118 protein-coding genes, 2 tRNA genes and 1 other annotated feature (2 of these 121 only partly in view) are annotated in these 113,191 nt (G+C 54.1%); of the genes, 23 read left to right on the top strand and 97 right to left on the bottom strand.

The window, feature by feature from the left end; genetic code table 11:
* From pknB to AAA927_RS05325, 9 genes are all read right to left on the bottom strand, one after another.
* On the bottom strand, positions 1-1,294 hold the 5' portion of the coding sequence (gene pknB, locus AAA927_RS05365) for a Stk1 family PASTA domain-containing Ser/Thr kinase (RefSeq protein ID WP_338216398.1). Its footprint begins 704 nt before the window's first position; 1,294 of the gene's 1,998 nt are visible here — the first part of the coding sequence; it begins with the start codon at positions 1,292-1,294; its stop codon lies off the left edge, out of view.
* Positions 1,291-2,034, bottom strand: coding sequence for a Stp1/IreP family PP2C-type Ser/Thr phosphatase (locus tag AAA927_RS05360; RefSeq protein WP_338216396.1), 744 nt, complete (start codon positions 2,032-2,034; stop codon positions 1,291-1,293). Before AAA927_RS05360 ends, pknB begins: the two co-directional genes overlap by 4 nt.
* A 9-nt stretch (positions 2,035-2,043) precedes the next feature.
* Positions 2,044-3,381 (bottom strand): 16S rRNA (cytosine(967)-C(5))-methyltransferase RsmB, encoded by a 1,338-nt coding sequence (gene rsmB, locus AAA927_RS05355; RefSeq protein ID WP_338216394.1) that lies wholly within the window; start codon positions 3,379-3,381, stop codon positions 2,044-2,046.
* Positions 3,365-4,312, bottom strand: coding sequence for a methionyl-tRNA formyltransferase (fmt, locus tag AAA927_RS05350; RefSeq protein WP_338216392.1), 948 nt, complete (start codon positions 4,310-4,312; stop codon positions 3,365-3,367). Before fmt ends, rsmB begins: the two co-directional genes overlap by 17 nt.
* Positions 4,313-4,332: 20 nt before the next feature.
* Complete coding sequence (gene priA, locus AAA927_RS05345) at positions 4,333-6,753, bottom strand: primosomal protein N' (protein ID WP_338216391.1); 2,421 nt, start codon at positions 6,751-6,753, stop codon at positions 4,333-4,335.
* Positions 6,750-7,931: a bifunctional phosphopantothenoylcysteine decarboxylase/phosphopantothenate--cysteine ligase CoaBC gene (coaBC, locus tag AAA927_RS05340; RefSeq protein ID WP_338216389.1), complete on the bottom strand. Its 1,182-nt coding sequence runs from the start codon at positions 7,929-7,931 to the stop codon at positions 6,750-6,752. The genes priA and coaBC overlap by 4 nt, the downstream gene beginning before the upstream one ends.
* A 550-nt stretch (positions 7,932-8,481) precedes the next feature.
* Positions 8,482-8,724 carry a DNA-directed RNA polymerase subunit omega gene (rpoZ, locus tag AAA927_RS05335; protein ID WP_338216387.1) on the bottom strand — a complete coding sequence of 81 codons (243 nt, stop codon included), beginning with the start codon at positions 8,722-8,724 and terminating at the stop codon, positions 8,482-8,484.
* A 33-nt stretch (positions 8,725-8,757) separates the two neighbouring features.
* On the bottom strand, positions 8,758-9,366 hold the full coding sequence (gene gmk / locus AAA927_RS05330; RefSeq protein WP_125579586.1) for a guanylate kinase: 609 nt from the start codon (positions 9,364-9,366) through the stop codon (positions 8,758-8,760).
* Positions 9,367-9,424: 58 nt separating this feature from the next.
* Positions 9,425-10,114, bottom strand: coding sequence for a patatin-like phospholipase family protein (locus AAA927_RS05325; protein WP_338216384.1), 690 nt, complete (start codon positions 10,112-10,114; stop codon positions 9,425-9,427).
* A gap of 98 nt (positions 10,115-10,212) precedes the next feature.
* On the opposite strand from AAA927_RS05325, the gene AAA927_RS05320 reads away from it, so the two are divergent.
* Positions 10,213-10,512, top strand: coding sequence for a hypothetical protein (locus AAA927_RS05320; RefSeq protein ID WP_125579584.1), 300 nt, complete (start codon positions 10,213-10,215; stop codon positions 10,510-10,512).
* A gap of 78 nt (positions 10,513-10,590) precedes the next feature.
* On the opposite strand, the gene recN is transcribed toward AAA927_RS05320, so the two are convergent.
* From recN to rplU, 14 genes are all read right to left on the bottom strand, one after another.
* The gene (recN, locus tag AAA927_RS05315) at positions 10,591-12,279 is read right to left on the bottom strand and encodes a DNA repair protein RecN (RefSeq protein ID WP_338216380.1); all 1,689 of its coding nucleotides are present in this window, start codon (positions 12,277-12,279) and stop codon (positions 10,591-10,593) included.
* Between the two features lie 3 nt (positions 12,280-12,282).
* A complete protein-coding gene (gene argR, locus AAA927_RS05310) occupies positions 12,283-12,735 on the bottom strand; it encodes an arginine repressor (protein WP_338216378.1) in 453 nt (150 codons plus the stop codon).
* Positions 12,736-12,807: 72 nt separating this feature from the next.
* Positions 12,808-13,629 carry a TlyA family RNA methyltransferase gene (locus AAA927_RS05305; RefSeq protein ID WP_338216376.1) on the bottom strand — a complete coding sequence of 274 codons (822 nt, stop codon included), beginning with the start codon at positions 13,627-13,629 and terminating at the stop codon, positions 12,808-12,810.
* A 3-nt stretch (positions 13,630-13,632) separates the two neighbouring features.
* Positions 13,633-14,496 carry a polyprenyl synthetase family protein gene (locus tag AAA927_RS05300; RefSeq protein WP_338216374.1) on the bottom strand — a complete coding sequence of 288 codons (864 nt, stop codon included), beginning with the start codon at positions 14,494-14,496 and terminating at the stop codon, positions 13,633-13,635.
* Complete coding sequence (locus AAA927_RS05295) at positions 14,489-14,719, bottom strand: exodeoxyribonuclease VII small subunit (RefSeq protein WP_125579579.1); 231 nt, start codon at positions 14,717-14,719, stop codon at positions 14,489-14,491. Before AAA927_RS05295 ends, AAA927_RS05300 begins: the two co-directional genes overlap by 8 nt.
* Entirely contained in the window at positions 14,712-16,058 is a 1,347-nt protein-coding gene (gene xseA / locus AAA927_RS05290; protein WP_338216371.1) for an exodeoxyribonuclease VII large subunit, read from the bottom strand. Before xseA ends, AAA927_RS05295 begins: the two co-directional genes overlap by 8 nt.
* On the bottom strand, positions 16,051-16,902 hold the full coding sequence (gene folD / locus AAA927_RS05285; protein WP_338216369.1) for a bifunctional methylenetetrahydrofolate dehydrogenase/methenyltetrahydrofolate cyclohydrolase FolD: 852 nt from the start codon (positions 16,900-16,902) through the stop codon (positions 16,051-16,053). The genes xseA and folD overlap by 8 nt, the downstream gene beginning before the upstream one ends.
* A gap of 117 nt (positions 16,903-17,019) precedes the next feature.
* Positions 17,020-17,415 carry a transcription antitermination factor NusB gene (gene nusB / locus AAA927_RS05280; RefSeq protein WP_338216367.1) on the bottom strand — a complete coding sequence of 132 codons (396 nt, stop codon included), beginning with the start codon at positions 17,413-17,415 and terminating at the stop codon, positions 17,020-17,022.
* Positions 17,416-17,853 carry an Asp23/Gls24 family envelope stress response protein gene (locus AAA927_RS05275; RefSeq protein ID WP_125579575.1) on the bottom strand — a complete coding sequence of 146 codons (438 nt, stop codon included), beginning with the start codon at positions 17,851-17,853 and terminating at the stop codon, positions 17,416-17,418.
* 85 nt (positions 17,854-17,938) lie between these two features.
* Positions 17,939-18,496 (bottom strand): elongation factor P, encoded by a 558-nt coding sequence (gene efp / locus AAA927_RS05270; RefSeq protein WP_125579574.1) that lies wholly within the window; start codon positions 18,494-18,496, stop codon positions 17,939-17,941.
* Positions 18,497-18,938: 442 nt separating this feature from the next.
* A complete protein-coding gene (locus AAA927_RS05265) occupies positions 18,939-20,018 on the bottom strand; it encodes a M24 family metallopeptidase (RefSeq protein WP_338216364.1) in 1,080 nt (359 codons plus the stop codon).
* Between the two features lie 60 nt (positions 20,019-20,078).
* Complete coding sequence (gene rpmA, locus AAA927_RS05260; protein ID WP_125579572.1) at positions 20,079-20,369, bottom strand: 50S ribosomal protein L27; 291 nt, start codon at positions 20,367-20,369, stop codon at positions 20,079-20,081.
* A 32-nt stretch (positions 20,370-20,401) separates the two neighbouring features.
* A complete protein-coding gene (locus AAA927_RS05255; RefSeq protein ID WP_338216361.1) occupies positions 20,402-20,746 on the bottom strand; it encodes a ribosomal-processing cysteine protease Prp in 345 nt (114 codons plus the stop codon).
* Positions 20,747-20,758: 12 nt separating this feature from the next.
* Positions 20,759-21,070, bottom strand: a complete 312-nt coding sequence (gene rplU, locus AAA927_RS05250; protein ID WP_054663477.1) for a 50S ribosomal protein L21 — start codon at positions 21,068-21,070, stop codon at positions 20,759-20,761.
* 28 nt (positions 21,071-21,098) lie between these two features.
* Positions 21,099-21,168: a sequence feature (ribosomal protein L21 leader region), on the bottom strand.
* A 116-nt stretch (positions 21,169-21,284) separates the two neighbouring features.
* Here rplU and AAA927_RS05245 point away from each other — a divergent pair.
* Positions 21,285-21,524, top strand: a complete 240-nt coding sequence (locus AAA927_RS05245; RefSeq protein WP_338216358.1) for a hypothetical protein — start codon at positions 21,285-21,287, stop codon at positions 21,522-21,524.
* A 153-nt stretch (positions 21,525-21,677) separates the two neighbouring features.
* Here AAA927_RS05245 and AAA927_RS05240 read toward each other — a convergent pair whose 3' ends face one another.
* Complete coding sequence (locus AAA927_RS05240) at positions 21,678-24,074, bottom strand: Xaa-Pro dipeptidyl-peptidase (RefSeq protein ID WP_338216357.1); 2,397 nt, start codon at positions 24,072-24,074, stop codon at positions 21,678-21,680.
* Between the two features lie 114 nt (positions 24,075-24,188).
* Here AAA927_RS05240 and AAA927_RS05235 point away from each other — a divergent pair.
* Positions 24,189-24,262, top strand: a tRNA-Arg gene (locus AAA927_RS05235).
* A gap of 39 nt (positions 24,263-24,301) precedes the next feature.
* On the opposite strand, the gene AAA927_RS05230 is transcribed toward AAA927_RS05235, so the two are convergent.
* Together AAA927_RS05230 and AAA927_RS05225 are read right to left on the bottom strand one after the other, a co-directional pair.
* Positions 24,302-25,168: a patatin-like phospholipase family protein gene (locus AAA927_RS05230; RefSeq protein ID WP_338216355.1), complete on the bottom strand. Its 867-nt coding sequence runs from the start codon at positions 25,166-25,168 to the stop codon at positions 24,302-24,304.
* Positions 25,169-25,741, bottom strand: a complete 573-nt coding sequence (locus tag AAA927_RS05225) for a hypothetical protein (protein WP_338216353.1) — start codon at positions 25,739-25,741, stop codon at positions 25,169-25,171.
* Positions 25,742-26,126: 385 nt separating this feature from the next.
* Between AAA927_RS05225 and AAA927_RS05220 the strand changes: the two genes are divergently transcribed.
* Positions 26,127-26,249: a hypothetical protein gene (locus AAA927_RS05220; protein WP_263852864.1), complete on the top strand. Its 123-nt coding sequence runs from the start codon at positions 26,127-26,129 to the stop codon at positions 26,247-26,249.
* Between the two features lie 56 nt (positions 26,250-26,305).
* On the opposite strand, the gene glnA is transcribed toward AAA927_RS05220, so the two are convergent.
* The 4 genes from glnA to miaA all read right to left on the bottom strand — a co-directional run bounded on the left by glnA (position 26,306) and on the right by miaA (position 30,377).
* Positions 26,306-27,646, bottom strand: a complete 1,341-nt coding sequence (glnA, locus tag AAA927_RS05215; protein WP_338216349.1) for a type I glutamate--ammonia ligase — start codon at positions 27,644-27,646, stop codon at positions 26,306-26,308.
* A gap of 24 nt (positions 27,647-27,670) precedes the next feature.
* The gene (locus AAA927_RS05210) at positions 27,671-28,036 is read right to left on the bottom strand and encodes a MerR family transcriptional regulator (RefSeq protein ID WP_203632126.1); all 366 of its coding nucleotides are present in this window, start codon (positions 28,034-28,036) and stop codon (positions 27,671-27,673) included.
* A 123-nt stretch (positions 28,037-28,159) separates the two neighbouring features.
* On the bottom strand, positions 28,160-29,425 hold the full coding sequence (locus AAA927_RS05205; protein ID WP_338216346.1) for a methionine gamma-lyase family protein: 1,266 nt from the start codon (positions 29,423-29,425) through the stop codon (positions 28,160-28,162).
* Positions 29,409-30,377: a tRNA (adenosine(37)-N6)-dimethylallyltransferase MiaA gene (gene miaA / locus AAA927_RS05200; RefSeq protein ID WP_338216344.1), complete on the bottom strand. Its 969-nt coding sequence runs from the start codon at positions 30,375-30,377 to the stop codon at positions 29,409-29,411. The genes AAA927_RS05205 and miaA overlap by 17 nt, the downstream gene beginning before the upstream one ends.
* A gap of 53 nt (positions 30,378-30,430) precedes the next feature.
* On the opposite strand from miaA, the gene AAA927_RS05195 reads away from it, so the two are divergent.
* Positions 30,431-30,610 (top strand): DUF3042 family protein, encoded by a 180-nt coding sequence (locus AAA927_RS05195; RefSeq protein ID WP_125579562.1) that lies wholly within the window; start codon positions 30,431-30,433, stop codon positions 30,608-30,610.
* 89 nt (positions 30,611-30,699) lie between these two features.
* On the opposite strand, the gene AAA927_RS05190 is transcribed toward AAA927_RS05195, so the two are convergent.
* The 5 genes from AAA927_RS05190 to AAA927_RS05170 all read right to left on the bottom strand — a co-directional run bounded on the left by AAA927_RS05190 (position 30,700) and on the right by AAA927_RS05170 (position 35,293).
* Positions 30,700-31,032, bottom strand: coding sequence for a rhodanese-like domain-containing protein (locus AAA927_RS05190; protein WP_373301005.1), 333 nt, complete (start codon positions 31,030-31,032; stop codon positions 30,700-30,702).
* Positions 31,033-31,156: 124 nt separating this feature from the next.
* On the bottom strand, positions 31,157-32,116 hold the full coding sequence (locus AAA927_RS05185; RefSeq protein WP_125579560.1) for an ROK family glucokinase: 960 nt from the start codon (positions 32,114-32,116) through the stop codon (positions 31,157-31,159).
* Positions 32,088-32,342, bottom strand: coding sequence for a YqgQ family protein (locus AAA927_RS05180; protein WP_125579559.1), 255 nt, complete (start codon positions 32,340-32,342; stop codon positions 32,088-32,090). Before AAA927_RS05180 ends, AAA927_RS05185 begins: the two co-directional genes overlap by 29 nt.
* Positions 32,342-33,019 carry a rhomboid family intramembrane serine protease gene (locus AAA927_RS05175; protein ID WP_125579558.1) on the bottom strand — a complete coding sequence of 226 codons (678 nt, stop codon included), beginning with the start codon at positions 33,017-33,019 and terminating at the stop codon, positions 32,342-32,344. The genes AAA927_RS05180 and AAA927_RS05175 overlap by 1 nt, the downstream gene beginning before the upstream one ends.
* Positions 33,020-33,172: 153 nt before the next feature.
* Positions 33,173-35,293: a peptidoglycan D,D-transpeptidase FtsI family protein gene (locus AAA927_RS05170; protein ID WP_338216338.1), complete on the bottom strand. Its 2,121-nt coding sequence runs from the start codon at positions 35,291-35,293 to the stop codon at positions 33,173-33,175.
* A 174-nt stretch (positions 35,294-35,467) separates the two neighbouring features.
* Between AAA927_RS05170 and AAA927_RS05165 the strand changes: the two genes are divergently transcribed.
* Positions 35,468-38,074: a YfhO family protein gene (locus tag AAA927_RS05165; RefSeq protein ID WP_338216336.1), complete on the top strand. Its 2,607-nt coding sequence runs from the start codon at positions 35,468-35,470 to the stop codon at positions 38,072-38,074.
* Between the two features lie 43 nt (positions 38,075-38,117).
* Here the strand turns inward: AAA927_RS05165 and AAA927_RS05160 are convergent, their stop codons facing one another.
* The 15 genes from AAA927_RS05160 to AAA927_RS05090 all read right to left on the bottom strand — a co-directional run bounded on the left by AAA927_RS05160 (position 38,118) and on the right by AAA927_RS05090 (position 51,200).
* A complete protein-coding gene (locus AAA927_RS05160) occupies positions 38,118-38,921 on the bottom strand; it encodes a hypothetical protein (RefSeq protein ID WP_338216334.1) in 804 nt (267 codons plus the stop codon).
* Positions 38,914-39,624 (bottom strand): ATP-binding cassette domain-containing protein, encoded by a 711-nt coding sequence (locus AAA927_RS05155; protein WP_338216332.1) that lies wholly within the window; start codon positions 39,622-39,624, stop codon positions 38,914-38,916. Before AAA927_RS05155 ends, AAA927_RS05160 begins: the two co-directional genes overlap by 8 nt.
* Positions 39,617-39,997, bottom strand: a complete 381-nt coding sequence (locus AAA927_RS05150; RefSeq protein ID WP_338216330.1) for a GntR family transcriptional regulator — start codon at positions 39,995-39,997, stop codon at positions 39,617-39,619. Before AAA927_RS05150 ends, AAA927_RS05155 begins: the two co-directional genes overlap by 8 nt.
* Positions 39,998-40,123: 126 nt before the next feature.
* Positions 40,124-40,423: a HesB/YadR/YfhF family protein gene (locus tag AAA927_RS05145; protein WP_338216328.1), complete on the bottom strand. Its 300-nt coding sequence runs from the start codon at positions 40,421-40,423 to the stop codon at positions 40,124-40,126.
* A complete protein-coding gene (locus AAA927_RS05140; RefSeq protein ID WP_203632156.1) occupies positions 40,420-41,067 on the bottom strand; it encodes a response regulator in 648 nt (215 codons plus the stop codon). Before AAA927_RS05140 ends, AAA927_RS05145 begins: the two co-directional genes overlap by 4 nt.
* A complete protein-coding gene (locus AAA927_RS05135; protein WP_338216325.1) occupies positions 41,060-42,124 on the bottom strand; it encodes a sensor histidine kinase in 1,065 nt (354 codons plus the stop codon). The genes AAA927_RS05140 and AAA927_RS05135 overlap by 8 nt, the downstream gene beginning before the upstream one ends.
* Positions 42,121-42,831, bottom strand: a complete 711-nt coding sequence (gene liaF, locus AAA927_RS05130; RefSeq protein WP_338216322.1) for a cell wall-active antibiotics response protein LiaF — start codon at positions 42,829-42,831, stop codon at positions 42,121-42,123. Before liaF ends, AAA927_RS05135 begins: the two co-directional genes overlap by 4 nt.
* Positions 42,832-42,939: 108 nt before the next feature.
* Entirely contained in the window at positions 42,940-43,416 is a 477-nt protein-coding gene (greA, locus tag AAA927_RS05125) for a transcription elongation factor GreA (protein ID WP_125579548.1), read from the bottom strand.
* Positions 43,417-43,478: 62 nt separating this feature from the next.
* Positions 43,479-44,117 carry a uridine kinase gene (gene udk, locus AAA927_RS05120; RefSeq protein WP_338216321.1) on the bottom strand — a complete coding sequence of 213 codons (639 nt, stop codon included), beginning with the start codon at positions 44,115-44,117 and terminating at the stop codon, positions 43,479-43,481.
* Positions 44,118-44,131: 14 nt separating this feature from the next.
* Positions 44,132-45,223, bottom strand: coding sequence for an endolytic transglycosylase MltG (mltG, locus tag AAA927_RS05115; protein ID WP_338216416.1), 1,092 nt, complete (start codon positions 45,221-45,223; stop codon positions 44,132-44,134).
* Between the two features lie 173 nt (positions 45,224-45,396).
* Positions 45,397-47,805, bottom strand: coding sequence for a phenylalanine--tRNA ligase subunit beta (gene pheT, locus AAA927_RS05110; RefSeq protein WP_338216319.1), 2,409 nt, complete (start codon positions 47,803-47,805; stop codon positions 45,397-45,399).
* Between the two features lies 1 nt (position 47,806).
* On the bottom strand, positions 47,807-48,853 hold the full coding sequence (gene pheS, locus AAA927_RS05105) for a phenylalanine--tRNA ligase subunit alpha (RefSeq protein ID WP_204118170.1): 1,047 nt from the start codon (positions 48,851-48,853) through the stop codon (positions 47,807-47,809).
* Positions 48,854-49,170: 317 nt separating this feature from the next.
* Positions 49,171-49,530, bottom strand: a complete 360-nt coding sequence (locus AAA927_RS05100) for a winged helix-turn-helix transcriptional regulator (protein WP_125579545.1) — start codon at positions 49,528-49,530, stop codon at positions 49,171-49,173.
* 289 nt (positions 49,531-49,819) lie between these two features.
* Positions 49,820-50,326: an HD domain-containing protein gene (locus AAA927_RS05095; protein WP_338216317.1), complete on the bottom strand. Its 507-nt coding sequence runs from the start codon at positions 50,324-50,326 to the stop codon at positions 49,820-49,822.
* Positions 50,327-50,441: 115 nt separating this feature from the next.
* Entirely contained in the window at positions 50,442-51,200 is a 759-nt protein-coding gene (locus tag AAA927_RS05090; RefSeq protein WP_338216315.1) for a TrmH family RNA methyltransferase, read from the bottom strand.
* 114 nt (positions 51,201-51,314) lie between these two features.
* On the opposite strand from AAA927_RS05090, the gene AAA927_RS05085 reads away from it, so the two are divergent.
* Both AAA927_RS05085 and yidC read left to right on the top strand, forming a co-directional pair.
* On the top strand, positions 51,315-51,596 hold the full coding sequence (locus tag AAA927_RS05085; RefSeq protein ID WP_125579542.1) for an acylphosphatase: 282 nt from the start codon (positions 51,315-51,317) through the stop codon (positions 51,594-51,596).
* Positions 51,597-51,663: 67 nt separating this feature from the next.
* The gene (yidC, locus tag AAA927_RS05080) at positions 51,664-52,641 is read left to right on the top strand and encodes a membrane protein insertase YidC (RefSeq protein WP_338216314.1); all 978 of its coding nucleotides are present in this window, start codon (positions 51,664-51,666) and stop codon (positions 52,639-52,641) included.
* Positions 52,642-52,732: 91 nt separating this feature from the next.
* Here yidC and AAA927_RS05075 read toward each other — a convergent pair whose 3' ends face one another.
* From AAA927_RS05075 to AAA927_RS05010, 14 genes are all read right to left on the bottom strand, one after another.
* Entirely contained in the window at positions 52,733-53,191 is a 459-nt protein-coding gene (locus AAA927_RS05075) for a MarR family winged helix-turn-helix transcriptional regulator (protein ID WP_204118079.1), read from the bottom strand.
* A 34-nt stretch (positions 53,192-53,225) separates the two neighbouring features.
* Positions 53,226-55,565, bottom strand: a complete 2,340-nt coding sequence (locus AAA927_RS05070) for a YhgE/Pip family protein (protein ID WP_338216311.1) — start codon at positions 55,563-55,565, stop codon at positions 53,226-53,228.
* A gap of 179 nt (positions 55,566-55,744) precedes the next feature.
* Positions 55,745-57,319, bottom strand: coding sequence for a sensor histidine kinase (locus AAA927_RS05065; protein ID WP_338216309.1), 1,575 nt, complete (start codon positions 57,317-57,319; stop codon positions 55,745-55,747).
* A complete protein-coding gene (locus AAA927_RS05060; RefSeq protein WP_125579537.1) occupies positions 57,319-58,005 on the bottom strand; it encodes a response regulator transcription factor in 687 nt (228 codons plus the stop codon). Before AAA927_RS05060 ends, AAA927_RS05065 begins: the two co-directional genes overlap by 1 nt.
* Before the next feature lie 317 nt (positions 58,006-58,322).
* A complete protein-coding gene (gene gnd / locus AAA927_RS05055; protein ID WP_338216308.1) occupies positions 58,323-59,747 on the bottom strand; it encodes an NADP-dependent phosphogluconate dehydrogenase in 1,425 nt (474 codons plus the stop codon).
* A 112-nt stretch (positions 59,748-59,859) separates the two neighbouring features.
* A complete protein-coding gene (locus tag AAA927_RS05050) occupies positions 59,860-60,411 on the bottom strand; it encodes a YceD family protein (protein WP_125579535.1) in 552 nt (183 codons plus the stop codon).
* Between the two features lie 9 nt (positions 60,412-60,420).
* A complete protein-coding gene (locus AAA927_RS05045) occupies positions 60,421-61,557 on the bottom strand; it encodes a nucleotidyltransferase (RefSeq protein ID WP_338216305.1) in 1,137 nt (378 codons plus the stop codon).
* A gap of 1 nt (position 61,558) precedes the next feature.
* Positions 61,559-62,290, bottom strand: coding sequence for a class I SAM-dependent DNA methyltransferase (locus tag AAA927_RS05040; RefSeq protein ID WP_338216304.1), 732 nt, complete (start codon positions 62,288-62,290; stop codon positions 61,559-61,561).
* The gene (gene rsfS, locus AAA927_RS05035; RefSeq protein WP_404819937.1) at positions 62,287-62,643 is read right to left on the bottom strand and encodes a ribosome silencing factor; all 357 of its coding nucleotides are present in this window, start codon (positions 62,641-62,643) and stop codon (positions 62,287-62,289) included. The genes AAA927_RS05040 and rsfS overlap by 4 nt, the downstream gene beginning before the upstream one ends.
* Before the next feature lie 29 nt (positions 62,644-62,672).
* On the bottom strand, positions 62,673-63,287 hold the full coding sequence (yqeK, locus tag AAA927_RS05030; protein WP_338216302.1) for a bis(5'-nucleosyl)-tetraphosphatase (symmetrical) YqeK: 615 nt from the start codon (positions 63,285-63,287) through the stop codon (positions 62,673-62,675).
* Positions 63,274-63,927 (bottom strand): nicotinate-nucleotide adenylyltransferase, encoded by a 654-nt coding sequence (locus AAA927_RS05025; RefSeq protein WP_338216300.1) that lies wholly within the window; start codon positions 63,925-63,927, stop codon positions 63,274-63,276. Before AAA927_RS05025 ends, yqeK begins: the two co-directional genes overlap by 14 nt.
* Positions 63,928-63,931: 4 nt before the next feature.
* Entirely contained in the window at positions 63,932-64,246 is a 315-nt protein-coding gene (gene yhbY, locus AAA927_RS05020) for a ribosome assembly RNA-binding protein YhbY (protein WP_203632504.1), read from the bottom strand.
* A 9-nt stretch (positions 64,247-64,255) separates the two neighbouring features.
* The gene (gene yqeH, locus AAA927_RS05015) at positions 64,256-65,374 is read right to left on the bottom strand and encodes a ribosome biogenesis GTPase YqeH (RefSeq protein ID WP_338216297.1); all 1,119 of its coding nucleotides are present in this window, start codon (positions 65,372-65,374) and stop codon (positions 64,256-64,258) included.
* Positions 65,361-65,894, bottom strand: coding sequence for a YqeG family HAD IIIA-type phosphatase (locus tag AAA927_RS05010; protein ID WP_338216412.1), 534 nt, complete (start codon positions 65,892-65,894; stop codon positions 65,361-65,363). Before AAA927_RS05010 ends, yqeH begins: the two co-directional genes overlap by 14 nt.
* A 547-nt stretch (positions 65,895-66,441) precedes the next feature.
* Between AAA927_RS05010 and AAA927_RS05005 the strand changes: the two genes are divergently transcribed.
* From AAA927_RS05005 to AAA927_RS04995, 3 genes are read left to right on the top strand one after another with little or no spacing between them, the layout of a single operon-like run.
* Positions 66,442-67,305, top strand: coding sequence for a VOC family protein (locus AAA927_RS05005; protein ID WP_338216295.1), 864 nt, complete (start codon positions 66,442-66,444; stop codon positions 67,303-67,305).
* Complete coding sequence (locus AAA927_RS05000; protein WP_338216293.1) at positions 67,302-67,901, top strand: alpha/beta hydrolase; 600 nt, start codon at positions 67,302-67,304, stop codon at positions 67,899-67,901. Before AAA927_RS05005 ends, AAA927_RS05000 begins: the two co-directional genes overlap by 4 nt.
* A complete protein-coding gene (locus AAA927_RS04995) occupies positions 67,898-68,815 on the top strand; it encodes an NADP-dependent oxidoreductase (RefSeq protein ID WP_338216291.1) in 918 nt (305 codons plus the stop codon). Before AAA927_RS05000 ends, AAA927_RS04995 begins: the two co-directional genes overlap by 4 nt.
* Before the next feature lie 46 nt (positions 68,816-68,861).
* Here the strand turns inward: AAA927_RS04995 and AAA927_RS04990 are convergent, their stop codons facing one another.
* From AAA927_RS04990 to AAA927_RS04915, 16 genes are all read right to left on the bottom strand, one after another.
* Positions 68,862-69,965, bottom strand: coding sequence for an alpha-hydroxy-acid oxidizing protein (locus AAA927_RS04990; RefSeq protein ID WP_338216289.1), 1,104 nt, complete (start codon positions 69,963-69,965; stop codon positions 68,862-68,864).
* Between the two features lie 179 nt (positions 69,966-70,144).
* The gene (gene rplT, locus AAA927_RS04985; RefSeq protein ID WP_125582343.1) at positions 70,145-70,501 is read right to left on the bottom strand and encodes a 50S ribosomal protein L20; all 357 of its coding nucleotides are present in this window, start codon (positions 70,499-70,501) and stop codon (positions 70,145-70,147) included.
* Between the two features lie 57 nt (positions 70,502-70,558).
* Complete coding sequence (gene rpmI, locus AAA927_RS04980; RefSeq protein ID WP_125582341.1) at positions 70,559-70,759, bottom strand: 50S ribosomal protein L35; 201 nt, start codon at positions 70,757-70,759, stop codon at positions 70,559-70,561.
* Between the two features lie 58 nt (positions 70,760-70,817).
* Positions 70,818-71,327, bottom strand: coding sequence for a translation initiation factor IF-3 (gene infC, locus AAA927_RS04975; protein WP_125582339.1), 510 nt, complete (start codon positions 71,325-71,327; stop codon positions 70,818-70,820).
* 414 nt (positions 71,328-71,741) lie between these two features.
* Complete coding sequence (gene thrS, locus AAA927_RS04970) at positions 71,742-73,709, bottom strand: threonine--tRNA ligase (RefSeq protein WP_338216284.1); 1,968 nt, start codon at positions 73,707-73,709, stop codon at positions 71,742-71,744.
* Positions 73,710-74,015: 306 nt separating this feature from the next.
* Complete coding sequence (dnaI, locus tag AAA927_RS04965; protein WP_338216282.1) at positions 74,016-74,936, bottom strand: primosomal protein DnaI; 921 nt, start codon at positions 74,934-74,936, stop codon at positions 74,016-74,018.
* Positions 74,920-76,281, bottom strand: coding sequence for a DnaD domain protein (locus AAA927_RS04960; protein ID WP_338216279.1), 1,362 nt, complete (start codon positions 76,279-76,281; stop codon positions 74,920-74,922). The genes dnaI and AAA927_RS04960 overlap by 17 nt, the downstream gene beginning before the upstream one ends.
* Before the next feature lie 72 nt (positions 76,282-76,353).
* Positions 76,354-76,821 carry a transcriptional regulator NrdR gene (gene nrdR, locus AAA927_RS04955; protein ID WP_125582332.1) on the bottom strand — a complete coding sequence of 156 codons (468 nt, stop codon included), beginning with the start codon at positions 76,819-76,821 and terminating at the stop codon, positions 76,354-76,356.
* A gap of 54 nt (positions 76,822-76,875) precedes the next feature.
* A complete protein-coding gene (gene coaE / locus AAA927_RS04950; protein ID WP_338216276.1) occupies positions 76,876-77,472 on the bottom strand; it encodes a dephospho-CoA kinase in 597 nt (198 codons plus the stop codon).
* Between the two features lie 3 nt (positions 77,473-77,475).
* Entirely contained in the window at positions 77,476-78,309 is an 834-nt protein-coding gene (gene mutM, locus AAA927_RS04945) for a DNA-formamidopyrimidine glycosylase (RefSeq protein ID WP_338216275.1), read from the bottom strand.
* A gap of 44 nt (positions 78,310-78,353) precedes the next feature.
* On the bottom strand, positions 78,354-80,987 hold the full coding sequence (gene polA / locus AAA927_RS04940) for a DNA polymerase I (RefSeq protein ID WP_338216274.1): 2,634 nt from the start codon (positions 80,985-80,987) through the stop codon (positions 78,354-78,356).
* A gap of 709 nt (positions 80,988-81,696) precedes the next feature.
* Complete coding sequence (locus tag AAA927_RS04935; protein WP_338216272.1) at positions 81,697-82,407, bottom strand: Bax inhibitor-1/YccA family protein; 711 nt, start codon at positions 82,405-82,407, stop codon at positions 81,697-81,699.
* A 78-nt stretch (positions 82,408-82,485) separates the two neighbouring features.
* Positions 82,486-83,790: a UDP-N-acetylmuramate--L-alanine ligase gene (murC, locus tag AAA927_RS04930; protein WP_125582322.1), complete on the bottom strand. Its 1,305-nt coding sequence runs from the start codon at positions 83,788-83,790 to the stop codon at positions 82,486-82,488.
* 24 nt (positions 83,791-83,814) lie between these two features.
* Positions 83,815-86,091: a DNA translocase FtsK gene (locus AAA927_RS04925; RefSeq protein WP_338216269.1), complete on the bottom strand. Its 2,277-nt coding sequence runs from the start codon at positions 86,089-86,091 to the stop codon at positions 83,815-83,817.
* Positions 86,092-86,215: 124 nt separating this feature from the next.
* Positions 86,216-86,845: a YtpR family tRNA-binding protein gene (gene ytpR / locus AAA927_RS04920; protein ID WP_338216267.1), complete on the bottom strand. Its 630-nt coding sequence runs from the start codon at positions 86,843-86,845 to the stop codon at positions 86,216-86,218.
* 22 nt (positions 86,846-86,867) lie between these two features.
* Positions 86,868-87,188 (bottom strand): thioredoxin family protein, encoded by a 321-nt coding sequence (locus AAA927_RS04915; RefSeq protein ID WP_125582316.1) that lies wholly within the window; start codon positions 87,186-87,188, stop codon positions 86,868-86,870.
* A 114-nt stretch (positions 87,189-87,302) separates the two neighbouring features.
* Between AAA927_RS04915 and AAA927_RS04910 the strand changes: the two genes are divergently transcribed.
* On the top strand, positions 87,303-87,611 hold the full coding sequence (locus AAA927_RS04910; protein ID WP_338216263.1) for a hypothetical protein: 309 nt from the start codon (positions 87,303-87,305) through the stop codon (positions 87,609-87,611).
* On the opposite strand, the gene trmB is transcribed toward AAA927_RS04910, so the two are convergent.
* The 4 genes from trmB to AAA927_RS04890 all read right to left on the bottom strand — a co-directional run bounded on the left by trmB (position 87,608) and on the right by AAA927_RS04890 (position 91,165).
* The gene (trmB, locus tag AAA927_RS04905) at positions 87,608-88,255 is read right to left on the bottom strand and encodes a tRNA (guanosine(46)-N7)-methyltransferase TrmB (protein ID WP_338216261.1); all 648 of its coding nucleotides are present in this window, start codon (positions 88,253-88,255) and stop codon (positions 87,608-87,610) included. The two genes, AAA927_RS04910 and trmB, sit on opposite strands and share 4 nt — an antisense overlap.
* Positions 88,256-88,326: 71 nt before the next feature.
* Positions 88,327-89,094: a phosphotransferase family protein gene (locus AAA927_RS04900; RefSeq protein ID WP_338216260.1), complete on the bottom strand. Its 768-nt coding sequence runs from the start codon at positions 89,092-89,094 to the stop codon at positions 88,327-88,329.
* A 137-nt stretch (positions 89,095-89,231) separates the two neighbouring features.
* On the bottom strand, positions 89,232-90,434 hold the full coding sequence (locus AAA927_RS04895) for an ABC transporter permease (protein ID WP_338216258.1): 1,203 nt from the start codon (positions 90,432-90,434) through the stop codon (positions 89,232-89,234).
* Positions 90,435-90,436: 2 nt separating this feature from the next.
* Entirely contained in the window at positions 90,437-91,165 is a 729-nt protein-coding gene (locus AAA927_RS04890; RefSeq protein ID WP_338216256.1) for an ABC transporter ATP-binding protein, read from the bottom strand.
* Positions 91,166-91,250: 85 nt separating this feature from the next.
* Between AAA927_RS04890 and AAA927_RS04885 the strand changes: the two genes are divergently transcribed.
* The 3 genes from AAA927_RS04885 to AAA927_RS04875 all read left to right on the top strand — a co-directional run bounded on the left by AAA927_RS04885 (position 91,251) and on the right by AAA927_RS04875 (position 93,066).
* Positions 91,251-91,682, top strand: coding sequence for an HIT family protein (locus AAA927_RS04885; RefSeq protein ID WP_125582306.1), 432 nt, complete (start codon positions 91,251-91,253; stop codon positions 91,680-91,682).
* Complete coding sequence (locus tag AAA927_RS04880) at positions 91,682-92,053, top strand: YtxH domain-containing protein (protein WP_125582304.1); 372 nt, start codon at positions 91,682-91,684, stop codon at positions 92,051-92,053. Before AAA927_RS04885 ends, AAA927_RS04880 begins: the two co-directional genes overlap by 1 nt.
* Before the next feature lie 101 nt (positions 92,054-92,154).
* On the top strand, positions 92,155-93,066 hold the full coding sequence (locus tag AAA927_RS04875; RefSeq protein WP_338216252.1) for a peptidylprolyl isomerase: 912 nt from the start codon (positions 92,155-92,157) through the stop codon (positions 93,064-93,066).
* Positions 93,067-93,174: 108 nt separating this feature from the next.
* On the opposite strand, the gene AAA927_RS04870 is transcribed toward AAA927_RS04875, so the two are convergent.
* The 3 genes from AAA927_RS04870 to AAA927_RS04860 form a co-directional block, all read right to left on the bottom strand.
* Entirely contained in the window at positions 93,175-94,152 is a 978-nt protein-coding gene (locus AAA927_RS04870; protein WP_338216250.1) for a 3'-5' exoribonuclease YhaM family protein, read from the bottom strand.
* 96 nt (positions 94,153-94,248) lie between these two features.
* Complete coding sequence (locus AAA927_RS04865) at positions 94,249-94,617, bottom strand: YlbF family regulator (RefSeq protein WP_125582299.1); 369 nt, start codon at positions 94,615-94,617, stop codon at positions 94,249-94,251.
* Between the two features lie 387 nt (positions 94,618-95,004).
* Positions 95,005-97,080 (bottom strand): PBP1A family penicillin-binding protein, encoded by a 2,076-nt coding sequence (locus AAA927_RS04860; RefSeq protein WP_338216247.1) that lies wholly within the window; start codon positions 97,078-97,080, stop codon positions 95,005-95,007.
* A gap of 122 nt (positions 97,081-97,202) precedes the next feature.
* On the opposite strand from AAA927_RS04860, the gene AAA927_RS04855 reads away from it, so the two are divergent.
* Complete coding sequence (locus AAA927_RS04855) at positions 97,203-98,033, top strand: RluA family pseudouridine synthase (RefSeq protein WP_338216245.1); 831 nt, start codon at positions 97,203-97,205, stop codon at positions 98,031-98,033.
* A gap of 186 nt (positions 98,034-98,219) precedes the next feature.
* Here the strand turns inward: AAA927_RS04855 and AAA927_RS04850 are convergent, their stop codons facing one another.
* The 3 genes from AAA927_RS04850 to AAA927_RS04840 form a co-directional block, all read right to left on the bottom strand.
* Positions 98,220-98,675 (bottom strand): arginine repressor, encoded by a 456-nt coding sequence (locus AAA927_RS04850; RefSeq protein ID WP_203632457.1) that lies wholly within the window; start codon positions 98,673-98,675, stop codon positions 98,220-98,222.
* Between the two features lie 17 nt (positions 98,676-98,692).
* On the bottom strand, positions 98,693-100,375 hold the full coding sequence (argS, locus tag AAA927_RS04845; RefSeq protein WP_338216241.1) for an arginine--tRNA ligase: 1,683 nt from the start codon (positions 100,373-100,375) through the stop codon (positions 98,693-98,695).
* Between the two features lie 244 nt (positions 100,376-100,619).
* Positions 100,620-100,690: transfer RNA gene (locus AAA927_RS04840), tRNA-Gly, on the bottom strand.
* A gap of 162 nt (positions 100,691-100,852) precedes the next feature.
* Here AAA927_RS04840 and AAA927_RS04835 point away from each other — a divergent pair.
* From AAA927_RS04835 to AAA927_RS04820, 4 genes are all read left to right on the top strand, one after another.
* Entirely contained in the window at positions 100,853-101,233 is a 381-nt protein-coding gene (locus tag AAA927_RS04835; RefSeq protein ID WP_338216239.1) for a hypothetical protein, read from the top strand.
* Positions 101,230-101,406 (top strand): hypothetical protein, encoded by a 177-nt coding sequence (locus AAA927_RS04830; RefSeq protein ID WP_338216237.1) that lies wholly within the window; start codon positions 101,230-101,232, stop codon positions 101,404-101,406. Before AAA927_RS04835 ends, AAA927_RS04830 begins: the two co-directional genes overlap by 4 nt.
* Positions 101,407-101,554: 148 nt before the next feature.
* Positions 101,555-102,493, top strand: a complete 939-nt coding sequence (locus AAA927_RS04825) for a dihydroorotate oxidase (protein ID WP_338216235.1) — start codon at positions 101,555-101,557, stop codon at positions 102,491-102,493.
* 124 nt (positions 102,494-102,617) lie between these two features.
* The gene (locus AAA927_RS04820) at positions 102,618-103,805 is read left to right on the top strand and encodes an amidohydrolase (protein ID WP_338216233.1); all 1,188 of its coding nucleotides are present in this window, start codon (positions 102,618-102,620) and stop codon (positions 103,803-103,805) included.
* Between the two features lie 84 nt (positions 103,806-103,889).
* Here the strand turns inward: AAA927_RS04820 and sdaAA are convergent, their stop codons facing one another.
* The 5 genes from sdaAA to AAA927_RS04795 form a co-directional block, all read right to left on the bottom strand.
* A complete protein-coding gene (gene sdaAA, locus AAA927_RS04815) occupies positions 103,890-104,759 on the bottom strand; it encodes an L-serine ammonia-lyase, iron-sulfur-dependent, subunit alpha (protein ID WP_338216232.1) in 870 nt (289 codons plus the stop codon).
* A gap of 10 nt (positions 104,760-104,769) precedes the next feature.
* Entirely contained in the window at positions 104,770-105,438 is a 669-nt protein-coding gene (gene sdaAB / locus AAA927_RS04810; protein ID WP_204118116.1) for an L-serine ammonia-lyase, iron-sulfur-dependent subunit beta, read from the bottom strand.
* Between the two features lie 138 nt (positions 105,439-105,576).
* Complete coding sequence (locus AAA927_RS04805; protein ID WP_338216229.1) at positions 105,577-106,254, bottom strand: adaptor protein MecA; 678 nt, start codon at positions 106,252-106,254, stop codon at positions 105,577-105,579.
* A 772-nt stretch (positions 106,255-107,026) separates the two neighbouring features.
* Positions 107,027-107,425, bottom strand: coding sequence for a transcriptional regulator SpxA (gene spxA / locus AAA927_RS04800; protein WP_125582277.1), 399 nt, complete (start codon positions 107,423-107,425; stop codon positions 107,027-107,029).
* A gap of 232 nt (positions 107,426-107,657) precedes the next feature.
* A complete protein-coding gene (locus AAA927_RS04795) occupies positions 107,658-108,410 on the bottom strand; it encodes an MBL fold metallo-hydrolase (protein WP_338216225.1) in 753 nt (250 codons plus the stop codon).
* Positions 108,411-108,469: 59 nt separating this feature from the next.
* On the opposite strand from AAA927_RS04795, the gene AAA927_RS04790 reads away from it, so the two are divergent.
* The gene (locus AAA927_RS04790; protein ID WP_338216223.1) at positions 108,470-109,009 is read left to right on the top strand and encodes a hypothetical protein; all 540 of its coding nucleotides are present in this window, start codon (positions 108,470-108,472) and stop codon (positions 109,007-109,009) included.
* On the opposite strand, the gene AAA927_RS04785 is transcribed toward AAA927_RS04790, so the two are convergent.
* The gene (locus tag AAA927_RS04785; protein WP_338216221.1) at positions 109,006-111,030 is read right to left on the bottom strand and encodes an FtsX-like permease family protein; all 2,025 of its coding nucleotides are present in this window, start codon (positions 111,028-111,030) and stop codon (positions 109,006-109,008) included. The two genes, AAA927_RS04790 and AAA927_RS04785, sit on opposite strands and share 4 nt — an antisense overlap.
* Positions 110,990-111,766 carry an ABC transporter ATP-binding protein gene (locus AAA927_RS04780; RefSeq protein ID WP_338216219.1) on the bottom strand — a complete coding sequence of 259 codons (777 nt, stop codon included), beginning with the start codon at positions 111,764-111,766 and terminating at the stop codon, positions 110,990-110,992. Before AAA927_RS04780 ends, AAA927_RS04785 begins: the two co-directional genes overlap by 41 nt.
* A 162-nt stretch (positions 111,767-111,928) precedes the next feature.
* Between AAA927_RS04780 and AAA927_RS04775 the strand changes: the two genes are divergently transcribed.
* Together AAA927_RS04775 and AAA927_RS04770 are read left to right on the top strand one after the other, a co-directional pair.
* Complete coding sequence (locus AAA927_RS04775; protein WP_203632536.1) at positions 111,929-112,603, top strand: response regulator transcription factor; 675 nt, start codon at positions 111,929-111,931, stop codon at positions 112,601-112,603.
* Positions 112,604-112,614: 11 nt separating this feature from the next.
* Positions 112,615-113,191, top strand: partial view of a sensor histidine kinase gene (locus AAA927_RS04770; protein WP_338216216.1) — the 5' portion only. Its footprint extends 485 nt past the window's final position; 577 of the gene's 1,062 nt are visible here — the first part of the coding sequence; its start codon is at positions 112,615-112,617; the stop codon falls past the right edge of the window.

Raw genomic sequence — 113,191 nt, 5'->3', positions numbered from 1 at the left:
TATACTTTTTCTTACCCGTACTCAGAACAATCGCCACTTTGCGTCCAGACTTCAAGTTGGCCCCAGAGGCGGGGTTGGAGCGAATGACCTTGTTCTTCGCCACGGTATTCGAGCTGGCTTTGGTGACGTCACCTAATTCGAGATTGGCCGCTTCCAGCGCCGATTCGGCTTGAGTTTGCGACATGCCCGTTAGATCAGGCACCGTGGCATCACCCTTGCCGCCGCTGAAGGCCAAAATTAGCATGGTGATCAGCCCCACCAGCAGCACGCCGAGGACAATCGCCGGCCACCATTTCTTCCAGCCGCCTTTACGCTTTTGTTTGGCCTTGGTGGCCTTCGGGTCGGTTTGCGGCGCTTGGGCTTCGGACCGGGAGGCAACTGGCGTGGCAGCTTGTGAGGACACCACCGGAACCACTTTGGTTTCATCCAAATCGTTGCTGTCCGGCACAAACTTGGCCTCATGTGCCCGCGCCGAAGACAAGGATGTCTTCAAATCTGCCGCCATGGCAGAGGCGCTGGTGTAGCGGTTAGCTGGGTCCTTGGTGGTGGCTTTCAAGACCACGTTTTCCAAGGCTTGGGGAATGCGCGGATCAAAATCGCGCACTGAAGGCATTTCTTCTTGGAAGTGCTTGAGCGCAATCGACACCGCCGAATCGCCTTCAAATGGCACCGTGCCAGTGAGCATCTCAAATAAAATGATGCCCAAGGCGTAAATATCGCTTTGCTTGGTCGGCATACTGCCGCGCGCTTGCTCTGGCGACAAATAGTGCACCGACCCCAAGAGCGAGTTGGTTTGGGTCATGGAATTGTCTGACAGCGCCACGGCAATGCCAAAGTCAGTGATTTTGGCGTTGCCGTTTTCATCGATCATGATATTTTGCGGCTTCAAATCGCGGTGTATGATGTTGTGATCATGCGCCACCTGAATCCCCGCCAAAATCTGCTCCATGATGTCAACCACGCGCTGGTAAGGAATCGGAAAATGCTCAACGATGTACTTCTTCAGATCCGACCCACGCACGTATTCCATGACTAAGTATTGCTGGTCGTTACTTTCCCCAACATCGTAAATCGACACGATATTCGGGTGCACCAGCTCAGTGGTCGCCATTGCCTCACGCTGAAATCGGCGCTTGGTATCGGGATCATTTTGTAAGTCCAGCCGTAGCACTTTGACGGCTACGTCGCGGTCCAAAATCAGGTCATGGGCCAAATAAACATTGGCCATGCCGCCTTCACCCAAGGTCTTGAGCAGCTTGTAGCGCTCGCTAAGAATGTATCCTGGTTCGATCATGGCTGCTCCCTCCAATCTTGGTGAATGATCAAGGCCGAAATGTTATCCGGACCACCAGCGGCATTGGCCATGGCGATCAATTGCTCCGCTTTTTCGCCGATCGGCGTGGGACTGGCAATCACTTTGGCGATTTCCTCATCGCTGACCTGGTTGGTCAAGCCATCCGAACAAAGCAATAAGTAATCGTCGTATTCCATATCGTAAATCGTCACATCGGCATCGACGTCTTCCGAGACGCCTAAGCTGCGCGTGATGACATTGCGCTGCGGGAAGCGCTGGGCTTCTTCCGGTGTGAGCTCCCCGGTTTTCACCAGCTCGTTCACTAGACTGTGATCCTCAGTGATTTGGAGCAAATGGCCGCCGCGGTAGAGATAAGCCCGCGAGTCACCAATGTTCGCCACCACAAAGCGGCTACCAGAGATGATGACGGCGACCAAGGTGGTGCCCATCCCCATCAGATCCGCATAGCGTTTGGCTTTTTCCAAAATCACATCGTTTTCTTGCTGCAACTCAAAAATCAGCCACCGCACGATGGTTTCCACATCGGTGGTGCTGGTACTTTCGAAGGCATAACCCAGGTGCGATACCGCCATTTCACTGGCCACATCGCCGCCTTGGTGGCCGCCCATGCCGTCTGCCACGATGGCTAAAGTCGAGCCGGCTAAGTTGGCAAACAGCCCCACGTAATCTTGATTGTTCGGCCGTTTGCGGCCGATATCGGTTCGGTAGGTGTATTCCATGCATTACTCCTAATTCCGCACAAGGCTAGCAATAAAGAACCCGTCCGTGCCATAGTCATCGGGAAACAGTTGCAAGGCCGGTGCGCCATGCGCCTTCACTGGCGTTAGCGTCGGCACCGCCACTGCCGAAAATTCGGGGTGCGCACTTAAAAACCGTGCGACCACCGCCTGATTTTCCTCTTCCACCATGGTACACGTACTATAGGTCAAGCGTCCATTAGGTTTTACTAAAGATGCCACTGCGTCAAGGATTTCGAACTGAATTTCAGGCAATTTAGCAATGGATTCTGGATCTTTATCATAACGAATTTCGGGCTTACGGCGAATCAGCCCCAGCCCCGAGCAAGGGGCGTCGACCAGCACCTTGTCAAAACTACCAGGCGCAAAGGTATCGGCGGCTTCGCGGGCATCCATCGCCATCGCGGTCACCCGATCCGCCAGACCAAGTCGTTTGGCATTGGCCGTGATCAACTGCACCTTATGCGGATGCAAATCCAGCGCCGTCACCTGACCACCTTGGGCCGTATCCAGATATTGCGCGATGTGGGTGGTTTTCCCCCCGGGCGCGGCACACGCATCGAGCACCTGGTCGCCAGGTTGAACGTCGAGGCTTGGCGCCACCAGCATCGAACTTTCATCCTGAATGGTGAACTCGCCAGCGGCAAATTCCGGGAGCCCCGCCAGGTGGCCACCTGGCGCCACTAGCCCGACTGGCGTTAGCGCACTCACTGCCACGTCAGGCAAAGTCTGTTTCAACTCAGCCAGTAATTGGTCTGGGGTGGTTTTGGTGGTATTGACGCGCAGCGAGGCTGCAGCCGGTCGGTCGACCGTCGCGAAAATGGCTTCTGCCTTCGCGGGCCCAACCTGTTCAATCATCTTCTTGACCAACCATTCCGGAATGCTGTACATGATGGACATCCGGTAAGCAGCCGGCTGCAGCTTGCTTAAATCTGGGCGCTGACTGCGTTGCAAATTACGCAGCACCGCCGTGACAAACTTCCCAATCCCAACATTGCCCATGCGCTTAGCAATCGCGGTGGATTCATAGAAAATCGCGTGCAGTGGAATTTTATCCAAGTACACCATTTGGTAGACCGCGGTTTGCAGCAGCGCATGCACCCAAGGATCTAACTTGCGGTCTTTGACGAAGGGCTTGAGATAATAATCCAGGGTCAACGCATGCTGAATCACGCCGTACACCAGATTAGTCACCAACGCGGTATCGCGCGGGCTTAGGTCGTGCTGGCGCAGCGTGGCATCTAAGGTTAAGTTGGCATAACTGCCTTGCGCCGCCACTTTCGCCAAAATGGTGACCGCTAAGGTTCTCGGATCAGTCGGTTTCGCCAATGATCAAGTCTCCTTCTTTAATGGTGCGCCCTGCCCCGTTCAAAAACGCAGCAATCGGCTGCTGGGCTTTGCCGGCTGGTTGGATGGTTTGGATGCTAAACATTGTGCCCTGACCAGCGGCGACCACCAGTTGCTTTTTCGTGCGTTGAACCACCGTGCCTGGTGCCAGCGTGGTGGCCTCAGTCAGCGGTGTCACGGCCCATAATTTGACCCGTTCCCCGTTCAAGACAACATAGCCGCCCACCTCTGGCCGCAGGGCGCGAACCCAGTTATCGAGCTGCTCCGCAGTGAGGCTGATATCAAGGTGTTCTTCTTCTTTTTTGATGGTGGGTGAGAAGGTCACTTGGCTTTCCTCTTGCGGGGTTGGCTGGGCGCCAGCGATAATCGCCGGCAAGGTCTTCATCAAGAGATCGCGACCCATCAGGCTGAGCTTTTCAAACACCGTCCCACTGTCATCTTGGCGGGTCAGCGGCAGTTTGGCTTGTGCCCACATACCACCAGCATCCATCTTTTTGACCATCTGAATCAAGGTGACGCCAGTTTCGGTATCGCCATTGATTAAGCTGTACTGAATCGGCGCGCCACCACGATACTTCGGCAGCAAGGAGCCATGCACGTTGACAGCCGTGATTTTAGCCACGTTCAAGAATTTCGTCGGCAAAAATTGGCCGTATGCCGCCGTGATAATCAAATCTGGCGCTAGGGCAATGGCCTGGTCTAATTCAGGACTACCACTGAGCTTCTCGGGTTGTAGCACCGGTAAGTGCAACGCCAACGCCGCCTGTTTCACTGGGGATTGGGCGACTTGCTGCTTGCGGCCAACTTTGCGGTCGGGTTGCGTGATGACCGCCAAGACGTCATAACTGGCGGCGACAGCTTGCAAAATCGGCACTGCGAATTGGGGGGTGCCCATAAAAATCACACTGGTCAAAATACCACTCCTTTTGGGTGTTAGATAAACGTTAATGGTTCGCGATCGATGCCCACAAAGTATCCTTTGCGGCTGCTGGTTTGCGTTTCAGTCAAAATCCGGTCCAATTCCGGTCCCAGCTTTGGCTCGTGCTTATATTTAATCACCAGCTGATAGATATAGCGATTTTTCAACCGCGCAATGGCGCCTGGCGTCGGCCCGAGGACAATCGCTTGCGGGCTGAGCGCGTCGGCCAGCTGCTTGGCCAGTTGATAAATCAACTTCGCTGCCGCCTCCTCATTTTGGTGGCTGACCGTGAGCTTGGTGGTGAAGTAATATGGCGGGTAATCACTGCGATGGCGCGTGGCCATCTCCTGGCGGAAAAAGCCCTCATAATCATGATGCTGGGCGTACTGAATCGCATAATGGTCCGGATTGAAAGTCTGGATGAAGACCTCGCCGGCCTTTTCCGCCCGGCCGGCGCGCCCGGCTACTTGCGTCAGCAGATCAAAGGTGCGTTCACTGGCGCGAAAATCAGGCATCCCCAGTCCGGTATCGGCGTTGATCACGCCGACCAGCGTGACATCAGGGAAATCCAGGCCTTTGGCAATCATTTGGGTGCCCAGCAGGATATCGGCTTCATGCGCCCCAAAAGCGGCCAAAATCTTCTCATGGCCGCCTTTACGCCGCGTGGTATCGACATCCATCCGTAGCACGCGCGCCGCTGGCAGCAGTTGATGCAGACTGGCTTCGACTTTTTGCGTGCCAGTGCCGTAATAGCGGATTTTGCGCGAGCCACATTTCGGGCAAACAGTGGGAATCGGTTCCTCATGGCCGCAATAATGACATTTTAGAGTATGGCTATCCATGTGCAAGGTCAAGCTGATATCACAGTTGGGACATTGCACCCGATAGCCGCATTCCCGGCACATCACAAAGGAAGAAAAGCCGCGCCGGTTCAGCAGCAACACGCTTTGTTCGCCGCGCGCTAACCGCGCTTGCAAGGCTTGGAGCAGTGGCTGCGAAAAGTCGTCCTTCCCGCCTTGTTTATAAGCATCCCGCATATCGATGATATGCACCGCAGGGAGCGGCTGATCATTGATGCGCTCTGGCAGCCGCAGCAAGGTATACACCCCTTTTTCGGCGCGTGCGCGGGACTCCAGGCTTGGCGTCGCCGAACCCAGCAGCACCGGGGCACCAAAAGTTTGAGCCCGATGCATCACCACATCCCGAGCGTGATAGCGCGGCGCGTCGTCCTGCTTATAGGAGGTTTCGTGCTCTTCATCGATGATGAACACACCGATATTGGTCATCGGGGCAAACGCCGCCGAACGCGCGCCAACCACCACGCGGGCTTCCCCGCGTTCAAGCCGCCGCCACTCGTCGAACTTTTCCCCTTCTGACAACCCACTGTGTAGCACGGCAACGGCCTCGCCGAACCGGCCTTTGACCCGGTGGACCATTTGCGGCGTCAAGGCAATTTCTGGCACCAGCATCATGGCATTGCGCCCAGCGGCCAGCGCGGCAGCGATGACTTGCAAATAGACTTCGGTTTTCCCTGAACCCGTCACGCCTTCCAGCAAAAATGGCTGAGCGGTGTGGCTTTCAACGGCCGCGACCACCGGTTTCACTACTGCGGCTTGGTCAGCCGTCAAGGGAAGCGGCTGGGTTAACGGCTGCTGATCCAGCTGAGCATAAGGAGCGCGGTAAATTTCGCGGGCGGCTAACGTGAGCCAGCCCTTCTGCACCCCAGCGTTCACCGTGGCGCGCGACAGCGCATAATCTTTCAGCACAGTGGCCAGCGCAGGTTCTGCGCCGGTTTGGGCCCAATGCGCCAGTGCCTCAAGCAAGGCCCGCTGCTGCTTGGCGTTCGCCCGCAGTTCAGCGGCGGCAGCTTGGTAGGAAGCCGGCGTGAGACTAGGCACAATGTAGTTTTGCGTCTTCACCTTGGCTCGGTCGCGACTTTGATACTGGATAGCCAACGCTTGTTTGGCCACCAACCGCAGCACTTGCGCTGACAATTCTGGGTCAAGATGCTGATCCAACACCAGCTCAGGTTGCGCGGCTAGGAGACTTTCAGCCTCGGCGGTAGGCTTTGGCCCAAGCACCACCGTTTTCACCGTGTCCACTTTCAGCATGGTTGGCAGCATGGTTTGAATACAGGTAATCCAAAAGGCATAAGTCGTTTGCGCCAGCCAATGGGACAGCTTGAGCAGCTCACTGTTCATCACTGGCGCATAATCAAGCACCGCCAGCAGCGGCTTGAGGGTACCAGCGTAGTCTGGTTGCGCCTCGGTGGCTACCACCATGCCGCTAACTTCGCGTTTACCTTGGCCGAATTGTACCCACACGCGCATCCCTGGCACCACTTGTCCGCTCAAAGCAGCCGGTATGGCATAGTCATAGGGCTGATCTGTTTGCATCGTCGGCACATCGACAATTACTTTTGCCACAGTGGTCATGCGCGCACCTGGGCAATCTTTTGCCAAATCGTTTGCGCCAAGGCGGTTTTGCTGGCAGTCGGCAGGGGTTCTGGCGCCGCCTTTGGCCATAACAGCGTCACGGTATTGTTGTCAGCGTTAAAGCCTTTCCCAGCACCCACCGAATTAGCAATCAGCAAATCAGCGTGTTTCTTCGTTAATTTGGTTTGGGCATTGGCCAGCAGATCATTGGTTTCCGCCGCAAAACCCACCACGAACTGATGCGTCTTTGCGTTGCCAAGCTGCGCTAAAATATCCGGGTTTTGCACCAAATCAATGGTCAGCCCTGCCGCCCCTTGCTTCTTCAACTTATGATCTGCCATTTCAGCAGGGCGATAGTCAGCCACCGCAGCGGCCATGATCACGATATCAGCGGCCTCATAGCTACTTTGCACGGCGGTGGCCATCTCCTGGGCAGTTTTAACCCGGGTCACCTTGACTTGCGGTAGCACCAACTGCTCTGCAGTGGTGATTAGCTCAACCTGCGCACCAGCCGCCGCGGCAGCATTGGCCAGCGCTGTGCCCATTTTACCTGACGAGTCGTTGGTCAAGTAACGCACGGGATCGATGCGTTCACGGGTCCCGCCAGCGGTGATCACGACGTTTTGGCCGGCCAAATAAGCCTGCTGCGGCGCAAGCGCTGCGAACAAGGCAATCGCGTCCGGTTCCGGCATGCGGCCAACGCCGGCATAGCCTTCCGCTAAAAACCCAGTGGCTGGCGGCAACACTTGCCACCCTGCCGCCTGCAGATGACGAATATTCGCCTGGGTTTGCGCATTCTGCCACATCTGGTCGTTCATTGCCGGCACCAGCAGTTTCTGCCCGGCGAAAGCCAACAGCGTGGTGGTCACCACATTATCCGCCATCCCAAAAGCCAACTTAGCAATGGTATTCGCGGTGGCCGGCACCACAATGGCCTGATCCATCCAGTGCGCCAGCGCGACATGGGCCACATGCTCTGGCGTTGCGAACTCGCCGGCATCCGTTAGCACCGCCGCCTTGCTGACAGTGGCGAGGGTTTGCGGCGTCACAAAATTGGCCGCAGCTGGCGTCATCGCCACGCGCACCTCGTTGCCTTGTTTAATCAGCGCCCGCACCAAAAGCGGGACCTTATAGGCCGCAATCCCGCCGGTCACAAAAACTCCGATGTGTTTCGCCATGCAATCCCCTCCATTTTTGAGTCTATTATACCAAAGAATATCATGCTGCGAAGACTGGCGATTTTTGCCGACAAACTAGCCTAGAGCTGGAATTGACCGCTGGTTTTTGCGGTCGGTTACAGCGCGTAGCTAGTTTCGTCGGCATTGCCAGGCGAAGCGCACCTATCATGCTGCGAAGACCAGCGGTTTTAGCGTGACGAGTAGCCTAGCTTAAGCCATTGCCGGCTGGTCTTGCCGGCGGGGGCTTAAGCGTAGCTAGTCGCTCACGCGTTGCTGGTCTGAGCGCACCTATCATGCTGCGAAGGCTGGCGATTTTTGCCGACAAAACTAGCCTAACGATTCGCAAGGCAACATTTTTGCCCAAAGAAAAAGTGATTGAGACATAATTTGAGATGAAGCTAGGCACACGACTATTCCGGAACAGTACGAGCCAAAATGCAACGTCCTAGCCGTATAAGCCAAACGGCCTGCAAAACCTAAGTTCGGGTTTTACAGGCCGTTTGGCTTATACTCTGGGCTAAAACAGCATTTTGTCTCAGCCTCATTCACTTTAGTCTTTGTGGTCCAGCTTTTCCGCGTCACGTTCCAGCAACTTGGAGTCAGGGTCGATGATGACATCACCATCTGCGACTTCTTCAAGCGCCTGGCCGACTTTTTTCAGCGAGCGGTATTCCGGCAACATTTTGATGCTGCCGCTTTCCAGCTCATGTGCCCGCTTCGCAGCTAAGACTGCCAGTGAGTAGCGGGAAGGAATCTTCGCCAGTAACTTATCGATGGATGGGTAAATAATCATGATGTTTGCTCCTTTTTTCCGTTAACCGTCAGTCTAGTTTACCATATTTCGGTATTTATCGATCACGCGCGGCACCCGCAAGTGCTCACTTTCGATGATGCGTTCAATGCGCTTCACTGCCAGCGGCACTTCGTCGTTGACGACGGCATAGTCATAATTTTCCATCATCTTAATTTCCTGCGCCGCTTGCTGGATGCGCTTGTTGATGGTGGCAATATCATCGGTGCCACGGCCGACCAAGCGGTGCTTCAAGGCGACTAAATCTGGCGGCGTCAAAAAGATGAAGACGCCATCCGGACATTTGGCCCGCACTTGCATGGCGCCTTTGACTTCGATTTCCAGCAGAACATCGCGGCCGGCATCGAGTGTTTGATTCACATACTTAAGCGGAGTGCCGTAGTAGTTGTCGACGTATTTGGCATATTCGAGCATCTGCCCATCCGCAATTTCTTGCTCAAACTGCTCCTTGGTGCGGAAGTAGTAGTCGATACCGTCTTTTTCGCCAGGCCGGGGCTTGCGGGTGGTCATCGAAACTGAGTACTGAAAATCGCGAAAATCGTCTTGGAGCATGGCTTGCCGAACCGTACCCTTACCGACACCGCTAGGACCCGATAAGACGATCAGCATTCCCCGTTCATGCATGCTTTAACCTCTTTCATTTTTGTGTTACCTCACATTATGCCGTTTAGGCCGATGAATTTCAAGCTTGTTCAGCACGCCAAGCTTGAAATTCAGGGCTTTTCAGTAGTTTTTGCCCTGCTTGCCAGCCGCGGGTCAACATCATAGCCCGGCCTTGGCGGCGAAAATCCAAAATGCCGGGCATTTGCGGCGGTATTTTAATGGTGAAATCGGCGATTCGCGTTGACCGGGCGCCAATCCCACCGGCCTCAATTGCAATCACCGTGGTTGCCCCGAGGTCATACGCCAGATCCACCGGTAATTCATCGCACACCGCCCCGTCGACGTAGCGCTGGCCGGCAATGGTGACTGGCGGATAGACCCCAGGGATGGCCGTTGTCGCCAAGAGCCACTGCAACTGCTCTGCTGGTGGTTGGGTGAGCGTCACCACATGAGGCCGCCGGGTGCGCTTAGTGGCGGTCACGGCCAGCACCGGCCAGGTCCGCCGCCGCGGCAAACTGATCAGCTCCTGCAGGACTGGCACAAACGGCAACTCACCCCCTAAGGCAAACATGCGGGTGGGCAATTTAGTCAGCCACCATTGCCCCAGCTGCGGACCAGCCAGTTTCGTGGTTGCTAACGCATTGATGGCCCCAATCGAGGTTCCCAACATAAACCGCGGCGTTAAACCGGTCTGGGCCAAGGCTGCATAGGCTCCGGCTTGAAACGCGCCGCGCGCACCGCCACCACCAAACACCATGGCTAAAGGCATGGGCCCACCTCCTCAAAATAAATTTCAAAACCGCTTGACTTCTCGAACATTTGTTTGCATAATGAAGTCACAAACAAATGTTCGGGGGGCAAATCAAAATGGAAAATCGCGCTAATGCATTACAAACCGTCACGCATTCACTGATTGAATCAACCAAGCAGTTCTTTGCGCTAGAAGAACCTGCTCAGACGATGCCGGCTAATCAACTGCGCGCGTTCACGGCCCAAGCGTTCGACCGTCACTATCGAGTGGCTTTATTCTTTGAAGGGGAAGCCACCCCGCTGGCTGGTCACCTCACCCGCCAACTGGGCGAGAACCGGTTCTTGTTCCAAGCATATCGCAGTAACTTATATCGTGTCGTCTCATTTGACCAACTGCGCTACATTCAACGGGTCTAAGCACCATCCGCGCGGCTTTGCTTCGGCAAGGCCGCGCTTTTTGATTCGAAAAAAGACTGCCACAGACAGTCTTCATCCTCACTTTTTCGCTGCGGCTGCCAGCCGCAACATTTCTTCCGCGTGTTCAACCGCGAGTTTCGTGACTTCCTCACCCGCCAGCATCCGCGCAATTTCTTGCACCCGGCCGGCGTGGTCGAGCTTTTGCACCTTGGTTTGGGTCCGGCCCGCGGCTACCTGCTTTTGGATCAAGAACTCATGATCACTCATCGCCGCAACTTGCGGCAGATGGCTGATGCACAGCACCTGCGAGCGCTGCGCAATTTGGGAGATCTTCGAGGCGATGGCTTGAGCGACCCGGCCGGAAACGCCAGTGTCGACTTCATCAAAAATAATACTGGTGACGCCGTCGGTTTCGGCAAAAATCGTCTTCAGCGCCAGCATGATGCGGGAGAGTTCCCCGCCACTGGCAATTTTAGCTAGTGGCTTCGCCGCCTCGCCAGGGTTAGTTTGAATGTAAAATTCCACGTTGTCGATGCCATCCGGCCGCAGCGTGCCATCTGCCACCGGGGTGAAGCGCACGGAAAAGACGGTTTTGGCCATGTAAAGCGCAGCGAGCTGCGCATGAATGGCTTTGGTCAGCGCCTTGGCGGCTTGCTGCCGCGTGGCCCGGAGCTTGGCCCCCAGCTTAAGCAGAGCCTCATGTTCTGCCTGGACCCGCTGATCGAGGCCTTCTTCATTCTCATCAGTGGCCGTCATTTGCGCAAGCTCCTTGGCCGCCTTTTCGCCGTAAGCAATCACTGCGGGGAGATCCGCACCATATTTGCGTTCCAGTTGGTTGATCAACTCCAGGCGCTTTTCGACTTCATCGAGGCGGTTGGCATCGAATTCCTGCCCGTCCAGTTCCCGGGATAAGTCGCTTTGCACATCCTGCAAGCCGTAGTAAACCGACTGCACACTGTTGGCCAGCGCCTCGTAGTCCTTGCCATAGGTGGCAATGCCTTGCAGGGCATGCATGATTTCACCGATTTGATCCAGCGGGTTGGCGTCTTCATTGCCAAGCAGTTCATAACTTTCGGTCAGCGCGTCAGAGATCCGCTGATAATTGGCCAAGCGATCACGCTCAGTGCTAAGTTCGTCTTCTTCATTGGGCTTGAGCTGCGCCCCTTGAATTTCTCCTACCTGAAACTGCAGCATATCGAGGCGCTGAGCCCATTCCTGCTCGTTGGCGCGTTTCTTCGCTAAGGCCGCTTGATCTTTTTGATACGCGGTGTACTGCACATGAAAATCGCTCAGCAAATCACCGACGGCGGCTCCTGCGTATTGATCCAGCAACGTGATATGTGTCTCTGGGTGAATCAGCTGCTGATGCTCATTTTGGCCGTGAATATCGACTAGCGTTTCACCCACTGCCCGCAGCGTCGCGGTGTTCACCAACTCACCGTTAATGCGGCACAGGTTGCGGCCACTGGCAAATAACTCGCGCTGGAGCAGCACGGTGCCATCATCTGGCGCCAGGCCATACGTCGCCATCACAGCCGCGGTCCGGGAATTACGGCTCGCATCAAACAAGCCTTGCAACACCGCTTTGGGCGCGCCAGTGCGGATGAAATCCGTGGAGCCGCGGCCGCCAGCCAGCAGACCCACCGCGTCGATGATGATCGACTTGCCGGCGCCAGTTTCCCCGGTCAAGGTGGTCATGCCTTTTTCAAAGCTCAATTCCAGGGATTCAATGATTGCAAAATCATGAATGACTAATTCTTGCAGCATGGTTTATCCCACCATTTCGTCTAAATCCTGATTCACAGTGCTGGCGTCCTGATCGCTACGACAAACAATCAGAATCGCCGCATCCCCGGCAATCGAAGCAAAAATCCGCGGATCATCAAGCTGGTCAATCAGATTGCCGACCGCAGCGGCGGTGCCAGGGGACATCACCAGGTGCACAAAATTATTCATCCGGTCACTGCGGACAAACGATGCCGCCAAGGTGCGCTTGAGTTTATCCCGCGGCGAAAGTTGCTTTTCCGCCGGCAGACTATACCGATAATGACCATTAGCCATGGGCACTTTAATCAATTGCAGCTCCTTAATGTCGCGCGAAATCGTGGCCTGGGTGACATTGGCACCTTCAGCTTTCAGGGCCTTCACAAAATCACTTTGGCGTTCGATTGCCTGACTGGTGACCAAGCGCCGGATGAGCGCATGCCGTTGAGTTTTTTGCATCCTGCCACCTGCTTTCTACTAATAATTATACTACATACTGCATATTCGTGAAAGCTGATGCATAGATATACATTAGTGGCCTGGGCGTAATTCGGCGTAAGCGGCGGCCAGGGTTTGCTCGATGTCCACTGTGCTGGCAGCTTGACCAGCCCCCTCGGTTTGCTGCAAATGAATCAGGAATTCGATGTTGCCTTCCCCGCCTTTGATCGGGCTGAAATCGAGACCGAGCACATTGTAGCCAGCACCGAGCGCAAAGTTAACAATGGTGGTTAAAACGCTGCGATGCACCGCCGGATCACGGACAATGCCTTTTTTGCCGACATGACTCGGGCCCGCCTCAAACTGCGGTTTAATCAAAGCCACGGCATGGCCGCCGGGCTGAATAATGGCATGCAGCGGTGGCAAAATCAGCTTCAGCGAAATAAAGCTCACATCCGTCATGGCAAACTCAACTGGCCCGTCAGTGAAGTCTTCCGGTTTGCTGTAGCGGAAGTTGACCCGCTCCATCACCTTGACCCGCGGATCTTCGCGCAGCTTCCAGGCCAGCTGGTTGTAGCCAACATCCAGCGCATAACTCATCTTGACGCCATGCTGTAGGGCCACATCGGTGAAACCGCCAGTCGAAGCGCCAATATCCAGCACCGTCAGGCCGGTGAGATCCAAATCGAACACATCAAGCGCCTTGGCCAGCTTCAAGCCGCCCCGGCTGACGTAAGGCATGGTTTTACCTTTCACATGCAAGATGGTGTCCCCAGCGATTTTGACCCCGGGTTTATCTTGCCGCTCGTTGTTTTGGTCATACACTTCACCGGCCATCACCGCCCGTTTGGCCTGCTCGCGGGATAGGAACAACCCTTGCTCGACCAATAGCACATCGACTCGTTCTTTTTTCACAGTTTACCTCGTTTCAAAATAGGTCAAAAAAGCGCTTAGTTGCGGCGCCGGTTGGTTCAGCGTGGCTAAGCTCGCGGCCGCTTCGGCGACTTCTTGCTGCAAAGCCTCACGACTGCCGGCCAACCCCAGCAGCGCCGGGAAAGTGGCTTTGTGCTCGGCCACGTCTTTGTTCGGGGTTTTCCCGAGCTGCGCCGCGGTTTTGGTCAAATCATTGATATCATCTTGAATCTGGAAAGCCAAACCAAAATGCGCCGCAAACGCCCGCAACGCGCCAAGGGTGGCCGCGTCGACGTCAGCCAGCTGGCCGCCCATCACCACGGCCGCTTCCAACAAGGCCCCGGTTTTCAAACGTTGCAACTGTTTCAAGTTGGCTAAACTGATGGTTTGGCCTTGTGAATCCATATCCATCACCTGACCGCCCACCATACCATTGCCGCCAATCGCTGTCGCCAGGGTTTGCAGCAACGCCACTTGCACCTGCGGCTGAGCGGTGAGCTGGCCTAGCAAAACGAACGCTTCACTTTGCAAGGCATCTCCGGCCAAAACCGCCGTGGCGACATCAAATTTTTTATGTGCGGTGGGTTGCCCGCGGCGCAAATCGTCGTTGTCCATTTCAGGCAAGTCATCATGAATCAGCGAATAAGTATGCACCAGCTCCAAGGCGGCGGCGGCTGGCATGGCCGCTTCTACCTCGCCGCCAAACGTCGCCACTGTGGCGAGCAGTAGCAGTGGCCGCAACCTTTTGCCGCCGGCGTCGACAGAATAGCGCATCGCAGCTTGTAAATGGGCGTTCTCAACCGTGGCCAGATGCTGATCCAAAAACGCGTTTAAAGGCGCCCGTAATGCTTCAGTGTCAGGTTCAAGCATGCTGATCGGCTTTCGGGTCAAATGGCGCCACGGTGCCATCTTCTTTGACCATTTGCGTCACGGTTTGTTCCGCGTTCTTCAACGTCGCCTCCAGCTGCTGGGAGAGCTTGATGCCGGTTTTGTATTGTTCTAGCGCTTCTTCCAGCGGCACTTGGCCTTGCTCCAGCTGCGTGACGATGGTTTCAAGTTTCTGCAGATTTGCTTCAAAGGTTGGTTCAGCCATTTTTCTTCGTCCTTTCTTGAACGACGACTGGGACAAGCCCATCCGTCACATGAATCACAGCAGCACTTTGCGGTTGAAAATCAGCCACGTGCTTGAGCATCCGCCCTTGCTCGTCGGTCACATACGCATAGCCGCGCCCTAGAATCTGCGCTGGGCCTAAATGCTCCAGCCCTTCATTGGCTTGGGCAAAGGCTTGCCGCTTGGCTTGCAGGAGACTTTGCATCGCCGTTTGTAGGCGGTGGGTGGCCGTTTGCACGGTTTGCTGTCCTGTCGCCACCCGCACCCCGAGTTGACGCGGATTAAGCGCGGTTTGCGCCACCTGGACCCGGTGCGCCAAAAAGTCCAGCTGAGCTTTGGTGGCAGCATAAAGCCGGTTCTTTAGCTGATCGACTTGCTGCAAATACTGGTCATACAACCGCTCTGGTTGCGTGAGCACCACGCTGCGCCGCGAGCGATCGAGCCGCTCTTGGGCATTCGCGATGCGATTTTTCATTGCCGTGGTCAAACGCAAACGGTCTTGAGCAATACGATCCAGTGCATCCACCAGTGGCACCGGTGTCACCAGCTCCGCCGCGGCGGTGGGGGTGGCAGCCCGGTGATCGGCGATGAAGTCGGTGATGGTGGTGTCAGTCTCGTGACCCACCGAGCTCACAATCGGCATCGGCATGTCGACCAAAGCCCTGGCCACCTTTTCTTCATTGAACGGCCACAGGTCTTCAATCGAGCCGCCGCCGCGGCCGATAATCAAGGCGTCAAACCCACCCATGGCTTTGACCCGCTCAAGCTGAGTGACAATGGTGGCCGCTGCGGTATCGCCTTGCACTTGAGCCGGGAACAAGACAATCTGCAAAATTGGGTAGCGCCGCGCCACCGTGGTCATAATATCTTGAATCACGGCGCCGCTGGGGCTGGTAATCACCGCTACCCGCTTAGGAAACGGGCGCAGGGGCCGCTGGTTGCGCGTGAATAAGCCTTCTTTTTCCAGCTTTTCTTTCAGCTGGGCTAAGGCCTGATACAAGTCGCCAACGCCATCAGGTTCCATTTTGTCGATGACGATTTGATACTGGCCACTGGCCGGGTATAGCGTCACGCGGCCCACGACCCGGACCTTCATGCCTTCTTCAGGCCTGAATTTGAGCTTGGCAAAGGCCGACTTAAACATGACCACACTAATTTTGGCGTGATCATCCTTCAAGGAGAAATACTGATGCCCCGGGCGCTGGCGGAAGTTGGACACTTCGCCGGTTAAAAAGACCTGTTTCAAATACGGATCCAGGTCAAACTTACGCCGCAGGTATTCCGTCAGCAAACTGACAGTCAAAAAATCAGGCTCACTCATGCACTCGCCTCTTTGCTAGCGCCACGGTTTGCGTCATTAACCCCGCAATCGTCATTGGCCCCACCCCGCCAGGCACTGGCGTAATGGCACTGGCCACCGGCGCCACACTGGCATAGTCCACGTCGCCGACCAGCTTGCCGGCGGCGTTGTGGTCCATGCCGACATCGATGACCACCGCGCCAGGCTTCACCACTTCCGCCGTGATGAATTCGGCCTGGCCAGTCGCCACCACCAAAATATCAGCCTGCTTGGTGATGGCAAACAGATTCTGGGTTTTGCTGTGGGCAATCGTCACGGTTGCGTCATGATTGAGCAGTAGCGCTGCCATAGGCCGACCCACGATATTGGATCGTCCCAGCACCACCGCGTGTTTGCCGGCCACATCAATATGGTAATGCTCAAGCAAGGCCATGATGCCAAAAGGCGTCGAGGCGATAATTCGCGGCATGTTTTCCCAGAGTTTGCCGACGTTCAGGGGATGAAAGCCATCCACGTCCTTAGCTGGATCAATAGCTTCGATCACCGCGTTTTCGTCGACTTGCGGCGGGAGCGGCAGTTGCACCAAAATACCGTCGACGCTGGGATCTTGGTTCAGCGCCGCCACTTCAGCTAGGACTTCGGCTTGCGTGGCTGATTTCGGCAAGGTGCGGCGGACGGAATGGATGCCTAACTCTTCCGCCCGCCGTTGCTTATTGCGCACATAAATGGCGCTGGCCGGGTCGTCGCCCACCAGTACCACCGCCAGCCCTGGGGTCACGCCCTGGGCCTTAAGCGCCGTGATTTCAGTTTTAAGTGTGGCCATCATGCTGTTAGCCGTTTGTTTGCCATCAAGTCGAATCGTCATGTTCTTCCCCCTTGCAGCCGCTGCGGGGCGACTGGGTCATTAGATATTTCGCAGTCGTCAACGCTGAGGACCATAAAGCAAAAGCCGGCTCCGCTTTACGCAGTAGTCGGCTCGTGGTCAGGCCTCAACAAAATGGCCTAAGATCCCGTTAATGAACTTTGCCGCTTGGTCGTCACTGTACGTTTTCGCCAGTTCGATGGCTTCGTTGACCGCCACGCGATTGGGCACGTCAGCCACTGCGGTGATTTCGTATAGGCCAAGACGTAGCAAAATCAAATCGGTTTTGGAAAGCCGCGCTAAAGTCCAGCCTGCTTTAAGCTTACCTTGAATCTGCTCATCCAGTTCTGGCTGCTTGGCCAGCACGCCATCCACCAGCGTCACCAGATAGTCTGGGGTAGCGGCCCCTTCAGGCAACACCTCTTGATAAACCGTTTCGCGGTCAGCATCGGGATTGGTCGCCAGCGCAAACAGCACCTTGAAGGCGGCTTCCCGTGTCTCATGTCTGTCTAGCATTTACTTGTCGTCCTCGTTTTCGCCATTATCATCGGCAAACAGAGCCTCGGCATCGAGCTTCGGCGCTTTTTCTGGCACGACGCCCACCACATGCACATTGACTTCATCCAGGGTCAAGTCAGTCATGTACAGCAATTGTTCACGCAAAGTCGATTGCATGGCCAAAGCCACCTTCGGCACGGACACGCCGTAATCGAGATAAACATAAACATCTGCGGTGAGCCGCTTGCCGTCGACTTTCAGATCGACGCCTTTGCCGTGATTGGCACGGCCGAACCATGAATTAATCGTGCTGGCCATGCTGCCGCGCATTTGATAAACCCCATCCACGGACACCGCGGCGATGCCTAAAATCACTTCCAGCACTTCTGGAACGATCTCAATCGTGCCTTGCGCATCCGTCCGATTCGCCAGAATGATATTCGATTCTTCTGCCATGCCAATTCCTCCTGTCTCGTGCCACACTGCTCTCGTTGAAAAGTCTAACGCATCAAAACGTCAGCAGCAACTGCCGCGCTTTTACTCACGCGCGAGAAATGTAACTGCCGTCTTGCGTATTGATGGTCAAGACATCGCCTTCGTTGATGAAAAATGGCACCTGAACAACCAGGCCAGTTTCCATCGTGGCCGGCTTGGAGCCGCCTGAACTGGTATTACCACGCACCCCAGGTTCGGTCGCGGTCACCGTCAAATCAACCGTGTTCGGCACTTCAACGCCCAGCGTTTCGGCCCCGTGCATCATGATTTTGACTTCCATGTTTTCCTTCATGTACTTCAGCGCATCCTGCAATTCATCACCTGGCAAGGAAAGCTGTTCATAAGTACTGGTATCCATGAAGACATAGCTATCGCCATCAGCATACAGATACTGCATGGTCTTGGTATCAATCTGGGCCTTTTCAACTTTTTCAGTGGAACGGAAGGTCTTTTCTTGAACGGCCCCGGTCCGCAGGTTCTTCAAAGTGGACCGCACAAACGCGGAACCCTTCCCTGGCTTAACGTGTTGGAATTCAACAATCCGCCACAAGTCGCCATCGACTTCGATCGTCAAACCATTTTTAAAATCGTTTACTGAAATCATAAATTTCCTCCATAACTGCTAAATCGCTACACTTTACTATATCAATCAGGCAAAGGCCATGCAAGCAGAAGGACGAAAGAGAAAAGGCGAAGGCTGCGGAGCGGGGCGCACCTAGGATGATGGCTAGCCTAGCTCAACGCATTGAAGCCGTACTTTGGCTTCGAGGCGTTGGCGTAGCTGCTGCCGCATGTCAGTCTGTACGCGCTTTGCGCTACAGACTGATCAAGACACTCATCCGTTGCCCCGCGGAGCGCAACTATAGGCTGCGGAGGACGGCGAGCTTAGCGCCCTATTTGTAGTTGCGCTCCAGGTGGCCAACGCCCAAGTGAATAGCTACGCTCAAGGCCTCACCGGCAAAGCGCGCCGGCAATGCCTTGAGCTAGGCTATTCATTGGGCTAAGAGCGGCCACCTTCCGCAGCCTGATACCAAGCCACTTTTCTCTCAGGTCTGATCTTGCACTGGCACAATCAATAACTCACTTGGCGCCGGCGTGGTGAGGTACTGCGCCCCATCCGCCGTGATCAACAGGTCGTCTTCGACCCGCACGCCGCCTAAATCTGGGACGTAAATGCCAGGTTCGTCGGTTTCCACATTGCCAATGGCTTGCGGCACATCACGGTAAGGGCCCCAGGCACCCGGCCCTTCGTGAATCGATAGCCCGATACCATGCCCGGTGCCATGGCCGAAGTACTGGCCATAGCCGGCCTTTTCAATGAACCCATGGGCAAAGTCGTTGATGGTTTTGCCTAACACCCCTGGGGCCATCATCTTCGCCGTGGCCTGGTTGCATGCCGACACAATCTTGTAAATGGCTTTGAGCTTAGGATCAGGTTCACCCACAGCAAAGGTCCGGGTGATGTCAGAGACATAGCCTTGGTAGACACAGCCCCAGTCCAAGGTCACCACATCACCGACTTCAATCTTTTTGGCTGTGGCGGCGCCATGTGGCATCGCGGCGCGCGCGCCGCTGGCGACAATGGTTTCAAACGAGGTCCCGCTAGCGCCTTGCTGACGCATGAAAAAGTCCAAATCGGTGGCGACTTCCAGCTCGGTCATCCCTGGCTTAATCGTCGCCAACACATGCTGATAGCCCGATTCCGCAATCGCGATGGCGCGCTTGATCAGCGCTAGTTCGTGCTCGTCTTTGACTTCGCGCAGCTGCGCCACAACATTTTGCGTGGGTTGCCAGGCCACACCTTGAGGCAGCTTCGCAAAGTCCGCATAGGTCAGCGTTTCCGCTTCAAAGCCCACAGTCTTGAGGCCATGCGTTTGGGCCAAGCTGCCGGCTTCCGCAAATAAGCCATGTTCATGCAGGACCATTTCAGCATCGGTTACTTCTTGCTTCACCTGTTCCGTAAAACGTGAGTCAGTGATGAGCCAGGCTTTTTCAGCGCTGACCAAAAGCGCACTTTCATCACCAGTAAAGCCAGTCAGATACGTCACGTTTACTGGGTCGGACACCAACAAGGCATCAAGCTTCAGGAGCTTGAGTTGCGCTTGTAAATTGGTTAAACGGGTCATGTATTCCCTCCATTTTTCCAATAACATACAAAAAACGCTCCGTCTCCGGAGCGTTCAGGATTATTCAGCTTTTGCTGCTGGATAAACAGATACTTGTTTCTTATCGCGGCCAAGGCGTTCGAATTTCACAACGCCATCTGCGGTTGCAAACAAAGTATCATCGCCGCCACGGCCGACGTTAACGCCTGGGTGAATCTTGGTACCGCGCTGACGGTACAAGATGTTACCAGCCTTAACGAATTGACCGTCGGCACGCTTGCTGCCAAGCCGGCGACCGGCAGAGTTACGACCGTTTGAAGTCGAACCGCCACCTTTGTGGTGAGAGAAGAACTGCAAATTCATCTTTAACATAAGTTGTACACCTCCGAGTATCGAATATTGAATCAGGCTTGTTGCTGGGTTGTGACGTGCAAATAATCGCCGTAATTTTCTTCAATGCTGGTCAGGGATAACAGCAAATTCTCAAGGAGAATCTGCGCGATATGCTCCTGTTCACCATTCACTGGTTGTTCCAGCGCCAAAACCAAGTGCCCGCCATTGACCTCATCTGCGTCCACATCCGGCTGAAAGCCGGCTAACGCTTCGATGCCATTGACGGCGCCGATACTGACGGCTGAAACCGCGCTACAGACCAAATCGTGCCCGTAATCACCTGAATCGGCATGGCCGGTTAAGCTAAACTGGCTGATTTCACCTTGCGCGTCCCGCGTAAAAATCGCTTTGATCATGCGAACTCCTTGTTAGGCGTTGATCGCGTCGATAACCACTTTCGTATATGGCTGACGGTGGCCCTTCTTCTGGTGTTGATGCTTCTTAGGCTTGTACTTGTAGGTAACAACCTTCTTTTCGCGCCCTTGCTTCTCAACTTTACCAGTGACCGTTGCACCGTCGATTGTTGGTGTGCCAATCTTGGCATCGCCTTCGCCGCCGACCAAAATCACTTGGTCGAATGTAACTGTCTTGCCTTCTTCAACATCGAGCTTCTCGACGTAAAGTGCTTCACCGACTTCAGCCTTGTATTGCTTACCACCGGTTTTGATAATTGCGTACATCTTGTGCACCTCCTGTTGCCCGTAGGCTTTTTCCCCTGAGTACTCGCCAAGTCAGGTGCTACGCTTAAAAACCTGACGTTGTGCGGTTGCAGTTGAGGGGTGACAAATACAACGTTCAGATTGTACCAAAGAAAACCCCGCAGCGCAAGTCTTGACGGTAGGTATTGTCGCCGCCGCGCTTGGCCGGTATACTACCTTCAGGAGGTGGATGGCGTTGGTTGCTTTGTTGATTGCTTTGATCTATCTGATTTCGGCAGGTTTGCTCTTGATCACCACGGCACGCTTGCATCAACCGTTGAATCTCGTGGTGGCCGGCTGCTTGTGGGTCATCCTATTCGGCCTCAGTCTCAAATTCTGGGGTCTTGGCGGTTTCACCCTGCTTTACGGCTTGTGGATGTTGGCCATGATTGGCGGCTTGTACGGTCTGCGGTATTATTTCCACCGGACGAAATAGAAAAAGGCTCGATCAAACTGCAATCGAACCCTGCCCCTGCCAAGGACCTTCAGTATACCACCCGCAGCGAACCTGCGACCAGCGCCACCATCATTTTGTATCGAAAAGTCAAATCGGCACCTCGCTTACCTCGCGAGATGCCGATTTTTAATCTTATTTTGTCCGCAAAGGCAGTAGCAATTCGCTTTGGGCCAGATCAACGTGGAAATTAACCACCGTTTCGGTCCGCTGCGTCTGCGCCATATCCGCGCCATGAATGATCAGCGCCAGATGCCGACTAGCCGGCAAGTTCAAATGCGTTGGCTGCAAATCGAACTCGACGGTGAACGGTTGACCCGGCACCACCGGCACGTTTTCATACGCGTTGTGCTGGTTTTGAACGTTGACGTGACCGAAACTGATCAGCTTGCTGGCAGACGGCTGTTTTTCCGGTTTGAACTCCAAAATCGAAGCGGTTTTGAAATCATAGCCGAGTTGCCAACCGGCTGGATCAACCGTGCTGGCCACAGGCGTGAACCGCAACGCATCCCCCACATCGACTAACCGCACTGACAAAATGGCCGTTGGTTGGTCAATCCATAGCCGCAGCTTCAGATGTGGGACGCCTTCCAAGGTGACGGGTTTGCTGAACGCTGGCAAATCTAACCAAAGGCGAGCGTCATTGTAGCGTGAGTCAGGCTTAATGATGTCTGCCTCGAATTCATCAGAATTCGAATGCGCAGCTGTGAAAATACTTGTGGCATTGTCGGCAAAGCTGGCCCGCGGCGCTTTGAAATCTTTACCCAAGTTCAGCGACTTCACTTCATGGTCACTGGCTGGCGCGCCAAAGTCTTCGTACGTGTGCCAGGTTTCCGGCGTCACGTTATCTTGCACCGTGACATTCGGCAAAGCGGCTGGCGCGTCGTTCTCAACGTCGAGCAATTCGTAGGATAGCCACAAATTCAGCTGGTCAGCGAAGTCCAGCGAGCGGATGTTGTCGAGGTATGTGTGTTGACCTTGATGCAGAAATAACTTCTTATTGATAGGCAAATCCCGCAAGCCATTCCAGAAGCGAATAGCGTTAGCCGGCTTGACGTTCCAGTCGTTGAGGCCATGTTCGATCACCACATCGCAGCGAATGTCTTGCAAGTGGTTGCGATAGTTACGCTCGTCCCACCAAGCACTGTAATCCCCGGTTTGACGATCCTGATCGGCGCTAATCTGCGCCAAGGCGCGGTCCCAAGTCGGCTTTATTTTCAGATAATCGCCCGTTTGTTTCTGCCGGGAGAAGGTATCCACCGCCAATACATCAGCGTCTTCCCCTTGGAAACCACCAGGCGCCACGACTAAACCGTTTTCCCGGTAATAATCGTACCAAGAGGAAATCGCAGACTCAGAGATCACGGTTTTCAATCCAGCCACGCCACTGGTGGCAGCGGCGATTGACAACGTCCCCAGGTAAGACTTCCCGGTCATGGCCACCTTACCACTGCTCCACCAGGCTTTGATTTCGATGCCATCGGTGCGGTTGGTGAAGGCCTTGCGCTGACCGGTCAACCATTCAATCACCGCCACGGCGGAATCGGTTTCGCTTTGTCCCCCAGTGCTGCGGACACCATCGGAACCGCGGGTCCCGACCCCACCGGAGTAGACCGTCACGAAGCCCCGCGGCAGCATGAAGTCGTTAAACATGTAGATGCCATTTTCATCACCGTAGACTTCGGCGGTGGTGCTTTCGCCGTTCACGGGTTGATGAGGCAAATCGGTAGGCGCCGGTACTTTTGCCGTGACGTCAGCGCGCGTGTGCGACTCTGTCTTCACCGCCAGCGTTGGATCCGGCTTGTGGGTGATCCAATCGACATCGTTAGTGCCATGGAAATAAGGATTGGCCGTGAACAGCACTGGCATTTTGACGCCTTGATCCGTGGCGGCTGGGCGGAAAATGGTCACTTCTAGCATGTCCCGCTTGCCGTCTTCATCGGTGTCCAGGTCCGATTCCACCCACACCACCTCGCGATGCAAGTGCCGGGCATCAAACACTGCCTGCGATTTACCATTGAAGAAGAGATATTCCGGTTTGGCCCTCCCCGCTTGGAAGTCCCTATAGAAGCCCCGATTGGCCAAATCATCTAAGTAGTTGACCAAGTGCTTGGTGCGCGTGCACAGCAGCAAATACAACGCCGCGTAAAAGTCAGCTGCGGACTCAATGGTATCGTCAACGACTGGGAGCCGGGTTTTGGCCATAAAGCCAAGGGCATCATCCAGTTGATACTCGGTCATTGGTTCAAAGCCCAGCAGTTGCAAAGCAATCGCGTAAAAGATTTCGCGGCTAATGGTGGTTGGCTTAGTGGCCAGCCACTCCCCCAGGTCGAGCTTGGCTGTGGCGGCCACGGCGGCTAAGGCTTGCTGCTTGGCAGTATTCGACAACGCTTCTGGAAAAAGCTTGGCATAGGCCGCGCTGGCGACCGCCGCTAAAGGTTGGTCCAGCGTCACGTCAAAGCCGATGGCAGCCAGTTCTTGGCATTGCTGGTCAAAGTCGACGTTGACGCGGCCAAATTGATTGAGTTTCAAAGCAATTCCTCATTTCTTCTTCATTTCTTTCAGTCTAGTCGACTCAGCGCCGCCTTTCAAGCCAAGCAGTGATTGACAGGCCTCGTTGCCCGTTCGTATAATGGAAAGCGTGCTGCGATAGTAGCTCAGTTGGATAGAGCAATGGTCTTCTAAACCATCGGTCCCGAGTTCGAATCTCGGCTGTCGCACTTTTGAGCTAAGAAAAACCCGCAAATTTGCGGGTTTTTTTAATCTTCGGATGAGTGAGAAAGATAGGCCTGCATCTCTGGCAGCGCTGCTTCGGCTTCTACCATGCCGGTTTGATGCAAGGCGGTTAATTTGTTGACATCTCGCTCCAGGCGGCCAACCGTGACCGGCTCTTGCGGCGCAATGACAAAGACTTCGCCCTGCTGCTCCAGTTGCTGCAGCTGAGCGGCTTGCTGGTTATACATCTCCGGCCGGGCGCTGGCGGTGCTAGCAAAGGCCGGATATTCGGCAAAACTGCGCTGATAAGCACGGCGCAACACGGCGCTCGTCGGGTTCTTGCGGTAAGTCCGTTCTCTGGTGCGGACCACCACGATTTGATCAAAGCCGCGCTTTTGAGCATAAGCAAACGGAATGGAATCGGCAATGCCACCATCCAGGCAGACCCCAGCATTCGTCATCGCCGGCGCCGAGATAAACGGCATCGCGGAGCTGGCTTTCAAATCGGCCACCAAGTCGCGCCCTTGGGGATGCCTAAAGTAGACAGCCTGGCCGGAAGCCAGTGCCGTTGCGACCACGACAAATTCACTGGTTGAGCTGCGGTAAGTCCGCTCATCAAAGTTCTCCCAATCACCGCTGTGAGGCGCAAATAGATAATCAAGATTAATAATGTCCTGGCGTTTAAAGGCCCGCCGCAGCGAAATGTAATTTTTATCTTGGCGGTGTTTGGTGTTGATGGTATTGGTCCGCCCAATCTGCTCGGACAAGTAGTTTGTCCCACACAGCGCTCCGGCTGACACGCCAACCACCAGTTCAAAGTGGATGTCATGCTTCAAAAACGTATCCAAGACTCCAGCGGTGTACTGACCGCGCAAAGCCCCACCTTCCAAAATTAATGCTGCTCGATACATTTACTTCACCTCTGATTCGCGTTGGGTCAGCGTCGATTCTGCCTGGTCACTCTGGGCTGGCGCAGCAGTCGCGGTATCATTTGCCGAGGTCTCACTCGCAGCTGCGGTTTCACTATCCGCTGTCGCTTCGGTGCTTGCCTGGCCTTCAAGCGGAGCTGCCGTATACTCACCAGTGGCGAAGACTACATAGCGCTGACCGTCCTGACTGGTCACAACGAATTGAATCGGCGATGAAACCGCCACGGTGCCACTTTCAGTGTGCCAGCCGAAATCGCCCACTTTTTCGATTAGCAAGCCTTCCGCGGCGGACGCACTCGTGATTGGTTCCCAGTCCAGTGGCAGATTGCCGTTCTTTTGTTCCAGTTCAGTAATCGTAGCGCGATCCGTCGGTACTCCCGGCTTGGCGGCTGGCTGGCGCAGAATGTGCCAGACGATTGCCGCCACCAACACCAGCGTCAGTACACCCCAGATCACCTGATGCGCCACCATCAGCAGCACCGCTAAAATGACTCCTACGATTCCAGTGATCAATGCGCCTTTCAAGTCTCGTGTTTCTTTGGTTTCGTCTTCCATGTCATGGCCCCCGTTCTTTGTGTACTATCTTCGCACACCCAGCCCGCTCGCGCAAAAAACCTTTCTCAAAGGCTGCGAAGGTTGGCGGGCTTAGTCCGACGAGTAGCCTAGCCTGAATCCTTGCCAGCGCTTTTACTGGCGAGGATTCAGGCGTAGCTAATCGCTCGGACATTGCCGACCGGAGCGCAACTCAAGGCTACATAAGTCAGCGATTCTAATCCGATACTTAGCCTTCCCCGGTTTTCTCGTGCTCTTGTCATCTACGACCTCAGACTGATTTTTGCTCACCAGAAGGGTTTCTTTTGACTTGCTTACTAAAATATAGTATAGTTATTTCATCGCTACTGAACGACCATTCATGCGTGATCGAATGGAGGTAATACACATGAAATACAGAATTCAATTAGATACCAATACGCAACAATTTATCGCAATCGACCCTGCCAACCAAACTCACATTGGTCGTGGCGCGACGATTGAACAAGCTGTCGCTCAGCTTTCACGCTAAGCACAGCAAAAGCCGGTGGGAAAACATTTCCCACCGGCTTTTTTGTGTTGTACGGCTTAGTAGAGTTCGAGGTACTGGCTGCGTTCCCATTCGGAAACACTTTGCCGGTAGGCGGCCCACTCCAGGTCTTTGGAATCCGTGAAGCTGCGGAACAGATGCTCCCCTAGCGCATTTTTGACCACTTGATCCGAATCCAACGCCTTCAAAGCGTTGTGCAACGTCGAAGGCAAATCTTGGATGTGGTTGGCTTTGCGTTCGGTATCTTGCATCGAGTAGATGTTACGATCCACCGCATCTTCCGGATCCAGCTGGTTGCGCACGCCATCTAGGCCCGCCTCCAGAATCGCCGCAATCGCCAGGTAAGGGTTAGCCGTTGGATCGACCGACCGCATCTCCAGTCGCGTACCCAGGCCACGAGATTGTGGCACCCGAATCAGCGGACTGCGGTTAGTGCCAGACCACGCGATGTAAACCGGCGCTTCATAGCCAGGCACCAAGCGTTTGTAGGAGTTAACCGTTGGGTTGTTGATGGCCGTCAAGCCGCGGGCATGGGCCAGCAGCCCGGCGAGAAAATGCATCGCCACTGGGCTCAGCTTTTCATCTGCGTCCGCATCATAAAAAGCATTGCCTTGTTCATTGAACAAGGACATGTTGATGTGCATCCCCGAACCATTGATGCCTTGCAAAGGCTTAGGCATGAAGGTCGCATACAAGCCATGCTTGCGGGCGATGGACTTCACCACCAGCTTGAAGGTTTGAATATTATCCGCAGCATCAACCGCGTCGGCGTACTTAAAGTCAATTTCATGCTGACCCGGGGCGACTTCATGGTGAGAAGCTTCCACTTCAAAACCCATTTTTTCCAATTCAAGCACGATATCACGCCGGCAGTTTTCGCCTAAATCAAGCGGGGCAAAATCAAAGTAGGAGCCCTTATCATTCAGTTTCAAAGAAGGTTCGCCATTTTCGTCCAGTTTGAACAAGAAGAATTCTGGTTCCGGACCAATGTTAAAGGCGGTGTAGCCAGCCTTGTGGGCGTCTTCCATGACCCGAATCAGATTGTTCCGGGGATCGCCGACAAACGGTTCACCATCAGGCGTATGCACACTGCAAATCAACCGGGCGATTTTGCCGCCGTCATTTTCCCATGGGAAAAGCAGCCAGGTGTTCAAATCAGGGAACAGCAGCATATCGCTTTCTTCGATGCGGACAAAGCCATCGATGGAGGAGCCATCAAAGGTCATTTTGTTGGCTAGGACCTTCTCTAATTGCGAAACCGGCACCTCGACGTTTTTGATGATGCCGTTGATGTCGGTGAACATCAACCGTAAAAATTCAACGTTTTGCTCTTTGACGCTCTGCCGAATCATATCAGCAGTAATCGCTTGTTTAGCCATGAAGTCGCTCCTTTTCCCTTCCCATTACGGACGAAACCCGAAACCTTGAGTCGGCTGATCCGGTCCGCTTGGATTCAGCCGCCCCTGATTGAGCAATTCCTCGCGTAGCATGCGCCGTACCTCTTCGTCGCTGAGTGGCTGGCGATGGCGCGGATGGCGCTGCTGTTTGATATCGGCAATCGTGAAGCCGTCTTTCAGCTGGGTGCTGATTTCAAGCAACGCGTCGATATTGTTCAAGGAATATAGTCGGTGATTGCCCGCCGTCCGCTCGGTTTTGATCAAGCCCTGTGCTTCGTAATAACGAATTTGACGCGCGGTTAGATCCGTCAACGCCATCACTGTCCCGATCGGCAAGACTGGGCGGGTGCGAATGTCATCGATGTCTGGCATCAGCCTGGCCCCCTTCATCACGTGTACCAGACTACCAACTTCAAATCCAGGCGTCAACGACTGATGTTAGTTTTTCTGACATTTGCAATAAAAAAGATTCGGCAACTGCCGAATCTTAATCGCTTAATTGAAAAATGTGGCCTGGGCTGCCCCAATCGTGGCCAGCTTGGCATGGGCGTATGTCAACCCGCCTTGCATATACAAGGTGTATGGCGGGCGCATCGGGCCATCGGCGGAGTACTCAATGGTGGAGCCTTCGACAAAGTTCCCGGCGGCCATAATGACCTTGTCTTCATAGCCGGTCATTTCCTCAGCGATTGGCGTCACGAAGGCGTCAATCGGCGAGTTCTGCTGCACGGCTTTAGCAAAGGCGGTCATGTCTTTGGGGTTACCGAAGTTGACGGTTTGAATCAGGTCCGTCCGCGGCGCATCCCAGCTTGGGCTGACCTGCAGACCTAACTTCGCCAGCAGCGCGGCCTCAAAGATGGCGCCTTTAATCGCCCCACCGGTGACTTGCGGCGCGATGAAGAAGCCTTGGTACATATCGGCCAAGTTGCCGTAAGTCGCCCCTTCTGCCCCGCCGATGCCTGGCACGGTCATGCGGTAGGAGACCCGTTCGACCAAGTCTTTACGGCCCACAATGTAGCCCCCGGACTTGGCCATCCCGCCGCCGGCATTTTTAATCAAGGAACCCGCCATCAGGTCAGCGCCGACTTGCAGTGGTTCGATCGGTTCGGAAAACTCGCCATACGCATTGTCGATGAACACCCAGACATCTGGTTTGATGGCCCGCACCGCTTTAATCATCTCGGCGATTTTGGCCACAGTAAAGGACTCGCGGGTTGCATAGCCACGTGAGCGCTGAATCGTGATGACCTTGGTTTCAGGTCGAATGCGCTTTTGAATGGCCGGCAAATCGGCACTACCGTCGGCTTTCAACGGTACATAATCCGCCTTGATGCCGTATTCTTTGGGACTGCCAATGCCATTGCCGGCCATCCCCAGCACCTCCTGCAAGGTGTCATAAGGCGCGCCGGTGATATATAGGATTTCATCCCCGGGCCGCACCAACCCCAGCATCGCCACCCCAATCGTGTGGGTCCCCGAGACGAACTGGGGCCGCACCAAAGCATCTGCATAAGGCGCCCCACCACTCAGCACGTCGGCATAAATGGCTTCTAGCTTATCCCGGCCGACATCACTGTCGCCATAGCCGGTGGAACTGATCAGATCGCTTTCCGCCACTTCATGCGCGCGAAAGCTATCTAGTACCTTCGCCTCATTGGTCAGCACCTGATCATCAATCGCTGCCAGCCGCGGGGCGATTTGCGCATCGACTTCGGCCACCGTTGCCATTAATTTCGGATCAAACTTATCTTGCCATTTCATTTGAATGTACTCCTCCTTGAATGCGCCACGCCGAAACCAAGGCCGCCGCTTGCGCCGGCGCCTTCGGATCAGCAATCAGATCCAGCCAATGCGCCGGCATCTGATGGCGAAAATACGTTAATTGTCGTTTGGCGTAATGCCGTGAATGTTGCTGAATCAGCGCCGTGGCCGCCGCTAAGGACTGCTCTTTGGCCAAATATGGGAGCAGCTCCTTGTAGCCGATGGCCTGCAGTGCCTGAGCAGTCGGCGGCGCCTGCGCTAACACGGCTTGCACTTCAGCCACCAAACCTGCTTTCAGCATTGCTTCCACCCGCGCGTTAATCCGATCATACAAGGTCGCCCGCTCAGTGGTGAGGGCCAAAACCAAAGTATCGTATTGCGGGGTGCTCGGTGGCTGCGCCGAAAACAGCTGACCGGTTTGCTCAATCACTTCCAGTGCTCTGATCACCCGCCGCGAATTACCGGCCGGTATTTTAGCCGCTGCCGCCGGATCTTGGGCAGCCAGCTGCTGCCATAGCCAGGCTGTGTCATGAGCCGCTAACGCCGCTTGCCACCGCGCGCGGCTTGGTGAAGCGGCTTGGGTGCCCAGCGGCAAGCCCAGCCTTAGCGCATTCAGGTAAAAGCCGGTCCCGCCCACCACAATCGGTAGCTTCTTGCGCCCCGCAATGTCAGCAATCGCCGCTTCAGCCCGCCGCTGAAATTCAGCCGCAGAAAAACTAGCACTTGGCGGCACGATATCCAGCAAATGGTGCGGGACCCCTCCTTGCTCGGCCACAGTCACTTTGGCTGTGCCAATATCCATGCCCTGATAGATTTGATAGGCATCCCCATTGATGACTTCCCCATCGAATTGCTTGGCCAAAGCCACGGCTAAAGCACTTTTGCCGGTGGCGGTTGGACCACCAATCATTAATACTTGCGTTTGGTTAGAATTATTCCCGCTCAATGTCATATATCAAGTATAATGTAGTTAGCACTTAAGTTCGATATATTGGAGGGATTTTTATGAAACACAAATTTGCGACTGGGTTCTTACTCGGACTTGCCACTGCGGCTGGTGCCGTGGCCGGTGCGGTGTTGACATTCAAAAAGTCTTACATCGAACCCGTTGAAGAAAAAGTCGATGAGATCAATGCTAACCGCCGCAAGGCCAACCGCAAATCTCATGCTGCTCACCAAGGCTAACCCTACCTCGCTCCTAGTGAGGGGTTATGTTCACGCCAAACGCGAAAAGACGCGCCTGCTTGCAACCGCAAACAGACGCGTCTTTTTCATTATGCTTCGCGTTTTTTCGTTTTGCCGGACCAGTTATCATAACCGCCCTTGAGGAAGTACAGATGCTGGAAGCCTTCCTTGCGCAGCTTGCGCGCCGCCCGCACAGACATGGCACCGGTTAAATCATACAGATACACCGGCAAGTCCTTGCGTAGCTCCACTTGGCGCTGCTTCAACTGCGTGTAAGGCAGATTGCGGGCGCCTAGGATATGGCCGGCGTCAAAGTCGCCTTTTTCCCGCAGATCGATAATCTGCGCCTTGCGCATCGTCGCTTCAAAGTCTTCCGGCGTCATTTCGCCGCCGACCGCTTTGAGCCGTGACTTCTGCCACATTTGATACAAATAGTTGGCGGCCCAGACGACCAGCCCAATCCCAACAACAACCAGCAACAAGTTCCCCATTACAAATTCGCTCCTTAACAGACTCTTCGCCCTGATTTTTTAATGCTAATGACCTTTATGCACGAGCCAAGCTAGCGGCCCCTACCACACCGGCGGTATTGCCCAAAGTGGCCAAACGCAGATGCGTGGTGTTGCGCACATTCGGGAAGGTAAATTCGTTGAAGTACTTCTGGACCCGAGTCAGCAAGAAGTCGCCGGCTGCGGACACGCCGCCGCCGATCAGCAGAAATTCAGGGTTCAGCATGTTCCCAATGTTCCCCAAGCCAAGGCCAAGGTAGTAGCACACTTTATCGACAATCATCAAAGCCAGCTTGTCACCGGCCTGGGCGCAGTCGAAGACGATTTTACTGGAGATGTCTTCGCCATCATCCAAAATCTGCTTCAAACGCGAGTCGCCGGCAAATTCTTCGGCCATATCGCGCGCCACATGCACAATCCCAGTGGCGGAAGCAACGGTCTCCAGGCAGCCGCGCTTGCCGCAGGTGCACATGTAGCCGCCTGGTTGCACAGTCACGTGGCCGACTTCCCCAGCAGACCCAGCCGCGCCATGCAGCAAGATGCCGTCAGAGACGATACCGGCGCCGATCCCGGTACCCAAAGCCACCAGCGTCACGTTGTCGGACTTGTCGCCGGCCCCTTTCCACTGTTCACCCATCGCTGCCACGTTAACGTCGTTGTCGATGGCAAAAGGAATGCCAGTCGCCGCTTCAATGTCGCGCTTTGGGTACTGCATCGTCTTCCAGTTCAGGTTGTAGGCGCCAATGACGGTGCCCTGGGCGGGATCAACCGTCCCTGGCGTCCCCATGCCGATGCCTTGGAAATCAGCTGCCGTCATGTCGTAGAGCTTCAAGTGGTCCTGGATGGATGCGATGATATCAGGAATGATGTGACTACCTTCATCCAAGATATTCGTGTCAATGCTCCACCGTTGTTGAATTTCACCGTCTTCGGTTAAAATTGCAAACTTGCAGGTCGTACCGCCTAAATCAACGCCCATCAGTTTCTTGTCCGCCATGATTGTTTCCTCCATGTGTTTTTATTAAAGGATGCTTCTCCTCTTGAGCATGTTCGTGTCGGAGCACGATTTTGGCTGAGGCATAAGTTTTATCATCAATCAGCTGGGCTTTGTGAAGGCGATCCACTTCCACCGCTGCTAATTCGATATCCCACAGCCGCTCACCGACGTGAACGTAGGTGCCGTAGCGCTTGAGTAATTGCAAAACGTCATAAAAAGTCTTCATCAGAATGCCCCGAAAGCGGCCCACACCATCGCGCCTGAGGCCACGACCAACACTGCGGCAGCGATCACTTGGCGCACCCGGCTGCTGGCAAAACGCGGAACCCCAAGCACCGTCGCAATCAAGAAGCCGCCAACAAACCCGCCAATGTGACCCCAAATATCAACGCCGCTCATGAACAGATCCATCACCAAGTTCAAGCCCGCCAGTAAAATGAACTGCTTGGCCAGGGCTGTGATTTGCGGATCATCGCGGAAGGTATCATAGAGCATCAGAAATGCCCCCATCAGCCCAAATAGTGAGGTCGAAGCCCCGGCCGCTAGCCCAGTTGAATTAAACACCGCGCTTGCTAAGTTGCCGGTAATGCCTGACAGCAAGTACACCACGAAAAACCGCCAGTGGCCAAAAATGCGCTCGGTCAGCATGCCCAGGTAGTACAGCGTAACGCCGTTAACGACAATGTGCATCAGGCCAATATGGACAAAGATCGGGGTAATCAACCGCCACCACTGACCTGCTTCAATCAGCAGGTTGTAGCGCGCGCCGAATTGTAGCAGCACCATGGTATCAGTACTGCCACCAGCCAGCGTTTCAAGCAGGTAAACCAACACGGTAATGCCAAGCAAACCATAAGTGACAAAAGGCTGGTTAGCAAGTCTGCGGTAGCCAGAACTGTGCAAAGGGGTGGCTCCTTTCTGAATCAAACCATGTCAACGTCATGCATTAAAAAACCGCTACCCAACCAACTTGGGAGCGGCCGGTGCGCACAACAACAGAACATGTCCAAGTTTCACAAATCAGTGTAGCATTATTTCCGCTGATTGCCTAGCCGCTCAACCATTGGCGGTCTTTTGATGAACCGAATAATTCTTCTGCGTTGGCACCTTATAGAGCTTGTAGTAATCCTGGAACATTAACTTCGCAATATCATACGCCCATGAAGACATCTTGCTGACGTTAGGCACCACGATGGCAATCGCCACTTGCGGATCGCTTGCCGGGGCATAACCAATGAAACTTTGGGTGATGGCTTCGACCGGCTTCGAGTTTGGATTTTCGGGATCAAGATTGGTAAAAGTTTGCGCCGTCCCAGTTTTCCCAGCGACGCCAGGATTGAGACTTTGCAGCGCCGTCCCAGTCGCATAACCGCTGGTGCCATGAACCACTTGCCACATCCCCTGCTTAACCAAGTTGATTTGGTCCTGGTTGTTCTTGATTTTGGACAAAACCGTTGGCGTGGTCGTGCTCAAAATTGGCCCTGAACTACCATCACTGAGGGTTTGGCTGACACTCTTCACAATATACGGTTTCATCCGGTAGCCATTGTTAGCGATGGTGCTGACATACTGAATGGCTTGAATCAAGGTGTAGGTATCCAAGTTACCATAGGACAAATCCAGCGCGCCGCCGACGTTAAACTGGCCGGCATTATATTCTTGACCTTCCAGACCTGTGATTTCACCAGGCAAATCAATCCCGGTTTTCTGGCCAAGACCAAATTGGTTAAAGTAGCCACGCATCTTGGTGAAGATATCTTTGTTCATGATCATGTACTTGTTGGGCATATACTTGGCGTTGGCTTCAAGCATGGCCAGATGCATCATGTACGTGTTAGAGGAGACTTCCAAAGCCTTGGTGGCGTTCATGGTACTGAACTTGCCAATCCCATAATCGGATTTCTTGACCGGTGTGCTAGGCAGATAAATCGCGGAATCGCCCATCGTATTGTTGTTCACGGTAATGACGCCAGCTTGCAGCGCACCCAGTACCATGGCGGGCTTGGCAATCGACCCCATGGCGAACGCGCGGTTCAAAACACCCAAGGAATCATTGGTGACTGCATGCGTCTTGACGTTTTGATGCAACCCAGAAATGGCCAAAATCGCGCCAGTCTTAGGATTCATCGCCACCGCATAGGCCCCATCGGACACGCCAGCTTCGCCAGCCGCCTTGGCCTGGTTGAAGACCTTTGTCACATCGTCATCCACCATTTTCTGGTAGGCGGAATCAATGGTCAAATTCAAGTTGGCACCTTGTTGGCCCTGAAAATCGGTGGTTGAGCTGACAATGCTGTTGTCGCGGCCGATTTCTACCTTGGTGCGACTCTTGGCGCCTTTGAGAATGCTTTCGTATTCTTTTTCCAGGTAACTAGTACCAACCCGGTCATTGCGGGCGTAGCCGTTGGCGAGGTATTCATTCAGTGTTTCCGCTGGCAGCCCCGTTTTTTCTGAGGACACCGTGCCGATGATACTCAGCATCGATTTACCGTTAGGATAAGAGCGTTCCCAGTCAGTGCCCAAACTGATGCCGGGCATTTTGGTAAGATGTTCCCCGACTTCTGCCACTTCTTGCTCAGTCACGTTTTGGTCTTTGATGTAAACCGTGGTGAGTTGCGTGGCGCCGTTCATTTTTTTGTAAATCGCCGCGGCGTCTTTTTCTCGGTCGGAGTAATCAGGCAAGTGTTTCGACACATAACTTAACTGAGCTTGGTACTGTTTGCTTGTATCGGTCGTGGCTTGCATCGCCGCTGACAGCTTTTTCAGTACCGCATCAGAAGCGGTTTTATCCGCGAGATAATAGTCAGCGTAGTCCCGTTTGCGCATGCCATCAAGCGAAATCGTGACGTACTTGGAGAGCTCGTCAGCGGTATCACGCATGGTTTGCGCCGAAACGCCAACACTTTTGGTGTACACAATCGCATTGTTGGCCGAGTTGGCCACCAACAGTCGGCCTTCACTGTCATAAATCTGACCACGCGGCACACTGCCGGTGACCGTCGCCTGATCCGTACTGTCAACATCCGCGCGGAACTTGGCGCCATTCATGATTTGCAGGTACGCTAACTGCGCCACCAGCGCCGCTAGCAGCAAAAACACGAAGAAAAATAACAAGTTCAGGCGAAACGGAATGTGCGAGCGCTCGCGCTTGGGCTTCGGCGTGCGAATGTATTTCAAAGTTCTCGACTCCTTCTTCTATCCTCTGCAGTTTAGCAAAATCTAGGGCTAAACGCCATGCCTTACCGAATCATGTTATAGTAAAAGCAGTTGAACTGACGGGCTTAGTGCAAGATTTTACCGATTCCTAACCTTGCCTGATGCCAGTTCAAATCGTGGTTTCAGGAGGCCTTTATGCAAGAGAGCAAATGGCGCAAACGGCGGCCGTTAATTTTCGCCTTTTTGGTGCCAGTCGTCATCATGGCCGGTTATTTCATCGCGGTCAAAGTGTGGCCCTTTGGCAATAATTCGGTGATGACCGTCGACATGGGTCAACAATACATCGACTATTACAGCTACTATCGCCAAACGCTGCTCGGCCATCCTGGCCAATTTTTTTATGCTTTCAACAAAGATCTTGGCGGTGACGCGTTAGGGATTTGGGCTTACTACTTAATGAGCCCATTCAACCTCATCACCTTGGTGTTTCCGAAAACGATGCTGGATCTGGCCATCACCGTGATGACCCTGCTCAAATATGGCGCCGCTGGGCTGGCAATGGGTTGGTATGTGCAAAAGCAGCATGCCCGCGGTAGCTGGGTGGTGGGCTTTGGCACGGCTTATGCCTTGTGCGGCTGGATGGTAGCCAACCAGCTCAATCTCATGTGGTTGGACGCCGCCGTCTTTCTGCCGCTGATTGCGCTGGGCTGCGATCAGCTAATCAAGCGGCGGCGGCCTTTCATGATGCTCGGCTGGCTGCTGCTGGCCATGGTCAGCAACTACTATATGGCTTACATGCTGGTGCTGTTTTTAATCGCCTACTTCGGCTTTCGCCTGCTTGAAGTCCGGCTGCCTTGGCCTCAGACTTGGCGCACCGTGCGGCAGTTTGTCGCCAGCGGACTGCTCGCGGCCGGGCTGGCGGCTTGGCTGTTGCTGCCCACCGCCTTTCAGCTGGCGCAAAGCAAAGGCACCTATACTGAAACCCAAATTCAGTGGACACATTTCGAGTCTAGCCCGCTGAAGCTATTAGGCAAGTTTTTTGCTGGCGCCTATTCCTTCGGCCAAATGCCAAGTGGCGAGGCGAATATCTTTGTCGGTAGCATCGGCCTGATTGGCTTCATCTTATATTTCTGCACCAAGGAAATTCGCTGGCAGGAGCGACTGGCCGCTGGGCTGTATAGTGGCTTCCTCTTGCTCTCCATCACCTGGGCGCCGCTTGACCTGCTGTGGCATGGCATGCAGTTTCCGGTCTGGTATCCTTACCGCTTCTCGTTCGTCATTTGTTTTTGGCTGTTGATGCTCAGCCTGCGGGCCCTGCTGCGCCGGCCCAAAGGCATCACCATCACCCAATTGCTGATTGCGCTAGCCGTGATGACGGCGCTCACGCTGACCGTATTCTTGCGGCGCGATCATTACAGCTATCTCACCACCGGCGCCATTGGTATCACCGCCGGCATGAGCGTGGCGGCGCTGATGCTCCTAAGCTTGCATGGCCCGAAGCGCCGAGCCTTCACCATTGCCATCGGCGTGTTAATGGTGGTGGATGCTGGGAGTAATGCGGTGCTGACCTTAAATCAACTAAGTGATATCAGCCATTCGGATTACCATACGTACACCGAAGCGCTTCGGGCTGGCATCACCACCTTGCAAGCCAAAATCGGCACTAACAGCCGCATTGGCAAAACCGTGCTCCGCAGCAAAAACGATTCCATGCAAATTGGCTACCTCGGCACGGATCAATTTTCTTCGATGCTGGAGCCGGCGGAACCGCAGTTTTATGGCGAACTCGGGCAAAGCGCCGGCGACAATTTTGTGGCCTACACCAACGGCACGGTGATTACCGATGCCTTGCTAAACATCAAAGGTTACCTGAGTCCGCGTCTGAGTGCCCCGTCCAGCGTCTTCATGCCGCAAATCGCGGCTCGCCCGGATCTGCAACGCTACGACCAGGTCGGCCACACCAAGGCCCTGAACGCCTACCGCAATCCTTATGCCTTGGCCCTGGGCTTCACTGCCAGTCAGAACATTCTTAAAACCAAGCTGCTACCACAAGCGCCTACCGTCAACCAGGAAAGGATTTTGGGCGGCTTAACGGGGACCAGCACGCCGGATCTGTTCAGCGTTGAGCCGCTGTCTGCGCCGCAAGTCAAACATGGCACGCAAAGCGGCAGTATCGTGTCTAAGACCGTCCTCACCAGTAATGAAGTGACCACTGTGACCTACACCTTCACCGCGACGACCACCGATGCGTACTATCTCCAAATCGGTGCCAACTTCACCGACAATCTCACCAGCCTGACGCAAAACGGTCGCAGCGTCCCAATTTACGACACCTTCCGCGACCGCGAGTTACTTAATGTCACGCCCAGCGCCCCAGGGGTCAAACAAACCCTGGTCTTCACGCTGAACAAAGACTCGGCAGATTTCGCCGATATCAAATTATTCCGGTTGGATTTAGCTGATACCTTGCTTCGCCTCAACACCCTGAAGGCCAACAACTGGCACCTCACCGCCCGCGGGAGTCGCTCGCTTACCGCCAAGGTCACCGCCAAGGCCAAGCAAGTGGTGATGACGAGCATCCCCTATGCTGCCGGCTGGCACGTCAAGGTTGATGGGCAAACCGTCAAAGCCAAAAAGGCGCTTGGCTTCATGCTCGCCATTCCTGTGACCAAAGGAGAGCATCAGCTAACCATGACCTATACCCCACCTTATTTCTGGACCGGTGTAGGCGTCAGTGTCATCGCCCTCTTGCTCTGCGGCCTCTGGTGGTGGCTACTGCCGCTGGGCCGGCATGCCCAGTAACGCAAAATCGCTTCGCCAAATTGATTGGCGGAGCGATTTTTGATTACCCAATTTGTTGTGGTTGTTTGGTTTCCACGTGATTCAGCAAATACGCGTTGAGGCAGACAAGTGCTGCCGTGCCCAAGCCTAGGAGCACAAAGACCGGTAAAAACGCCTGCCCAATGCCAGCGGGAATCTGAACCGAGGTGCCCCAGTCAGCAGTACTGGTGCCAAAGGAAAAACTGAACTCGGGATGGCCGCCATGATAGGCCAGCCCAGACAACCAATCAAATGCTGCACCCAACAGATATTCAAGCCCGATGAAGACGCCGACATATAACACCACTTTTAAGATTTTCTGCCGCAGATCTGGTAAGTAAGCACTAATCATCTCGGTAATCAGATGGACGGTCGAGATCATGGCGCCAAACCACAATTCGACCACCAGGGCCAAAGCAATCAGCACGACGCCACCGTGAATATTCGCGGTGCCCAAATCTAGGCCACCAGGCGCAACCGTTAGCCAGACAGCGGTCACGAGCCCCGCCCCTAGCCACAACATGATTTGCGTCAGCCAGGTGGCGAGTGTCACCACCACCATTAATTGCCAGCTTGGCAGCGGTAATAGCCGCCACCAGTTGCTGGTCCACATCTGCTCTTGCAGAATCGCGAAGCGAACAAAGCCGGCAAAGAGGCCAAACACCATGGCACTCAGCGGCAGGCCGAAATAGTTGCCTTCATCGACCCAGCCCAGCGCATATGCGGCGGAGAGCCCGAGAATCAGGAGCACGTAGAGCCCCAGCCAACCGGCAATTTCTTTGAGCCGCAGCCCCAGAAGCTGCCCCAACACCTTGCTTGCTTTAGTCATCGTTTTCACCACCTTCGTAGAATTGTTCAAAGTAGGATTCAATGCTTTGGCCACCTTCACGAATTGCATCAGCGGCGGCATGGGCCACAATAGTTTGGTTTTTGATCACCACTACGGCGTCCAGCAGCTGGTCGATATCAGTGACATGGTGATCAGATATCACCATCGTCGCCGTGTCGGGTAACCAGCGCACGATGCTATTCAGCATTGCCTTGCGGGTCATGACATCGATGCCGTCAAACGGTTCATCCAGCAAATACAACTGCGCGCGCCGGGCCATGGTGACCGCCAGCGCCAGTTTGCGCTGATTACCTTTGGACAGGCGATTGAACCGTTGCTTTTGCTGCAGGTCGAGCAAGTCCGCCAGCTGCAAAAAATCTGCCATCCGAAAATCAGGGTGCAACTGAGCCATTAATTCAGCAATCTGGCCAACTTTCCACCGCGGATCAATATCTGTCAGCTGGCCGGTGTAGCTGACGCCAGCTTTGCGGCGGGCCAAGGCGGTTTGGCCGCCCACCTGAATCTGGCCTTTAAACTGCACGGCACTGCCAGCAATCAGGCGCATCAAAGTCGTTTTACCAGCGCCATTGGCCCCAAGCAGACCAATGATTTGGCCCGCTGGTAGCTGCAACGATACATCGGTGAGAAGCGTTTTCCAATTACGCCGATAGGTTAGATTTTCAATCGTTAGAACATCACTCATGCCTTTCACCTCCCTGCTGCGTTTGCACATACTGCGCAAAGGCGGCAGTCATTTCTTCGGGACTGAGTTCAAGCGCCGCCAAATGGTCGTATAAGGCCTTAAATTCCCCTTCGATCATGCTTTGTTTCATTTTCCCCAACACCTTCTGATCCGTGGTGACAAAATTCCCTTTTCCGCGTTCCGGCACTAGAATGCCAGCTCCAATCAGATTCGCTAACGCCCGCTGAATGGTGTTCACATTCACCGTCAGCGTGATGGCGAGCTGCCTGACTGCCGGGACCTGAGCGCCAGGGCGCAAATGCCCAATGATGATTTCCCGATTAATGTATTGCTCGATTTGGTAATAAATCGGGGTCTTGGCGTCAAATTCCATTTTGTCCCTCCTAACTAGTGTACTATTTACCTATTACACTATGACTATACTGCGAACGTGACTGGGGTGCAACCCTAAAAGCGAATGTAGGCAAAAAAAATAACCCGCACTGCGGGTTGGCGCCCCTCAGGCCTGAGGAGTGAAGTGATAACTAGGTTCATCGCGCTGGGCATCGTAGTCCACCGTGAGATCAAGATTGGCAAAAAACCAATCGTCATTGGCATCAACGTAATAGAGGACGCCATCTTTTTGCGTGGCCAGCACCGGCGCTTCGGCTTGGTCATCGCGGGTCATCCCCACCGAAAACCCATCATGGACATTGGTTTTGCCATAGACTTTGCCGAAAAAGCGGACCCCTGCACCGGCTTTCGGTAGTGCCAATTCCCGACGGAACCAAGCACTAGCCTGATCAGTAATGGTAATCATGACGGGTCCTCCTTGCTCACGAGGTGGTGTTTGAAAGCATAAATCGCCGCCTGCGTGCGGTCTTCAACCTCTAGCTTGGCGAGAATGTTCGACACATGGGTCTTCACGGTTTTCAGCGTGATGAACAGCTCATCGGCAATTTCTTGGTTGGACTTGCCTTGCGCAATCAGCATCAGCACTTCGCGTTCGCGGTTCGTAAGCTCGTCCGCCAGCTCTGGCGTTTGCTTTTGGGTGAGGCGATTCATCATTTTGGTGGTCACCTGCGGATCCAGCGCCGAATCGCCAGCGGCCGTTTTGCGAATGGCGGCGGCGATTTCATCGGCCGTAGCGGTTTTCAAAATATAGCTCGCCGCGCCGGCTTCAATGGCCGGGTACACCTTCTCATCATCAATGAAACTGGTCAAAATGATGATGCGTGCTTCCGGCCAGGCTTTGAGAATGCGCTTGGTGGATTCGATGCCATCCATGTTCGGCATCACCAGGTCCATCAAAATGACATCTGGCCGTAAGTCGAGCGCCTTATCCAACCCTTGCTGGCCGTCTTCGGCCTCACCGACCACTTCGATATCCGGTTGCACCCCAAGGTAGGTCGAGACGCCTAGGCGCACCATTTCGTGATCATCGACAATCAATACTTTAATCATGAGCCTCTTCCTTTGAAATCGGCACGCGGATTTCAACGCTTGTGCCTTGATGAGGGAAACTGATGACCTTCGCGACCCCGCCGATGCTTCTTGCGCGTTCGGCAATGTTGGACAGGCCATAGCTGCCAGTGGTATTTTCGGTTTTTGGATCAAAGCCGACGCCATCGTCCACGACGCGCAACACCACCGTGGTGGCCACCTGCTTCAGGTACACTTCCAAATGCTTGGCTTTGGCGTGACGCAACGTGTTTGACAACAGTTCTTGCACAATGCGAAACAGGTTATCTTCAATCGCTGGGGACAAGTGAATGTCTTCCAGATCCCATGTAATCTCGATTTTGATTTTCGTTTGCAGTTCCTGCAACAAACTGATGATACCATCTTTAAGCGACTTACCGGCTAAATTTGTCGGCCGTAGGTGCAAGAGCAGCGCCCGCATCTCTGACTGCGCCTCGTTGATCACACTTTCAATCGTAGTGATTTGTTTCAGCTCAGCGGCGTTGTTACCATTTTGGGCGACCACACTGCGCACCGCTGATAGCATCATCATTGCGGCGAACAGCTGCTGTGAAACCGAGTCATGCAACTCCCGCGCCAGCCGGTGGCGCTCCTCAGTCAAAATATCCTCTTTGGACTGACCGTCGAGCAAAACCGGCGTGTTGCTGTAACGCTCGATTTCATGCTGTAAGCGTATCATTTTTTGGCGCAAGGCTTCAAGCGCCCCTGCCACATCTTGTCCTAAGACTGCCTGGGCCTGATGCTGGCGCGCCAACACTGGCGCATCGGTTTGGCCCGCCACCAGCTGCGTCAGGCGCCGTGACAACTGGGTGTGTTGCATGCGCACCATGGCCGCGGTCCAACCGGTCACAATCAGCGCTAAGAGCACCGCCCCGGTGAGTAAGTAGGCGAGCAGGGGCATGGCATACGCCGGCGCCATCAGCTCGTCAAGGAAAGTCACCGCCTGGGCGGTACTCAGTAGAAACACCAGCCCCAACTCCAAGGCAAAGGTGGCCAGCAGCGTGATGGCAAACAACCAGATAATCTGGCGATTTTTCATACTGACAGCACCTCCAAATCACCAACAATCACGTTGGTCAGGATGTGCACGCGCCGCGCCGCCGTGTCGTAATCGTCGCTGTAGTGCTTAACCGCTTCATTGTGCAAGCTGTGCTCGGTGCCGTTGATGGTCAAAGTGCCAGCCAGGGTGGCATGATCGACCATCACGCCGACCCCGACTGGAATCAGAATCCGGGTTTTGCCCAGCCCTTTGCGCACAACAATCGTGCTATCGCCTGGCGGTAGCAAGGTATTGCCCAGATCGATGATGGTGTCGCCGGCGATTAAAGTCATGTTAATATCGTCCCACTCGAAGGTTTGCCCGCCAATGTGCTCGTCGCCAAACCAGGCGTGACGTGTCGTGCAGCCAGCCTTTGGCGCTGGCGCCTTGGTGCGCACTGCCCAGTACTGCTTTTGCAGCCAAGGCAAGCGCCCGCCTTGCTTGCCCGACATGGCAAACAAGGCGCCAATCAGCGCCACGAACAGAATGATCCAGATGGTAGGAATGAGAAAGACCCCGACCACCATCAAGATTGTGCCTAAGGTTAACCAAAAAGCGCGCCAAAAATGACCCTTGATGCCCAGCAGCAAGGCACACGCCCCAGTCAGCACCCCAATGAGGGACGCGGTGTTTTGCACGATTTGGTAACCCAGCACCATCAGCAAAGCGATTTCGAGCACCCAGAACAATTGCCACCTTCGTTTCACTTGCACCCCTCCTTAGTCTTGTTTTCTTCAGTATACGCCAGCTAACGCGCTTTACTGTCCGCCCCGAGACGGATTTCCGTAAAAAAAAAGCGCCGCAGCGCTTTTTGCTTAGCCTTCAACCTTCGTGATCTTAACCAGCATGTCCCCACCGGGAGTGCTGATGGTCACATGGTCGCCGACTTTCTTGCCAATCAGGCCAGTAGCAATCGGGCTTTCATTGGAAATCTTGCCATTAAAGGCATCCGCTTCCGCCGCACCGACGATTTCGTAGGTTTCTTCCTCGTCATCGCCGTCTTCAACGAAGCTGACTTTCTTGCCCAGCGAAACTTCATCGGCTGGGACTTCGTTAGAGTCGATGATGTCCGCAAACCGCAGCATGGTTTGCACCTGCACAATGCGGCTTTCCAGCGTTGCCTGTTCGTCCTTGGCCGCACTATATTCGGAATTTTCCGATAAGTCGCCAAAACCGCGGGCCACTTTGATGCGATCAATCACCTTGGGCCGTTCTACGGTCTTCAGCCGTTCTAATTCGGCCTCCAGCTTTTCTTTACCTTCTGCTGTCATTGGATATGTCTTGTCTGCCATGTTACATTCCTCAATTCTTTATTCTCTAGTGGAGATATTACCTTAATCTGAAGCTTTGTCAATTACTCTTGCAACCCGCGCGCCGCCAAAATCGCACGAATCTTGGTGGTAAGAAGATCGATGGCCACCTCGTTTTGGCCGCCTTCAGGCACAATGATGTCGGCGTAGCGCTTGGTCGGTTCGATGAACTGATGGTACGACGGCTTCACGGTTTTGAGGTACTGCTGAATAATATCATCCAGCGACCGCCCGCGCTCCACCATATCCCGCTTAATTCGTCGAATCACCCGGATATCATCATCGGTATCCACGTAAATTTTGATATCCATCAAATTGCGCAGTTCCTCATCCGCCAAAATCAGGATCCCTTCGACAATGATCACGTCTTTGGGGGTCATGTGGACCACTTCATCGGAGCGGTTATGCTTTTTGTAATCATACACCGGGCGGTCAATCGCCTCACGGGCAATCAACTGCTTCAACTGGCGATGGAGCAGCGGCGTATCAAAGGCCAGCGGATGGTCGTAGTTGATTAACCGCCGTTGTTCAAACGGCAGGTCACTTTTTTTATAATAAGCGTCCTGAGTCAGCAGCAGCAGTGAGTGCCCAGAGAATTGATCAAAAATCGCGCGAGACACTGAAGTTTTGCCGCTGGCCGAGCCGCCAGTCACACCGATCACAATTGGTTTGGGTAACGTCACAGTCTTGCCTTCCCTCATTGCTGATTGTCAGCCGCAAACTTTGCGGTGTTGATGTTATGTTGCGCTAGCGTGTGGGCGTAGAGGATTTCGCCAGTCTTCAAGTTCGCCACGAAGTACAGATAATCATCACTGCGATCAATCGGGTTCAGCACCGCTTTAATGGCCGCTTCACTCGGCGAATTGAACGGCCCTGGCCCATAACCAGTGTTGCGATAGAGGTTATACGGCGAATCGACACTGGTATCTTTGTTGGTCAGATGGGTCTTGTGCGTATTCAGCGCGTACATGACCGAAATATCGGATTGCAACGGCATCCCTGCCGCCAACCGGTTGAAGAACACGCCAGCAATTTTACCGCGGTCAGTGTCCGTCACGCCTTCGCGCTCCACCAGACTGGCCAGCGTCAGGACTTCTTGCACCGTTAGGCCTTGTTTTTGAATGTTGGTTTGGTAAGGCGCAATCACGGCATTCGCTTTCGCCACCATTTGAGCAATCAACTGTTCCGCTGAGGAGTTCGCGGTGACAGTATACGTCGCCGGGAAGAGGTAGCCTTCCAGCCGATAGCGGACATTCGTCGCCTTCGCCGCGCTGCCAAGCAGCTGCGGGTATTGCTTGGCCAAGCGCTTGAAAAAGGCTTGATCCTTCAGCGCCGCCAGGAACTGCTTACGGCTCAGCTTGGCATCTTTCTTGTGCAGCTTTTGCACTTCGGTCGCGATGGTTTCAGCATCCACGCCTTCCTTGACCAAAACTGTGCCAATGCCGGTATCGCTGCCGCCACCGCGCAGATTCGTCAGCATGCTCGCCATGGTGTCAGCTTTCGTGAAGCGGTAGTCCCCCGCCTGATAACTCGGAATGTTTTGAAACTTCACGTAGACTTTGAAGACCAAGGCGCTTTTGATCAAGCCCTTGGCCGCTAAGGTCTGACCAATTTGATCCGTGCTGGCCCCTTGTGGTACGTGGACGGCGATGCCTTTTTTGGCATTGGCATCAACTGGCTGCAAGGCATCATGCACATATAACCCGCCCATCAGTCCGGCAATCACCAACAGGGCCAAAACAATCCCCATCACCCATTTCACCACATGCTTAGACGCGCCTTCGACCATCTGATCGCGGCGGCGCCTGCTTGAACTCGGCTGCTTCAATTGGTTTCCTCCTCAAAAACGGCCAGTCAACTGGCCGTTTTTACTACGGGCGCTGGGCCCGCTCAAAATCCTGCCATGATTATACAAAAGCCTGCCGCAAATTGCGACAGGTTTAGGGGAACAGTTACCGAGTCTTAACGAATTTGCGCACCGACTTGCGTTTCCAAAGCGGCCACAATCTTGGCAAAAGCGTTGTTGACCTCGTCTTCGGTCAAAGTCTGATCATCGCGGCGATACGTCAAGGTGTAAGCCAAACTCTTTTGCCCTGGGGCGACTTTGACGCCACTGTAGACATCGAATAACCGCGTATCCCGCAAGAACTTACCACCATTGGCGGCAATAATGGCTTCAATTTCGGCGTTGGCCACCGATGTTGCCACTTGCACCGCAATGTCGCGCGTGACACTTGGGAACTTCGGCGCTGGCGTCGCTGTCATCTCAGAGCGATCGGCAAGCATCAAGGCTTCTAGATTCAATTCGAAAATGTAGGTTTCCGGAATGCTTTGGTCCTGCTCATACCGTGGGTGCAGGCGGCCAATCAAGCCGACCACTTCATCGCCGAGCATAATCTGCGCGCTTTGACCTGGGTGCAGGTCTGGGCGCTTGGTTGGCACGTACTGCACCGGCTGCTCCAAACGGAAGTCCGCCAGCAAGGTTTCAACAATCCCTTTAACATAGTAGAAATCCACCGGCTTGGCGGCTTGATGCCAACTCTTTTGAATCACATTACCAGTTAAAGCGCCGGCGATGTATTCTTTTTCGGCTGGTCGCGTGTGACCAGCGCTGCGCGGGAAGATGCGACCTTGCTCATACAAAGCCAGATTCGTTTGTTTGCGCGCGACGTTGTAGGCCACCGCGTCCACCAACCCAGACACCAGGTTGCGGCGCAGGGTTTCGTGATCCGCGGTCATCGCCCAAGCGACATGCGTTTCTTCACTTGGCTCAAGTTGAAAGGCGTTGGCCTTATCGGCAGTGGTCAGACTATACGAAATGATCTGCGTCAGTCCAAGACCTTCCAGTAGCTTGCGGCTGCGCTTGCGGCGCGCCTGCATTGGCGTAAACTCACCGACTGTCATCGTGGTGGTCGGCAAGGTGCTTGGCAGATTGTCATAGCCATACAGCCGCGCGATTTCTTCAATCAAATCGGCTTCAATGTGGATGTCCCACCGGCGAGTCGGCACGGAAACAGCGAACAAGCCATCAGCGACGGTCACCCCGAAGCCAAGACGATCGAGAAGCGCCGTGACCGTTGCTTCATCCAATTGGGTGCCAAGCACATGGTTAATGCGATCCAGCGAAATATCAACTTCTTCCGGATCAGCTGGGACTTGGCTGGCAGAAATGGTGCCGGTCGCAACCTCACCGTCGCCCAGTTCCGCCATCAAGCGGGCGGCTTCATCAAGCGCGAGGTTGATACTGCCGACATCCACGCCTTTTTCAAAGCGGGCGGAAGCTTGAGAGCGCAAGTTGTAGCGCAAAGCGGTTTTGCGAATCGGGGTCGGTGCAAACATGGCGGATTCAATCACCACCGTTTGGGTCTTGGCGGTGATTTCGGAATCAAGACCGCCCATCACCCCGGCCAAGGCGACTGGCTTTTCGCCGTTGGTGATGACAATGTCCTCGGTGGTCAACTCATGCTCGTTGCCATCCAAGGTAGTCAGCGGTTCGCCGGCTTGGGCGCGGCGCACCAGGATTTCCTTGCTGCCAAGCTGCGCATAATCAAAGGCGTGAAGCGGCTGGCCGTAGCCGAGCATGATCAAGTTCGTCACATCGACAATGTTATTGATGGGCCGCACCCCAGCATTCCAAAGCCGGCGCTGCAGCCACAGCGGACTGTCTTTGATGGTGATGTTGTCCACCACCCGCATTTGGTAAGCTGGCGCATCATTGGTGTCTGCGACCTTGGCGCTGAGGTAGTCGGCAATCGGCTTACCGGTTTCCACCACTGGTTGGTCATTGAAGTGCGGCTTGTTGCCATAAGTGGCGCCGACTTCCCAGGCCACCCCGCGCATGCCCAAGGCGTCGGCGCGGTTCGGGGTGATTTCAAAATCTAGCACGGCATCTTCCATGCCCAGCGCCGCCAAGGCATCGCTGCCAGGCTGGAGTGCTTCATCGAAGACATAAATGCCATCGTCATAGGCTTTCGGCGCTAAGTCATTGCTAAAGCCGAGTTCTTGCAGCGCGCACAGCATCCCGTCAGAGACAACGCCGCGCATTTTACCGCGCTTGATTTTGACATTGTCGCCAATCCGGGCACCAGGTAGCGCCACAATCACCGTTTGGCCCGCGGCCACATTTGGCGCGCCGCAGACGATTTGGCGTAATTCACCCTCGCCGGTATCAACCATGGTGATGCGCAGGTGATCCGCATCTGGATGCGGCTTCACGGATTCAACATGGCCAATCACGATTTTCTTCAGCCCGTCGCCTAGGCGATGCACGGAATCGACTTCAATCCCGGTACGCGACACTTTGTCCATCAGTTCCTCAGGCGAAACTGGCACGTCAACTAATTCTTTTAACCAATCGTATGAAACGTCCATGTTAACCTTCCTCCTTGAACTGCGTCAAAAAGCGCAAGTCGCCTTGGTAGAAGCTGCGAATATCGTCGATCCCATACTTCAGCATGGCAAAACGATCCGGCCCGAGCCCAAAGGCGAAGCCGCCGTAGACATCGGCATCCACCCCAGCATTGGTCAACACATTCGGGTGGACCATGCCGGCGCCTAAAACTTCGATCCAGCCGGAATACTTGCAAATCGCACAGCCCTTGCCGTTGCAACGGAAGCAGGAAACATCGACTTCCACACTAGGTTCGGTGAAGGGAAAGTAACTTGGCCGCAGCCGAATTTTGCGATCAGCGCCGAAAACATGCTGTGCCAGCGTCAGTAGCGTCCCTTTCAGGTCGGCCATGGTGATGTGCTTATCGATGACCAAGCCTTCCACCTGGTGGAACTGGTGGCTGTGGGTGGCATCATCGGTATCACGGCGGTAAACGCGCCCAGGGCTAATCATTTTGAGCGGACCTTTGCTGAAGTCATGGACTTCCAGCGTCCGCGCTTGTACCGGACTGGTTTGGGAACGCATCAACAGCTGATCGTCAATGTAGAAGGTATCTTGCATGTCGCGCGCCGGGTGGTCCTTGGGGATGTTGAGCATCTCAAAGTTATAGTGATCTTCCTCGACTTCTGGGCCGTCCACCACTTGATAGCCTTGGCCGATGAAGAATTCTTCGATGTCATCCATGATTTGATCCAGAATATGCGGTGTGCCTTCCAGCATCTGGTCGCCAGGCAAGGTCACATCGATGGTTTCGGATTCAAGCTTGGCATCGATGGCCGCTTGCTCCAGCGCCTCCCGCCGCGTCTGCAGGTTTGCTTGCAAATCGGCTTTGATCTGATTGGCAAACGCGCCGACTTTTGGCCGCTCGTCTTGATCCAGATTCTTCAGCCCGCGCAATACCTCAGTAATGGGGCTCTTTTTCCCTAATAAATTGACGCGAATCTGGTTCAGCGCATCAAGGTCTGTCGTTTCCTTGATGCGTTTTTGGTTCTCTTCACGCAGCTGTTCCAAGCGCGTTTTAAGATCCATGCTCATGCAAATTGCCTCCCTTTTTTCCATACAAAAACGCCTCGTCCTAGAAGGGACGAAGCGTCGCGGTGCCACCCTTGTTCACGCCAAATACACGTGCACTCAACTTCATAACGGCAAGGCCGGAGCAGTCTTTCGACTGTCTACTCCAAAAGTGAAAACGAATCATAAACCGTCGTGGTGTCTTCCAGTCATCGAACACCTTCCCTGTACTGGGCCGCCGATTCGCGCTTTTATCGTTGTATTTACGGAATATCTCAATGACCTTAGTGTACCAAAAAAGCGCGATTCGTCAAGGTGACGGCGCGCAAGGTCAATTATTTACCGCACTCAGCATCGCTGAGCCAAGTATCGCCCCAGGTGTGCGCTGCGGCCATGACTGGCTGCAGGGCTGCTCCTTTGGCGGTCAAAGCGTATTCGATCAAGCTGGATTCAGCATGCGTCAATCGATCAACCAAGCCCGCTGCTTCCAGTTCTTTCAGGCGCTCAACCAACACCCGGTCGGAGCACTTGCTAACGGCTCCGGCAATATCTTTGAACCGGGAAGGGCCGTTTTGCAGCAGTGTCTCCAAAATCATGCCATTCCATTTTTTACCAAGGATCACAAAAGTTTGTGTGAACTTCGGACACAGGGTCAAAGCATCTGCGGTCCGTTCCTTAAGGATGACCTGTTCCATCTTTTTCACCTCATTGAATTATTCGCTTACAATTTGATAGTAGTTATTATACCCCATCAGCGCGGAAATACAAGGGGCGAGTGAAAAGCCGGTTTGGCAACGATTTGGGGTCGGCGTGTTCACCACTATTCCGGCAGAGTTACGCTCCAGGTGGCCAACGCCTGAGCGATTAGCTACGCCAGGGAGTCCGCCACCCAAAAGCGGTGGCAAACCCGCTGGCTAGGCTGCTCAGCGTGCTAGGTGCGCTGGCTTCGCAGCCTCAAAAAAAGCCTGGCACTAGGCCAGGCTTCTATCCAACATGCTCATGTTCTAAGCGGCGATGCGGGTGCCGCAACTTGTGCAGCATCGGTAAGAAGTACTCATCCACCGCTGCGTAGTCATCGACCAAAGACACCACCCAAGTTTCGCGGTACTTTGGCACACCTAGGGTTGCACCCCACATGTGCTTGATGATGATGTCCTTTTCCATATCGGACAGGTCGGTGATTTTTTCAGCGTTACGCAAGGCAATGCGCGGATGCACATACGCGTGCGTGCCCAAGCTAAACTTGGTCACCCGCCAGTCGTAATAGAACAAGTCATGCAAAAGACCTGCTCGCGCTAAAGCGCGGGTGTTCAAATGCCATTTCTTACCGAGTAGATAACTCCGGTAAGAAACGCTCAAGCTGTGGTCCAGCCGGGTCGAATGATGATGTTGCTTGTAATCAGCCAGTTTTTGCACGGCTGGTTGGGCTAAAAGATCACCCACGTAACTCATGTATTCGGCATCAGCGGCCCAATTAAGCTTATCGCTCATTCAACTGCCCCTTTTCGTGACGCTGTGTTTCGCGGCCAGGTTTTCTGCCGCGGGTTGTCCAACACACCTCTAGTATAACAGGTTTCTCGGCGTTGGTGCAGCCGTTAAGGGATCCTTAAGCAGTTAAATGGAACATAATGACAGCGCCTGCAATGGCGACGTTCAAGGATTCAGCTCGGCCCTTGATGGGAATATACAAATTGGCATCGGTTGCGTTCAATAACTCTTTGGCCATGCCATTGCCTTCATTGCCGACAATCAAAGCGAACTGGTCGCTAGGCGCAACCTCACGATAAGGCTTGGCGTTTGCATTCAGCTCAGAGCCATACACCGGAATGCCGGCCTGCTGCAGCTTTTTGACCAGCGTTGGTAACGGGGTGGCTACGATTTTGACGTGAAATTGGCTGCCTTGCATCGCGCGCAGGACTTTAGGATTGTGCGCGTCGGCGGTTCCGCCGCCAAACACCACGGTCTCGATCCCCGCCGCATCAGCAGTCCGCACCAAGGTTCCGACATTACCGGGATCTTGAATTTGGTCCAGCAGCAGGTACTGACCGGCCAGTGGCGCGTCTAGTTTGTCCGCTGCCAGCGGCAAAATGGCGAAGATACCTTGTGGAGTTTCGGTTTCCGCTAGGTGCTTGGCCACATCTTCGCTGATTTCCGTCGTGATTTCATACAGTGGCTTTAACAGCCGTTCCGCCAAATATTTATTGGTCGCATAGATGCGCTTGGGCGTGATGCCTGCATTGATGGCTTCTTCAACCAAGTGCCACCCTTCCAGCAGGTAGGCGCCAGCTTGTTTTTGATATTTTTTGACGGTCAGTTTTTTGGCCGCTTTGATATGCTCGTTTTTTGCAGAAGAAATGTATTCCATATTCCGCCTCCTCAGGCTTAAGTCTAACATATATCCTCAGGCAATTATGCTAAACTAGACAGTATATTGCGCAGGTTGAAGCCTGCCCCACCCTCATGTTAGGAGGCACAGCAGATGGAAAAAATCGGCAAGGCAATTACGGTAACCGGCCGCGTGCAAGGCGTTGGCTTTCGCTGGATGACGCAGCTCGTGGCCCAGCAATTGCACATCTTCGGCAAAGTAGAAAACAATGCAGACGGCTCTGTTTACATTGAAGCAGTCGGGACGCCAGAAAATATGGCCAAGTTTACCGCGGCGGTGAAAGCCAGCCCCACCCCGAGCGGCAAGGTCACGCATTATGAGGAACAACTGCTTGATCCGGTGCCTTTATATGACAGGTTCCGCGTTACTGGTTGAAAGCGGCCGCACCATCAAGTATCATGTTCCACAGACTAATAGAATATTTATGAAGGGAATCAATTCAATGTCTAAATTTAAACGGGGGCTGACGCTTGGCGGCATCGGCGTCATGACAGTACTTCTGAGTGCCTGCAAACGCGCAGCCACCACTCAACTCAAGCCACCGACCGGCTTTTTCGGGATGTTCTATGACTTTATTGGTAAGCCGCTCCAAAACTTGATGGGCTGGATCGCCAATGACCTGCTCAAAGGTTCGGCTAGCGGCTACGGCATTGCCATCGTGCTCATCACCTTGGTGGTCCGGCTGGTGCTTTTGCCGTTGATGCTGAATCAGCAAAAGAACATGACCGCGTCCCAGGAAAAGCAGCGCGTCCTGAAGCCGCAGCTTGACCTCATTCAAAAGCAAATGAAGAAACCTGGCATCACGCAGGAAGAACAGGTCAAGTTAAACGGTTTAATGCAAGATGTTTACCGCAAAAATGGCACCAGCATGATCCCTTCCATGGGTTGCTTGACCATGCTGATCCAGCTGCCAATCTTCTCGGGCTTGTATCAGGCCGTCGCCTACTCCCCAGAAATTTCTAGCAGTAAATTCTTCGGCATTGCTTTGGGCCAGTCAAGCATGGTCATCACCATCATCGCGACCTTGCTGTATGTTGCCCAGTCCTTCATCATGCTTCAGATGTATCCGCCGGAGCAGCGCAAGCAAATGCAAACCATGTCGATGATGAGCCCGCTGATGACCTTCTTCTTCTGTATGATGTATAACGCCGGTTTGGGGCTTTACTTCCTCGCCGGTGGGGTCATTGTCCTGGTGCAACAGGTCATTGTCACCTACGTCATCACGCCTGGTATTCGCAAGCGCATGGATGCAGAGCTCGCCGAGAACCCACCGGTGATTGTGGTGGATGAACACACATTCGATGCCCAGCCTGCTGCCACTCCGGTCGAAGCCGCTTACGACGCTGACGCCGCCGCGGCTGATGATGCCCAGCCGCGTTCGCACCACGGCCGCAATGCTGGCAAGCAGCACCGCCGTTAATTTCAAACGCAAAGAAGATGTCACTTCAGATTGAAGTGGCCTCTTTTTTTGGCCAAAAACAGGGCGGAGACATGGTCTCCGCCCTGTTCGTCTACTTAGCTTTTGGTTCACGTTGATCCGTTTGGATGACCTCCACACTGACGCGCCGCATGATGCGCAAGAGTTCCTTGACATCATGCTCACCGATAATATCCACCCACCCATAGAAGCGTTTGTGAATGGCTTCGTTGATTTGACGGGTAATCTCGGTGCCTTCCGGCGTGAGACTCAGATACAACCGGCGCCGGTCCCCTTCATCGCGCGTTTGCACGATGTAATGGTGATCCAGCATGGTTTTGATTTGGCGGGAAATCGCCGCGCGAGTGACCCCGCGGTGTTTGGCGACATCCGAGATGGCCAACCGATGACCAGCGTGCAAATCACGCATGATCAAAAATTGTTCAAATGACAGGTGAAACTTCACCGTGGGGACGGACACCAGCTCACTGACATACTTAAAACTGGTCAGATACACCTCAATGTATTCATCCAATAACGTTTGCGTTGCCATGGGCCGTCCTCCTTTTGCCTGCCATCAGTTAAGTTTAGCCTACCACATTTTCGCTGTCGACGCTTTGACTGCGGCGCGGCAGCCAGAGGATGACTCCGACTAAGGCAGCAATGCCTAACAACACAATCCAATCAAGCAGCGAGGCGGTTTGCAGGCCGTTGATGGCACTGTTAAACAAATCAAGCGCATAGGTGCCTGGGAGAAGATAGCGCACGAACCGGTAGAAACCGGACAGCATCGCACTTGGCAGCAAGCCACCAGAGGCGATCAGTTGGAGGAACAAAATGACGAGTGTCGCCAGAACGCCGAGCGTGCCGAACCAGCGGTCGAAGGCGAAAATAATCATGGTGAACAAGCCGCCAGTGGCAAATAAGGCCAAGAAGTAAATCACTGGACTGGCAATCGCCACGCCCATCGCCGCCGTTAACAGCGCAATGCCCAGGGCTTGCAAAGCCACCGCCAAGGCCACCACAGCAGCGCGCTTAAGCAGCGGCTGACTGGCAAAGGACTTGCTGTAACGGCCAAAGCCCAGTTCGGTGAGCAAGGCCGCGATGAAGGCCACCATCAAAATCACGACCGGTGCCAGCACACTGAGTAGTGGCTTAGCCAGCGGATCAGCTTGGGTTTGGTTGGCGACTGGCGAAACGAAATGATCCACATTCGCGCTCCCAGTGTTCAGCCCTTTGACCTGGCTAGCCCCTTCACCGAGCTTGACATTGAGTTCGGTCACGCCAGCGGCCACTTGCTTGCTGCCATCTTGCAGCTGGGTTGTGCCATCGGTGTACTGGGTTAAGCCATCAATCAACCCCACCTGGGTCTTGGTGCCGGTGAGCCCGGTGTAGAGCTGAGCCAAGCCGCTGTGTAATTGATCCAGGCCGCCGCCAAGCTGAGAAGATCCGTCAGCCAGTTTGGTTGCCCCCTGCACCGCGCCCATGGTGCTGGTGGTATTGCCGGTGCGAGTCAACCCCGCTTGCACTTCATTCAGGCCGGCGGTCAAGGTGTTAATCGCTTGCCGGACCCCGGCAGCCAAAGCTGGGGCACCATTTTGCTTGTCGTTCAGCTGGTTGACGCCAGCTTTGAGGGTGTTCATATTGTTGTGCAGCGTGGTCAGCAGTTCGCCCAGCGCTGGCAGCGCCGCCCCAGTTTTAGTCAAGGCGTCTTTCATCTTCATGGCGTGAATGCCGCCCACCATCAACTGGGACGCAACGGCGTTCATTTCCTTTTCGCCTGACTTCATCGACGTCTCGACGCCGAGCAATTCTTTCAGCTTATCAGGATGCGTAATGAAGAACTTCATCACGCCGCTATCACTCATCATCGAACTCTTCAGGTCAGTGAGGGCTGCCCCCACTGAAGTGAAGTCAGCGCCTGCCGCTTTCAGCTGGGAAGCCGCAGAGTTGGCCGCAGTTTGGTCAAAAATCGCTGCGTTCAGCCCCAGTAGACCAGCTTGCAAAGCCTTGGCGTTGTCGCCCAAGCCTTGCACGTTGGCGGCAATGTCGCCATCCAGCTTGGTCATTTTCGGATCATTGACGCCGGCAGCCAGTTGCGCCGTCCCATTCGTTAAGGTGGTCAACGCTTCGTCCAGCCGCGCCAGGTCTGGCGCACCGGCCTTGAGCTGGCCTTGAATTTGCGCTGCCGCTTGCCGCAAGCTGGCGGCCAAGGTCGTTGCGCCGCTGGTGACTTGCTGGTTCCCGGCGAGCAATTGATTATTGCCATCAATGATTTGCTCGACCCCGTCAGCCATTTGCACGGCGCCGCCGGTCAATGTGTCATTGTTGGCCGTCAGGGTATCAAAGCCATCACTGATTTGATCGGTACCGGCTTTGAGCTGCTGGGTGCCATCATGGGCCTGATCGACCCCATCAGCCAGCTGCTTAATCGCCGCCAAAGCGGTCGCATCATAAGCCTGTTGCACATTTTGAACCACCTGCGCCTGCAGCTTTTCGGCCACGGTTTCGGTAATCATGTGCGAAGCGAAGTTGTTATGCGCAGAGAGCGCGACTTGAATCGTGCTTTTCTGCGGATTCTTCGCCAACGCTGTCGTCACGTTGCGGGAAAAGTCCTTGGGCAGCGTCACCTTCATCAGGTAAGTGCCGTTTTTCAGATTCTTATCGGCCACCGCGGCAGAAACAAAATGCCACGTCACGTCCTTGTTATGCTTGAGCTTCGCTTGGACGTCTTGTCCGGCGTGGACGGTTGTGTCCTGGAACGTCGCGGACTGGTCATTGTTCACTACTGCCACATTGATGTGCTTCGTCGAATTCGTTTGCTCATAATCGACAAACTGAAGCGCAATGTAGAGCACTAGCAACGGGATCAACACGATCATTGCGAGTAATAGCGCAAAGCGACCCCGAGATTTAAGAGCTTGCATGTCTGACACCACCTGAAAAGTTTTTGTCAATGGCATATATTGTCAATGCCATTGACATATTGACGATTTTACTGAAAATCAAAGCGATGTCAATGCACAAGCCTTAAAATAACTGTCCTTTCCTGCCGGTAAGGGCAAACAAAAACCGGCGTGACAGGTTTTGCCAGCGCCGGTGAAGCTTATAAATTACTTTTGATTTGATCGGTAGCAGTGCCTTCTGCTTCTTTTTGCTTGGCTTCTTCGGCGGCGCGCAGGGTCAACACTTCGTCATACGTGATGGTCGGCAGCTGAATCCGGAACACGGAACCGGACCCCACCACGGAATCGACTGAAATCGACCCGTGATAGCTTTCAATCAGTTGCTGAGCAATCGACAGGCCTAACCCGTTGCCGCCTTTTTCGCGGCTGCGCGCCTTATCCACCCGGTAGAAGCGGTTGAAGACGCGTTCGCGGTCCTTTGGGGTAATGCCTTCGCCGAAGTCTTGTACCGCCAGGGCCACGCCGTCACTATCCAGTGCCGCCGAAACATGCAGCTCCTTGCGGTCACGGGAGTACTTGACCCCGTTATCCAGCAAGATAATCAAGATTTGCTCCAAGTGGTTGCGATACATCCGGACGTACACTTCCCCTGGCAGATCGTTGTCCAAGGTGAACACAAAGTCAGGATGAATCATGCGAAAATCATTGACCACTTGCTCAACGGTTTGATTGAGATCCGCCGTCGCATTGGGGAACTGAACATCGACTTGGTCGGCGCGAGTCAGCTCCAGCATTTCTTGAATCAGGCTCTTCATCCGCTTCACTTCTTGCAGCGAGGCGGTCAACGATTCATCGAGCACTTCCGGGTCGTCTTTCCCCCAGCGGTTCAGCAGTTGCAAGTGCCCTTCCAGCACGGCCACTGGTGTGCGTAGTTCATGCGAGACATCCTGCACAAACTCGCCTTGCTGATCAATGAAGCGCTGAATCCGATCCAGCATGCCGTTAAATTCATCCACCAGGTCCGACAACTCGTCATTGCGTTGCAGCGGCGGAATCCGCACACTGCTTTGCGGCTCGTCATTGACCTCATCGATGGTGTTGGTGATCAGCTTAATCGGTTTCAGGAACCGCCTAGCGAGGAAGAAGCCAACCAAGGTGGACACCAGCAGCGCGACGACCGCCAAGGCGGCGATAATCTCCCAAATCTGTTTCATGGTGGCATAAAACGCCGTCATGTGGTCGGTCACTTGCAGATAGCCAATCATTTTACCATTTTCGCTGGACACAATCGGCGCCCGGGCCAGCATCCCCCGGAAGCGCCCGTTATCCACCATTTTGATGGTGGTATGTTTCACTTTGGTCAGCGGTTCGTCACTTTCCCGCGAGGTGAAAATTTTGTGGCCATCGCGATCATAAATCGCAAGCGACATATCATCGCGTGACACTTTTTGAATCACGGAATCGTCAAACACGCTTCCCTGTGCTTGCCCGGTGATGGAACCATCGGGCAAACGAGTTTGACTGCTTGATTCGATCCGTGGGAGCACCGTTTCATGGGTCAAGTTTGTCGTGACTGGGGCCAGCCGCAACTCGACGGCACTGATTGTTTCCTTGATGGTGCCTTGCTCCTGATTGATCAGAATCTGACGCATCAGGGTAACCAGCATCACCGAAAAAACAATAAACGTGAAAAAGATGCCCACTGCAACAACGGCTGTCCACTTGAATGCAAGGGGCAGCCGTCGTTTGGTATGAGGCTCAGGCTGATCTGCCATTAGGAGCGCATCACGTAGCCGGTGCCCCGAACCGTCTGAATGTAGCTAGGTTCCCCTGGCCGATCGATCTTATTGCGGATATAACGGACGTAGACGTCCACGACATTGGTTTCAACATCTGAGTTATAACCCCAGACCTTGGACAACAACACGTCGCGAGCCAGCACGACATTGATGTTTTCCATCAGCGTCAAAAGCAGCTCATATTCCCGCTTGGTCAGCTCGATGATGTCATCCCCGCGCCGCACCACGCGGTTTTCCTTTTCGATGGTCAAATCGCGGTAGGTAATCGTCGTTTGCTTCGCGGCGTTATGTTCGCCTTCGATGCTAATGCGCCGCAGCAGCGCGCGGAGCCGCGCCAGGAGTTCTTCAATGGCGAAGGGCTTGACGATATAGTCATCAGCGCCATGATCCAACCCGGAAACCCGGTCAATCACTGAATCCCGCGCCGTCATCATGATAATCGGGGTATTTTTGACCTGCCGCACGCGCCGGCAAACTTCCAGCCCGTTCAGCTCTGGCAGCATCAAATCAAGCAAGATGGCATCCCAGTCCTCCGACAAGGCCGCCTCTAGGCCTGTCCGCCCGTTAAAGTGTACGGCCGTTTCATACCCTTCGTGCTTCAATTCAAGTTCAACGAAGCGCGCGAGGTTTTTCTCATCTTCAATAATTAAAATTCGGCTCATGACATGTACTCCTTAATCTCTTGTGCTCACCGGGCCACTTCTCATACTGGATGGACCCAACGGTAACTTTTTCTCATTCTCACATTTGCTTTGTCATTCTACCATAGTTAACGCGCAGATGCTATCACATCAGTTTTTAACTTTATCATCCTTAAGGAAACTATGAGAATTAGGATTATTTCGCATTGGTATATACCTTTAATAGGTATATTCATAGGAAGAACTGCGCATTACACAGAGGTATAGTCCAATAGTGAAAAGAAAAAGACGTTATCGCCTCAACCACTGGGTCAGGCGGTAACGTCTCTAAAAGCGATTTATTGTTCCGTGTACCAGGAATAGTGGAAAATCCCGTCACGATCCACGCGCTGATACGTGTGAGCGCCGAAGTAATCGCGTTGCGCTTGGGTCAGGTTGGCTGGCAGCACCGCACTGCGATATTGATCGTAGTACGAAATAGCAGCGGCAAACCCTGGCACTGGCACACCGGCTTTAACGGCGAAGCCAACCAAGTCGCGGACGCTTTCTTGATAGTTCTTGGCAATGTCCTTGAAGTAGTCATCCAGCAGCAGATTCTTCAAATCAGGCGCCTTGGTGTAAGCATCCGTGATGTTTTGCAAGAATTTCGCCCGAATGATGCAACCGGCCCGCCAGATCTGGGCCAGTTCGCCGTACTGCAAGTTCCAGTCATAGTGCTCGGAAGCCACGCGCATCTGCTCGAAGCCTTGGGCATAGCTCATCAGCTTGGAGAAATACAAGGCCTTGCGAATGAGTTCAATCGTCGCCTTTTTATCTTCAAAAGTGACGTTGCCCACTGGCTTTGGCAGCACCTTGCTGGCCGCCACTCGTTCGTCCTTCATGGCACTAATGTAACGCGCATACAGCGATTCGGTGATGACACTTTGCGGCACGCCGAGTTCAGCGGCAGACTGGGAAGACCACTTCCCGGTGCCTTTATTGCCGGCGGCATCCAAAATCACATCCACCATTGGCTTGCCGGAACCCAGATCGTCTTTACGGGTCAAAATGTCGGCAGTGATGTCAATCAAGTAAGAGCTCAGTTCGCCTTCGCTCCATTCCTTGAAGACGTCAGCGATTTCGTCAACTGACATTCCCAGCATGGTGCGCATCACATTGTAGCTTTCGGCGATCAATTCCATATCGCCATATTCAATGCCGTTGTGCACCATTTTGACATAGTGGCCAGCACCATTCGGGCCGATGTAGGTGACACATGGTTTGCCATCTTCGTCTGCTTTAGCGGCGATTTGTTCCAAGATTGGGGCCACCAAATCGTAAGCCTCTTTTTGACCGCCTGGCATCAAGGAAGGCCCTTGCAAGGCACCTAATTCACCGCCGGAAACCCCCATACCGATGAAGTTAATGCCGGACTTGTCCAGTTCTTCGCTGCGGCGCATGGTGTCTTCAAAGAAGGTGTTCCCACCATCAATCAGCACATCCCCTTTGTCCAGCAGTGGCAGCAATTCTGCAATCACGGCATCGGTACCGGCGCCGGCTTTGACCATCATCACGATGCGCCGCGGCTTTTCCAGTGAGTTGACAAAATCTTCAACTGTGTAGCTTGGGACCAAGTGCTTTTCTGGGTGATCCGAGACCACTTTTTCGGTTTTGCTGCCAGTACGGTTGTAAATTGCGACCGTATAGCCCCGGCTTTCAATGTTCAGGGCCAGGTTTTTACCCATGACCGCCATGCCGATAACGCCAATAGTTGGTGTTTCCATTAGATTGCCTCCTAAACGGTAGTAGAAGCTGCCGTTATTATGAATTCGTTTAAAAGCCATTACATGGTTATGTTAGCAAAGTTGGCGTCAGTTTTAAAGTGACGCTGGCCAGTTACTTTTGCTTGTCATCATCATCAGGAAACAAGCCTTTAAGCTTTTCAAACGCTGGATTTGGGCGGTCTTGCTCCTGCTCTTTGGCAAAGTCATCCTCGCCCATGACCGTCCAATTGTCGCCTTTGGGCATAATGCCTTGCGCTGCTTCTTCCGGGGTCAGCACCTGCATCGGAATACTCAAGAGCACATGATCGGCAATGGCCGGGTGCAAATCCAGTGTGTCACCATCAAGGTCCAGCACGAGCTGGCCATCTTCGTACTTGTCTTTGTGCGTTTCATCGGTGAGATACACTTCACTAAAAGTGAAATCTAGCGGCAAAACCACCGGCTGCAAACTCCGGGTGGAAGGCACCGTCAGCTTACCGCCTAACGTCACGCTGACCAAAATATCGCCGTCGTCGAAGCTGACATAACCGTCAGCCTCAACTGGGGTGACATCGAGAATTTCGGGGTCGCGTTCCATCAGTTCCTGCTTCAAATCCAAGGTCTCGGTGAAATGAAGTGGCGTCTGACGGTATTTGGCCAGCTCACTTAATGTCCATTTAAGCATATTGTCTCCTTATTTCATCAGGGGAATGCGGCCATAATTTTGGCGCGTTCCCACCAGCGTTTCATATAAATTATCCGCTCGCTGCTGCGCATACATGATGCCGCCTGGCGCAATCATGTCAGCGGCCACCTTGGTGATCAAGGGTAGCGGCACCTCTTTTTTGACCGCATTCAGATAGGCGCGACCGGCTGGCGTAAACCCTAGTACATGCAAATAGCGGCGGGCAGTGGCGTCAGCCATGACGGCCTTAGTCAGATTCAGCGTGACATACAGACACAGCCGCCGCATGCGGGCGAAGGTGTAGCGCTTGGATTTGATTGCCGCCATGTAACTGGCAAAATCCTTAGCGCCTGCTAACTGCTGCGTCAGGCGATACTCCAAGCCTTCACTCATGGTGTAAATCTGCCGCAGCGCCGCGAGATCGGCGGTTTGCAGCCGATAGTGCAGCAGTGGAAATATGTCATCCCAAGTCTGGCGCCGCCCTGCCAGCCCTGAGGCCATGGCCGGCGGCACCAGCGCCGCCACCGACGCCCCTGCTGCTACCCGCTGGCGAATCGCGCTGCCACTGGCAAAATTACCTTGGGCTTGAGCCGCGTCATGCCCTGCCCCTTGCCGGGCAAAAGGCAATAAGGTCATTGGTTGTGGTCGCGCCAGCACGGCTTGGGCATAACTCAACCCCAGCAGTAAATTCGGCGCGGTTAAGCTCACGCCTGCCGTTTGCTGATAATAATGATTCAGCTGCGTGGCATAAGTTTCGGTGAAGTCTTGAAACAAGTTTTTACTGGGCGGTGCCGCGGCCACGGCTTGCGCCAAGCCCAGATAATCAATCTCTGGCGCCTCGCTGCCAAAAGCCAGCTGCTCCACGCCCAGCGCTGTCAGTAACGCCACCGCGCCTGCCGCAAAGCCGTCCGCCGCCTGCACGGCATCCGTGGTGGGCAGCTCCACCACCAAGTCCGCGCCGCTGGCTAACGCCGCCTGGGCCCGGGTCCATTTGTCAACCAGCGCAGGTTCGCCGCGCTGCACATAGTTGCCTGACATCACCACCACGACCACATCGGCCTGGCCCAACTGCCGCGCCTGCTTTAAGGCATAGACATGGCCATTGTGGAGCGGGTTGAATTCAGCAATCATCCCAACCGCGCGCATATCATCCCTTCTTTGCGTGAAAGAACCAGCGCGTGCTATCAGGTTTCACGGCACCGGCGCCAAAATCTGCTGTCACTTCAATGTCGGTAAAACCAGCGGCCTTGAGCGCTTTTTCGTAGTCAGCAATCGGGTAAGTGCGCTCCTCATGGGTTTCGATCAGCGGATGGTAGGCATCAATCGCTTCATCGTAGACGAAGAAGGTCAAATCATGGGAAGCGGAATGTGGCACCTCACCAGCGTAACTATGCCACAAAAAGGCATAATCCTCGGTTTGGTAATTGTACATGTAGCCTGGGAACAGGTCGTCCATTTGATGCAGCGAGTGCGCATCAAACATGAAGTCCCCGCCTTTTGGCAAATGGGCCGCCACCTGCTTAAACACCGCCGTCACACTGGCCAAATCCGGCATGTAGCAAATCGAATCATCAAAGCATGTCACCACTGGGTATTCGCCCAGCGCGCTTAAATCGCGCATGTCGCCTTGAATCAGGGGCAGCTGCAGGCCCTTAGCAGCCAGCTTGGCGTCGGCTAAGGCCAACATTTCGTTGGACAAATCAAAGACGGTCGGCTGATAGCCGGCCGCCGCCAATAACCCAGCCAAGCTGCCGGAGCCGCCGGCAAGCTCAAGCACCGGTTGCGGCGCCACGCGCGCCTGCACATAGTCACGCCATTTCAGATAGAGCGACTCGTCCATCAAGGTGTCATACACCTGTGCAAAGGTGGCGTAAATCATGCGTTGACCCAGTTGGAAACGTCAACCAATGGTGCCTGTTGCCACAGCTTTTCCAAGTTGTAGAATTGCCGTTCTTCTGGGGTGAAGACATTGACCACGACATCCCCGAAATCCATCAAAATCCACTTGGATTCTTTGTTGCCTTCGATGCGCGGATCAACGCCGCCAGCGGCTTTCACCTGCGTTTCAATTTCGTCGACAATGGCCTGCACTTGGCGCGTCGAGCCGGCACTCATGATCACAAAGTAATCCGCCAGCAAAGAGACCTTGGTCATATCCAAGGCCACAATGTCCTCGGCCCGTTTTTCATCAGCCGCGTGAACGGCAGTTTGCAGTAATGCTTTGGTATCCAGAATAAACCCTCCTTAAGGTGAGGCGCAGGCTAGGCCCGCGCTGCTTGTGTTTTCTTCAAAAAGGCATTGTAGGTCAGCAGCGTTTTCGGATAAACCGTCAGCTCGCTGCCAATCAAGTATTGCAGTGTATTTTTCATTTCAATGAAGCTGGCCAGCTCAAGATTAGTTTCCGCCGCCTTACGTGCTTGAACTTCCGCGTCTAAGGTGCGGGCGGGTTCAATAAAGTCCGCAACGAAAATAATCTGATCCAACACGGTCATCTCAGGATCACCGGTGGTGTGGCGCTCAATGGCCTGCAGCACCGCATGATCCATGATGCCGGTTTCGGTTTTAATGAACCAGGTGCCGACAATGCCGTGCCAGACGCCGCGATTGTATTGGAGTAACGCCGGATCAAAGCCATTTTCAACAATTACACGCCGGTACTCCTCCACCGGAATCTGCTTGGCATAGTCATGCAGCAGACCAGCCAAGCCGGCCCGGTCGACATCGGCGTCGAAGCGTTGGGCCAATTGCCGGGCTGTGGTTTCGACCCGCAGGCAGTGCTGAAAGCGGGCGTCATCTAGCCGATTTTGTAAATGATTAAGCAGCTCAGCGCGCGACAAACCCTGCGTCAGGCTTTGCGGATATTCAATGTTCGTCAAGATACAACCCTTCTTTCTCGATATAATTCCGGACACAATCTGGCACCAAGTAACGGATGCTTTGTCCGGTTCTGATTTTGGTGCGAATTTGACTCGAGGAAATCTCAATCGTTGGCGCATCAACCCAGGTAATGGGATACGGGCTGGTGGGCGCAAAACCGCGGCGCTTGACGCCGACGAAATGCACCAGCTTTAGGAGTTCATCAATGGCGCGCCATTTGGGCAAGTAATTCACCATATCGGCGCCGATAATGAAGAAGTAATCGGTGTCCGGATGGGCTTTAGTGAGCTGACGCATGGTATCAATGGAATAGCTGACCCCGCCGCGTTGCACTTCAATCAATTCCAGCCCAAACATGGGATTGTCATGAATGGCGGCTTGCAGCATCTCAACGCGCTGCGGCGCCGGAATGGCTTCTTTATGATCGACATGCGGCGGTAAATTATCCGGCATGAAGAGGACTTTACTTAAGCCCAATTGCGTCCCCACGGTTTCCGCCATGATTAAATGCCCTAGGTGGACGGGATTAAAAGTACCGCCAAGCAGGCCGACTTGTTTGCGCCGCGGCCCCAGAATCTGTTCACTGACCTCTTCGGTAATCACCGGTTGACGCAGGTGTGTTTGCAGCGTGTTGGTCACAGTCTCACCCCAATTTGGCAACTTCGAGAGACAGTTTCTGATGGTCTTCTTTACTGGCCTTGCGGTACATCAACACCGTCCGACCAATGGTTTGGGCCACCTGGGCGCCAGGAATGGTGCGGGCTAAAAAGGCCCCGACCTGCGCCGGCGTTTCCTCTGCCGTTTGAAGCAGTGAAATCTTCACTAATTCGCGGGCTTCCAAGGCCTTGGCCACCCCATCCACGAATTGATCCGAAAGCCCATTTTTACCCAGTGACACTAACGGACGCATGGTGTTTGCGCGACTGCGCAAAAAGCGTTTTTGTTTTCCTGTTAACATGCTGACCTCCTAAATCAAAGCCTTACGCAATAAGACATCGACCCCTTCCGGCGCATAGCCGGCGACCGTTGCCCCAGCTGGCACCACCACCCAGCCGAGCCCGGCAATCACAAGATCGGATTTTTCCTTCGGTGTGAACTCAAAGCGCGCCAGGGGCGGGAAAGTCGCCAAATCTTCGGCCCGCGGTGGACTGAGTAAATCGCCGCGATGCTTCTCGTAAAACGCATCCGCATTGGCCAGCTTGGTCCGGTGAAGCAACAGCTGATTATCGGCATACACCGTGAAGCCTGCCTTCGGTCCCCGCAAGTAGTCAAAGCGCGCTAGCCCAGCAAAGAATAACGTCTGGCCAGCGTTAAGCTGGAACACCGTTGGGCGAATCGGCTTGGTGGGCGCCACCAGTTGGAGATCCTTGGGGTTGACGTAATGCGCCATTTGGTGGCGGTGAATAATCCCGGGGGTATCAATCAAGAAATGCCCATCCGCCAGCGGAATCTGAATGCGGTCCAGCGTCGTGCCAGGAAAGCGCGAGGTGGTGATCAAGTCGCCCATTCCATTTTCATCTTTAATGATACGGTTGATCAAGGTCGACTTGCCAGTGTTCGTCACCCCGACCACGTAGACATCACGATGCTCACGGTACTGCTCAATCAGCGCCAAGAGATCATCTAGATTGCGACCTTTCTTTGCGCTGGTTAACAGCGTCGCCACCGGCCGCAAACCTTGAGCATGGGCAGCCTGGGTCAACCAGTTGGTCACCCGCCGCTCATTAATGGATTTGGGTAAAACGTCTGCTTTGTTGCCGACCAAAATCACCGGGTTGTTACCGACGAAGCGATGAAGGCCGGGAATGACGCTGCCATTGAAGTCGAAAATATCGACCACATTGACAATCAAGGCGTCGCTTTCTCCGATTTTATTCAGTAAGCGCAAAAAATCGTCGTCGGTCAACTCGACTGGCGCGATTTCGTTGTAATGCCGTAGCCGGAAGCAACGCTGGCAATAAATATCCTCGCCGGCATCCGCCTTGGCTAAACTGCTGGCCGGCAAGTAGCCAGCGGCCTTGGGGTCCGTCGTCTGCAGCTTGGCGCCGCAACCAATGCAATAAAGCGCGTCATCAGTGTTTGCCATTCAATTCCTCCGCATAATCGATGAGATGGTGTTTGTTCATTCGTTTCATAATGCGCCGCTCAAAAAAGCGGTTAATGCGTGTATTCCAGGCGTCCGTTTCAATCAGAGGCTGGACCAGGATGGTGCGCACGCCAGCCGCGTTACCGCCAGCGATATCGGTCATCAACTGATCACCGACCATAACCACCTCGGCTTTCGTCAAGTTAAGCTGGCGCAAGGCGCGGTTGATGCCTGTGGGTAGTGGTTTCAACGCCCGCGAAACGAAGGGTAATTCTAACTTAGCCAGCGCCCGCGCGATGCGGTCGGCATTGTTATTGGAGACCACCATCACGGTGATGCCGGCGTTTTTCATTTCGCTGAGCCACTGCCGCAGCTGCGGGGTACCGTCTGGATTGTTCCAGGCGATCAAGGTATTATCCAGATCCGTCAACACCGCGCGAATCCCTTCTCGTTTCAATTGTGCTGGGGTCAGATTGTAAATCGCTTTGATTGCCCATGTCGGTTCAAACAGTGCCACCAGGCCGCCTCCTTCATATGTTCCATAGTCCTTAATAGTATAGTCGATTTAAGCGCGAAATGCACGACAGGCTAAACAGGCTGTGGAGTGAGGCCGCACTTAGCCGGATGAGTAGCGCAACTAGGCTGCGGAGGTCGGCGGGCTTAGTCCGACGAGTATGTTTCATGCTCCCGGGCAGAACAGCCATCGCCGCCATGGGCTGGAACGTGGTGGCCAGCGCTTTGAGCCTCTGCGAGTCTCAAAGTCGCGGCTTGTTCTAAGCCAACTTAAACCGTTGGCTATGAACAATTTCACCACTGAGCCCATGCTGGCTCCGGTTGTTCTACCCTACACTTGCGTTAATCTGCTACATGGCCGGTCTACTGCACCTGGAGGGTATCAGCGCTTGTTTGAAGTAAATCAATCCGCATCCCCTCATGTTCTCAGATTAGCTGACAGTGCACATACCTAGCCCACTTTTGAGTGCCGCGCTATCATAGAAGTGACGACCTTGGTTTTATGCAAGCGCTGCGATATACTTATTATTAATAAGTAATCAGGAGGCATGGGCATGAGCTATTCTTTACACCACGTTTCACTTTTGACCGGTGATGCGGCAGCGACGGTCGCTTTTTACACCCAGCAGTTGGGGTTGCGGCTGGTCAAGCAAACTGTGAATCAGGAGAACTGGCGTATGCCGCATTTATTCTTCGGGGATGCGCTAGGCACGCCGGGTAGTGTCGTCACTTTCTTTGTTATCGATCATCTCGGGCCGCGCTACGATGGCATCAGTTATATGGACACCCTGGCGTTGGCCATCCCCACAGGCAGCGCCGCTTTTTGGCAGCGCCGGCTGGGGCACTTGACGGTGCAAGATCCGAATGGGGTCACCGTGACGTTAGTGGAAACCCCAGCGCACAGTCAGGCGCCAGTCGAAAATGATATTCCAGCGGCTAATCAAATTAGCGGCCTGGCTGGCAGTGCGCTACGGGTTCCTGACCCGACGGCCACGAGGCAGTTCTTTGCGCAACTGCTGACCATCCCTGCGTTTAGCGGTGATCTGCAGCTAGGTCAAGACACCATCGCGATAACCGCTAGTCAGGCGCAAACCAAACATCGCTTTGGCCGCGGTAGCATCGACCATATTGCCCTAACGGTGCCAGATGCCAACCAGCTCACGCTTTTGGCCGACCGCACCGAAGCGGCCGGCGGCCAAATTGAAAAACGGGCCGACCGCGGCTGGTTCGAAAGCTTATATGTGAAAGAACCGGGCGGCAATCGCATCGAATTCGCTACGACCGCGCCTGGCTTCACTTTGGACGAGCCAGCGGCTACTTTGGGCACCACGCTTGGCTTACCCCCATTTCTGGAACCGCATCGGGCCGAAATTGCGGCTGGTGTGTCGCAACTACCGCTCCAAGTGGTGCCCGCATGAGGTCACATGAGCGGTTTCAGGCTGGGGCCGCGGGCCAGCCGACCTTACTGTTGCTCCATGGCACTGGCGGCACGGAGGAGGACTTGCTGCCAATTGGCCACTTTCTGGCCCCACACAGCAATTTACTCAGTCTCCGCGGTCAAGTCACCGTTCAGGGTCGCACTCAATTTTTCGCCGCGGGCGCTGACGCGGCAGCCATCAAGACCCAGGCCGCCTGGCTCGTTGAAACGGTGCAGGCCCGCTGCCGGCAGTATCAGTTGAAACCGCAAACGGTGATCCCGGTGGGCTATTCCAACGGCGCGGATTTTGCCCTAGCGGCACTAGGCGCGGCATCACCTTTCCCAGCCGCAGTCTTGCTGCATCCAACCACCCCGCTGCCGTTACAGTTGCATCTGGCAGGCAAAGCACTTTGGGCATCGCATGGCACCCATGACGACAAGGTCAATGCGGCCAGCTTTGCTGCTTTAACTGAGCAAATTACCAGCAGCGGCGGTCAGTTGACGACTTTTCACCATGATCAACGCCATAATCTCAACATCACTGAACTGCGCCAGGCTAAGGCGTGGCTCGCTCACTTCATGGAGGTGGCACAATGATTCGTTTTGGATTTAATGCGTATGGTACGCCACAAGTTTTTCAGCCGATTGAGGCTGAAAAGCCACAGCCGAAAGCCGGTCAAGTCCAGCTCAAAGTTTTGGGCTTCGGGCTCAACCCCTACGACGCCTCGCTACGGCGCGGTGAACAGGCGGCTTTTCGCAAGCTGAGTTTTTCCATTGTTCCTGGCACTGATGTCTTAGGCGAGGTCACACAACTCGGCGAAGGCGTCACCGAGTTTGCTGTGGGTGATGTGGTCATTAATTATCGCCCGATTGGCGGTTATAGTGAATACGTCACCGCTAGTGTGGGCAAAGTGATCAAAAAGCCGGCAGTGCTGGATGACGCTGCGGCGGCAGGCTTGGGGCAAGTGGGGATTGCCGCTTATTCTATTCTCCAGCAACTCAACCTAGCCTCTGGGCAAACCCTAGCGGTGCTTGGGGCCAGCGGCGGGGTCGGCGCCTTGGTGGTGCAAATGGCCAAGCACGAAGGCCTGCACGTACTCGCCATTGCTGGCCCGGCCAGTCAACCTTACCTTGAAAGCCTCGGGGCTGATCAAGTCGCCACCTATGACGATGCGCCAACCCTGCCGGCCGCTGATGCGACCGTGAATGCCATCAACGGCGGCGAGGACCACGGATTAGGCGGCGTTCTCACCAAAACCGGTGGCACCTTGCTCACCACCGCCTACCACACGCCCGATGTGCAGGGTAAAGCCCTAAAGCTCATCCAGCTTGGCGATGACCGTCCGGCTAAGGCTGAGGTCGTTCTGCCATACTTGGCGGAACTGGCGTCGAGTACCGAGCTCTCGGTTCAGATTGCCGAACGCTTGCCATTTTCGCTGGCCGGGGTCATACAAGGCCATGAACTGCTGGAAACGCACCATGCCCCAGGCAAACTGGTGGTCTTACGCTAATCAAATGACGCAAAATGCCCTCACAGGAAGTGAGAGCATTTTTTGGTTAATCAGCATATTGATTAGGAATCAGTTGGGTGCGTTTAATCTCATCGACATTATGCGCCCCAGTCAGCTGCATCGCAATCAGCAGCTCATTTTCCAATTCCTCAAACACGGCCTCGACCCCTTGACTACCACCTAGCGCCAAGCCGTAAATCACCGGCCGCCCAATGGCCACGAGATCCGCGCCACTCGCCAAGGCTTTGAACACATGCATCCCGCGACGGACACCAGAGTCGAAGATAATGGGCACGCGTTTGGCCACGGCTTTGGCGACGACTTGCAAAGCATCAAAGGAAGCGACGCCACCATCGAGCTGCCGGCCGCCATGGTTGGAGACCCAAATGCCATCAGCCCCGGCGCGAATCGCAATTTCCGCATCGGCAGCGGTTTGCACGCCTTTGACATACACCGGCAGCCCGGAATATTCCTTAATAAAGGCGATGTCACGCGGTCCTAGCGCCTGCTTGGCAGATTTATAGACGGCATCCATCGTTTGGTCCTGCCCGTCTTGGTAGGGCACAATCGGTAAACCCACCGGGAAGGTAAAGCGATTACGCTTATCCGCTTCGCGATAGCCGCCCACCGTCGCGTCTGCGGTCAATACGATCACCTCGGCCCCATTGGCCTTGGCTGTGTCCAGCATCTGCTTGGTCACGGCATCATCTTTACTCTGATACAGCTGAAACCATTGGGGCTGATCACCGCGCTCGGCCGCTTGCGCTTCATAAGTCTCACTAGCAAACGAACTGATGGTAAAAATCGTCCCATGCTTAGCCACCCCGCGGGCCGTAGCCACTTCTCCTTGCGTATTGGCCAGCTTGTGAGCGGCCACTGGCGCCATGATGATGGGACTGGTCAGCCGGTGGCCCATGAAGTCGGCGTGCATATCTGCGGGAAATGCAATTTCCTGCAAGACTCTTGGTGCCACCAACTGATGATTAAACGCCTTGATGTTTTCTTTGATGGTATAAAGGTCTTGCGCCCCGCTGGATATGTAACCATAAGCCCCCTGAGGAATCACCTTGGCCGCTGCTGCTTCCAAGTCAAACACATTGATGACATCGATGGGTGCTTCGGCACTGCTGGTAACAAATGGTGTTGGCATAATTTCCACCCCGTATCTGATTATTTGGTTTTGGACGATTAGTTTGCTCACAATCGTTCTTACTGCTAGTTTATCAGGTTACGAAAGCGTTTTCTAGACTTTAAGGGAAAAAACTCCAGCGAATGATCATTGATAGAATCAAAAACGCCGCCTACGACGAGGCGACGTTTGGGTTTGGCTTAGGCCAAAGCCTTCTTAGCGGTTTCTGCCAAGGCAGCAAAACTGTCTGGATCAGCAATCGCGATGTCCGCAAGCATCTTGCGGTTCATGTCGATGTTAGCGACCTTCAAGCCGTGCATCAACTTGCTGTAGGAAAGACCGTTGATCCGCGCAGCGGCGTTGATCCGGGCAATCCACAGGGAGCGGAAGTTACGCTTGGTAGCGCGACGATCGCGGAAAGCGTAACGATAGGAAACCATGACCTGGGCATTAGCTGCCTTGAACAACAGGTGCTTGGCGCCGCGGTAACCCTTAGCGAGCTTTAAAACCTTTTTACGACGTTTGCGTGTTACTGTTCCACCTTTTACACGTGGCATTTGAAATTCCTCCTCAAATCATTAAGCGAACTCGAAAGCGTGAAATTAGTCACGCAATTACTTCATCTGACTCATCATCTGGCGGATCCGCTTCATATCTGAGTGGGATACCAAACCTGACTTGCGCAGCTGACGACGCTGCTTCTTGGTCTTACCGTGGAAACGGTGGCTCGTGTATGCGTGGCCCCGCTTCAAAGCACCACTGGCGGTGCGCTTGAAACGCTTGGCTGATGCACGGTGTGTCTTGAATTTTGGCATGACTATTTTCCTCCTAATACTTATGTTCACCCAGTCGCAATGCGATCAGGTCGGTCGCCTACTTTTTGTTCGGATCGACCTTTGGTGCGAGCATCATGAACATGCTACGACCGTCCATCTTCGGACGGGCTTCAACATTAGCCAGGTCGCTAACGGCCTTGGCCATTTGTTCGAGGACCTTTTGCCCCAAGTCCTTATGGGTGATTGCACGGCCCCGGAACCGAACCGAGACCTTGACTTTGTCACCCTTCTCAAGGAACTTCGATGCGTTCTTAAGCCGAGTGTTGAAATCTGCTTCGCCGATCGTTGGGCTCAGGCGGATTTCCTTGATGCTGATGGTTTTTTGCTTCTTGCGTGCTTCGCGCTGCTTCTTTTGAAGCTCAAACCGAAACTTCCCGTAATCCATAATGCGGGCAACTGGCGGCTTAGCAGTTGGTGAAACTAGGACTAAATCCAAGTTTGCGCTTGATGCAAGTTCCATGGCGTCGCGCGTACTCTTGACGCCGAGCTGTTCACCGGTTTGAGAGATCAAACGCACTTCGCGGGCGCGAATCCCATCATTGACCATCACTTCTCGTGCTATGGCAGTTCACCTCCGAATTAATTTCGAGAAAAAGAGAATGCGGCGGAGCTCAGAAAGCCCCGCCGCATCGTTAAATACCGATCATATCAACCTAGAGGCCAGTGGCTTGGGTGAGAAGCGGGAACTTCTGCTTTTTCTCAACTCTCTCAGTATACGCACTCATAACCCTGCTGTCAAACGTTTTCTAGGCTATGAGCTTGATCAGAACTGCCGGGTAGGTCAGCTTCCGCAGCAAAGGGCTGGAACGTGGTATGACCGCTCGAGTTGTTTGCCACCTCTGCGGCTTCACCTTTTATTGAAGAAACAGTAATGTTAACTATACCTGCTGTCTGGCCTACTGTTAGCCAGTGGGTGGCGGTGCCGGGTGGAGTTTGGGGCCACCACTCGTGTCAGTGTGAATTACAGGTTCTTACCAGCACCGCGCTTTTGTTTGCCATCACGGCTGTAGTTCTTGATTTCAGCCTTAACTGAATCCACGAACATGTTGGCTGGCATTTCCTCGGCGTCGCTTTCACCATAGCGCCGCACCGATACGGCAGCTGAGTTGACTTCTTTTTCGCCGACCACAACGGTGTAAGGAATCTTCTGGGTCTGCGCTTCGCGGATCTTGTAGCCCATCTTTTCGTTGCGGGCATCCAGCTCGACGCGCAGGCCGGCTTTGCGCATTTCGGTTTCGATCAACTTGGCATAGTCGAGGTGTTCATCCAAGGAAACTGGGATGATTTCAACTTGCTTCGGAGCCAACCAGGTTGGGAAGGCGCCTTTGTAGATTTCCGTCAGGTAAGCGATGAAGCGTTCCATAGTCCCGACAATCCCACGGTGAATCATGACTGGCCGGTGTTCCTGGCCATCTTTACCGACATAGGTCAAATCGAAGCGTTCTGGCAGCATGAAGTCCAGTTGGATGGTGGACATAGTTTCTTCGTTGCCCAGCGCCGTCTTGGTTTGAATGTCCAACTTTGGCCCGTAAAAGGCGGCTTCGCCTTCTGCTTCGTAGTAATCCAGGCCCAAATCATCCATCGCGCCTTTCAGCATGCTTTGGCTGCGGGTCCACATTTCATCGTCATCGAAGTACTTTTCCGTGTTCTTCGGGTCGCGGTAGGACAAGCGGAAGGTGTAATCGGAGATGTTGAAGTCTTCGTAGACATCCATGATCAGCCGCAGAATCTTCTTGAATTCATCCTGCACTTGGTCCAGCGCCACGAAGGTGTGACCATCGTTCAAGGTCATTTCCCGCACGCGCTGCAAGCCAGATAAAGCGCCGGACTTTTCATAGCGGTGCATCATCCCCAGTTCGGCAATGCGCAGTGGCAGTTCGCGGTAGGAACGGATGTGGTGGTTGTAAATCTGAATGTGGCTTGGGCAGTTCATCGGCCGCAGTTCCAGCATTTCCCCATCGCCCATGTCCATTGGTGGAAACATGTCTTCGCGGTAGTGAGCCCAGTGGCCAGAAGTCTTGTACAGATCCAAGTTAGCCAGCACTGGTGTATAAACATGTTCATAGCCATCGGCCAGTTCCTTGTCGATGATGTAGCGTTCAATCACGCGACGGATGGTGGCCCCATTTGGCATCCAGTATGGCAAGCCAGAGCCGGCCTTAGGATCAACGAAGAACAGGTCCAAATCACGGCCAATGGCGCGGTGATCGCGGTCACGGGCTTCTTGGCGCTGCTTAGCGTCGGCTTCCAGGTCGGCTTCTTTGAAGTAGGCTGTGGCATAAATCCGCTGTAGCATTGGGTTGGAAGACTTACCCTGCCAGTAGGCGCCAGCGACAGACAGTAGGGTGAAGTGCTTCAAGTCTTTGAGACTTGGCAGCACCACTGCTTCTTCAAAATCGAAGAAATCGCCTAATTGATAGCCGTTGATGGTATCACCAGCCGCGGCATCGATCAATTCCAGCTTGTAAGGTTCATCAGCAAAAGCCTTTTTGGCATCGGCCTTACTCATGCTAACGGCTTCGATTGGCGCGTTAGCCTTCACCAACGCATTAATTTTGTCACTGATGGCAGGCAGTTGGTCCACCGTCAACTGGCCTTCCTGACGGTCGGTATCGTAGAAGAACCCATCGTCAGTCGCTTCGCCTTGGCCCAGCTTAACTTCTGGGTGCAACGCTTTGATCGCAGCAGCCAGCGCAAAGGCGCCAGTTTGCCGCAGCACGTTCAAGCCGTCTGCACTGTCTTTGGTGATAATTTCCAGCGCACCATCTTCGTTAATAGGTTGGTTCAAAGCAATCAGTTGCGCGTTGAACTTGCCGGCAACGGCCTTTTTGGCCAAGCTGTTGGCAATCGCCTTAGCGACGCCTTCAGTGGTGATGCCAGCGTCGAATTCTTTGACGCTGTTGTCTGGTAAGGTAATTTTGATTGACATAGGTATTGCTCCTTTTCTGACGAAGGCAAAAGAAAAATCGCCTCGAGTGTCATTTCTGACACTCGGGACGATTAATATCGCGGTTCCACCCGACTTGAAAGCACTGCTTTCCTCTCAATGCTCGTAACCTGAGCTTGGGGCCATTGCTGGCAATCTCGGAAAGAGGTGCGGATCAGGTCTTGTCTCGGTTTACAGCCACGCCCGAGGCTCTCTGGTGAAACATGGTCCTTAAAGCTTTCGTCTTTGATACCTAGATTAAACCACAGCGCAAACACGTGTGCAAGCTTCATGGGCAAAAAGTTAATCTCAGCCGTTACGCCGATCCACCCCAGCCACCGGAATTTCTTTGGCCAAAAAGCGAATGCGCTCCATGATTCGCTGCGCTTTGAGCGCCTCATTGTTGCCAACATCTGCCCCGGCCAAAAAGTCGGCCAGCTCAGCCATGGTTTTGTTTGAGGTAAACAAGGTCGGCAACTCTTCCTGCATCCGGTACTGCAAAATGACCCCTAACACTTCATCGCGGACCCAAGGACTCAAGGCTTCGGCGCCAATATCGTCAATCATCAGCACTGGCGCGGTTTTCAACGTGTTGATTTTCGGCAGCACCTGATTGCTGGCAATGGCCGCTTTCATCTCGACGGCAAAAGTCGGAAAATGCACCAAAGTTGAAGCAATGCCGGCCGCGGCCAAATCGTTGGCAATCGCACCAAGCAGGTAGGTCTTCCCCACGCCAAACGGCCCGGTGAGGTACAGGCCTTGATGAAACTCGTGCGGCGCTTTCGCCAACGCCAAAGTGAAGCCAGTCGCGGCAGCCAGGGCGGTCATGCGCTCCGTGGGATCATAACCTTGGAGGCTGGCCTGCTTGATCGCTTTTGGCATGTTCAACGCCGTCACCAAATTCGCTTGCGCCTGACGCGCATCTGCCGCTAGCTTTTCCGGGGTGGCATCATACGTGATGTCAATCAAGCCATTGGAGGCAATCAGCCGCGGTGCATAACCCGAGGCAATCAGCGGAGCGCCGGCTTGCAGCCGGTCCCGCGCCGTCACAAACTCATAGATTTTGGCGGCACCACGTGTCACCGCGTCAGGTGCCAGTGCCGCTTGATTGGCGGATAAAAAGGCCTGAACCTCGGGATCAGCCACAGCGGTTTTCACCATGTCACGATAAGCAGCGGTCATGGCCCGGGGATCCATGACTTTTTTCAGTTCCTCATTCATTGGTTCCATGGCTTTGCTCCTTTCGCAATGCCTCGAGTTCCGCTAGCTGCGCGGCTAATTCCTGCTTGGTCGCCGCACTGACCGTTTCTTTGGTCGGCTGGTAGTCCTTTTTCATCCAGTCCGGCGTCGCTTCTTGACGACTAGGCCGCCCGCCGCGCGGTTTCGGCTTGCGCTGTTTGGCCTGATAGTCATCAATCGCCTTGAGTGCCGCTTCCGGGCTGGTAACATTCTCACCGAGCCAGCGGTTAGCGATGTTGTCAATCAAGGCTTGGGTGACACTGTCGTAATTTTGCAGGATATAGGACACCAAGATATTGACGGTGGCATTGTCAAACACCTGGCGGCTGGCGAGCTGGGACACCGCTCTGGTTTCCGAACTGGCCACAAAGAGATTGGGATTCTTCGCATGCTTGGCTTGCTCCAAGAATTCCCTTGGCGGCGTGCTTTTGGCCTGCTGCAGCAGGGTTTGCTGCTGTGTGGTCAGCTTGATGCTGCCAGCTGTCTGCGGGGCTGCGGCCGGAGCGGCCGTTTTGGCGGTTAAATGCGGCCGCTGCTTGGCATAGGTCTGCTCGATGATTTGCTTTAAGCGCGGCATCGCTAGCTGACCGGATACCGGACTCGTCGCTTGCATGATGTGGCGGGCCAAGACCGGCGGTGTCAGGCCATAGAACGTGGCTAGCTGCGCCAAGGCACTGCGATTTTTCGCCACCTGCCCCGCCGCCAAATCAGAGCGGCTAAGCAATTGATCAAGCAGCGCCCAGTCATACCCAGCGCCGTCGCTCAACGTCACCTCTGGCAGGGGCTTTTGCGCCACAGCCTGCTGACTGGCAACGACCGGCGCCGGCAAGGCCACTGACGTCAGTTGGAAGACATCCAGCAGCTGCGCCGATACGTCTTGCCAAGCGGCCGCCTTCACCGTGTGAATCGTGTAACGTTGGACCAACGTGTCATACCGGGTTTCCCCGACGCGATCGTACAACAGCAAACTTAAGGTGTCATCTTGGAAAAAGGCATTTGCCGCCACCGGCCGGTAGAGCTCATAGGCCCAGTAGCGGCCATTTTGATCAACCGCGGTGTAGGTTTTCATCAGCCCCATGGCTTCCAAGTGAATACGCGCGTCATACAGCGTATCCAAATCAACCCCCAGCAAATCCATCAAGGCCGTTTGCTTTTTGCGGTCAGAGCGCAGCGGTTTGGCATGCGAGGTTTGCCACAAACTCAAATAAAGGGCCAGGGCTACCGGCCCAATCAATGGTTGGTAGAGATTCACCACCACGTCTTGATCATGGTCACTAAAATAAGTGGCTTGCACCACAATATAATCATCTTGCGCCATGTAATTTTGCGGTCGCATGAAGCAGCCCCCATTTCCAAGCGATAAGTTAATAACGGCAAAACAAGGAGTCGGCCGCGGCCCACTCCTTGCTTAGTGACTGTCTTTTTCGCGTTTCATCATGTCTTGGAGTTCATCCATGAACACGGACATGTCCTTAAACTGGCGATAGACACTGGCGAAGCGAATGTAGGCCACATCATCGACGTCGGCAAGTTGTTTCATGACGTATTCGCCGATTTGCTGACTGGAGACTTCATTTTCACCAATCGCCCGCAGCTTATTTTCGACGTTTTCGACGATGCCTTGCATCTGCTCCATCGTCACTGGCCGCTTTTCGGCGGCGCGAATTAGGCCCTTGAGAATCTTCTCACGGCTGAATTCCTCGCGGGTGCCATTTTTCTTAATGACCAAAAGTGGGGTTTGTTCAACCCGTTCGAATGTGGTGAAGCGGAAACCGCAATTTTCGCATTCACGGCGGCGCCGAATCGCGCGGCCGCCATCGGTTGGCCGCGAATCGACCACTCGGGAACTATTATGATGGCAATGTGGGCACAGCAATGAGACACCCTCTTATAAATTGATACTCTATTATACCACGACCGCCAAGCACGTTCACCTAGCCAATTGCGCTAGGACCGCTGTCACTTGCCGCTCACGGCCAGCCGCACCGAGGCTATTGTCAATGACAAAATCGGCCCGGGCCTCTTTCTCGGCCAGCGGCATCTGGGCGGCGATTCGCTGCTTGGCTTCAACCTCAGCCAAGCCATCTCTGGCCATTAGGCGTTTGAGCTGTAAGTCAGCCGGCAAGCTCACCACCGCGACCCCATCAAAACTCGATTCATACTGCGTTTCATAAAGCAGTGGAATTTCCCCCACCACCACCGCGGCGCCAGTGGCTTTGGCCGCCGCCAAAGCCTGATTAATGGCCGCCCGCAAAAATGGCTTGTCGATGCGGTTGAGCTGAGCCAGTTTGGTCGGATCCGCGAAGACAATCGCTCCCAGCGCTTTACGATCTAGGGTCCCATCAGGCTTTATCACGGTCGGGCCAAAGGCTTCGGTAATCGCCGCCAGCGCCGGCTGGCCGGGCTGCACAATTTGTCGGGCAATCACATCGGCGTCCACAATGGGACACCCCGCCGCGCGAAACACTGCTGCCACGGTACTTTTACCGGTGGCAATGCCGCCGGTTAAACCCAGTAAGTATGTCATTGCCTAGCCTCGCTTTGGCTGGCAGTGCGGGCAATAATGCGTGCCGCGCTGGCCGACTTTAATTTTGAGGATGGTAGTGCCGCAACGATCACAAGGCGTCCCTTCCCGGTCGTAAACATGCAGCTGATCCTGCATCGCCCCGCGGTGGCCATCAGCATCCACGAACGAATGGACACTGGTGCCGCCAAGGGTAATCGCTTTTTGCAGTTCAGCGATAATGGCATCATGCAGTGCCTTAACCGCCCTAGCTGATAACGTGTTGGCCGGTTGCTCCGGGTTGATGCGTGCCAGCCACAGCGTCTCGTCGGCGTAGATATTGCCAACCCCAGCCACCACGGTTTGATCGAGGATCACCGACTTGATTGGCGCCTTGCGTTTGGCCAGCGCCGCTTCGAATGCCTTGAGCCCAAAAGTGGTGGCCGTGGGTTCTGGCCCCATTTTGGCCAGCCCGGCCACGGCCTTGGTTTCCTCGCCAGTGGTCACTAGCTGCATGCGGCCGAACTTGCGCATATCGAGGTAGCGTAGCTGACTGCCGTCGGTGAAGGTGAACCACACATGCAGAAACCGGGGCTTCGGCGTCTCGACGGAGGGCGCGAGCTGATATTTACCTTCCATGCGGAGGTGCGACACAATGGTCAGCGCTCCAAAGCGAATCAGCAGATACTTGCCGCGCCGGTCAATGCCGGTCACAGTGGCGCCGGCCAAGGCGGTTTGAAACAGATCCAGCCCGCCAACCAGGATTTTCTCCCAATCGGTTCCGACTTGCGCTACCGTTTTGCCGACAATCAGCTTTGTCAAGCCAAGCCGCACATTTTCAACTTCTGGTAATTCTGGCATTGCGTCCCTCTTCCCGTCTGGACCGGGGCCCAGACTCAGCACTTTTACTTGGCATCAAACCAGGTTTTGCCCCAGTGGCTTTCGACCTTAAGCGGCACCGCCAGTTTAACGGCGGAGTCCATCACTTTGGGCACCAACGCTGCCAGCTGGGCCATTTCCGCTTCCGGGCCTTCGAAGATCAATTCGTCATGCACCTGAAGCAGCATGCGCGACTGGAGGTGGTGCTCATCCAGCATGGCCTGCATCCGAATCATGGCCACCTTGATGATATCTGCGGCGCTGCCTTGAATCGGCGTGTTCATCGCGGTCCGTTCCGCAAAGCTGCGCAGATTGAAGTTGCGCGAATGAATATCGTTCAGATAACGGCGGCGGTGGAATAAGGTTTCAACATAGCCCTGTTCGCGGGCCACCTTCACCATCTCGTCCATGTAGTCATGCACCTGCGGATATTGTTCGAAGTAGCCATCGATAAAGGCCTTCGCCTGTTTGCGCGTGATGCCGATGTTCTTGGCCAGCCCAAAATCGGAAATCCCATACACAATCCCGAAGTTGGTGGCTTTGGCCTGGCGCCGCATATCTGGCGTCACTTCGTCAGGAGAATCCAAATGGAAAATCCGCATGGCCGTGTTGGCATGAATGTCACGGTCTTCCTTGAAGGCCTCTTGCATGTTCTTGTCGCCGGAAATGTGGGCCAAAACCCGCAATTCGATTTGAGAATAATCACTGGAGAAAATCTGCCAGCCTTGATGGGCGGGCACAAACGCGCGCCGCACTTGCTTGCCTTCATCGCGCGCCGGAATGTTTTGCATATTCGGATCCACTGAAGACAGACGGCCAGTTTGGGTCAGGGTCTGCAGGTAGCGGGTATGGATTTTATGATCCGGGTGGACCGCTTTGAGCAGCCCCGCCACGTAAGTCGACTGCAGCTTCGCGACCGTGCGGTAATCCAAGATATCTTGAACAATCGGGCTAGCGGAGCGCAACTGTTCCAGAACATCGACGGAGGTGGAATAACCGGTTTTGGTTTTTTTGATTACCGGCAGTTGCAGCTTCTCAAAGAGTACCTCACCAAGCTGCTTAGGCGAGTTCAAGTTGAATTTCAGTCCGGCTTCGGCGTAGATTTTTTCCTCGAGCACATGCATGGTGCTGGTCCATTGGTCGCCAAGCCCTTGCAACGTCTTGCTGTCCAGCACGATCCCGGTGATTTCCATGCGCGCTAGTACTTTGGCCAAAGGCAGCTCCATATCGGTGAACAAGCTCAATTGATCTTGAGTCTTCAACTCCTCAAGTAACTTAGGCCGCAGCGTCAGTAGGGCTTGGGCTTTACGGGCAAAATGGCCAAACAAGGTCTCATCGTCTGGCACCTTGCGCTTGGCCCCTTTGCCATAGACTGCCTCATCGAAAGGCAAGTTGTAATCATGGTCTTGCGCAATTTGACCGAAGTCATTGCTGTTCTGATCCGGGTTAAGCAGATACGAAGCCAGCAGTAAGTCAAAATCAATCTGGGGCAAGTTCACGCCCAGCCGCTCTGCGGCCACCAGGTTGCGCTTCGCATCAAACACCGTCAGCTGATGATCAGCCAGCCATTTTTGCATTGCTGGCAGGGTCAACAGGGTGACATCAGTGCTGACAAAGGTTTCTTCGGCTGTGCCAATGAAAAAGCCAATTTGCTCGGCGGTGTGATAATTGTCTTCCAGCATCTCAAGTTCAAATGCCACCGGGTCAGTCGTTGTTGGCAGCTCAGCCAAATTGGCATCCGTGAGTACCACAAAATGCACCGGCGCCTGCTTTTCCGCGGTGGCTGCTGGCAGGTGCGCCAAGGCCTGGCGCATCTCCAGCTTGGTATAGAGTTCACGCAAAGCATCAAGGTCTGGGCCGGTGTACGCCAAATCATCCAACCCAATCGTGAGCGGCGCCGCCTGATCAATTGTGGCCAGCGTCTTACTCATCTCGGCATTGGCCTGGTCGTTGACCAGGTTTTCTTTCATCTTGCTGGGTTTGAGCTCATCGATGTTGGCGTACAGGTTCTCAATCGAGCCAAATTGATGCAGTAACTTCAGCGCGGTTTTCTCGCCGACTTTGGTGACCCCAGGATAATTGTCCGAGGTGTCCCCCATCAGCCCTTTCAAATCGATGATCTGCTTCGGCTCCAGCTCAAATTTTTCGGCGACATGCGCTGGCGTGTAGGCTTCAAGGTCGCCGACCCCTTTTTTGGTCACCTGCACGGTCGTTGACGGCGTGGCCAGTTGGGTTAAGTCGCGATCGCCAGTGACGATATCCGTATGCCAGCCGCGCGCGTCGGCCGCCTTAGCCAGCGTGCCAATCACATCATCAGCTTCATAGTCCTGCAGTGCGTAATGCTTGATGCCATGGTCGTCGAGCAGCTCGTGAATATAAGGCAGTTGTTCCAGAAATTCACTTGGTGCCGCATCACGCTGGGCCTTGTAATCGCTGAACATCTTGGTGCGGAACGTGCCCCCGCTTTTATCAAATGCCACCAGCATGTGGTCCGGCTTAAATTGATCCACTACGTTATCCAGCATGCTGTTGAATGTCATGATGGCATTCGTATGTAACCCATCTTTGGTGGTGAAGCGATCCATCTGGGTGTACATCGCATAAAAAGCACGAAACGCCAGCGAACTCCCATCAATCAACAGTAATTTGTCTTGTGCCATGGTCAGCCTCCTAAATTGGCTCTTCTGACACAAGTATAACAAACTTCAGGCAGCGAAGCCGAGCGCTTTTAGGGGGACGGCTAGCCTAGCTTGAGGCATTACCGCCGCTTTTGGGCGGTGAAGCTTTGGGCGTAGCTAGACGCTTCCCCGTTGCTCGGCGGAGTGCACCTTCAGGCAGGCAGCGGAGCGGGACCGAACTTAGCTGGATGGATAGCCTAGCTCAAAGCATTACCGCCGCTTTTTGGCGGTGAGGCTTTGGGCGTAGCTATCCACTCCAGCGTTGGTCCCGCGGAGCGCAACTTTAGGTAGGGTGCGGAGCGGGACCGAACTTAGCTGGATGGATAGCCTAGCTCAAAGCATTACCGCCGCTTTTTGGCGGTGAGGCTTTGGGCGTAGCTATCCACTCCAGCGTTGGTCCCGCGGAGCGCAACTTTAGGTAGGCTGCGGAGTGAGACCGCACTTAGCCGGTCAGGTAGCCTAGCTCCGAGCATTGAAGCCCGATCTGGCTTTGAGGCTCTGAGCGTAGCTAGCTGTGCCGGCTTTGGCCTCACGGAGCGCAACTTCACGCAGGCTACGGCGCGCAACTAGAAGCCGCGGAGTTCGGCGGGTTTAGCCTACCGAGTAGCCTGCCTAACAGAACGGGTCAAAACCTCAAACCGCTGGAATCAAAAACCTGGCCCCCTAATAGAGGGAGCCAGGTAAGCGTGATTTAGTCGCGGCTGGAGCTGCCACCGAACAAGCGCAGCACCACCAGGAAGATGTTCAGGAAGTCGAGGTACAAAGCCAAGGCTCCTTGAATCGCCAGCGTATTGGTATTCACCACATAGCCGCCTTCTTGGTTGGCAGACATGTAGATCGTCTTGAGTTTTTGCGTATCAAACGCCGTTAAGACAATGAAGATGACCAAAATTGCGTAGCTCAGAATCAGCTGTAAGCCTGACGACTGCATGAAGAAGTTAATCACTGACAGCAAGATGACGCCGATCAAAGCCGAGGTGGCAATGACGCCAGCACGACTCAAATCTTGCTTCGTAATGCGGCCTACCACCGACATGGTGAGGAAAATTACCGCGGTGGTCAAAAATGAAATTGCCACGATTGAACTTTGATACTGAATCAAAATCACAGTAAAGGTCGTCCCGTAGCAGGCGGAAATGAGATAAAACATCAGCCCGGCATAACCGGCATTAGCCTGCGCCCGGCGGCTATTGACCCCCATGGACAAGAAAAACGGCAGAAATAGCAAGATGTAAAACATAAAGGTGTGGTTCGCCACAAAGTTGGCATATTGGTTATAAAAAACAGTGCCGAGCAAGTAAGAAATCGCAGCGGTCAGCAGCAAACCGGAGCCCATCACACTGTATACTCGATTGAAGAACCCGGCCAGGCTAGTGTCATTCACGACGCGTCGTTCTTGCATGAGATCATTCCTTTCATGAATCTTTGCTTTTCAGTATACCAAAGATAACAAATCAGCGGCTAAGACTTTAGGCGGATATTAGAGCTTAGCCTCAAAAGCACGCTCATATTTCTGCACATCCCCGGCGCCCATGAAGACAATCGCCGCGTTTTTATGCTTTAGGAGCGACGTCATATCGTCTTCGTGCAGCACTTCACCGCCATTTTTCAGTTTAGCGACCACATCTTCGGCGCTAACCGAACCCGATGTTTCGCGGGCGGAGCTGAAGATTGGGGTCACATAAACCGCATCGGCTTGACTCAGCACTTGGGCAAAATCGTCCAGGTAAGCAATCGTCCGCGAATAGGTGTGCGGCTGGAACACCGCTACCAATTCGCGGTCAGGGAACTTCTGACGGGCGGCATCGAGGGTTGCCTTGATTTCATTTGGATGGTGCGCGTAGTCATCAATAATGACCGTACCGTTGATGTCTGTTTCCGAGAAGCGGCGCTTAACGCCAGAGAAACTGGCCAGCTCGCGCGCAATATAGTCGGGATTCAAGCCTTCCGCATCGCTAACTGCCACCACGGCTAAGGCATTCAGGACACTGTGTTCACCAAACAGTGGCACGAAGAAGTGGCCCAAGAGCTGGTCTTTGTGATAGGCATCGAAGCTGGAACCTTCAGGCGTCCGCTTGATGTTTTTGGCTTGGTAATCATCCTGATCGGATTCGCCATAGTAATAAACCGGCACCTTGACATCAAGTTTACGCAGCCAAGGATCATCGCCCCAGGCAAAAATGGCCTTTTTGACCTGCTTGCCTTCGGTTTCAAAGGCGTCGTACACGTCTTCGATGCCGGTGTAATAATCCGGGTGATCAAAGTCGATGTTGGTCATAATCAGATAATCAGGGCTGTAAGCCAGGAAGTGACGACGATATTCGTCGGCTTCAAACACGAAAAATTTGGAATCTGGCGTGCCTTTGCCGGTGCCGTCACCAATCAGATAACTGGTTTTGTCGATGCCACTTAAGGTATGGGCCAACAACCCGGTGGTGCTGGTTTTGCCATGCGCACCGGCAACACCAATGCTGGTGTAATGACTCAGCAGTTCGCCGAGGTATTCATGATAACGGTAGAACTTAAGGCCCAGCGCCTTGGCGGCTTTGACTTCAGGATGTTCATCGGTGAAGCTGTTCCCGCAGATAATCGTGTAGCCGGGCTTGATATTCGCCGCATCAAACGGCAAGGTCTCGATGCCGGCGGCTTCCAGCCCTTTTTGGGTAAAAGTGTACTGCGTAATATCTGAGCCTAGGACTTGGTGACCCAAATCATGCAAAATCAGCGCCAGCGCGCTCATCCCTGAACCTTTGATACCAATAAAGTAATCAATTTCCTCTGTCATCATGTAGCCTCTTTCGTTTAAGCCCTACCGCGGCTGCGGCTGGGGCAAATCTTCTTTGTTAAGATAAACATCCCGCGGTTTGGAACCATTGGCGGGTGAAACATAGTGCCGCATTTCCAGCTCATCGATCAGCTTCGCCGCGCGGTTATAGCCAATGGCGAACTTGCGCTGCAACTGCGACGTGGACACGGTTTGCTCGCTGGCCACGTAACTCAGCACTTGCGGGAACAACTCGTCTTGCGCCTCAATTGCCTGGGCCTTGGCCACCAGCCGGCTGGGGTTAAACAGGTATTGCGGCGGCTGCTGGTTGCGGACAAAATCGGTAATCGCATCCAGCTCCCGGTCGATGAAGGTGCCTTGCAAGCGAATGGGCTGGCTGGCCCCGTTGCCCAAGAACAACATGTCACCCCGGCCGAGCAAGGTTTCCGCCCCGGCATGGTCGATGATGGTCCGCGAGTCGACCTGGCTGGCCACCATAAACGCGATCCGCGTCGGAATGTTGTTCTTGATGGTGCCGGTAATCACATCCACACTCGGCCGCTGGGTGGCGACAATCAAGTGAATCCCTGCCGCCCGAGCCTTGGCGGTGATTCGGGCGATATAATCTTGCACTTCACTAGCCGCCACCATCATTAAATCGGCCAATTCATCGATGATGATCACAATGCTTGGCATGACCGCGGCGTCATCGCCGTGCGCCCGGGCCTTATCATTGAATTGCGCCAAGCTGCGGACATTGGCCGCTGCCATTTTTTCATAGCGGGCTTCCATTTCGCCGACCGCCCACTTCAAGGCGGCGGAGGCCGCTTTAGGATCCGAAACCACTGGCGCAACCAAATGCGGCAGTCCATTATAGACCGCCAATTCCACGGCTTTCGGGTCGATCAGCAGCAGCCGAACTTGCCGCGGCGTTGCTTTGTATAGCAGCGAGGTAATCAAACTGTTGATGAAGACCGACTTTCCGGCCCCAGTGGCCCCGGCAATTAAGCCATGCGGCATTTTTGCAAGGTTGGTTACCACCGGCTTGCCGAACAGGTCGACCCCTAACGCGATGGTGAGCGGTGAGGACGCGGTTTGGAACGCTGGCGCCGCCAGCACCTCTTTGAGCATTACCGGGCGTGGCTTGCGGTTAGGAATTTCAATCCCGACCGTGCTCTTGCCAGGTATCGGCGCCTCAATGCGAATGTCCTTGGCGGCTAACGCCAGCTTCAAATCATCGGTGAGATTGGTGATTTTGTTCACCTTCACCCCTGGCGCCAGCTTAATCTGAAACTGGGTGACAGTTGGCCCGACGGTACTGGCGACCACCTGGGCCTCAACATTGAATGAAGCCAAGGCCGCATTCAGCGTTTCGGTTTGCTGCGCGACCCAGGTTTGCTGCTCACTAGTATCCTGGTGAACCGGATCACTCAACAAGTTAAGCGGTGGCAGCTGGTAAGCAGCCGTCAAGGGGGCCACTGGCGTCGTCGCTGCCGTTGCGGCCGCAACTTGCGCTACCGGTTCGGCTTGGCGCCCCGGCTGAGATGACGGCAGCGGTTGAGCGCCTGCCACCTGGGCGGCTGGTGGGTTGCCCTTGGCGGCTTTAGCGGCCGCTTTCTTCATCTTCAAGTAATCACGCACTGAGGCGCGCACCGCGAAGGGATTAGGTCTAGTGCCATGGTGCCGCGGCTGGGCTGCCGGCTCAGGCTTGGCTTTTGCCACCAGTTCCGTCACGGTAGCTGGCCGCTGGTCTTCGGTACTTGCTGCCGCGGCATTGGCGCTGATTTGCGCATCGAGGTCGGCTTGCGCGGCATCACTGGCAGTGGTCAATTGCGGCACTGGCGAGGTTGAAGCTGCTTGAGACTCTGTTTGCGAAGTAATTGCTTCTGACTCATCGTCAGTTAGGTCAGTAGCCACTGATGACACAGTTGGCTTAGCTGCTTCGGTGCTCATTTCAGTGGCAGCGGCCGGCTCAGGCTGAGCAGGCAAGGCATCAACGACCGGTGTTTCAGACGCATTGGGCGTCGGTTCGGCTTGAGGCGGTGTTTGATCAGTGGCCCAAGGCGTTTGATCATCTGGTGTCGCGAGGACGTAAAGCTGCGCAGGATCCACGGCTAGTTGGACGCGAATTTGTTCATAGTCAACCTGATGCTGGCGCCGAGTCGCCACGCTCGCCGGCGTCTGCAAAGCGTCAAAGGGATCGACTTGGTAAGCAGGTGCGACTGCCGCTGGCGCAGTGGGCCGCTGTGCTGGCTTGGCTGCTTGATATTCTGAATGCGGGTGGTGGCTGCGGTTAAAAGCAGGCCCATCATAATGCGGCATAGTCCGCTTCCTCTCTTTTTCATGCTGTTTTCATTTTAGCATAGGCCCGCCCGAATGCTTAGCCCCACCAGCAAAAACCGCAATTTTTAGCCAAAAAAAGACTCGATTGCTCGAGTCGAAGTGGTTAGGAAGCAGCAACCACTGCTTCTGCTTGTTTGAAATCAAATTCACTGCCAGCGGCAAGATCGTCTGGCATGATCAAGATGCCGCGCGCTGCTGGTGCTCCAGGAATGGCGAGTTCTCGCGCCGCGCACAGCATGCCAAAGCTTGGCACGCCGAGCAATTCCCCCGGCCAGATGATTTTTCCATCAGGCATCATGGCGCCAGGCAAGGCCGCCACCACCGTTTGGCCCAAAGCCGCGTTGGGCGCACCGCAGACGATTTGCTCCTGATGGGTGCCGAAGTCCACCTGAGTCACATGCAGGTGATCGGACTTGGGATGCGGCTGAAAATCAATGATTTTGCCAATCACGAATTTCGGCGTCTCTTCTAATGGCAATGCGCCAGCCAGTCCGGCGCCCTGGATGGCCTGGTTCAATCGCTTAAGCTGGTCAACAGTTAAGTGGACCTGACCTTGACCTTCAACCGGCGTGAAGCGCGCCACGTCGAAAAAGTTAAAGCCAAGGGCATCACCTCGGGCATCATAAATGCCGGTGATGCCGTTAGCTTGTTTGGTGGTTTCCTCAGCCGTATCTTGAGCCAATACCACAATCAGAGTATCGCCCAGTGCTGGTTTGTTATACGTGGTGATCAAAAAATTGCCTCCCTGCAACGTTTTAGGCTGGCAATCCCGTGATGAAGTCTTCGACCTGCTGCTTGGTCTTGCGGTCTTTGTTCACAAACCGCCCGATTTCCTTGCCGTTTTCAAAGGCAATGAAACTTGGGATTCCCATGACGCCCATTTCTTGCGCGACCTTAATATTATCATCGCGGTCCACTTTGATAAAGGTATAGTCTGGATAATCTGCTTCAATCTCAGGCATTGCCGGTTTGATGAAGGCGCAATCTGGGCACCAGCCGGCGGTGAAGAACAACATTTGCTTGCCGTCAGCCTTAGCTGCGGTTAAGATTTCTGCGTCTGAACTAAACTCTTTCATGTTTGCCTCCTACTAACTTTTAATAAGGAAATTATACGGCGTTACCAGCCAATTTGCAATGCCCTTCTGCACAGTTTCCGCTATACTAAAGAAAACAAGAAGGAGCCTTGCCTTATGAAAAAATCGCATCAAGCCCTAGCGTTTGTGGCGACGGCCACGTTGGTCGGTCTCGGCGCGCAGGCACTCAATCACCTGTACTGGCACCGCCTACTACCAAATCGGCTGTTTAACCAGATCAAACCTGTCATCGTCGAGCCTGCCCAAATCACCGGCGGCTGGATGACGATGGCCCCAGAGGCCGCACTGGTGGCTGGCAAAATTGTCGCCAGCTACCGCGGCGGCGTCACCACCGACCATGACATCTATCGCTTCCAAGTCAGCGAATCCGGCAATATCCTCAGCCTTAATCGCACTGAGCGTTAAGCTTGGGGAAACCGGGCGACCAGCTCGTAGATGCGCCCGCCTTGGCTGCTGAACTTGTGCTCATATTCGGTTTCGATGTTATCGGTGACCCGCGGATCGTGATGCAGGTCCAGCGCCACCAAGTCAAACACCATGCCATAATTGTTCATGCTGACCAGCGAGAATTCGAACAGGCCTTGGTTATCAGTTTTGAATTGCAAAATCCCATTCGGCGCCATAATGGCTTGATACTGCTGCAAAAAGTGGCGATAAGTCAGGCGCCGTTTTTCGTGCCGGGACTTCGGCCATGGATCGGAGAAATTCAAGAACAACCCGGCCACTTCAGCGGGCGCAAAATAATCCGTCAAATCTGCCCCATCCCCTAACACCAGGTGCAGATTTGGCAACTGCAAGGCGACCTGCTTGCGCAAGATGTACGCAATGGCCACTTCCTGAATTTCTAGGGCAATGTAGTTGCGATCAGGATGGGCTTTGGCCATTTCAATAATAAACTGACCTTTGCCAGAGCCCACTTCTAGGTAGAGCGGTTGTTGCTGACGGAACTTGGCCTGCCATTTGCCGGCCATGTCAATTGGCCGCACACTGATCAAATCCGGATTAGCCGCAATCAACGGCGCCGCCCAAGGTTTGTTTCTTAATCGCATAAAATCGTTAATCTCCTTTAATCTATCCTCGACATGAAGCGGACCCGAGCATTTGGCTCGGGTCCGTTTAATTATTTGATCAATTGCTGCAGTTGGCGCAGGGCTTGGTTCATTTCGGTGTAGCGCTGCTGGCCAAGCTGCTGATTAATTTCGTGCAGCAAGTGCAATTCGCCGTACCAAGTGATGCGGGCCAGTAAATCATCGGTCAGTTCGCAGCCATATGCAGCCAGCCACTGGGGCCACTCCCCGCGCGGCACATAGTTGATCAGGACCACGCTGAGATCAAAGGCGATATCGCCCAGGCTCGCTTGGTCCCAGTCGACGAGGTAAAGCTGCTGGGAGTCGGATAGGAGCCAGTTTTTGTGATTGAGGTCACCGTGGCACACCCGCAGGTCACTCGCGACTGGCGGGAGCTGGTGCAACGCCGCAATAGTGGTTTGCACCAGCGGATGCTGGCGCAATTCCGGGGCCAGATTAGCCAAATAGTGATCCACCAGCTGTTTCGGCGTTTGCGGGCGGCCGCCGACTTTGCGGAGCATTCGACGCAGCAGTACCGAATTGTGGACCTTAGCCAGTAGTTTGGCCACCATCGCCGAATTCATTTGGGTGCGGCTGAGCGTTTGCCCGTTAACCCAGTCCTGGGCGGTGAGAATATCACCAGTTGCCATGCGTTTGGTCCAAATCAGCTTCGGGGTAATGCCTTCAACCGATAAGGCCGCCAAAAAGGGGGACGCATTGCGTTTTAAAAAGAATTTCTCGTGGGCATAAACGCCCATGAAGGCGCCGCCGGTTGTGCCACCAATCGGCTCAAGCGACCATCCTGGTTCCAAATCAAACAATGCCCGCCGCCTCCTTAGGCCCTGCTCCCTGTAGCAAAGGCCAAAATTTCCCCAAAATCGGGACCGAACCATCAGATACTTCATCTTACCCAAGGCCCTACGCTGACGTCAAGCCCTCACCGGCTGGCCAGCGCTTTTTAGTGGCGTTGCAACCGCCATGGCACATACCAGTAAGCAAAACCACCAGCAAACACCGCGCCGCAGGCCAAAACCAGACCGGCAATCAACCACCGGCCCATCAGCGCCGGCCCTACTGCCAGCAGCACCGCCAAAATGCCGAGGAGCACCCCGGTCAGATGCCGAAAAGCTTGAGGCCGCTGCGCCGCTGGTACCGGGTAAAGCTGGGCGAAGACATTTTCGTCGTAAGCCCCGGCCAGTGGGAGTAACTGAAAGCCCACCAAATACACAAACAAAATGCCAACCAAGCCGGCCAGCCACCAAGTCTTCAGCAGCATCAGCACCGCCGCGCCCACAATGGCCAGCCGCACGTAAAGGCCCAGATAAGTGGTTTGCCGCAAAAAGCCTCGCCAGTACAGATACGCCCAAGTGTGGCTGTGATTGGGCCGAATGAGCTTGGCAATCCCGTCTAACCACCGCCGGCGCCGCACACCACCGCTCAGCCCGGGCACATCGGTAAACAGATTGTAGAAACGATACAGCCGATCCATCCGTTTGCCTTCATTGGCAATCAGGGTCAGCCAGTCAAGTCGCTCCGGCGCAAACTGCTCGCCAATCCGCCAGCGCAAAGTCAAATCCAGTGCCAGTGCCACCACCATCGCCAAGGCCGGATGCCAATACAGCGACCCCGTCACACTGACAAAGGCCACCGCCAGCAAACTCACGCGCCTTAGCCAGCTTGGCCAAGCCGCTTGGTAAGACCTGATCAGTGCCAGCCACAAATCGCTGTCTTTGAAAATGATGAGCGCCGCGGCCAATGTCAGTCCGCCACTGAGCGGGTCAATCTTCAATACCGCCAGCAGCGGCACACTGGCCAACGCCCCTAATGCCAACACCACACTTGGCAAGAGCAAACTATACCGGCGCGCCTTAAACAGAAATTTGGCAAAAGCTGAAGTCTGGGGCAGTAGAAACGTCCCATCAGCCGGCGCGACCAGCGTGGCCAACTGGCCGAAGCTCAGCAGCGCCGTTAAAATCAGCGCCAGCAGCGGCCGTAGCCACCAGGCGGGCACCAGCGTTTTCACTAGCTGACTATAGCCATAAAGCAGCGCGCCCACCAGAATCACCAGCACCAGGACAAAATGGTCATTAAAGACAAGCTGCAGATATTTAAACTGTTGTTTTTGATGTTGCCGCAAACGCGTGCGCCACAATGTGCCCATGCTTATGCCTCCCTCGTCATCGCCATGTAAATGGCATCAAGGTCCGCATCAGCCAGGTTGAACTGCGTTTGCAAGCTCGTCAGATCGCCAGTGGCGCGGACTTGGCCATTGTTCAAAAGGACAAACTGATCCGCATACTGCTGCGCCGTCGCCAAAATATGCGTCGACATCAGCACCGCGGCCCCGGCCTGCTTTTTTAGCTCCACGAGATCCAGTAAATCATGGACGGCGAGCGGATCCAGCCCGGTAAAAGGTTCATCAATGATATAAAGCCGGGCATTGGTCATAAAGGCCGCCACAATCATCACCTTTTGCTTCATTCCTTTAGAGAAGTTGGCTGGAAACCAATCGAGCTTATTGGCCAAGCGGAACTGTTCGAGCATTTCGTTGACCCGCGGCCAGGTGGTTTTAGCATCGAGATCGTAAGCCATCATGGTCAGCTCCAGATGCTCTTTCAGAGTCAATTCTGGGTAGAGTACCGGGGTCTCAGGCACATAGGCAATCGCCTGACGGTAGGCTTCAGGCGCCTCGGCCAGGGTTTTGCCATCGATTTTGATGGCGCCTTGCATCGGGGTGAGCAGTCCGATGATGTGCTTGATGGTGGTGGACTTGCCCGCCCCATTGAGCCCAATCAGGCCAACAATTTGGCCATCTGGGACTTCAAAACTCAAATTCTTGATCACCGGCAAATTGCCATAACCACCGGTCACGTTCTCCAAAGCCAATGTCATAAGCCTGTCCTCTTTCCGCTACTTTTTACTTGATTTTATGATAGCATGGAAATAACCGAAACGTTTACGAAAGAGGGAAAACACCATGGCTGAAGACTGTATTTTTTGCAAAATTATCGCAGGCGACATTCCTAGCGTCACTGTCTATGAAGATGACGTGGTCAAAGCGTTCCTTGACATCTCCCAAGTGACACCAGGCCACACCCTGCTGGTACCTAAGGTGCACGTACCAGACATTTTTGCTTATGATGCCGACCTGGCTGCTGCGGTGTTCTCCCGCGTGCCTAAAATCGCCAAGGCGATCAAGGCCAGCGACCCGCGCATTGTCGGCATGAATATCATGAACAACAATGGCACCGTGGCTTATCAAAGCGTCTTCCATTCTCATATTCACCTCTTGCCGCGCTACTCCGACCAGGATGATTTTGCCATCCACTTTGGCGATCACACCGACCAATATGACACGAAGCAGCTGCAGGCCATCGCCGCTGCCATTCACGAAAGGATTGAAGATTGATGAAATTCAAAACTGGTTTTCTGCTCGGCGCCATCGCCGGGGTTGCATACGGCTTGTTGACCGCGAAAAAGACTGGTCCCCAGCGCTTGCAAAGCATGGTCACCTACTCGGACGATTTGACCCACGCAACCACTGATGTTCAACATGCCGTCACCCGTTTTGGCCATGCGCTAAGCGATTTGAAGCAAGAAATCCAAACCACCTTGGCCCCGAACTTAAAAGACATCACCGATAGTGCCACGGATTTTGCCTTCCAAACCGAGGCACACACCAAAGCCATGCAGGCGCATTTGGACACCATCGCTGAGGCCATGGATGACATCAACGCCGCGGCGGCTGACCCCAAACCCGTTGAACCAGTACAAAACTGAAATTATGAAGGTTCTGTGAAATCCCTTCGAGCCTTTAAGCATTGTGGTATATTAGACAAAGTGTTGCACCAAAATTACAAATCGAAAGTGGGCTGTACAGTATGAAAAAGTGGATCGCCGGCATCGCTGGTATTTTACTGGCTGTGTCATTAGCCGGTTGCTCAAGTGGTAGCGAAACAGTTGCTAACATGAAAGGCACCAAGATCACAAAGGACGAATTTTACAACGAAATGAAGACTTCCAGCACCGGTGGTGAAGCCACCTTGCGGAACATGATCGTTGAAAAGGCGCTTGAACAGCAATACGGCAAGAAAGTTTCCGATGCTGCCGTCAACAAGCAATACAACAGCGTCAAGAAACAGTACACGGATGCCGGCCAAGACTTCGCCGCCGCTTTGAGCCAAAACAGCTTGACGGAAAAGTCCTTCAAGGCCCAAATCAAGACCTCCCTGCTCTCTGAAGCCGCCCTCAAGGCGCAAAAGAAGCCAACCGAAGCGCAACTGAAGAAGCAATGGAAGAAGTATGAACCAAAAATCACGGTTCAGCACATCCTGGTGGCTAAGGAAGACACCGCTAAAGAAGTGATTGCGGCCCTGCAAAAGGACAACACCGCAGCCAACTTCAAGAAGTTAGCCAAGCAATACTCAACCGATACCGCGACGGCTTCCACTGCCGGTAAGCTGGCCGCTTTTGACAACACCGACACGCAGCTCGACTCCACCTTCAAGGCAGCCGCCTTCAAGCTGAAGAAAGCCGGCGACTTCACCACTACCGCCGTTAAAACGAGCTACGGCTACCACATCATCCGCGCAATCAAAGTGCCTGCTAAAGGCAAGATGAGCGATCATAAGAAGGACCTCACCGACCAGCTGTACAAGACCTGGGAAAGTGATGAAACCATCATGACAGGCGTCATCAAGAAAGTGCTGACCAAAGCCGACGTCAACATCAAGGACTCCGATCTTAAGAACGTCCTGTCTGTCTACCTTGGCTCTAGCTCAAGCTCCAAGTAATCACTCAAGCAATTCCAGCACGGCCACCTTGGCCGTGCTTTTTTTGTCCTCAGATTCAAAAAAGCTGAGCAGCGTGGCTCAGCTTTGGTCGTCGATATGGTGGTTGGATTACCGCTCCGCACTGGGATCCGGATAAGTCTGGCCATTCGTTGGCCGGTAGAAGCGGCGGTTATCCATTCCGAATAACCGCTCGGTGAAGGTGCCGGGATCCACATGCTGATACGCCGTTGACAGCATATTGATGCTGGCATCCAGCTCATCAAGGTCATGCAGAATCTGGGCTTCGAGCAATTCTGGCCGCACCGGCGAACCATATTCAAGCAAACCGTGATGGGACAAAATCATATGCCGTAGCATGATCATGTCTTCCGCATGGATGTCGATCTTCAGACTTTGAGCGGCTTCGACGATGGCTTCATCCACCAGGACAATATGGCCAATCATGTTGCCTTCCATGGTGTACTCGGTCGATACCGGCCCAGTGAGCTCCATGGTTTTGCCTAAATCATGCAAAATCGCGCCGGCATACAGCAGCGACTTGTTGACCTGGCTGTATTGGCCGGCCACGCTTTTAGCCAGGCGCAGAATGCTCAACGTGTGAAACGCCAAGCCGCCGGCAAACGCATGGTGATTAGACTTGGCGGCGGGATAGGTCAGAAACTGCTGCTTGTGATTAGCCAGCAGCCGCCGCACAATGCGATTCCAGTTGGCATTGGTGATTTGGAAGATAAAGTCATTTAGCTCTTCGCCCATATCCGCCTGACTTTCCGGAGCATGCTCGACAAAGTTGGCGGGATCATTGCCTTCTTCCTGCGTTGCCAGACGCAAGGTATAGATCTTCAGCTGCGGTTTGCCTTGGTACAGCTCGCGCTTCCCCGACAGCAGCACCACCACGCCTGGCTGGTATTGGGCAATGTCGTCTTCTGACGCGTCCCAAAACTTGGCGGTGATGTGGCCTGATGGATCTTGGAATGTGAATGCGATGAACTTCTTGCCGTTTTTGGCGACGCGGACTTCAGCGCCTTTGACCAGCACCGGCAACTTCAGCTCGGCGCCATTGGCATAGTCGAAAATTTGTTTTGCCATTGTTTACCCTTCCATCTGTGTGTCTGTTGCCTTTAGTGTACCAGTCTCAGCGCCAAAGCAAAAGAAGCGCCACCCTGGACGCTTCTTGCTGACTACTTATTTCTCGGCTGGCGTGTCTGCGCCTTCGCCTTGATAGATTTCGCTAATCGGTTGGGCAATGATGCGGTTGATGTCATCCATCACCGTAGACAAGCCTTGTTCTTTAGCCATCAAGTCCTTGATGGCGTCGATATTTTGCATCTTTTCGGACAAGTCCTGAAGCGGCTTCACATCATCTTGACTGATTTCCTGACCTTGCATTTGCTTTTGTTGCAGCGTCATTTGCAGGTTTTGGAATTGTTGGAACAAGGCAAAACCGACTGGATCAAGCTTGAGCATGTCGTAGCTCTTTTTCAGGTCTTGGAACTGTTGGCTTTGCTTCAGATCAGCAGCCAGTTGATTAGCGGTATCGTATACGTTTGCCATGAGGCACCTCTTTCAATTTTTATGAACCGGCGCAAGCGCCTTCGTCTTTCCATTGTACCTGCCCAACGCGCTTTGAGCAATTGTTCTTCATAAGCTGCGAAGGTCGGTGGTTTTAGTCCGACGAGTAGCGCGATTACAAGATATGGCCGGGTCGGGTGCTTCCGCCGGCAAGGGCTGGAACGTGGTGGCCAGCGCTTTGAGCCTCTGCGAGTCTCAAAGTCGCGGCTTGTTCTAAGCCGGAAACCCACCGGCTAAGAACAATTTCACCACTGAGCCCTTGCCGGCTCCAGCACCCGACCCTAAGTTACAGTTTTCAGCTCACTTGATCTTGAGCTGGCAGCTGGTGAGAACCCACTGGGCGGCCAAAGGATTGACGGGTGGTCGCAATCAGTTAAACATCCCTTTGAGGCCACTGAACCAATTCGAGACGGTGTCTTTGGCTTGTTCAACGCCGTTTTGAATGCCGCTTTGGATATTGGACCAGACGTCGCCGCCGTCGCTGGTGGCTGGGGTCTGGAGGGTGGCGCGGGCTTTAGCGTCGGTGGTGTTGAATTTCGTTTGCGGCGTGTTCGGCAAGATATTGCTCATTTCCAGTTTGAACAGCTTGGAAGCGCCTTGTCCTTGCTGGAGGTAGTGGCTGGCATTGGTATTGGCGAAGCCGGTCCAGGTGGCAACCACGATATCTGGCGTGTAGCCAATCGCCCAAGAGTCCTCAGCGCCTTTGCCGTTGCCCCAGGTAGCCGGGGTTTCAACCGTGCCGGTTTTACCAGCGATGGTGTAGCCATATGGTTTCGCATAAATCCCTGTGCCTTCGTTGTAAACCCCAATCATCATACTGGTCATTTCAGTGGCGACTGACTTTTTCATGATGCGTTTACTGGTGGGTTCATTGTTCACCACCGTGCGGCCGGTGGCATCCACAATTTTGCGGATGAAATGCGTTTCCGGTAGCGTCCCGCCACTGGCGAACGCGGCATAAGCGCGGGCCAGTTGGAGTGGTGAATAACCGGTTGAGATGCCGCCAAGCACCGAGCCCAGTTGAACCTTATCCTTATCCGCGAGGGTCAAGCCAAAGCGGGACAGGCTGGCCACGCCTTTGCTCAGACCAATTTTGTCCATCAACCAAACTGCTGGTGCGTTGGTTGAAAGCGCGAGCGCTTGATACATTGGCATCTGACCGCGGTAAATGCCGTCTTCGTTGGTTGGCGTGTATTGATCTTTACCGTAGCTCTGTTTTTTGTCGGTGAGTTCACTGTCGTAGGAGTAGCCATTCTCCAAGGCCGGCGTGTAAGCCATCAACGGCTTTAGGGTCGAGCCAGGCTGGCGCTGCAGCTGGGTGGCGTAGTTGAAGCCCAAGTATACATGCGGCCCCCGCGAGCCGACCACGGCCAGCACCCCACCGGTATTGGGATCCACCGCCACTGAAGCCGCCTGGGCTTTAGTGCCATCTGCGGCATTGCTTGGGAAAACATAGCCGGCGTCAAAGGCGGCCTGCATCTTGGTTTGGTAAGTGGTATCTAGCGTCGTGTAAATGCGGTAGCCTTTGTTGACGATGTCGTCCTGACTGATGCCATCTTCTTTATAGGCTTCGGTGATGACCGCATCGACAAAATAAGGATATTTTTGCTGATTATCGGCGGTATAAGTATCTTTCAAGGTCAGGCCGGTATTTTTTGCCGCGCTGACTTGCGCTGCAGTTAGTTTGCCGGTTTCTTGTTCCAGACTGAGCACCAAATTACGCCGGGAAATGGCGTTATCCATGTGATCGATGGGATTATAAAAACTGGGGCTACGCAGCATCGCGGCAAGCGTCGCGCCTTCGCCGACGGTCAAAGCCGAGGCGGATTTGCCGAAGTAGCGCTTGGAGGCGTCCTCCACCCCCCAGACCCCATTACCGAAATAGGCGTTGTTGAGGTACATCGTCAAGATGTCTTTTTTAGAGTAAACTCGAGTCAGTTGCACGGCGAGGAAGATTTCCTGGCCTTTGCGCAAGAAGGTCTGCTTTTGCGACAGCAAGGTGTTTTTCGCCAGCTGCTGGGTAATGGTGGAACCGCCGCCGGTGATTTGACCGCGGTTAATGACGAGATGCACCAACGCCCGTAAAATACCCTTGATGTCAAAGCCCCAGTTGGAATAAAAGCTACGGTCTTCCGTCGCAATCACAGCGTTTTGGACGTTAACGGAAATGTGATCGAGATCAACATAGGTCCCTTTTTGCCCATAGAACGTGCCTGCCACTTGATTTTTGTTGTCGTAATAAGTGGTTTTGGTTAGCATGGTGCTTTTGATTTCTTGCACATTGGCTGTTTTGGCTTTGTAAGTAAACCAGGTGGAGAGCAGTAAGGTAGCCAGCAAGCCGAGAAAAATGACCCAGCGAATCACTTGAAAGCGGCGAAAGAACCACTTAATCGCCTGCCAGGCTTTGCCCATCGCCGTTTTAAAGGCGGAGTCGCTATTTGCCATGATGCTGCCCCCTTTCTCAAAAAAATGACGCAACTGCGTCATAGCTGTGATTATTTTAGCATATCCTGCCTAGCGCTCTGTCCGCCTTCCGTCCGATTTTAGAATTTCTATAAGGAGCTGTCATGCCAGAATTCGAGTTTCACTTACTTGCGTCAGCGCAGCCCAGTGTGCGCGCGCTCCTCACCGCCCTTCAGCTGCCTAAAAGGTGGCAAGCCCATCTGCGCCTGACTGAAGGGGTACTGATTGGCGGCCAGTATCGGCCTTTCAATCAGCCGGTCATGGCCGGGGAGCCGGTCACTTTGCGGTTTGTCGCCCCCGCGCCGCTGTACCAGCCTGAACTGGGCAAGCTGGCCATCGCGTATGAAGATGCCAGCGTTGTCGTGGTGGTCAAACCGGCAGGCATGAAGCCGCATCCCAACCAACCCGACGAAACCGGGACGGTGATGAATCTGGTCGCCGGTTATTTGGCGCCCAAGCCGGCCTACATCACCCATCGGCTAGATATGGCCACCAGCGGCTTGATGCTGATTGCCAAAGACCCCTTAAGTCAGGCCATCTTGAATCAGCAATTGGCGACTAAAGTCATGGCGCGCAGCTACCAGGCTCTGGTGCCCCGCGGCATTGCCGCCCGCGGCGACATTAGCTTGCCCATTGGCTTAGACCCCGACGACAAGCGCAAACGGATGGTGCGGGCGGACGGCTTGCCTGCGTTCACACACTTTGAGCGGCTTGAGGAAACTGCCACCAGCAGCCGGGTCCTGCTAACGCTGGGCACCGGCCGCACTCACCAGCTGCGGGTGCATTTAGCCGCCATTGGCTATCCCATCATCGGCGACCCTTTGTATAGCCCCACAGCGCCGGCTGAGCGGCTCATGCTTCATGCGACCAGTCTCACCTGGCGGCAACCCCTCACCGGCAAGCCGCTGACAGCCACTGATGCTGCCCCTTTTTAGCCAAAATAAACAGGCCGCGACAAGTGTCACGGCCCGAGAATCCACTCCTAATCTTTTAGCAGAGTTACGTGCCAAAAGGCCGAGGCCGAGCATGTAGCTACGCTAGTCACCGAGTCCAAAATTCGAACTAGGTGACTAGCTAGGCTACATGTCGGCCCCAAAATCGCCTTTTGTCACAGCCCACGATTAATCGACAAACGCGCGATGATAAGCGGCATTGAACCACTCGGCGCTTTCAACATCAGGGCTGATGACCACAATGGTGTCATGCCCAGCAATGGTGCCCACGACTTGCGGAAAACTGATGCCGTCAATGATGGCCGCCATCAAATTACCATTCGAAGGCAGCGTCTTGATGACGTTCATGAATTGCACTTGCGTGATCGACAGGCCCACCTCTTGCACGGAATTACTGAGGCGCTCCAGTTGGGAAGCAGAATCGCCGCGAAAAACCGTGTACCGCAGATTGCCTGTGGCGTCCTGCGCCTTCACCACCCGCATTTCGCGAATGTCGCGGGAAATCGTGGCTTGCGTCGCGTCAATCCCCGCGCGTTTCAATTCAGCCAGCAGCTCCTCTTGGGTGCCAATCGGCTTTTGGTTAATGATTTTGGCCATTAAGCTTTGCCGCTCTGTCTTATTCATCTTCGCTGCCTCCTTGGTTACATTTCGGCTGGTGCACCAACGCCCAGCAGATGCAGGGCATCCGTCAGCACAGTTGACACTGCTTGGACCATGGCCAACCGCGCCGGCAATTCGGCGTCGTCAACCAAGACTTTGACATTCGCGTAATATTGATTGAACGCCTTGGCGAGCTTCAAAGCGTACTTGGCAATCACGGAAGGTTCGTATGCCTTGAGCGCCCGGGCGATGACCGCTGGATAGTCAGCTAAGGCTTTCAGCACTGGCCAAGCCGCAGGATCCGTCAATGCCACTTCGGCGGCGGGGTCCTGACTGCTCTTCTTTAAGATGCTGTTGGCCCGTGCATTGGTGTACTGAACGTAAGGTCCAGTTTCGCCTTCAAAGCGCACGACTTCTTCCAAGTTGAAGTCGAAATTATCCAACCGTTCGTTCTTCAGGTCATGGAAGATCACCGCGCCGACGCCGACTTCATGGGCTACCTGGTCAGCATTGGCTAGATCCGGATGCTTCTCGGCAATCTGAGCTTTGGCCAAGCCCACGGCGTCTTTCAGTACCTGCTCCAGCAAAATGATATTGCCTTTCCGGGTGGACAGCTTCTTGCCGCCAGAGGTGATCAACCCAAATGGAATATGGTGAATATTGTCGGCCCAATCATCGCCCATTTCCTTCAGCACGGCTTTGAGCTGCTGGAAGTGTTCACGTTGTTCATTCCCGACCACATACAAGCTTTGAACAAAATTGTAATTGTCATGCCGGTAAATCGCCGCGGCCAAGTCCCGCGTCATGTACAACGTGGCGCCGTCGGACTTGCGAATCAACGCCGGGTTCAGGTCGTACTTGGTCAAGTCGACGATTTCGGCGCCTTGGCTTTCTTTGAGCAGCCCTTTGGCTTCAAGTTCATCGGTTACGGCGTCCATCTTATCGTTGTAGAACGCTTCGCCTTTATAAGAATCAAACTCGATGCCGAGTTCGGCATAGATGCGGTTGAATTCTTTCAGCGATTCTTCGCGGAACCAGGACCACAGCTTGTAAACTTCTTGGTCGCCATCTTCCAGCTGCTTGAAGACTTGCCGTGCTTCGTCATCCAATTCGGGGTGCTTTTCCGCTTCTTCGTGGAACTGGACATAGTATTGAACGAGGTAGTGAATCGGGTCCTTCTTCACATCGGCTTCAGAGCCCCACTTGCGGTAGGCCACAATCAGCTTCCCAAATTGTGTGCCCCAATCGCCGAGGTGATTGATTTTGATGGGGCTATAGCCGGTTTTCTTCAGGATGTTGGCCAAAGCATTCCCAATCACAGTGGACCGCAAATGACCCATGCTCATGGGCTTGGCAATGTTAGGACTAGACATGTCAATCGGCACATTCCCGGTGCCCAAGGTTTGGTCACCGTAATGGGCTGGGTCAGCCGCGATGGTGGTCAAAATGCTGTTAGCAAAGCTGATTTTATCGAGGAAGAAGTTGACATAGCCGCCCACAGCTTCAACCTTTTCAAACGGCGTCGCGTCGATTTGAGCCACCAGATCAGTCGCAATCATTTTGGGCGCCTTGCGGAATACCTTGGCTAAGGCAAAGGTTGGGAAAGCATAGTCCCCCATGGCGTTGGTTTTAGGCGTTTCCACCAAGTTCGAAATTTCTGCCGGTGTGAGTTGATCGCCAATGGCGTGATGCAAGGCGTCAACGACTTGTTGTTTAAAATCCATGTACATTCATCCTTTCTACAAAAAAACTCGTCACTTTCAAAATCACTTTGAAAGAGACGAGTTTCCCCGCGGTACCACTCTTGTTGACAATAATGTCCACTCAATTGATTCAATTAGGCTCAAAAGCGCGCAGGCCCCTGCCGCTGACTGCTCACACTGCCCGCAGTCTCACTGAAAACGTCTGGGTGCCGTCCTCTTTCTCCATGCCGATAAAAAAGCTGGTACGCCTCCGCACCAGCCTTGCAGCGGTTGACGAGAATCGAACTCGCGACGTCAGCTTGGGAAGCTGAAGTTTTACCACTAAACTACAACCGCAACAACACGATTCAGTATACCGGCGCCACTAGAATTTTGCAAGCGCGGGCCGCAAAAAAACCGTGAAAGTCGTGATTGATTATGAAAATGAGAGATTGAAAAGTGCATTGCGATAGACTCTAACCATGTTATAATGAAATCAAGATGAGAGGATGCGATTTTATGGCGAAGGCCACGCGCCGTTATTTCTTTGCGGCCCGCAACGAGAAAAATGCCCATGGTTACACGATTCAATTCGTTAATATTCCCCAGCTCACGGCGCAAGGCGTTACTTATCAAGAAACGGTTTACTACGCCTACCGCGTTTTAGCCTCCTTTCTTCAGTCTTTACCCAAAAATGCCGCTGCCTTGAAGGCCTATACCCTCAATACAATCCCTGACACTGATGACCCCAATGTGTTCTATTCATTGGTCAGTGTCACCGAGGATTTCGATCCGCATCAGATGATGATGCATTTCACCTTGCCGCAAGCGCCACCCGATGAAATCAAGCGCATGGCCGGCCAGCTGGCCCACTTAACTGGCATGGAGCCGACGCCATGATTGGTCGGATCACGCTGGGGTTATTTCTTGGTGGCATCGTGGTCGCAGCGGGCGGGTTGGTTGCCTGGCTGGTGGTGATGCTCCGCGGCCATGATCCAAAATGGTCCAAACGGCTCACCTTAACGGCAGCCAGCATCGCGATTGCGGCTTTATTTTTGAATTCATTGAGCTAGTCGACGACCGGTCGGCTATTTTTATGGGAAAGATGTCGCGCTAAGTACGGCGAACTTTGCAGCCTGTCATGACATAGCCATTTCCCGCGTTTTGTGGTTAAATAAGCAGAGATTATCTGTCTGAGTCAATCGAAAAGGAGCGCTAATCTTGGTAAATTTGCAAACGCAGCTTGGTCAATATCACTTCGCCAACGTTTTTATGAATGCCAGCGGGGTTCATTGTATGACCAGCCAGGAACTTGATGAAGTCGCCGCCAGTAGCGCTGGCACGTTGGTGACCAAAACCGGCACTTTGGCAGCACGCGCAGGCAATCCTGAACCGCGGTTTGCGCCGCTGCAATTAGGGACCATCAATTCGATGGGCCTCCCTAATCAAGGCATCGATTACTATCTCGACTATGCCATCGCCTTTCAGGCCAAACATCCCGACCAACCCATTTTTCTGTCCGTCGCCGGCATGAAGCCTGAGGACTTCCCAGTCCTAGCGCAAAAGATTGAAGATTCTGCCTTTACCGGCCTAACTGAATTCAACCTAAGCTGCCCGAATGTCCCAGGTAAGCCGCAGATTGCTTACGACTTTGACACGACGCGCAACATTTTGCAGGCAATCTTTGCGATCTTCACGAAACCCGCCGGCGTTAAGTTGCCGCCTTACTTTGACCTCGCGCAATTCGATGAAGTCGCCGCGATTCTGAATGATTTTCCGCTTCAGTTCATCAACTCCATCAATAGCCTAGGTAATGGCCTTTTCATCGACCCAGCGACAGATACAGTGCTGATCAAACCTAAAGGCGGGTTTGGCGGCATTGGTGGGCAGTATGCTAAACCAATTGCGCTGGCCAACGTCCGCGCCTTTCGCCAGCGGTTGCGCCCAGAGATTGCCATTATCGGTACCGGTGGCGTGACCACTGGCCGTGATGCGTATGAGCTAATTTTGTGCGGCGCCAGCCTCGTTTCGGTTGGGAGCATTTTGGCCACTGAAGGCATTGGTGTCTTCGACCGGCTCAGCCAAGAATTGACTGCCGAAATGGCGGCCAAAGGCAAAAATACGATTGCGGATTTCCAGGGCCAGCTTAAAACGCTGTAACTTCAAAACTTAAGCTACTTTACTAGGGGGGGTGACACACACCCCTTTTTATGTGCATTCAGGGTCTTCAATGGCGTAAGCTTGAGGCAGTCCTTAGAGCTGATTCAAAGAAAGGGGTACTGCTATGACTGTACAAGAAACCCTGCTAGCGCGGCTGGAGGCGAGTCAAGCCGAAATCATCGCGATTCGGCGCCACTTGCATGAACATCCAGAAGTCTCATTCAAAGAAAAGGAAACCGCAGCGTCTATTCGCGATTTTTATCTCAAGCTCGGACTCACGCCGGTACCATACGGCGAAGGTTATGGCCTCGCCGTTGACATCGACTCAGGGCATCCCGGACCGCACATCGCCCTGCGCGCGGACTTCGATGCCTTGGCGGTACAGGAGGATAATGACTTGCCTTTCGCCTCGCAAAACCCTGGCGTCATGCACGCTTGCGGTCACGATGGCCACACCGCGTATCTGCTGGTCTTAGCCCGCGAGCTGAACGCGTTGAAAGCCCAACTCAAAGGCAGCATTCGCATCATTCACCAGCCCGCTGAGGAAGTGTCTCCAGGCGGTGCTAAAGGCATGATTGAAGCTGGCGTGTTGAACGACATCGATCAGGTGCTGGGGTTGCATGTGATGTCCAGTATGCCCACTGGTTCGATTGGCTACCATGCCGGCGAAACGCAAACCGGCCGGTCTAACTTCACTCTGACCTTCACCGGCAAAGGCGGCCACGCCTCGATGCCGCAACTGGCGAATGATGCCATTGTCGCCGGTAGCTATTTTGTCACTGCGCTGCAAACCGTGGTTTCACGGCGCATCGATCCCTTCGATACCGCCAGTGTCACCATTGGCTCATTCGATGGGGTTGGTAGCTACAATGCCATCAAACAAAGCGTCACCTTGAAAGGCGATGTTCGGGTGATGAAAGAAGCCACGCGGAAAACGGTCCGTGCCGCCATTGAAAAAATCATCGGCGGCATTGAAGCGATGTTCGGGGTCAAGGCAGACCTAGATTACGACGATAATTATCCGGTCTTGGTCAACGATGCAGCCCTCACCACCAGCACTGTGGCGGCGCTCAAAGCCGCGGCCCTGCCAGAAGTCAGCGACATTTTCGACTGCGGCCCGCAAGATCCTTCTGAGGATTTTGCGTACTACGCCCAAGAGAAACCGAGCCTCTTCTTCTATATCGGCTGTGCGGTACCTGATGGCCAGGCCCATCCGCATCACAGCCCTGATTTTCTGCTCAACGAGGATAGTCTGATCATCGCGGCCAAAGCCGCTGGCGTGGCGGCCCTGGCCGCACTCGACGTCAAGTAAACACAAAATTGCCGCACCACCTGTTGCAGGTGATGCGGCAATTTTTGCATGCTTACGAAACGGCACTCCGCACATAGCAATGGCTTAATCATCCCCAAAAATACGTTTGCGAATGCGGCGGCCGGTTGGCGTCACGGCCAGACCGCCTTCCGCGGTTTCCTTAAAGGCGCTCGGCATTTGCTGGCCGACTTGATTCATCGCCCCAATGACCTCATCTGGTGGAATGACGGTCCGCACGCCGGCCAGCGCCATGTCAGCGGAGGTCAAGGCTTGAGCCGCGCCCATCGCATTGCGCTTCACGCACGGCACTTCAACCAAACCCGCAACCGGATCGCACACTAGGCCCATCAAGTTGGCAATGGTGATGGCAACCGCTTGCGCCGCCATATCCGCGGTGCCGCCTTGCGCGCAGACCAAAGCGGCTGCGGCCATTGCCGCGGCCGACCCGACTTCCGCCTGACAGCCACCTTCTGCCCCAGCAATGCCAGCATTGTTGGCAATCACCAGGCCAAAAGCACCGGCAGTGAACAGGTAATCAATTTGCTGATCACGGGTCAACTTTAGCGGCTCACGCACGGCCATCAAGGTGCCTGCTACCACGCCAGCGCTGCCGGCGGTCGGTGTCGCGCAGATCAGCCCCATTTTAGCGTTCACTTCATTCACCGCGACGGCATTGCGCACCGCCGCCAGCGCCACTGACCCCAGTAAACTGCGACCACTAGCCAAATAAACATCCAGCCGCTTGGCATCGCCGCCGGTCAGACCGGTGACGGACTTCACCCCGGCAATGCCTTCAGCGATGGAATCGGCCATAACATCCAGATTGCGCCCCATCAGTTCGCGAATCTGCTCCGGGGTGCGCCCACTGGTTTCACTCTCGGTTTGAATCATCAACGCGGCCACACTGTCGAACTGCTCGGCTTGCGCCACCAGTTCTTTAACTGTATAAAACATGCGCGCCCTCCTACTCGAAATATGTGACGTTATCGACATGCGGTAGCTGCCGCAACTGATCAGCTAATTCCGGCTTGCGATCATCGACTTCGATGATCATGATGGCTTTTTCACCTTTGGCCTCACGCGTCACGGTCATGGTGCCGATGTTGACATGAGCGCTACTGAAAATGTCAGTCACCGCCGCAATCATGCCTGGCACATCTTGATGCACAGTAATGAACGTCGGCGTTCCCATGCTCAGCGACAGCTTAAAGCCATTGATTTCGGAGATTTGAATGTTCCCACCACCGATGGAAACCCCAGTCACCGTCATCGAGCGTTCCCCTTTGCTCAAAGAGATCCGCGCCGTGTTGGGATGGTCGACTTTGTCATTTTTCGGGATAAAGGTGACGTGGATGCCCTGCTCATGGGCAATCTTCAGCGAATCCGGCAGCCGCGCATCATCTGGCGCCATGCCCAGCAAGCCGCCCACCAGGGCAATATCCGTGCCGTGGCCGCGATAAGTTTTGGCAAACGACTCATACAGGTAAATGTCCACCCGCTCCGGCGTTTCGCCGAAAATATTGCGCACCACCTTGCCGATGCGCGCGGCACCAGCGGTATGCGAGCTGCTTGGGCCCACCATCACCGGACCGATAATATCAAAGACACTGGTAAAACGTAGCTGTTTCGCCATGGCCGAACCTCCTACTGACAATTAATTGACACCTTTAACTTTATCGAACCACAATTTCCCGTAAGCCGTCAACTAAAGCCTTGTGGACTGGGCATAAAACAGGCCGGACTACACCAATTCATAGTCCGGCCAATGGTTTTATTTTTTGAAGTAATAACGTCCCGTTTCCAGCGCGCTGGTTGGCATCAAAAGCTTGCCGTATTCAGACAACACATCGCTGGATAAGTTGACCTTGTCGCCAAACTCAACCGCCACAGCAGTTTGATCGCGAATTTCACTTGGCGCCACCTTGTTGGCGTAGAAGGTCAGCACCAGGTAGTAACGATCCTGATAGGTATATAAGTCGCTCGCCGCGCCTTCCAGCCTCAGTGCTTGGGCCAAGCTGATGAAGTCTTCGAAAGAAGCCAGGCGAATGACCACTTCAGTCTGATCAGCCGCTTTCGCATCGATAAAGCCGCCTTCGTCAACCGCCTCGTCGTCATCATCGTCTAATTCATTCAGCTGCTGGCGAATGAAGTCAGGCACATTAGCACTGTCTTCGTCTGCATCGATGCCATCCGCGTCATCGTTATTCTCATCTTTGCTGCGCGAAATCAAAAGCTCAAGGCCGGATTGGCTCGGCATCACTTGAAACGTCACGGCGGCGTCTTCAGCAAAGCTGTGGTCCTGATCGACCTCGTCTAGAATGCTGTAAAAGAAGGATTCGATTTGTTTGTGATTCCCGAGCAGGTCAAGCACGGTGATTCCACGCTCGGCCAAATCTTCGTTGCCGAGCAATACGCGGATCGTATTATCGTTAATGCGTTCCATTTCCATGATGACTGCACCTCACTTTGCTGCAACACTGGTTTAACCCACAGTATAGCAGATTTTATCATCGCCACGGCATTCTACGCCATAATCTTAGAGAATGCAACACAACTAGGCTGCGGAATGAGGCCGGTTTTAGCCTGACGAGTAGCCTAGCGCCAAGCATTGCCATCGCTTTTTGATGGCGAGGCTTGGTGCGTAGCTAATCGCTCAGGCGTTGGCCTCATGTAGCGCGATTAGGCTGCGGAGTGAGGCCGCCGTTAGCCGGATGGGTAGCCTAGCATGGCGTCTTGAAGCCGCTCTTGGGCTTCGAGGCGCCATGCGTAGCTAGCCACTCCGGCGTTGGCCTCACGCAGCGCGACTAGGCTGTGGAGTGGCGCCGCACTTAGCCTATTGTTCTTGGCCGGGCAGGTCAGCTTACGCGGGCAGGGGCTGGAACGGGGTGGCCAGCGCTTTGAGCCTCTGCGAGTCTCAAAGTCGCGGCTTGTTCTAAGCCAACAAGTTGGCTAAGAACAATTTCACCCCTGAGCCCCTGCCCGCTCCAGCTGACCCGCCCTACATGAGACGTTGACGTCGATATCCAGAATTTCTCTATGTTCATTCCAGATTGGCAAGTTTCTGTCATATCAGCTTTCATACACATGTAGAAGTTGAAGTAGAAAGACTTTTACTGCATCACTAGCACTGACTCGCTCTAACACCCAAAAAGGAAACCGGCCCTCGGCGAGCATAGCGGCGTGCTTGCCGAGGACCGGTTTCCCAGCGGTCATTCGTCTGCTCAAAACCCTGCGAGTAGCTGCGCCTGTTGCAGTTCCAAGGCGCGTACGGTACGAGGCAGGAAGCGGCGAATTTCATCTTCGTTGTAACCAACTTGCAGCCGCTTATCATCCATGATAATTGGCCGGCGCAACAGCCCAGGGTATTGCACAATCAAATTGATTAAATGAGAGACCGAAAGCTCATCAATCTTGATTCCTAACTCCTGAAAAATCTTGGATCGAGTGGAAATAATCTCTTCCGTTCCATCCTCAGTCATACTCAGGAGATGTTTGACTTCCATGCCATTCAAAGGCGCTGAAAAGATATTACGTTCCTCAAATGGTATGTTATTCTCTTGCAACCAGGCCCGGGCTTTGCGGCATGAGGTGCAGCTTGGTGACACGTATAAGATGATCATAATTGCCAGCTCCTTCTTTAGTGCCCGTCTTCTGTTCTCTACATGTACTAGTATAACGAAAAGAAGTAGCCTAAAACAATCATCTTTAAAAAATAAATTTTCGCTTTCGTGCTCATTCTTATTGTGATATAAGGAACAATAAGTGATACTGGCGAAGAATCGAGTAACCAAGCGTTTTCTTAAGCCATTACCGATACAAAACCGATACAATAACCATAATTATTTTAATCAATTATCCAACAAGGTCACTGCCATTGAGTTCATGCACGTCACTGGCAAGCAGCACATCAATGTCAGGCGCTGCGGCTTGCGCCTGGGCTTTCAGCGTTGCCAGCGCCAGTTCTTGCGGCAAATGGGTCAGTAGCAAATGCTTGACCTGAGCTGCCTTAGCCAATTCACCGGCTTGAGGCGCGGTTAAGTGCCACAGTGGGGCTGGGTGATCCGCCAAAAAATTCGTATCGGCCAGCAGTAGGTCTGCGCCTTGCGCAAAGGCCGCCAGCTGCGGGAAGGCCCGTGTATCGCTGGTATTGACCCACACTTGGCCGGTCGCTTTTTCTTCAATCCGTACCGCAAACGCCGGCACCGGGTGCTCGGTTTCAAGGAAGGTCAAGCGCAGTGGCCCCAGGTCGAGCGGGGCTTCGGCCGAATAGCCCACCCCTTGCGTAAACGGCCCAAAAGTTAATGCCGCAAAATTCAGCGGATCTTTAGTGTGACCGTAAATCGGTAGCGGTGAAACCTTCTTATCGCCGCTGTGCAACTGGCGATAATATTGCAAGACACCGACATCCGCCGTGTGGTCGTGGTGGTAATGCGTCAGTAGCACCGCATCCAACTGATTAGGATCCAGTACCTTTTCTAACGCCAACAATGCCCCGGACCCACAATCCATCAGCAGCTGATAATCGCCACTGGTAATCAAGTAACTGCTCGTTCCCACCCCGTGGTCGGGATAACCGCCTAAATAACCAAGAATTGTTAATTTCAAGCTCTTCATTCCTTTCAATCAAGTAAGCGCTATACTAAGAAGATGGAGGTGGCCATTTCATGACCCAAACAATGCAACTCGTTCTCGGTAGTCAAACTTACATGCAACAATTTGCCAAACAGGCACCCACGCCTACGCGGCTGCTCAAAGATGTGGAAAAAGACCGCGATTTTGCCCTGCTGGATCTCAAAGGGGCGATTCCCTTTGTTTCGCCAGTGCGTGGCACCGTTCTCGCCCATTATGGCACAGTTCCGGCCTATGGGTATATTGCGCTGATGTACTTCAAACTCGGCAAAGATGAGGCCGGCGTGTTCGTGAGCCAAATGACCGAATTCACTGACCAGGCCGACCGGCTTGAAGGCTGCGACGCCATGGTGCTCATGGAAACGGACAATCCGCATCTGGAGTATCTGCTGCTTTCCGCTTGGAATCGCAAACTGGACGTCTACACCGCGCAAAATACCCCGCTGTACGCGCCAGTTCGGACTTTCGCGCAGCGGGCGCAAGCAGGTTTTGGCTACCACCGGGCCATTTATACCATCGTCGATCCGGATCACCCGACCAAAGCGCTAACGGCCGAAGCTGCCGGCACCGACTAGTAGCGCCGCACCAGCCGCGCGGTCAGGGCCCCGAAGCCGGCATACACGAGGGCGTAAATCAAGACAATCATGACGACCAAACTATAGCCTGGATTGTCCAGATACAGGCTAAAGAAATGAATAATCAGCCAGGCGTTGAATGTGCCCACCACCAGCGGCAAGCCAAAAATCAGGGTGGTTTGCCAGTTGATAATCTGGTGCATCGCCCGCGTTGGCATCCCCAGCGCGCGGATAATCTGCCGGCTTTGCCGCTCCTGAAAAGCAATGATTAACTGCTTCATCAACAAAATGCTGGCCGTGGCAATCATAAAAATGAGTCCCAGCAGAATGACGACGAACAAGCCTAACCCAAATAGCATATTCATTTGCGCCAGCAGCGGCCCTTTCAGCCGCAGCGCACTGCGCGAATAACTGCCTGCATGTTCAGTTTGACTGAGCTGCAGGCTTTTTTCGCCGGTTAGCGCCTTGGAACTGCCACTGAGAAAATCATACCGGCTGGCATTAGCCGCCTTTTTCACGAAGGCCTCAACCTGCTTGCCAGACTTGAGTCGATAGCCGGTCATTGGATCGCGCGGCGCCGCCAGCGCTTGATAATCATGATCGGTGACAATCAACGCTCGGTCAAAGTAGCCATCGACCCCCAGCGGGAACTGGTTGCTAACGGATTGCAGTTGAAACTTTTGGCCGGTGCGCGGCAGTGTAATCGACCACTGGCGTCTTTGATTGAGCCAGGTATGCTGATACAGTGAGCGCCCATACACGGCCATCACCGCCTGGCCCGGTTTGAGGGTCAGCTTGGCCAGGCCTTTTTGCACCTTGGCAATGCGCCGATAGTCCCTCAAGGCAATGACATTATAGAACGTTTCGTCACCATCCCCAGGCAGGCCGTGTTGCGTGTGCAGCCGGCCCGCAGCGAGTTTCGTCGGCAACACCACGGTTTGCTTGATCCAGTTAGGGTTGAGGTCATGGTAAGTGGTTTTCAAGCCGTACGGACTGGCCACCAGATCCATGCTGATGCTCTGATTGACCCCGGCCTGCCCAAACTGGTAAAAAATCGCCCCGCTGCCCAGCACGGTGATGGTGCCAGTCGCCAGCAGCGTGGTCAAAAACAGCGAATGCACATTGCGCTGCAGCCGCTCGTTCAAATTCGTAATGGTGAGCAGGCGCACTGCATGATGCCGGAAAAAGGGCAACCGCACCAGCCGGCTGGTCAGCGTCGGCAGCGAATAACGGAACACCAAATACAGCCCCACCAGCCCCACTGCCAGCACGGTCCATAACACTACGTAACCATGCCCAAAGCGGCTCTGCGACACGGCATACGCCAGATGGACGAGGTTGTAGGCACCCAGGTAACTGCCAATCAAGAGCACCCAGCCCACCGTGGCCCAAACCATGCGCCACCCAGTGACCCGCGTCGGCAGCCCTTGGGCTGGCAACTGGTAGCGCCGGCCAATTGGAATGTGCGCAACGTAAATGGCGTTGATCACGCCAATCACCGCATAAACCACGGTGAACACTGCCACCAGCTCCAGCATCGCATGCGGCTGCCACAACAGCCCCACTGTCATGGGTAGTGCCATTAACCGCAATAGCATCATCGCCAAGAACTTGGACAAGAGCAGCCCCAGTGCAAAGCCGATCACCAGCGTTTGCGCGCCCAGCAGCAGCGACTCGTAAAACAGCGTCAGCCCGATTCGACCAGCTGGCATGCCCAAAAGCCGGTAAACCGAAATTGAGCGCGCCCGCCGCTCAATGAGCAAAGTATTCATATAGAGTAAAAAGATAATGGTGAACAGCAGCGCCACCACTAACAACACCAGCAACACTGACGGCGCCGCCGCACTGACCTCGGTATACCGATCGGCCGCCGCAAATAAGGTGTCATCTTCAATTAACGCCAAAACGGCATACAAAAGCGCGACCATTACCGCCGCCATGGCGACATACAGCCGATTGATGGTGGCATACCGGTGAAAATCAGAACGTATCAGACGGCCCACGGCGCTTGCCTCCCCCATTAATGGTCGCTTCCATGTCGATAATGCTGTCGAAGAACTGTTGCCGTGGTCCGCGCCGGGTGACTTCGGCAAAGTAGCTGCCATCGCGAATGAAAATGATGCGATTGCAGAAACTGGCGGTAAAGGCATCATGGGTCACCATCATAATGGTGACATCCTCTTCGAGATTGAGCTTTGTCAGATACTGCAACAGTTCGGTGGCGGCCATCGAATCCAAACTCCCAGTGGGTTCATCTGCCAAAATCAATGCCGGATTGCTAATCATGGCGCGCGCTGCCGCCACCCGCTGGCGCTGGCCTAAGCTCAGCTGCTCCGGATAACGGGTCAGCATCGACTCGAGCCCGAGCAAGTGGGCAAAGCGGGCCAGCCGCGCGTCCAAATCATCTGGCACCGGCGGCACAAAGGTCAGCGGTAGCGTAATATTATCCGCCACGGTTAAATCTGGAATCAGATTGAATTCCTGAAAAATAAAGCCGAGTTGCTCGCGCCGATAGCGGGCCGATTCCGATTCGGAAAATTGACTCAAGCTCTGCCCAGCCACAATGACTTCCCCGCTGGTGGGCGTATCAATCGTGGCAATGGTATTGAGTAAGGTGGACTTGCCGGCACCGCTGGGACCCATAATGCCCACAAATTCGCCGGCGTCGATGTGAAAACTCAAGTCATTCAACGCTGTGACGCGATTTAACCGATGCCCGTAGATTTTTGTCAGGTGTGCCACGTCGACCACTCGCATGCTGAAAGCCTCCTGTTTCAAGTTGGTTTTATCATAACAGATTTTATTAGCAGTGGCTTTGACCTTGCGATACTGTAAGACCCGTTAAACTCGGTCCCAGGTCGCTTGTACCACCACGGCGAAACCGCTACTATACAACTATAAGGAACGGAGATGGAAACCTTGTTCAAGATTATGATTGTTGAAGACGACCGCACCATTGCCACCCTGATCGCCCAAGCCCTCAATAAGTGGCAATTTCAAGCCAGCGTGATTGAGGATTTTAGCCGCGTGGCCGACCAGTTTGCCGCAGATCAACCTGACCTTGTGCTACTGGACATCAATTTACCCGTTCGCGACGGCTACTACTGGGTGCAAAAAATCCGCGATGTCAGCCAAGTCCCAGTGATCTTCATTTCTAGCCGCAACACTAACATGGACATGGTGATGGCAATGAACTTAGGCGCCGATGATTTTGTCGAAAAGCCTTTTGCCATGGAGGTGCTGATTGCCAAAATCAATGCCCTACTGCGCCGGACCTACCACTATCAAGACAACGGTAGCGAGGCCTTAGAGCATGCCGGCCTCACCTTGGATCTCAAAACCGGCATGGCGCAAGTGGCCGGCCAAGAGATTAACTTGTCCAAAAACGAATACAAGCTGCTGCAGATTCTGATGCGCGCGCATGGCGAAATTGTGAGTCGTTCGCATCTGCTCAAGGACTTGTGGCAAGACGAGCGCTTCGTGGATGACAACACCTTAACCGTCAACATCAACCGTCTGCGCAAAAAAATCGCCGAAGCCGGCCTGCCGGATTACATTCAAACCAAGGTCGGGCAAGGCTACATTGTGCCTTAAAGGAGAGCAACATGACGTTTTGGGAGTATTTGCGTGATCGCCGCGCCGCCATTGTCTTTTTTTGCCTCGGCTTAGCCTTATTTGACTTCGGGCTGTGGTTGGATCCGCGCCACCTGGTACACCCAGGGACGCTGGTTTACATCAGTCTGCTTGTGGCCTTGTTTGGTGCCGTGGTGTTAGTCTGGCAATATCGGCGCACCAAAGCCTGGGTCAATCAATTCAAGGCGCGCGCTGAGGCTGGTGAAGACGCCTTAACCTGGCGCCTGCCTGAGGCCCACCATTATGAGCAGCAAGCCATTGTGGCCGCTTATAACCACGTCTTGCGCGAGCATCAAAAGACCCAGTCGCAACTGATTGCCCAACAGCAAGATCAAAAGGCCTTCATTGATTCCTGGGTCCATGAAATCAAGGTGCCGCTGGCGGCGACCACCCTGCTGCGGGATAGTCTCGATGGCAAAGCCCCCGAGCAGCCCCTTGATGAGATGGCCCTGCAGCTGGACAAAATCAACTTTTACGTTGAGCAAGTGCTGTATTATTCGCGCCTGGACAGTTTCTCCAAAGATTATCTGCTCCGGGAATACGATCTGA

Source organism: Lacticaseibacillus salsurivasis, from assembly GCF_036246225.1.
Classification (GTDB): domain Bacteria; phylum Bacillota; class Bacilli; order Lactobacillales; family Lactobacillaceae; genus Lacticaseibacillus; species Lacticaseibacillus salsurivasis.
This window is presented reverse-complemented; position numbering and strand designations above follow the sequence as displayed.

Coding starts and splice junctions, on each gene's coding strand:
- AAA927_RS05360 (WP_338216396.1), bottom strand. CDS start 2,034: ATGGAATACACCTACCGAACCGATATCGGCCGCAAACGGCCGAACAAT.
- priA (WP_338216391.1), bottom strand. CDS start 6,753: ATGACCACTGTGGCAAAAGTAATTGTCGATGTGCCGACGATGCAAACA.
- coaBC (WP_338216389.1), bottom strand. CDS start 7,931: ATGGCGAAACACATCGGAGTTTTTGTGACCGGCGGGATTGCGGCCTAT.
- rpoZ (WP_338216387.1), bottom strand. CDS start 8,724: ATGATTATTTACCCATCCATCGATAAGTTACTGGCGAAGATTCCTTCC.
- gmk (WP_125579586.1), bottom strand. CDS start 9,366: ATGCATGAACGGGGAATGCTGATCGTCTTATCGGGTCCTAGCGGTGTC.
- AAA927_RS05325 (WP_338216384.1), bottom strand. CDS start 10,114: ATGCCTTTAGCCATGGTGTTTGGTGGTGGCGGTGCGCGCGGCGCGTTT.
- AAA927_RS05320 (WP_125579584.1), top strand. CDS start 10,213: ATGGAAAATCGCGCTAATGCATTACAAACCGTCACGCATTCACTGATT.
- recN (WP_338216380.1), bottom strand. CDS start 12,279: ATGCTGCAAGAATTAGTCATTCATGATTTTGCAATCATTGAATCCCTG.
- argR (WP_338216378.1), bottom strand. CDS start 12,735: ATGCAAAAAACTCAACGGCATGCGCTCATCCGGCGCTTGGTCACCAGT.
- AAA927_RS05300 (WP_338216374.1), bottom strand. CDS start 14,496: ATGCTTGAACCTGACACTGAAGCATTACGGGCGCCTTTAAACGCGTTT.
- AAA927_RS05295 (WP_125579579.1), bottom strand. CDS start 14,719: ATGGCTGAACCAACCTTTGAAGCAAATCTGCAGAAACTTGAAACCATC.
- xseA (WP_338216371.1), bottom strand. CDS start 16,058: ATGAGTGAGCCTGATTTTTTGACTGTCAGTTTGCTGACGGAATACCTG.
- folD (WP_338216369.1), bottom strand. CDS start 16,902: ATGACGATTCGACTTGATGGCAAACAAACGGCTAACAGCATGATGGCC.
- nusB (WP_338216367.1), bottom strand. CDS start 17,415: ATGCTAGACAGACATGAGACACGGGAAGCCGCCTTCAAGGTGCTGTTT.
- AAA927_RS05275 (WP_125579575.1), bottom strand. CDS start 17,853: ATGGCAGAAGAATCGAATATCATTCTGGCGAATCGGACGGATGCGCAA.
- efp (WP_125579574.1), bottom strand. CDS start 18,496: ATGATTTCAGTAAACGATTTTAAAAATGGTTTGACGATCGAAGTCGAT.
- AAA927_RS05265 (WP_338216364.1), bottom strand. CDS start 20,018: ATGACCCGTTTAACCAATTTACAAGCGCAACTCAAGCTCCTGAAGCTT.
- rpmA (WP_125579572.1), bottom strand. CDS start 20,369: ATGTTAAAGATGAATTTGCAGTTCTTCTCTCACCACAAAGGTGGCGGT.
- AAA927_RS05255 (WP_338216361.1), bottom strand. CDS start 20,746: ATGATCAAAGCGATTTTTACGCGGGACGCGCAAGGTGAAATCAGCCAG.
- rplU (WP_054663477.1), bottom strand. CDS start 21,070: ATGTACGCAATTATCAAAACCGGTGGTAAGCAATACAAGGCTGAAGTC.
- AAA927_RS05230 (WP_338216355.1), bottom strand. CDS start 25,168: ATGTATCGAGCAGCATTAATTTTGGAAGGTGGGGCTTTGCGCGGTCAG.
- AAA927_RS05225 (WP_338216353.1), bottom strand. CDS start 25,741: ATGGAAGACGAAACCAAAGAAACACGAGACTTGAAAGGCGCATTGATC.
- AAA927_RS05220 (WP_263852864.1), top strand. CDS start 26,127: ATGAAATACAGAATTCAATTAGATACCAATACGCAACAATTTATCGCA.
- glnA (WP_338216349.1), bottom strand. CDS start 27,646: ATGGCTAAACAAGCGATTACTGCTGATATGATTCGGCAGAGCGTCAAA.
- AAA927_RS05210 (WP_203632126.1), bottom strand. CDS start 28,036: ATGCCAGACATCGATGACATTCGCACCCGCCCAGTCTTGCCGATCGGG.
- AAA927_RS05205 (WP_338216346.1), bottom strand. CDS start 29,425: ATGAAATGGCAAGATAAGTTTGATCCGAAATTAATGGCAACGGTGGCC.
- miaA (WP_338216344.1), bottom strand. CDS start 30,377: ATGACATTGAGCGGGAATAATTCTAACCAAACGCAAGTATTAATGATT.
- AAA927_RS05195 (WP_125579562.1), top strand. CDS start 30,431: ATGAAACACAAATTTGCGACTGGGTTCTTACTCGGACTTGCCACTGCG.
- AAA927_RS05190 (WP_373301005.1), bottom strand. CDS start 31,032: ATGTGGCAGAAGTCACGGCTCAAAGCGGTCGGCGGCGAAATGACGCCG.
- AAA927_RS05185 (WP_125579560.1), bottom strand. CDS start 32,116: ATGGCGGACAAGAAACTGATGGGCGTTGATTTAGGCGGTACGACCTGC.
- AAA927_RS05180 (WP_125579559.1), bottom strand. CDS start 32,342: ATGAAGACTTTTTATGACGTTTTGCAATTACTCAAGCGCTACGGCACC.
- AAA927_RS05165 (WP_338216336.1), top strand. CDS start 35,468: ATGCAAGAGAGCAAATGGCGCAAACGGCGGCCGTTAATTTTCGCCTTT.
- AAA927_RS05160 (WP_338216334.1), bottom strand. CDS start 38,921: ATGACTAAAGCAAGCAAGGTGTTGGGGCAGCTTCTGGGGCTGCGGCTC.
- AAA927_RS05155 (WP_338216332.1), bottom strand. CDS start 39,624: ATGAGTGATGTTCTAACGATTGAAAATCTAACCTATCGGCGTAATTGG.
- AAA927_RS05150 (WP_338216330.1), bottom strand. CDS start 39,997: ATGGAATTTGACGCCAAGACCCCGATTTATTACCAAATCGAGCAATAC.
- AAA927_RS05145 (WP_338216328.1), bottom strand. CDS start 40,423: ATGATTACCATTACTGATCAGGCTAGTGCTTGGTTCCGTCGGGAATTG.
- AAA927_RS05140 (WP_203632156.1), bottom strand. CDS start 41,067: ATGATTAAAGTATTGATTGTCGATGATCACGAAATGGTGCGCCTAGGC.
- AAA927_RS05135 (WP_338216325.1), bottom strand. CDS start 42,124: ATGAAAAATCGCCAGATTATCTGGTTGTTTGCCATCACGCTGCTGGCC.
- greA (WP_125579548.1), bottom strand. CDS start 43,416: ATGGCAGACAAGACATATCCAATGACAGCAGAAGGTAAAGAAAAGCTG.
- mltG (WP_338216416.1), bottom strand. CDS start 45,223: ATGGTCGAAGGCGCGTCTAAGCATGTGGTGAAATGGGTGATGGGGATT.
- pheT (WP_338216319.1), bottom strand. CDS start 47,805: ATGGACGTTTCATACGATTGGTTAAAAGAATTAGTTGACGTGCCAGTT.
- pheS (WP_204118170.1), bottom strand. CDS start 48,853: ATGGATCTTAAAACGCGCTTGGAACAGCTGCGTGAAGAGAACCAAAAA.
- AAA927_RS05100 (WP_125579545.1), bottom strand. CDS start 49,530: ATGGAACAGGTCATCCTTAAGGAACGGACCGCAGATGCTTTGACCCTG.
- AAA927_RS05095 (WP_338216317.1), bottom strand. CDS start 50,326: ATGAGCGATAAGCTTAATTGGGCCGCTGATGCCGAATACATGAGTTAC.
- AAA927_RS05090 (WP_338216315.1), bottom strand. CDS start 51,200: ATGGAATACATTTCTTCTGCAAAAAACGAGCATATCAAAGCGGCCAAA.
- AAA927_RS05085 (WP_125579542.1), top strand. CDS start 51,315: ATGGAAAAAATCGGCAAGGCAATTACGGTAACCGGCCGCGTGCAAGGC.
- yidC (WP_338216314.1), top strand. CDS start 51,664: ATGTCTAAATTTAAACGGGGGCTGACGCTTGGCGGCATCGGCGTCATG.
- AAA927_RS05075 (WP_204118079.1), bottom strand. CDS start 53,191: ATGGCAACGCAAACGTTATTGGATGAATACATTGAGGTGTATCTGACC.
- AAA927_RS05070 (WP_338216311.1), bottom strand. CDS start 55,565: ATGCAAGCTCTTAAATCTCGGGGTCGCTTTGCGCTATTACTCGCAATG.
- AAA927_RS05065 (WP_338216309.1), bottom strand. CDS start 57,319: ATGGCAGATCAGCCTGAGCCTCATACCAAACGACGGCTGCCCCTTGCA.
- AAA927_RS05060 (WP_125579537.1), bottom strand. CDS start 58,005: ATGAGCCGAATTTTAATTATTGAAGATGAGAAAAACCTCGCGCGCTTC.
- gnd (WP_338216308.1), bottom strand. CDS start 59,747: ATGGAAACACCAACTATTGGCGTTATCGGCATGGCGGTCATGGGTAAA.
- AAA927_RS05050 (WP_125579535.1), bottom strand. CDS start 60,411: ATGCTTAAATGGACATTAAGTGAGCTGGCCAAATACCGTCAGACGCCA.
- AAA927_RS05045 (WP_338216305.1), bottom strand. CDS start 61,557: ATGCGCGCGGTTGGGATGATTGCTGAATTCAACCCGCTCCACAATGGC.
- AAA927_RS05040 (WP_338216304.1), bottom strand. CDS start 62,290: ATGATTTACGCCACCTTTGCACAGGTGTATGACACCTTGATGGACGAG.
- yhbY (WP_203632504.1), bottom strand. CDS start 64,246: ATGTTAACAGGAAAACAAAAACGCTTTTTGCGCAGTCGCGCAAACACC.
- yqeH (WP_338216297.1), bottom strand. CDS start 65,374: ATGGCAAACACTGATGACGCGCTTTATTGCATTGGTTGCGGCGCCAAG.
- AAA927_RS05005 (WP_338216295.1), top strand. CDS start 66,442: ATGAGCTATTCTTTACACCACGTTTCACTTTTGACCGGTGATGCGGCA.
- AAA927_RS05000 (WP_338216293.1), top strand. CDS start 67,302: ATGAGGTCACATGAGCGGTTTCAGGCTGGGGCCGCGGGCCAGCCGACC.
- AAA927_RS04995 (WP_338216291.1), top strand. CDS start 67,898: ATGATTCGTTTTGGATTTAATGCGTATGGTACGCCACAAGTTTTTCAG.
- AAA927_RS04990 (WP_338216289.1), bottom strand. CDS start 69,965: ATGCCAACACCATTTGTTACCAGCAGTGCCGAAGCACCCATCGATGTC.
- rplT (WP_125582343.1), bottom strand. CDS start 70,501: ATGCCACGTGTAAAAGGTGGAACAGTAACACGCAAACGTCGTAAAAAG.
- rpmI (WP_125582341.1), bottom strand. CDS start 70,759: ATGCCAAAATTCAAGACACACCGTGCATCAGCCAAGCGTTTCAAGCGC.
- infC (WP_125582339.1), bottom strand. CDS start 71,327: ATGGTCAATGATGGGATTCGCGCCCGCGAAGTGCGTTTGATCTCTCAA.
- thrS (WP_338216284.1), bottom strand. CDS start 73,709: ATGTCAATCAAAATTACCTTACCAGACAACAGCGTCAAAGAATTCGAC.
- dnaI (WP_338216282.1), bottom strand. CDS start 74,936: ATGGAACCAATGAATGAGGAACTGAAAAAAGTCATGGATCCCCGGGCC.
- AAA927_RS04960 (WP_338216279.1), bottom strand. CDS start 76,281: ATGCGACCGCAAAATTACATGGCGCAAGATGATTATATTGTGGTGCAA.
- coaE (WP_338216276.1), bottom strand. CDS start 77,472: ATGACATACTTACTGGGTTTAACCGGCGGCATTGCCACCGGTAAAAGT.
- mutM (WP_338216275.1), bottom strand. CDS start 78,309: ATGCCAGAATTACCAGAAGTTGAAAATGTGCGGCTTGGCTTGACAAAG.
- polA (WP_338216274.1), bottom strand. CDS start 80,987: ATGGCACAAGACAAATTACTGTTGATTGATGGGAGTTCGCTGGCGTTT.
- AAA927_RS04935 (WP_338216272.1), bottom strand. CDS start 82,407: ATGCAAGAACGACGCGTCGTGAATGACACTAGCCTGGCCGGGTTCTTC.
- murC (WP_125582322.1), bottom strand. CDS start 83,790: ATGACAGAGGAAATTGATTACTTTATTGGTATCAAAGGTTCAGGGATG.
- AAA927_RS04925 (WP_338216269.1), bottom strand. CDS start 86,091: ATGCCGCATTATGATGGGCCTGCTTTTAACCGCAGCCACCACCCGCAT.
- AAA927_RS04915 (WP_125582316.1), bottom strand. CDS start 87,188: ATGAAAGAGTTTAGTTCAGACGCAGAAATCTTAACCGCAGCTAAGGCT.
- AAA927_RS04910 (WP_338216263.1), top strand. CDS start 87,303: ATGAAAAAATCGCATCAAGCCCTAGCGTTTGTGGCGACGGCCACGTTG.
- trmB (WP_338216261.1), bottom strand. CDS start 88,255: ATGCGATTAAGAAACAAACCTTGGGCGGCGCCGTTGATTGCGGCTAAT.
- AAA927_RS04895 (WP_338216258.1), bottom strand. CDS start 90,434: ATGGGCACATTGTGGCGCACGCGTTTGCGGCAACATCAAAAACAACAG.
- AAA927_RS04890 (WP_338216256.1), bottom strand. CDS start 91,165: ATGACATTGGCTTTGGAGAACGTGACCGGTGGTTATGGCAATTTGCCG.
- AAA927_RS04885 (WP_125582306.1), top strand. CDS start 91,251: ATGGCTGAAGACTGTATTTTTTGCAAAATTATCGCAGGCGACATTCCT.
- AAA927_RS04880 (WP_125582304.1), top strand. CDS start 91,682: ATGAAATTCAAAACTGGTTTTCTGCTCGGCGCCATCGCCGGGGTTGCA.
- AAA927_RS04875 (WP_338216252.1), top strand. CDS start 92,155: ATGAAAAAGTGGATCGCCGGCATCGCTGGTATTTTACTGGCTGTGTCA.
- AAA927_RS04870 (WP_338216250.1), bottom strand. CDS start 94,152: ATGGCAAAACAAATTTTCGACTATGCCAATGGCGCCGAGCTGAAGTTG.
- AAA927_RS04865 (WP_125582299.1), bottom strand. CDS start 94,617: ATGGCAAACGTATACGATACCGCTAATCAACTGGCTGCTGATCTGAAG.
- AAA927_RS04860 (WP_338216247.1), bottom strand. CDS start 97,080: ATGGCAAATAGCGACTCCGCCTTTAAAACGGCGATGGGCAAAGCCTGG.
- AAA927_RS04855 (WP_338216245.1), top strand. CDS start 97,203: ATGCCAGAATTCGAGTTTCACTTACTTGCGTCAGCGCAGCCCAGTGTG.
- AAA927_RS04850 (WP_203632457.1), bottom strand. CDS start 98,675: ATGAATAAGACAGAGCGGCAAAGCTTAATGGCCAAAATCATTAACCAA.
- argS (WP_338216241.1), bottom strand. CDS start 100,375: ATGGATTTTAAACAACAAGTCGTTGACGCCTTGCATCACGCCATTGGC.
- AAA927_RS04835 (WP_338216239.1), top strand. CDS start 100,853: ATGGCGAAGGCCACGCGCCGTTATTTCTTTGCGGCCCGCAACGAGAAA.
- AAA927_RS04830 (WP_338216237.1), top strand. CDS start 101,230: ATGATTGGTCGGATCACGCTGGGGTTATTTCTTGGTGGCATCGTGGTC.
- AAA927_RS04820 (WP_338216233.1), top strand. CDS start 102,618: ATGACTGTACAAGAAACCCTGCTAGCGCGGCTGGAGGCGAGTCAAGCC.
- sdaAA (WP_338216232.1), bottom strand. CDS start 104,759: ATGTTTTATACAGTTAAAGAACTGGTGGCGCAAGCCGAGCAGTTCGAC.
- sdaAB (WP_204118116.1), bottom strand. CDS start 105,438: ATGGCGAAACAGCTACGTTTTACCAGTGTCTTTGATATTATCGGTCCG.
- AAA927_RS04805 (WP_338216229.1), bottom strand. CDS start 106,254: ATGGAAATGGAACGCATTAACGATAATACGATCCGCGTATTGCTCGGC.
- spxA (WP_125582277.1), bottom strand. CDS start 107,425: ATGATCATCTTATACGTGTCACCAAGCTGCACCTCATGCCGCAAAGCC.
- AAA927_RS04790 (WP_338216223.1), top strand. CDS start 108,470: ATGACCCAAACAATGCAACTCGTTCTCGGTAGTCAAACTTACATGCAA.
- AAA927_RS04785 (WP_338216221.1), bottom strand. CDS start 111,030: ATGGGGGAGGCAAGCGCCGTGGGCCGTCTGATACGTTCTGATTTTCAC.
- AAA927_RS04780 (WP_338216219.1), bottom strand. CDS start 111,766: ATGCGAGTGGTCGACGTGGCACACCTGACAAAAATCTACGGGCATCGG.